A 94,520-nucleotide genomic window follows, 5' to 3' on the forward strand; every position below is an offset into this window, starting at 1 on the left:
GGCGCCCCGCCGGCGGGCCACCCCCTGGCCCGAGGCGCGCGAGATCGCCGAGCGCGCCGCCCGGTCCGCCAGGCGCGGCGCCCACCGCGCCCCCGTCTCCGTCACCCTCGGCGACGCCCTCGGCCTCACCCTGGCCGCCCCCCTCACCGCCCTCACCGACCTGCCCTCCTTCGACACCTCGGCGATGGACGGCTGGGCGGTCGCCGGCCCCGGCCCCTGGGCCGTACGGGACGAGGGCGTACTCGCCGGACACGCGGAGCCCGATCCGCTCACCGACGGCGAGGCCGTCCGGATTGCCACCGGTGCCCGCATCCCCCTCGACACCACCGCCGTCCTGCGCAGCGAGCACGGCCGCGCGGACGACAAGGGCCACCTCCACCCGACCCGCGAGATGGCCCACGGCCAGGACATCCGCCCGCGTGGACAGGAGTGCCGCAGCGGCGACCAGCTCCTGCCGGCCGGCACCCTCGTCACCCCGGCGGTGCTCGGCCTGGCCGCGGCCGCCGGATACGACACCGTCACCGCCGTGCCCCGCCCCCGCGTCGAAGTCCTCGTGCTCGGCGACGAGTTGCTCACCGAGGGCAGACCGCACGACGGGCTGATCAGGGACGCGCTCGGCCCGATGCTCCCTCCCTGGCTCCGCGCGCTCGGCGCCGAGGTCACCGCCGTACGCCGGCTCGGCGACGACGCCAAAGCGCTCCACAAGGCGCTCACGACATCCAAGGCCGACCTGATCGTCACCACCGGCGGCACCGCCTTCGGCCCCGTCGACCACGTCCACCCCACCCTTCAGCGCATCGGCGCCGAACTCCTGGTCGACGGCGTCCAGGTGCGCCCCGGCCACCCCATGCTGCTGGCCCGCACCAAGGGCGACCAGCACCTCGTCGGCCTGCCCGGCAACCCTCTCGCGGCCGTCTCCGGCCTGCTCACGCTCGCCGAGCCGCTGCTGCGCACCCTCGCGGCCCGCCCCGCCCCGGAGCCCTACACGATGCCGCTGCGGGACGAGGCGCACGGGCATCCGCACGACACCCGGCTCATCCCCGTGGTCCTGCGCGGTGACTGTGCCGTGCCGCTGCACTACAACGGACCGGCGATGCTGCGGGGCATCGCGGCGGCCGACGCCCTGGCCGTCGTACCTCCGGGCGGGGCGCGGCCCGGTCAGGAGACGGAGCTGCTCGACCTGCCCTGGGCCACAGCCGGGATCGGGGTGTGTTTCACGTGAAACTTCCGGGTCAGGACGCGATCGCCCGGCAGGCGGACGAACATCTCGTCACCCATCGGGTGCTGCTGCCCCGCAAGGTGGTGGAACACCCGTTCCGGCAGGTCGCCAGGAGGGTGCTCATGGCTCTCTTCCTGCTCGTGGCCACCGCGGTGATCGTCTATGCCGACCACGACGGCTACAACGACAGTTCCGACGGCTCGGTCGACTTCCTCGACGCCTGTTACTACGCGACCGTCACCCTCTCCACCACCGGCTACGGCGACATCACCCCGGTCAGTGACGCCGCCAGGCTCACCAACATCTTCGTCATCACGCCGATGCGTGTGCTGTTCCTGATCATCCTGGTCGGCACCACGCTCGAAGTCCTCACCGAACGCACGCGTGAGGAGTGGCGACTCAACCGCTGGAGGTCCACCTTGCGCGACCACACCGTCGTCATCGGCTTCGGCACCAAGGGACGCTCGGCGATCCAGACCGTCTGTGCGACCGGGCTGAAGAAGGAGCAGGTCGTCGTGGTCGACCCCAGTTCCAAGGTGATCGACGCGGCGACCGCGGACGGGTACGCCGGAGTCGTCGGGGACGCGACGCGCAGCGACGTCCTGATGCGGGCCGAGGTGCACCGGGCGCGGAAGATCATCATCGCGACCCAGCGCGACGACACCGCCGTCCTCGTGACGCTCACGGCCCGGCAGCTCAACAAGGGCGCGAAGATCGTGGCCGCGGTGCGGGAGGAGGAGAACGCCCCGCTGCTGAAGCAGTCCGGCGCCGACGCGGTGATCACCAGCGCCAGTGCCGCCGGGCGGCTCCTTGGTCTGTCCGTGCTGAGCCCCGCGGCCGGCATGGTGATGGAGGACCTCATCCAGCAGGGCAGCGGCCTCGACATCATCGAACGGCCGGTCATAAAGGCCGAGGTCGGCAAGGGCCCGAGGGAGACGACCGACCTGGTGGTGAGCGTCGTACGCGGGCACCGGGTGCTCGGATACGACGATGCGGCCGTCGGCACACTGGAGCTGACGGACCGGCTGATCACGATCGTGCGGGCGACGCCGGGCACGCAGGTCGCGCCCGACGTCCGCCCGCTGACCCAGGACTGATCGCGGTGACGCAGCCGGCTACTTGCGGTTGTACAGCCGCATCGTGATCGGCCCGAAGACCAGCACGAACAGGCCCGCCCAGCCCAGCGACCAGGCGACCTCGTCGGTCGGCCAGTCGCCCGCCATCAGCCCGCGCACCGCCGACGCCAGATGGGTCACCGGGCTGTTGTTGACGAACGCCTGCAGCCAGCCCGGCATCGTCTTCGGGTCGACGAAGACGTTGGACAGGAAGGTCAGCGGGAAGATCACCATCATGCTGACGCCCATCACCGACTTCTCGGTGCGCAGCAGCAGCCCGAACATCGTCCAGATCCACGAGAACGCGAACGAGAACACCACCAGCAGCGCGATCCCGGCGAGCACTCCGGCGGCCCCGCCGTCCGGGCGGTAGCCGAGGAGCATGCCGACCGTGAGCATCACGACGGACGCGATCGTGTAGCGCAGCGCGTCGCCGAGGAGATAGCCGACCATCACCGACGGCCGCCAGATCGGCAGCGTGCGGAACCGGTCGAAGACGCCCTTCTCGATGTCGGTGTTCACCGAGACACCGGTGTACATCGTGATCATCACGACCGACATCACCAGGATGCCCGGCAGCAGGAACTGGATGTACTCCTTCGGGGACCCGGCCAGGGCGCCCCCGAACAGGTACGTGTACATCAGCACCATCATGATCGGGAACGCGGTGACGTCGAAGAGCTGCTCCGGCACGTGCTTGATCTTGAGGACGGCCCGCCAGCCGAAGGTCAGCGAGGCCGACAGGGCGCTCGGGCGCGGCGGCCGCTCCCCGGCGACGAGCAGCGCGGCGAGGGATTCGGCACTGACCGGGGCGAGATCCTTGGTCTCCGTGGTCGTCGCGGTGCTCATGCCGCCACCTCGTCCTTCGAGTCGTTGGAGCCGTTCGAGCCGTTCGCGTCGTGGGAGTGCTTCGCCTCGCGGGTGTCATGTCCGGTGAGGGCGAGGAAGACCTCGTCCAGGCTGGGCTGACCCAGGGAGAAGTTGTCGACGACGACCCCGGTGCGGGCCAGCTCGGCGAGTGCGCGGGCCGCCTGCTCGGCCGCACCCTGCCCGTTCGCCGCCCCGCCCCCGACACGGGCCGTCAGCGCCACCGGATCCGGCTCCAGCTGCACGTCCGCGTCCAGCGTCAGCCGCAGCACCTCCTCGGCCTGCGGCCGCTGCGCGGGATCACGCAGTCGCAGATGGACGGCCCCGGCGCCCACCGACGCCTTCAGCTCGCCCTTGGTGCCCTCCGCGATCACCTTCCCTTGGTCGATGACCGCGATCCGGGACGCCAGTTGGTCGGCCTCGTCCAGATACTGCGTGGTCAGCAGCACCGTGGTGCCCTGGGCGACGACCGCGCGCACGATGTCCCACACCTGGTTGCGGCTGCGTGGGTCGAGGCCGGTCGTCGGCTCGTCCAGGAAGAGCAGCTCGGGAGTGTTGAGGATGGAGGCGGCGATGTCGATACGGCGCCGCATGCCAGTAGTGCTTGACCTGCTTCCCGGCCGCGTCCGTGAGGCCGAAGGCCTCCAGCAGCTGGGCGGCACGCTCCCGTGCGGCCTTCTTGTGGTGACCGAGCAGCCGGCCCAGCAGGACCAGGTTCTCGGTGCCGGTGAGGTCCTCGTCAACCGACGCGTACTGGCCGGTCAGGCTGACCCGGCTGCGGACCTCGTCGGCGTCCCGTACGACATCGTGTCCGAAGACATGGGCCTCACCGCCGTCCGGCCGCAGCAGGGTGGCGAGCATCTTCACCGTGGTCGTCTTCCCTGCGCCGTTCGGACCGAGAACGCCGTAGACGGTGCCGGCCGGCACCGCGAGGTCGACTCCGTCGACGGCCCGTGTCTCGCCGAACGTCTTCACCAGGCCTGCGGTCTCGATGGCCAGGCCGGACGTGTGCTGGCTCATGGTGGGGTGTCCTTCCGCGTACTTGGGTTACGCATGGGGAGACCTTTACGGTCGCGCAAACTCATCGCTCGCGCACAGCGATTTTCCGGGGGACCGGTCGAAGGACCGACGAGGGGTCCGACCAAGGACCGAGGAGGACCGGCCGAGGAACGAGGAGGTCCGGCCGAGGCCGAGAGGGTCCGGCCGAGGACCGAGGAGGTCCGACCGAGGCCGCGAGGGTCCGGCCGAGGAACGACGGGTAGCGTCCCTTGCATGCATGCGATCACGATTCCCGAACCTGGTGGGCCCGAGGCGCTGGTGTGGGACGAGGTCCCCGATCCCGTGCCCGGCGAGGGCGAGGTGCTGGTCGAGGTGGCGGCCAGTGCCGTCAACCGCGCCGACATCCTGCAGCGGCAGGGCTTCTACGACCCGCCGCCCGGCTCCTCCCCCTACCCCGGCCTGGAGTGTTCCGGACGGATCGCCGAGGTCGGCCCCGGTGTCACCGGATGGAGCGTCGGCGACGAGGTGTGCGCGCTGCTCGCGGGCGGGGGCTACGCGGAGAAAGTCGCCGTGCCGGCCGGCCAGCTGCTGCCGCTGCCCAAGGGCATCGGTCTCACGCAGGCCGCCGCGCTGCCCGAGGTGGTCGCCACGGTCTGGTCGAACGTCTTCATGATCTCCCACCTCCGCCCCGGTGAGACCCTGCTCGTGCACGGCGGCTCCAGCGGCATCGGCACCATGGCCATCCAGCTCGCCAAGGCGGTGGGCGCCAAGGTCGCGGTCACGGCCGGCAGCAAGGAGAAGCTCGACCGCTGCGCCGAACTGGGCGCCGACATCCTGGTCAACTACCGCGAGCAGGACTTCGTCGCCGAGATCGAGGAGGCCACCGGCGGGGCCGGCGCCGACGTCATCCTCGACAACATGGGTGCCAAGTACCTCGACCGCAACGTCAAGGCCCTCGCCGTCAACGGCCGGCTCGCGATCATCGGCATGCAGGGCGGTATCAAGGCCGAGCTGAACATCGCCGCCCTTCTGCGCAAGCGGGCCGCGATCAGCGCGACCTCCCTGCGCGCCCGGCCGCTCGGCGAGAAGGCGGCGATCGTCGCGGCCGTGCGCGAGCACGTCTGGCCGCTGCTCGACGCCGGTCACGTCCGCCCGATCGTCGACTGCGAGCTCCCGATGAGCGACGCGGCCGCCGCGCACCGGGTCGTGGAGGAGAGCGGGCACATCGGAAAGGTCCTGCTCGTCACGGCGTAGAGCACGCCATAGACCACGCTGTGGACCTCAGGAGGCGGCCCGCCGCACGCGGAGCGCCACGAAGGCGAGTCCCAGCCCGAGTCCGACGAGGATCAGCCCGCCACCCAGCGGCATGATCCGCAGTGCGGGCTCGGCGGGGCGGGCGGCCCTCTCCTTCGCGGGGCGCGCCGGGTGTGGGGGGAGCAGGGCGGCAGCGGTCTCGCGCGGCGGTTCCGGTACGGCGGTGAGATCGCCGTCCTCGTCACCGTCCACGACACCGTCCGCGCCCTCGTCCTCCTCCGCCGCCTCCTCGTCCTCCGGTACCGCGGCTTCGGTGTCCACCCGCTCCGCTTCCTCCGCCTCGTTCCGCCGCCCCGGACGCTCCCGCCCCTCACCCGGGCGGCTCCCGGCCCGGGAGGGCTCGGCGGCGGACGCGGAGGCGGAGGCGGAGCCGGACGGGGACGCGGGGGGCGACGACTCGGCCGCGTACGCCCGGTCACCGCCGCACGCCGGCACGACCATCCCCGCCGACAGCACGACCAGCACCCCCGTCACGCGTAGCGATCGCAGCCATGAAGTCACGGCACAAGCCTGGCATTCACCCGCACTCCCGTCATTCCGGGCTGGTCCGGAGGGGCGATATCCGGGCCGATGTCCTCGGGAACGGTGGATCAGCTCTTACCGGGGGCACGACGGTGATGAGGTGGAGGGGTGCGAGAGAATGGCGGCATGGAGATGCCGAGGAACGAACGGTCGCCGGAGAACCCACAGATCCTGGTCGTTGGGCAGGACGGGATGGCTCTCGGTGGCGGAGGAGACGAGGACTCCCGAGAGGTTCCCGTGACGGAGATGGTGGAACAACCGGCGAAGGTCATGCGGATCGGAAGCATGATCAAGCAGCTGCTCGAAGAGGTCCGCGCGGCTCCCCTGGACGAGGCGAGCCGGGTCCGTCTCAAGGAGATCCACTCCAGCTCGGTGAAGGAGCTGGAGGACGGTCTGGCCCCGGAGCTCGTCGAGGAGCTGGAGCGGCTGTCGCTGCCGTTCGCGGACGAGGCGACCCCGAGCGACGCGGAACTGCGGATCGCGCAGGCGCAGCTGGTCGGCTGGCTGGAGGGTCTCTTCCACGGGATCCAGACCACCCTGTTCGCCCAGCAGATGGCCGCGCGGGCCCAGCTGGAACAGATGCGCCGCGCCCTGCCGCCGGGGGCCGGCGGCCACGAGGACGGCGACGACCTGCGCACGATGGGGCGCTCGGGCGGCCCGTACCTGTAAGGCCCGGCAACCCGACCACCTACGCGAAGGGCCCGGCGGCCGATGGCTGCCGGGCCCTTCCACGTCGCCTCACCTCACCGGCGTCACGCCGGATTGCCGGTCGAGATCTCGAACTGCATCTCCGGCGCCTTCTTCGGGTCGAAGTCCGTACCCGCCGCCGGGTACTGCTTCATGACGGTGCCGTCGCCGTAGGTGTTCTCGTCGACGGCGGTCTTGTCGTACTGCCACCCGGCCGCCTTGAGGCAGTCCAGGACCGAGTCCCAGTTCTTGAACGTGAAGTCCGGCATCCGCACCTGGGAGGGGTCGTTGTACGACTCGTCCGGCTCGGTGCACTCGGTCTTCTCGATCGTCTTCGTCGCGTCCGGCCCGCGGTAGCCCGCCACCTTGGTCGATGCCGACGCGCTGGGGCTGTTGCCGGCGTTCGGGTCCTCGGTTCCGCCGCTGTTCATCATCAGCGCCGCGATCAGCCCGCCGACCGCGAGCAGCGACACCACGACCGACCCGATGATCACCGGCTTGTTGCCCTTGTCGCCGCCGCCGGAGGAGGCCGTGGCGGTCGGGGGCGTCATGTTGTACGGCGGCGGGGTCGAGGAATGCTGCGGCGCGTAGCCCCCCGGGCCGGGTGTCTGGTAGCCGGCCTGCTGCGGATAGCCGTACGCCGGGGAAGGCGCCGACGGCTGCGGGGCGCCGTAGGGATTCGGCGTCGGGACCGGCTGGTACGGCGTCTGTACGTTGCCCGTCGGCCCCGGCGTCGCCTGGTCGACCGGCGGGAACACGGCGGAGCCGACGCCCGCGCCGCTCTGCGTCGGCGCACCCGGCACGATGCTCGGCGCGGCGGGCTGGAAGGAGGCGGCCACGCGCAGGCACTCGTCGCGCATCGCCTCGGCGCTCGGGAAACGCTCGTTCGGGTTCTTCTTCAGTGCGCGGGCGACCAGCGCGTCCACCGCGGGCGGCAGGGCGCGGTTGATCGACGAAGGGGCGACCGGCTCCTCCTGCACGTGCGCGTACGCGATCGCCAGCGGCGAGTCCGCGTCGAACGGCAGCCGGCCGGTCACGAGCTGGAACAGCATGATGCCGACCGAGTAGAGGTCGGATCGGGCGTCGACGCCCCGGCCCAGCGCCTGCTCCGGCGACAGGTACTGCGGCGTGCCGACGACCATGCCGGTCTGCGTCATCGAGGTCACACCGGACTGCATGGCGCGGGCGATGCCGAAGTCCATCACCTTGACCACGCCGCGCTTGGTCATCATCACGTTGCCCGGCTTGATGTCCCGGTGGACCAGGCCCATCTCGTGGCTGATCTCCAGCGCGGCGAGCACGTCCGCGGTGATCTTCAGGGCCTTGTCGGCGGGCATCGCGCCGTACTGCCGTACGTCGGCGTTCAGCACCGAGCCGAGTGGCTGTCCCTCGACGTACTCCATGACGATGTACGGCATCGTCGCGCCGTCCAGCGCGTCCTCGCCGGTGTCGAAGACGGAGACGATGTTGGTGTGCGTGAGCTTGGCCACGGCCTGGGCCTCGCGGCGGAAGCGCTCGCGGAAGGCCTGCTCCCGGCCCAGCTCGGTGTGCAGGGTCTTGACCGCGACCTGCCGGTCGAGCACGGCGTCGTACGCGAGGTGCACCGAGGCCATGCCGCCTTCGCCGAGCAAGTCGCGCAGCTGATAGCGGCCGCCGGCGAGCGCCCGCCCCGCGTACCGGCCCTGTGCGCCGTCCTGGCTCATGTCTCTGCGTCCCCCGTAGGCCTCAGGCGCCGTGCGTGCCATTGATCCAAAGTGCTATTCCCGGCCAAGTCTGCCGGAGGGCACTGACACGTCAAGCGCGGTGCCCGATCCGTGACCGTACGCGAAAGAAAGGTCGCGCAAGCGTTACAGCAGGCGTACGGCCGGTACACACAATTTGCACGCCGGTACGTACTACAGGTTTGATGGCCGGTCCGTCTCTGGGCCGGTTCCCGGGGTCTTCCCGGATCGGCGGCTTGCGCGGAGGCTGTAGCGTGGCCGACGGAGACCGTAACAACACCGCGCGCACCGCGGGCAGAAAACGACGGCGAGGACTGATGGCACAGCAGCAGCGCGCTCAGGGCCCGTCCGACCCCGAGGCGACTGGCGGCGGAATGTCAGATGCGCCGGAACTGTGGGGGAACGGCGGACTGGTCGGGGACGGCCGATATCGGATGACCCGCAGACTCGGCCGGGGCGGCATGGCCGAGGTCTTCGCGGCCGAGGACGTACGCCTCGGACGCACCGTGGCGGTCAAGCTGCTGCGCGCGGACCTCGCCGAGGACCCCGTCTCCAAGGCCCGCTTCACGCGCGAGGCCCAGTCGGTCGCCGGGCTCAACCACCACGCGATCGTCGCCGTGTACGACTCCGGCGAGGACTTCGTGGGCGGCCAGTCCGTGCCGTACATCGTGATGGAGATCGTCGAGGGGCGCACCATCCGCGACCTGCTCCTCAACGCCGAGGCCCCGGGCCCCGAACAGGCCCTGATCATCGTCTCGGGTGTGCTGGAGGCGCTCGCCTACTCGCACCAGCACGGCATCGTGCACCGCGACATCAAGCCCGCCAACGTCATCATCACGCACAACGGCGCCGTGAAGGTGATGGACTTCGGCATCGCCCGCGCCCTGCACGGCGCGTCCACGACGATGACGCAGACCGGCATGGTCATGGGCACCCCGCAGTACCTCTCCCCGGAGCAGGCCCTCGGCAAGGCCGTCGACCACCGCTCCGACCTGTACGCCACGGGCTGTCTCCTCTACGAACTTCTCGCGCTGCGCCCGCCCTTCACCGGCGAGACCCCGCTGTCGGTCGTCTACCAGCACGTCCAGGACATCCCGACGCCTCCGTCCGAGGTCTCCGACGCCGTACCGCCGGAGCTCGACGGTCTTGTCATGCGCTCGCTGGCCAAGGAGCCGGACGACCGTTTCCAGACGGCCGAGGAGATGCGCGGGCTGGTCCAGTACGGCCTGCAGATGCTGTACGAGCAGGGCGGCCACACCGGCACCTGGAACACCGGGCCCGTCGACATGCACGAGGGCCGGCACACCCCGGCGGCGGGCTTCGCGAGCACCACCGTGCTGCCGCATCCCGGCGACTCCTCCGGCACCACGCAGATCCCGCAGCCGATCCTGCCCAACCGCTACGGCGGCGGGGACGACGGCGGCTTCGAGGGTCAGGGCAACCGGGGCGGCGGCCGCGGCAAGCTGTGGATCCTCGCCGTACTCGCGGTGATCGCCATCGCGGCGGGTGTCGCGCTCGCCCTCAAGGGCGGCAACGGCGACGGTGGTGGCGCGGACCCCTCGAAGTCGCCGACCACCGTGCAGACCACCGACGACGAGACGGCCAGCGAGACGCCGAGCGACGACACCAGCGACCAGCCGACGGACACGTCCACGGACGACGGCACCGGCACGGGCTCCGACCCGTCCTACACGCCGTCGTACACCCCGTCCTACACGCCGTCGCAGACGCCCACCAACGAGCCGACCGACGAACCGACGGACGAGCCGACGACCGAGGAGCCGACGGACGACCCGACGACCCCGGCCCCGTCGGACGACCCGGTGACCCCGGACCCGACGGGCGAATCGCTCGTGGGCGGCACGGGCGACGGCGGCACCACCGGCGGCTGATCATCGGCCGACCGCAGCGCATCCACGCGCGCGTGCACCCCGGAAACGGGCGGCACGCGCGCGTGCTGTTTGTCAGTCCTCTCCCTCTCCCCCTCCCTCTCCAGGACGCTCAGTCGGCGAACGCGTCGCACACCGCGTCGTACTCCCGCGTCCACCACACCGCGAGCGCCGAGGCGGCCGGGAACTGGGGGTCCGCGCGGGTGTCGCCGCGCTCGTAGTGCCAGCGCAGCATCCAGAAGTCGTTGAGGCGCTCCCACCACACGCGGTGCACGGCCGCCGCGAGTTCGGAGGGCGTGGCGCCGGCCGTACGCCGGTACGCGCGCGCGTAGGCCCGTACCTTCGGCAGGTCGAGCGCCCCCGCTGGCCGTACGAAGAAGATCGCGGCGGCGCGTACGGCCTCCTCCGCGCGGGGCTTCATGCCGAGCCGGTCCCAGTCGACGATCGCGGCGGGGGCGTCCCCCTGGTAGAGCAGGTTGAACGGGTGGAAGTCGCCGTGCACCCACCCCACCGAACCGGCGCGCGGCGGACGCCGGTCGGCGTGCTGCTCCAGGAGCGTGCGCCGCTCCAGGAGCCGGTGCCGGGCCAGTTCGTCGAAGGAGTCGGCGGGGCGGTGGCGGTGCACGTGGCCGAGCAGGTCGTCGATGAGGGCGAAGGTGTCGGCCGCCTCGGCCGTGCCGGGCGATTTCGCGCGGGCCCGCGCCTGTGTCCGCATCACGCGCTCCAGGCTCGCGTGCACCATCCCCAGGAGCGCTCCGAGCCGTCCGCACTGGGCGGTGGTGAGCTGGCCGCCGTGGCGGTGCCGGCCGTCGATCCAGGGGTGCAGGGCGTAGGTGTGGCCGCCGACGACCGCGACCGTGCGCCCGTCGCGGCCGGTCAGCGGGGGTGCGACCGGGACGCCGAGGTCGGCCAGGCGCTGGGTGGCCCGGTGCTGGCGGGCGATCGCGGCGGGATCGGCGGTCTCGGGGTCGAAGTGGTGCTTGAGGAAGTAGCGGCCGCGGGTCGTGCAGAGCCGGTAGCCGCGGTTGAGCAGCCCCTGGTCGACGGGCACGCAGGCGAGGGCGGACCCGGCGGTGTACTGGCGGAGGAGGGCTCCCAGCGGGGGCGCGTGGGGCATGAGGGGTGGTACACAAGAGCGCGGCACGCTGCCCGATGCTAGGGCACGATCCAGGCCCCTGAGCTGCGGGTCGTCACAGACAGTCGCTTTCGATCACGGGTGGTGCCCGAAGTTGCGCGCCCGCGTCGTCGAACCCTGCGAAGTGGGCCGGATGGCCGGAATCCGTGCCGACGCGTCGGCGGCCGTTCCGGCCCGGCCGACGCCTCCACGTCCGTCCCGGCCGTCGGCGGCGCACCGGGAAATCTCCCGTCTTCGCCCACGAGGCGGTGTCGTGCACGCCCACGAGACCCGCGCCGGGGAGACTCTTCCCGTGACCTGGGTCACCGGGATAACGTGCCGTTGTTCCGGCCCCCTGCAAGGCTGTGACCAGGGACGGTGTCCGATTTCGCGGTTTTACTTGGAAATCCAAGCAAAATCGCAGGTCAGAAGGGGTTTCACAGAAATGTGGAGCACTGGGTAACGTGCCTGTTGCAGGGCGCTCGCCGGGGCACCTGTCACGCCTGTCGCCGACGAGCCGCACCCACCCCGTGCGTCCGGAGGACCACAGGTGAGCCGCACTGGCACCCGGCGAACCCGGGTAGCCGGACCGACGGAGGAGCACACGTGACCGTGGAGAGCACTGCCGCGCGCAAGCCGCGACGCAGCGCAGGTACGACCGGTGCGAAGAGCACGGCCGGCAAGCGCCCGACCGCAAAGAAATCGCCAAGCACCGAGCCCGAACTCGTTCAGCTGCTGACGCCCGAGGGCGAGCGGATCAAGAGCGCCGAGAACGCCGCGTACGACAAGTACGTCGCCGACATCACCCCCGACGAGCTCCGCGGCCTGTACCGCGACATGGTGCTCACCCGCCGCTTCGACGCCGAGGCCACCTCCCTGCAGCGCCAGGGCGAGCTGGGCCTGTGGGCGTCGCTCCTCGGCCAGGAGGCCGCCCAGATCGGCTCCGGCCGGGCCCTGCGCGACGACGACTACGTCTTCCCCACCTACCGCGAGCACGGCGTCGCCTGGTGCCGGGGGGTGGACCCGACCAATCTGCTCGGCATGTTCCGCGGCGTGAACAACGGCGGCTGGGACCCGAACGGCAACAACTTCCACCTCTACACGATCGTCATCGGCTCGCAGACCCTGCACGCCACCGGCTACGCGATGGGCGTGGCCAAGGACGGCGCGGACTCGGCGGTCATCGCCTACTTCGGCGACGGCGCCTCCAGCCAGGGCGACGTCGCGGAGTCCTTCACCTTCTCCGCGGTCTACAACGCCCCCGTGGTGTTCTTCTGCCAGAACAACCAGTGGGCGATCTCCGAGCCGACCGAGAGGCAGACCCGGGTCCCGCTCTACCAGCGGGCCCAGGGCTACGGCTTCCCGGGCGTACGGGTCGACGGCAACGACGTACTGGCCTGCCTGGCCGTCACCAAGTGGGCGCTGGAGCGCGCCCGCAGCGGGGAGGGCCCCACCCTGGTCGAGGCGTACACGTACCGCATGGGCGCCCACACCACCTCCGACGACCCCTCCCGCTACCGCCACGACGACGAGCGGGCCGCCTGGGAGGCGAAGGACCCGATCCTGCGCCTTCGCCGGTTCCTGGAGGCCTCAAACCACGCGGACGAGGGATTCTTCGCGGAACTCGAGGCCGAGAGCGAGGCGTTGGGCAGGCGAGTGCGCGAAGCGGTCCGTGCCATGCCGGACCCGGACCACTTCGCCATGTTCGAGCACGCGTACGCGGACGGACATGCGCTGGTCGACGAGGAGCGGGCGCAGTTCGCCGCCTACCAGGCGTCGTTCGCCGACGCCGAGGCAGAGGGGGGTAACTGAGATGGCCGAGACGATGGCTTCCGAGCCGGTCAAGAACATGGCGCTGGCGAAGGCGATCAACGAATCGCTGCGCACGGCCCTGGACACGGACCCCAAGGTCCTCGTCATGGGTGAGGACGTCGGCAAGCTCGGCGGTGTCTTCCGTGTGACGGACGGCCTGCAGAAGGACTTCGGCGAGAGCCGGGTCATCGACACCCCCCTCGCCGAGTCCGGCATCGTGGGCACGGCGATCGGCCTCGCCCTGCGCGGCTACCGCCCGGTGGTGGAGATCCAGTTCGACGGGTTCGTCTTCCCCGCGTACGACCAGATCGTCACGCAGCTCGCGAAGATGCACGCGCGTTCGCTGGGCAAGGTCAAGATGCCGGTCGTCGTGCGGATCCCCTACGGCGGCGGCATCGGTGCGGTGGAGCACCACTCGGAGTCCCCGGAGGCGCTGTTCGCGCACGTGGCGGGCCTGAAGGTGGTCTCCCCCTCGAACCCGTCGGACGCCTACTGGATGATGCAGCAGGCCATCCAGAGCGACGACCCGGTGATCTTCTTCGAGCCGAAGCGCCGCTACTGGGACAAGGGCGAGGTGAACACGGAGGCGATCCCCGGCCCGCTGCACAAGGCGCAGGTCGTCCGCGAGGGCACGGACCTCACCCTCGCCGCCTACGGCCCGATGGTGAAGCTCTGCAAGGAGGTCGCCGACGCGGCCGCCGAGGAGGGCAGGTCCCTGGAGATCCTGGATCTGCGCTCGGTGTCCCCCCTGGACTTCGACTCGATCCAGACCTCGGTGGAGAAGACCCGCCGCCTGGTCGTGGTCCACGAGGCACCGGTGTTCTTCGGCTCCGGCGCGGAGATCGCCGCCCGGATCACCGAGCGCTGCTTCTACCACCTGGAAGCCCCGGTGCTGCGGGTGGGCGGCTACCACGCCCCGTATCCGCCGGCCCGCCTGGAGGAGGAGTACCTGCCGGGCCTGGACCGGGTACTCGACGCCGTCGACCGTGCCCTGGCGTACTGAGGAGAGGGTCGTGACGACGATGACAGAAGCGTCCGTACGCGAGTTCAAGATGCCGGACGTGGGCGAGGGGCTCACCGAGGCCGAGATCCTCAAGTGGTACGTCCAGCCCGGCGACACGGTCACCGACGGCCAGGTGGTGTGCGAGGTCGAGACGGCCAAGGCGGCGGTGGAGCTGCCCATCCCGTACGACGGCGTCGTGCAGGAGCTGCACTTCGCCGAGGGCACCACGGTGGACGTGGGCACGTCGATCATCGCGGTGAACGTGTCCGGCGGGGGCCCGGCGGCCGCCGCTCCCGCGGAGGCGGCCGCTCCCGCGACCGCGCCTGCCGCACCTGAGCCGGAGGAGCCGAAGTCGGTGGGCTCCGGCCGCCAGCCGGTCCTGGTGGGCTACGGCGTGGCGGCCTCCTCCACCAAGCGACGCCCCCGCAAGGGCCCGGAGGTCCCGGCCCAGGAGGCGTCGCCGGCCATCCAGGCGGAGCTGAACGGACACGGCACAGGGGCCACGGCAGCCGCGGCCCCGAAGCCGCGCCCGTTGGCGAAGCCGCCGGTGCGCAAGCTGGCGAAGGACCTGGGCGTCGACCTGGCGACGGTGGTTCCGTCCGGCCCGGACGGCATCATCACCCGGGAGGACGTGCACGCGGCGGCGGCACCGGTGTCCGAGCCGGTGACGCAGACCCCGGTCGCGGCGCCCGCGCCCGCGTCCGCACCCGCACCCGCGTCCGCCGCTCCCGCCGCCGTGGCTGTGGCGACGTACGACACCTCCCGCGAGACCCGCGTCCCGGTGAAGGGCGTCCGCAGGGCGACGGCCGCGGCGATGGTCGGCTCGGCCTTCACCGCCCCGCATGTCACCGAGTTCGTGACGATCGACGTGACGCGGACGATGAAGCTGGTCGAGGAGATCAAGCGGGCCCCCGAGAAGCACGAGATGCAGGGTCTGCGGGTCAACCCGCTGCTGCTGATCGCCAAGGCCCTGCTGGTCGCGATCAGGCGCAACCCGGACATCAACGCGTCCTGGGACGAGGCCAACCAGGAGATCGTGCTCAAGCACTACGTCAACCTGGGCATCGCGGCCGCGACCCCGCGCGGCCTGATCGTCCCGAACATCAAGGACGCGCACGCCAAGACCCTCCCGCAACTGGCGGAGGCCCTGGGCGAACTGGTGTCCACGGCGAGGGAGGGCAAGACGTCCCCCGCCGCCATGCAGGGCGGCACCGTGACCATCACCAACGTCGGCGTCTTCGGAGTCGACACCGGAACGCCGATCCTCAACCCGGGCGAGTCCGCGATCCTCGCGGTCGGTTCGATCAAGCTCCAGCCGTGGGTCCACAAGGGCAAGGTGAAGCCCCGTCAGGTCACCACACTGGCGCTGTCCTTCGACCACCGTCTGGTGGACGGGGAGTTGGGCTCGAAGGTGCTGGCGGACGTGGCCGCGATCCTGGAACAGCCGAAGCGGCTGATCACCTGGGCGTAGCGGGCGAAGGCCGGTCCCGGGACCGGTCACGGCCGACATGGTGAAGGGCCCTCCGCCGTCGGCGGAGGGCCCTTCACTCACAGGTGCGGGCTGGTCGACGAAGGTCGGATCAGCCGAGCCTGGCGAAGCCGTAGTTGAGCAGCTTCGTCGCGTCCGTCGCGCGCTGGCTTGCGCTCGTGGAGGACAGGACCGTACCGATGACCGTCTTGCCGTTACGGGTGGCGGCGAAGACGAGGCAGTAGCCCGCCTCGGAGCCCGAGCCGGTCTTGACACCGATGGTGCCGCTGTAGCTGCTGAGCAGGGTGTTGGTGTTCGTCCACGTCGGCATGGTGCGCGTGCTGCCGGTCTTGGTGATCGTCTTCGCGGTGTACGACTTCGTCTTGACGACCGTGCGGAACGTGGAGTTCTTCATCGCGCTGCTGGCGAGCTTCGTCAGGTCCTTCGGCGTCGAGTAGTTGGCGCCGTTGCCGATGCCGTCGAACGAGTCGAAGTGCGTGTTCGTCAGACCGAGGCTCTTCGCCTGGGTGTTCATCTTGCCGATGAACGACTTCACGCGCGCGGCCCGCGTCGTGCCCGAACCGAACTTGTCGGCGAGCGCGTACGCGGCGTCGCAGCCGGAGGGCAGCATCAGGCCGTACAGCAGCTGGCGGACGGTGACCTTGTCGCCGACGATCAGGCGGGCCGAGGAGGCGCCCTTCGACACGATGTAGTCGCTGTACGCCTTCTGGATCGTGACCTTCGCGTCGAGGTTGAGGTTCGACTGCGCGAGCACGACCTTGGCGGTCATGATCTTCGTGGTGGAGCCGGTGGAGCGCTTGGTGTTCGCGGCCTTGCCGTACAGCCCCGCGGCGTTCGCGTTGTTCATCACGTAGCCGCCCTTGGCGACGATCGTGGGCGCGGTGACGGCCTGCGCGGGTGCCGCGGTGAGGGCTCCGGACGCGAGCATGGCGCCTGCGGTCATGGTGACGGCGGCGGCTCGGCGGAAGCGGACAACCTGGAAGCCGTCCTTGATGACGGTTATCAACTGAGATACCCCGATTGTGTCGAATGCCCCTGGAATGCGGCCGAGTTGCGGTGCGAAGAATGTGGGGCCGCAGGTGTGTGACTCGTAACTAGCACAGAAGGTTGTGCGGCTGCTGGGGCGGGTTCCCGTTCTTTGCCGGAGGCTTTACCGGCGAGGCCCTCCAAGTCCGCATGCTGGACAGTCGCCATCATGCGTACGTGTTGTATCTAAGCTGTGGGCATGAGCCTGGCCGTCAAGCATCCGCCCGCCGCAGAGCGCGTGTACGCGCACGTCAAGCAGGGCGTCCTGGACCGCCGTTACGAGGGCGGCGTTCTTCTGACCGAGGGTGAGCTCGCCGACGCCGTGGGCGTTTCCCGTACACCTGTGCGGGAGGCGCTGCTGCGGCTGGAGGTGGAAGGGCTGATCAAGCTCTACCCGAAAAAGGGAGCGCTCGTCCTGCCCGTCTCCGCCCAGGAGATCAAGGACGTGGTCGAGACCCGGCTCCTCGTCGAGGAACACGCGGCGCGCAAGGCCGTACCCGCCCCCGCCGGACTCATCGAACGGCTCGAAGGACTGCTGGCCAAGCAGAAGGCGCAGGCCGCCGCCGGAGAGCTCGCCGAAGCCGCCGTCACCGACCGCTGCTTCCACGCCGAGATCGTCCGCAGCGGCGGCAACGAGATCCTCTCCCGGCTCTACGACCAGCTCCGCGACCGCCAACTGCGCATGGGCGTCGCCATCCTGCACTCCCACCCCGACCGCATCGCCAAGACCCTCGTCGAGCACGAGGAGATCCTCGAGGCCCTGCGCTCAGGGGACGCGGAGGCCGCTGTCGACGTCGTCCACCGGCACGTCGGCTGGTTCTCTCATCTGGCCCGGGGAGACGTCCGATGAGCTCGTCGTCGGTCACCCTGCCGGGTGACCCTCCCCCACAGGGGGCACCCCCAGGCGGGCGGCGCGCCATGGCCATCTGGGGCATCGGCGTCTCGGTCTACTTCGTCGCCGTCATCTTCCGTACCTCCCTCGGTGTGGCCGGCCTCGACGCCGCCGACCGCTTCCACGTCAACGCGTCCGCCCTGTCGACCTTCTCGATCCTCCAGCTCCTGGTCTACGCGGGCATGCAGATACCGGTCGGCCTGCTGGTGGACCGGTTCGGCACCAAGAAGGTGCTGGGCCTGGGCGTCGTCCTCTTCACGGCCGGACAACTCGGCTTCGCCTTCTCCCCGTCGTACGGCATGGCCCTCGCCTCGCGGGCGCTGCTCGGCTGCGGCGACGCGATGACGTTCATCAGCGTGCTGCGCCTCGGCTCCCGCTGGTTCCCGGCCCGGCGCGGTCCGATGGTCGCGCAGCTCGCGGGACTGGTCGGCATGGCGGGCAACCTGGTCTCCACCCTCGTCCTGGCGCGGCTGCTGCACGGCGTCGGCTGGACGGCGGCCTTCGCGGGCAGCGCGCTCGCGGGAGTCGTGGTGCTGGTCCTGCTGCTGCTCTTCCTGAAGGACCACCCCGAGGGACACGAGCCGGAGCCCTTCCCGCACCAGGGGGCGGCGTACGTACGACGGCAGATCGCCGCGTCCTGGCGGGAGCCGGGGACGCGGCTCGGACTGTGGGTGCACTTCACGACCCAGTTCCCGGCGATGGTCTTCCTGCTGCTGTGGGGCATGCCGTTCCTGGTGGAGGCGCAGGGGCTGTCGCGGGCCGTGGCGGGGGAACTGCTGACGCTGGTCGTGCTGTCCAACATGGTCGTCGGCCTGGTGTACGGGCAGGTCGTCGCCCGGCACCACGCGGCGCGGCTGCCGCTGGCGCTGGGGACCGTGGGGGCGACGGCGGCGATGTGGGCCGTGACGCTGGCCTATCCGGGCGAGCACGCGCCGATGTGGCTGCTGATCGTGCTGTGCACGGTGCTGGGTTCGTGCGGGCCCGCGTCGATGCTCGGCTTCGACTTCGCCCGGCCGGCGAATCCGCCGGAGCGGCAGGGGACCGCGTCCGGGATCACGAACATGGGGGGTTTCGTCGCCTCGATGACGACGCTGTTCGCGATCGGGGTGCTGTTGGACGCGACCGGCGACGACTACCGCGTCGCCTTCTCCGCGGTGTTCGTGCTCCAGGCGCTCGGGGTGAGTCAGATTCTGCGGTTGCGGAAGCGGGCGGCCCGGCGGGAGCGGGAGCGGTTGGTTGCCAGCCGGGTGGCGACGGTGCACGTGCCCGCGTAGGGCACCCGGCTGGTCAGCGGCCCACCCGCTACGGCGTCACCGCGAAGTTGCGCAGGATCGCCCCCGTGAGCTGCGGATCGCCCTCCGCCTTGACCCGGTCCGCGACCGCCTCCGGTGTGACGCGGCCGCAGGCGAGACGGACGTAGGTCTCCCAGTCGAGGGTGAGTGTGGCGGCGGGGCCGAGAGCGGGAGCCGTTTCGAGAGTGCCGCGGCCCTGGATGTCGACGCGGATCGTGCGCAGGAACTCGATGGGGCCGTGGACGTCGAAGACGATCGCCGAACTGCGGGGCGCGCCCGCGTCCTCCGCCACGATGCGCGGGAGGACGGAGAGGAGCACGTCACGGGCGATGTGCGCGCCGGGGGAGTCGAGGTTGCCGGGGCGGCCGAGCGCGGCGCGCAGGTCCTGCTCGTGCACCCACACGTTGAACGCGTGGCTGCGCATGGCCTCTTCGAGGGTGAGTTCGGTGCCGAGCGGGGCGCGCACCTTGTGGCCGGGGTCGCGCGACTCGTTGCGCAGCTGGCGGTTGCGGCGGATGATCACGTACTCCAGCTCGGAGGTCATCTCCGGCGCCGTGTGGTGACGGCGGACGTCGACCTGCATCTCCATGTATCGCTGGTGGTCGTTGGTGACGTGGAACAGGTCGCGCGGCAGCGTGTGGATGGGGCGCGGGTCACCGAGCATCTCGCAGTCGAGGCCGATGACATGGGAGACGATGTCACGGACCGACCAGCCGGGGCACGGGGTGCGGCGGTTCCACTCACCCTCCACCAGCGGCAGCACCAGCTCGGATATCGCTTCGATGGAGTGGGTCCAGGCGTCGGCGTAGGGCTGGAGGGTGGGATGCAGACTCACGGAACGGGACCCCTCGGCGGTCGGTACTCGGGCGGTGGTGGCGGCGGCGTTGCCAGCGGGAGGTGGCTGTCGGCGGGTGTCTTGGAACGCTAAGTTACGCTGCTGCGAGGCACCCCGGCAGTGCTTTCGTGTGACGATCGTAGGCCCGTGTGGACGACTCGAATGCCAGGACGGTGGTAGTGTGCGCGCCTCTTTGATCCAGATCGCCGTGGACGAGGGCGAATCGGTCGCTTCACGCCGCCGCCGCGTGGCCTCGCTGGTACGCGATCAGGGCGGCGCCGACCTCGTCGTCCTGCCCGAGTTGTGGACCACCGGGGCGTTCGCGTTCGAGGAGTTCGGGAGCGAGTCCGAGCCGCTTCAGGGGCCGACGTACGAGGCCATGGCGAAGGCGGCGAGTGACACGGGCGTGTGGCTGCACGCGGGTTCGATTCCGGAGCGCGCCCCGGACGGGACGCTCTACAACACCTCCCTCGTCTTCTCTCCCTCCGGCGACCTGGCCGCGTCCTACCGCAAGATCCACCGCTTCGGCTTCGACAAGGGCGAGGCCGTGCTGATGGGAGCGGGCGAGGACCTGGTGACGGTGCGGCTGCCGGACACGACCGTCGGCGTGGCGACCTGCTACGACCTCCGTTTCCCCGAACTCTTCCGCGCTCTCGTCGACGCCGGTGCCGAGACCCTCGTCGTCCCGGCGGGCTGGCCGGAGCGCCGCCGGGCGCACTGGACGCTGCTGGCTCAGGCGCGGGCGGTGGAGAACCAGGCGTTCGTGCTCGCGTGTGGAACGGCCGGGACGCACGCCGGAGTTCCGCAGGCCGGTCACTCGATCGTGGTCGATCCGTGGGGCGAGGTGCTGGGGGAGGCGGGTGCCGACGAGGAGGTGCTGACCGTGGAGTTCGACGCGGGGAAGGTCGCGGTGACCCGGCAGCAGTTTCCGGCGCTGAAGGACCGGGTGCTGGGGTTGGCGGCGCCGCGTCGGTGAAGGTGGGGTGTGGTCCGCGCCCAGGGTTTTCGCCCCCTCCGCCCCTTCCCGTCCCGTCTCCGGGGGCTGCGCCCCCAGACCCCCGCTTCGGCCCGAAGGGCCTCGTCCTCAAGCGCCGGACGGGCTGAGGCGTCAGTCCTCCCGCTCCTTCTCCGCCAGTTGGATCACGCAGACCGTCACCGCGATCAGCAGCGCCGGGTCCACGTCCTCCCGTACGACGTCCACGCCGTAGGTCTCCCGGACGTGCAGCCAGCGGCGGGAGACGACGGCGAGGAGTTCGCCGTCGTACTCGATGGCGAACTCGCGGTCGAGGATCTTGCCGCTGACGTCCAGTTCGGTGTCGCCGTCCGCGAGCTGGACGCGGTAGTGGTTGCGCAGCAACGACAGGCGCTTGCGCTTGATGCGGGCGAGGGGGGCGCCGTCCCGTTCGACGACCATCGTGTCGCGCAGGGCGAACATCTTCTGGTGGATGTCGATGAGGACGCGCCCCTGCGTGTCCTTCAGCTCGAAGGTGTCCCGCAGCCGCATCGCCTTGCCGTCGACGAGGAACGCCTTGTTGCCGCGGTCGTCCTCGATCCAGTAGTCGTCACCGAAGCCGAGCAGCCGGTCGCGCACGAGGAATCTCATACCGTCCTCATACCCTCACCGCCTCCCCGGCGGCCGGTCCGAAACGCCGTCGGTAGGCCGACGGGCTGAGTCCGGTCTCGCGCCGCACCCGCGCGCGCAGGTTCGCGGCCGTCCCCAGACCACTCAGGCCGGCCACCACGTCCAGCCGTTCCTCCCCGCGCTCGATCAGCCGGCAGGCGAGCGCCACCCGCTCCCCCGTCAGCCAGGCCAGCGGAGTCGTCCCCAGCTGTGCGCGGAAGCGCCTGTGCAGGGTCGCCGGCGACACTGCCGCCCGCACCGCGAGGTCCTGAACCGTCAGCGGCTCCCCCAGCCGTTCCCGCGCCCACGCCAGCACTGGCCCCAGCGACTCGTCGGGCACGTCCGGCAGCGGCCGCTCCACGAACTGCCGCTGCCCGCCGTCCCGGTGCGAGGCGAAGACGAGCCGTCGGGACACGGCGTTGGCGATCTCGGCGCCGTGGTCCCGGCGCCAGATGTGCAGCCCGAGATCGAGCGCGGCGGCGCTGCCCGCGGCCGTGAGGATGTCGCCCTCGTCCACGTACAGCACGTCCGGCTCCAGCAGGACCTTCGGGTGCAGTTCCCGGAAGGACTCCGCCCACAGCCAGTGGGTGGTGGCCCGTCGTCCGTCCAGCAGCCCGGCCTCGGCGAGGGCGAAGCTGCCGGTGCACAGGCTGATGACGCGGGCTCCACGCGCGTGTGTGCGCGCGATCGCGTCGAGTACGGCGGGGCCGCGGGGTACGACGTTGTCCGGGCGCCCGGGCACGACGAGCGTGTCGGCGTCGTCCACGGCGGCCAGGCCGGGCAACCGGGCCATTGTGAAGAACCCGTGGTTCATCCGTACCTCGGGCACGGGCGCGCACAGCGTCACCTCGTACGGTGCCCGGGACAGCCCCAGTTCGGGCCGCGGCAGCCCGAAGAGCTCGGTGGCCACACCCACCTCGAAGGGGTTCGTGCCCTCGTCGACGATCACGGCCACCCGGTGCGGGCGTTGAGAGGATCCTTGCGGCATCTGCGATTTCCAGCACTCGTGCGGTGCCGCCGCCACGCCCGACGATGAGCCCATGGATCCCATCTCGCTGTCCGCCGCCCTCGCCTCCTTCACTGAGCAGTGGAGCCCCCGCATCGTCACCGCCGTCAACGACTACGACGTACGCGTCGCGAAGGTCGAGGGCGAGCACGTCTGGCACGTCCACGACCACACCGACGAGTTCTTCCTGGTCCTGGACGGCGAACTGCACATCGCCCTGCGGGAGACCGGGGGCGAGCGCACGGTCGTCCTCCCCAAGGGGTCGGTCTTCACCGTCCCGCGCGGCACCGAACACAAGCCGTACGCCCCGCGGCCGACGGCGATCCTCGTCCTCGAACCCACCGGCACCCTCACCGTCGGCGACCGCCACGACGAGGTGCCGGACCATGTGGACGCCACCACGGGCCACGCGCTGACGTGACGGTCATGGGTGGGTGGCAGGCCAAAGGGCGAGGGTGCGGGGACCGATCCTCCCGCACCCCCGAACCCGACCCCGCGCCTGCCACGTCCACCAGCAGGACCGGGGCGTCCCGGTCCGCGTCACCGAGGGTGCGACGGACCGGCTGCCCCTGGTGCTCGCCGGGCTGGATGCCTTCGCTGGACGCCTCTCAGGCCACTGGTCAGCGGCGGCGCGGGCGGGGGGCCAGCTTGTACAGGGCCACGCCCGCGGCCACCAGCGTGGTGGCCGTGACCATCAGCGCCATGCTGTTCACCCACAGGCCGGTGGCCGCCAGGGTGGCGCCGCCGGCACCGGTGGTGCCGACGCCTATGACTCTTCCGTACATGGTCGTTCTCCTAGTGGTGTGGTGCGTTGGTCCGTGGGGGCGGTTCACGTGGCCACCCACTTCTCCTCGCTGCGGCGCAACAGGCCCCACAGCGACGTGAAGTAGACGGCGTGCTGGAACAGGTCGTAGAGCATCTCCGGGAGCATCAGCGCCGCGACCAGGATGGCGCGAGGACCGGCCCGGCGTACCGAGACGATCTTCTCGACCATGAAGAGCAGGCCGATCGCGGTCCAGAACGGGGAGAAGCCGGGCCAGCCGTACAGCGTCGTGTACGTGATCATGAAGGTGAGGTAGACGAGGAAGGACAGCGCGCCGAAGCCCATCAGGAACTGCTGGGCGAAGTAGCGGGCGGTGACCCGGGTCCAGCCGTAGTCGCGCAGGTTCTCCAGGGCCCCGCGCTGCCAGCGCAGGCGCTGGTGCCACAACTTGCCCAGGGTGGGCATGACCTCGGTGGTGACCGCGCAGCCCGCCGGGGACATCGCGCGGTAGCCGAGGGTCTTGACCGCCTTGGTCATCTCGTCGTCCTCGGTGAGCGAGGCGAGGCTGTAGTAGCCGGCGCCGCCGCCGATCACGCCGTCGCGGCGGGCGGCGCGCACCTCGCGCAGCACCCGGGCGCGGAACATGGTGCCGGTGCCGGTGAGGACCTGCGCCTTGCCGCCGGTGCGCTCCAGTTCCCACGCGTAACGGTGGAACTCCATGCGCTGGAGCAGGCCGAGGAAGCCGCCGCCCTCCTCGCCGTAGAAGACGCCGCCGATGGCGCCGACCCTGCGGTTGAAGGTGGCGAGGGCGGTCTCGGCGAACCAGGGGTTGAGCACGGTGTCGGCGTCCTGCACGAGCAGCAGGTCGCGGTCGTCCAGATGCGGCAGCATCCAGGAGATGGCCTGGTTGAGGGCGCCGGCCTTCTTGTGGGTGTTGCCCTGCGTGTAGAAGACCTGGGCGCCGAGGGACTCGGCGACGACTGCTGTGCCGTCCGTGCAGTTGTCGGCGATGACCACGACGAGGTCCGGGGGCCGGGTCTGGTTCCACAGGCCCTGAATGGCGGCCGCGATGCGGTCCTGCTCGTTGTGGGCCGGTATCAGTGCCGCGACGCGCGGTACGGGCCCGGGGTTCTCGGGGGCGGCGTGCGCGCGGCGGGCGGCGTGGCGGCCGGCGATCCGCTGACGCGGATCGTGTGCCGGAGCGTACGCCGGGGCAGCGAGGTCGAGCACGTGGAGCCCCCCGAGGTGCTGGTGCAACGGCCCGGCACTGCATCCCCCCGGGCCTCAGACCCCACAGTCTTCACGCTATTCACACAAGCGCACAAGATGCCCCCGGTTACGAAATGCTCAAGGTTGTCTCCACATGCCCTGTGCATACCGCTCCGGGGGTCCTGTGCCGCTCCAGTGCGTGTGCCCCTATTGGGGTCGCGTCGGCCACCTGTCGGCTGCCTGTCGATACGTCATGTACGTCATGCCCGCCTACGGTCAGACGCCGTAGCCGTCGCTGTATCCGTCGCGTCCGCTGTGGTGCCGTTCCCCTTCGACGACCGGCGTGTTGGGCGGCATCACGACGCGCCTGCGCCGCGCGATGCTGCTGAAGGTGCTGACGCCGATCAGTCCGACGACCATCAGGATGATGCCGACGAGGTCGAGGTTGACCCCTTGCATGTCCCAGTCGGTCGCGAACGTGAGGATGGCGCCCACGGCGATGAGGATGATGCACCCGCCGAGGCCCATGAGTGTCGCCTCCCTGTCCGGTCCGGTCGATCCGGTCCGAAACTGCGGGTACCCCGGCTGTCAACCCCCATGCCGCGGGGAACCGTTCGAACCGGAACCTATCCCGCCAGGAACGCCACCAGCGCGTTCGCCAGCAGATGCGGGTCGTCGGCGCCGCACAACTCCCGCGCGCTGTGCATGGACAGGATCGCCACGCCGATGTCGACGGTCATGATGCCGTGGCGGGCCGCGGTGATCGGGCCGATCGTCGTGCCGCACGGCATGGAGTTGTTGGAGACGAAGGTCTGGAAGGGCACGTCCGCCTTCTCGCAGGCGGCGGCGAACACCGCACGCCCCGAACCGTCCGTGGCGTAGCGGTTGTTGACGTTGACCTTCAGGATCGGGCCGGCGTTGACGCGCGGGTGGTGCGTCGGGTCGTGCCGCTCCGCGTAGTTGGGGTGGACCGCGTGGCCCGTGTCGGAGGACAGACAGACGGTCCCCGCGAAGGCTCTCGCCCGGTCCTCGTACGACCCTCCGCGCGCGAACACCGAACGCTCCAGCACGCTGCCGAGCAGCGGCCCGTCCGCGCCCGTGTCCGACTGCGAGCCGTTCTCCTCGTGGTCGAAGGCGGCGAGCACCGGGATGTACGGCAGGTCGCCCCCGGCCAGCGCGGCCAGCGCGGCCACCCCGGAGTGCACGGACAGCAGGTTGTCCATGCGGGGCCCGGCGACCAGCTCGCCGTCCCGGCCCAGGTGGGCCGGCGGCTCCACGGAGTGCGTCATCAGGTCCCAGCCGGTGACCTCGCCCGCGCCGATCCCGGCCTCCTCCTCCAGGAAGGCGATCAGATCGCCGTCCCGGACGTCGTCGCCCAGCCCCCAGATGGGCTGCAGGTGGCGCTGCTTGTCCAGCTTGAGGCCCTCCGCCGACACCGAACGGTCCAGGTGGATGGCGAGTTGGGGCACCCGCAGCAGCGGCCGGTCGACGTTCACCAGCCGCGTCGAACCGTCCCGCAGCGTCAGCCGGCCCGCCAGGCCCAGATCGCGGTCCAGCCAGGAGTTCAGCAGCGGCCCGCCGTAGATCTCCACGGCCACCTGCCGCCACCCGTGCCCCCCGGTGTCGGGGCGGGGCTTGACCCGCAGGTTCGGCGAGTCGGTGTGCGCGCCGACGATCCGGAAGGGGGTGTGCGGGGCGGCGCCCTCGGGCACGTACCAGGCCACGATCGCCCCGCCGCGCAGCACGTACCTGCCGCCGGTCGTCCCGTCCCACGCGTCCGTCTCCGCGACCTGCCGGAATCCGGCCTTCTCCAGGCGCTCGGCCGCGTTGGCCACCGCGTGGTACGGCGAGGGGCTCGCCGTCAGGAAGGACATGAGGTCGTCGGTGTGGCCGCGGTCGAAGCGGGAGGGTGCGCTCATGGGGTTCACCTTAACGACGTACGAGGGCCCGCTCCCGGCGATGCGGAGCGGGCCCTCGTAAGGACGGTGTGGAGGTCCGGGCGGCTGGTCTGATGTGTCCTAGAACGCGGCCTCGTCCAGGTCCATCAGGTCCAGCTCGACTCCCTCGGCGACCTTGCGGGCCAGGGTGACGCCCGGCAGGACGTTGGCCGCGAAGAACTTCGCCGCCGCGATCTTGCCGGTGTAGAAGGGCACGTCCTTGGAAGAGGCCGTCTCCAGCTTCTCGGCGGCGACCGCGGCGCCCTTGAGGAGCAGGTATCCGACGACCACGTCACCGGAGGCCATGAGCAGGCGGGTGGTGTTCAGGCCCACCTTGTAGATGTTCTTGACGTCCTGCTCGGTGGCCGCGAGGTCCGTCAGCATCAGACCGACGATCGCCTCCAGCTCGACGGCCGCCTTGGCCAGGTGCTCACGGGCGCCCGCCAGGCTCTCGCCGCCGGTGCCGAGCGCCAGGAACTTCTTGATGTCCTCGGCGAGGGAGTTCAGGGCCGAGCCCTGGTTGCGGACGATCTTCCGGAAGAAGAAGTCCTGGCCCTGGATCGCCGTCGTGCCCTCGTACAGGGTGTCGATCTTGGCGTCCCGGATGTACTGCTCGATCGGGTACTCCTGCAGGAAGCCGGAGCCGCCGAAGGTCTGCAGGGACTGGGCGAGCTGCTCGTAGCCCTTCTCGGAGCCGTAGCCCTTGACGATGGGCAGGAGCAGGTCGTTGAGGGCCTCCTCGGCCGCGGCGTCCTCGCCGTTCGCCTTCTTGACCGCGATGGTGTCCTGCACCGACGCCGTGTAGAGGACCAGGGCGCGCATGCCCTCCGCGTACGCCTTCTGCGTGATCAGCGAGCGGCGGACGTCCGGGTGGTGCGTGATGGTGACCTTGGGCGCGGTCTTGTCCATGAAGTTCGCCAGGTCGGGACCCTGGACGCGCTCCTTGGCGTACTCCAGCGCGTTCAGGTAGCCCGTCGACAGCGTGGAGATCGCCTTCGTGCCGACCATCATCCGCGCGGCCTCGATGATCATGAACATCTGGCGGATGCCGTCGTGCTTGTCGCCGATCAGCCAGCCCTTGGCGGGGTGCCGGTCGCCGAAGGTCATCTCGCAGGTGTTGGAGGCCTTCAGGCCCATCTTGTGCTCGACGTTCGTCGCGTACACGCCGTTGCGCTCGCCCAGCTCGCCGGTCTCGACGTCGAACAGGTACTTCGGGACGAGGAAGAGGGACAGGCCCTTGGTGCCGGGGCCGTGGCCCTCGGGGCGGGCGAGGACGTAGTGGAGGATGTTCTCCTCCATGTCGTGCTCACCGGACGTGATGAAGCGCTTGACGCCCTCGATGTGCCAGGAGCCGTCGTCCTGCTGGATCGCCTTGGTGCGGCCGGCGCCCACGTCGGAGCCCGCGTCGGGCTCGGTGAGCACCATGGTCGAGCCCCAGGTCCGCTCCACGGCGAGCCGCGCGATCTTCTTCTGTACGTCGTTGCCCTCGTCGAAGAGGATGCCGGCGAACGCCGGGCCGGAGGAGTACATCCACACGGCCGGGTTCGCGCCGAGGATCAGCTCCGCGTACGCCCAGATCAGAGTCGGGGGAGCGGTCGTACCGCCGACCTCCTCGGGCAGGCCCAGGCGCCAGTACTCCGACTCCATGAACGCCTTGTAGCTCTTCTTGAACGACGGCGGGACCGGCGCGGTGTTCGTCTCCGGGTCGAAGACCGGCGGGTTGCGGTCGGCGTCCGCGAAGGACTCCGCCAGCTCGTTCTCCGAGAGGCGGGTCATCTCCTCGAGGATGCTCTTGGCGGTCTCGGTGTCCATCTCTTCGAAGGGACCGGTCCCGTACAGCTTGTCGCGCCCGAGGACCTCGAAGAGGTTGAACTCGATGTCGCGGAGATTCGACTTGTAGTGCCCCATGGCGACGGCTCCGTAGCGGATCGGCGGATAGGCGAGGCACTGTCTCCTCGCACCTAGTTCACGTACCAACAAGTAGCTACCGATGATGCTACCCGTCGGTAATAAGAAGCAACCCCGATCCGACATCTGTGACAGGTCACACCGGAACCGTCAACGTCGCCGTGTATCCCTTCTCGACGTTGCCGGTCGTCGTCGCCAGCTGCTGCTCGTAGCCGTCGCTGAAGATGCTGTCCGACTCCAGGGAGAGTCGGCCGAGGTTCGTCACGCTCCCGCTGTAGCCGTCCGTGGCGTACACCGCGTCGCAGACGTCCTTGGCGAAGGCGAGCTGCGAGGTGTTCGTGATGGACGTCGCCGTGGTGGCGTCGTCGAGGCTGCCGTAGACCTCGAAGTGGACGTGCGGCCAGCGGCCCGGGTAGCAGCCCGGGAAGACGCTCGTGAACGTGACCTGCCCCTTGTCGTCGGTCTCCTGGACGCCGCGCAGGTAGTTCTCCTCGGTGACGCCCTCCGAGTACAGCGAGTAGTCGCCGTCCCGGTCGCAGTGCCAGACGTAGACGGCGGCGCCCGCCTTCGGGGTCCCGCAGCCGGAGGCCGCGTCCACGACCGTGAGCGTGATGGTCAGCGGCACGCCCTCGGCGGTGCCGCCCGCCGAGTCGCCGAAGCTGCCGGTGATGTCGCTGCGGACGACCCCGCTCTCCTTCAGGACGTTCACGCCGTTGGAACCGTCGCCCGGGAAGGGGCCGGCGGTCTCGTCGGGGATGGTCGCGCACTCGGCGGACGAGCCCGACGAGGCGGACGAGCCGGAGGAGGTGGATGAGGAAGAGGAGGGCGATGCCCCGTCGTCGTCCTCGGCGCTGCAGCCGACCAGCGGCACCAGGCTCGCCCCGGCGAGCAGCCGGATCATCCGGCGGCGGGCGAGGACGGGAAGGTCGTAGGAGAGTCCCCGGTCGTGCTCGTGGACCTCGTGGTCGTGGTGCTGGTGTCCGTGCATGCCGTGTCCCTTGCCGTGATTGTTCCCATGGGGCCGTGAGCCCCCGTATCGCTACGCCGTCCCCGCTGCTCTCGGTACTCTTGCGCGCATGTACGGCTACGACCAGAACGTCGGTGCACAGCAGGGGTACGCCCCGCCGCAGCAGCCCATGTCCGGCGGCGGCTACGGCCAGCAGCCGCCGCTCTACCCCGAGCCGTCCCCGCCCTCCCTCGCGGACGCGGTGCGCGCCTTCACCACCGGGCAGATGTCCGCCGAGGACTTCCAGCAGGTCTTCGCGACCTCGAAGGTCTACTGCCCGCGCGGTGACAACCCCGGCTTCCTCGCCCTGCACAACACCCAGCAGCCGGTGATCCCCATGTTCACCTCGCTCAAGGAACTGCGACGGTACGCGGGCAAGGAGTCCAAGTACTTCGTCATCACCGGCGCCGAGGTCATCGACCTGCTCCCGACCGGCTACGGCTTCGTCCTCGACATGGAGGGCGAGCATCGCATGGTCTTCGACGCGAAGGCCGTGGAGCAGATGGTCGAGTTCGCGATGCGCCGGATGTACGGCTGATCGTTCACTCCGGCCGGCGCAGCGCCAGGCCGTCGAGGACGACCTCCAGGCCGTAGGCGAACTTCCTGTCCCGCACGGCCACGGGATCCTGGGTCGCGGCAGTGGCATCGGCGTAGCCGCCTTCGAGGTGGGCGTGGCCGGCCGCGGCCTGCTGGGCGGCGGGCAGGAGGCGGGCGATGAAGTCCGCCTCACTCTCGCCGGAGCGGGCGATGGTGGTGAGCCAGGCCGCCTCGGTGGTGCTCATGCCGACGACGTAGGCCATGACCGTCTCGATCGCGCGTTCCGGCTCCAGGAACCCGGCACCCTTGAACAGCGCGGCCAGGCGCTCGGAGAAGGACATCAGGTTCGGGCCGAGGTAGGCGAGCCCGGCCTGGCCGAGCACCGAGGACAGCCAGGGGTGCCGTAGCGCCGTCGTACGGAACGATCCCGCGGCCTCGCCGACGGCGGCACGCCAGTCGGGGCCGCCCGCGGGCGGTACCCGGATCTCGGCGGCGACCTCGTCCACGGCGAGCTCCATCAGCTCGTCCTTGGTGGCCACGTGCCGGTACAGGGAGGTCGCGCCGGCGTTCAGACGGGCGCCGAGCTTGCGCATGCTCAGGGCCTCGATGCCGTCGGCGTCCAGCATGGCGACGGCCTCGCGGACGATGGCGCTCCGGCTGAGCGCGGGCTGGTCCGCCTTGGGCTGGGGGCGGGCCCACACGGACGGGATCGGGTTCTGCTTCGTCGTCCTGGCTGCCATGTCACTCCTCGCGCGGCCTGCGTACGTCGTTCGCATCGAGCGTACAGCGCTAGGCAGTTGCGCACACTGTTCCGCCGTGCGTACAGTGTGCGCATCGAAGGAACAGTGTTCGCGAAGGGGAGTCCGATGGAAGCCGAAGCCCGCAACCCACGTCGTTGGTGGATCCTCGTCGTGCTCTGCCTGAGCACGCTGGTCCTGGTGGTCGACAACATGGCTCTGACCGTCGCGGTGCCGGCGATGACCGAGGACCTCGGTGCCACTGCCCAGGACACGCAGTGGATCCTCGACTCCTACATCCTGGTCTTCGCGGGTCTGCTCCTGACCTCCGGCAGCCTGGGCGACCGCTTCGGCCGCCGCAAGGTGATGCTGATCGGCCTGCTGCTGTTCGGGGCGGCCTCGCTGGCGGCGTCCTTCTGCACCAGCCCCGGCGAGGTCATCGCCGTACGCGTCGCGATGGGCGTCGGCGGAGCACTGATCATGCCGTCGACCCTGTCGATCCTCATCACGGTCTTCGACGAGCGGGAGCGCGGCAAGGCGATGGCGGCCTGGGGCTCGGTGTCGATGCTGGGACTGGTCGGCAGCCCGGTCCTGGGCGGCGTCCTGATCGACCACTTCTCCTGGCAGGCGATCTTCTTCATCAACGTGCCCGTCGTCGCCCTCGCCCTCGTCGCCGGTGTCACGCTCATGCCGGAGTCCAAGGCGCCCTGGCAGAAGGCCGACCCGCTGGGCGCGGTGCTGTCCGCGACCGGTATGACGGCCCTGGTCTGGTGGATCATCGAGTTGCCCCAGCACGGCGCGCTCGGCGGCCGCTCCACCCTCACGCTGGTGGTGGCCGTGCTGTCCCTGACGGGCTTCGTGATCTGGGAGAACACCACCAAATCCCCCATGGTCCCGCTCGTCCTCTTCAGGCACCGCAACTTCAGCGGCGGCTCGCTCTCCCTCGCCCTCGTCCAGATCGGCAACGGCGGTCTGCTGCTGGTCCTCACCCAGTACCTGCAGTTCGTGCTCGGCTACTCGGCGATCGAGGCGGGCCTGGCCTTCCTGCCGCTGGCGGTCGCCGCACTGATCGGCAACGGGGTCGGCGTCAAGCTCTCCGCGGCGATCGGCAACCGCTTCGTCATCCTCGGCGGCATGCTGGTCATGGTCGTCTGCTTCGCCCTGATGGCCACGGTGGACGCCGACTCCGGCTTCACGGTCCCGGCGGTGGCTCTCGGGCTGCTCGGCCTCGGGGCGGGCCTCGCGATGCCGGCCGCGGTGGCCGCGCTGATGGGCACCATCCCCGCCGACAAGGCGGGCGTCGGCTCGGCCCTGAACGACACCATCCAGCAGGCCGGTACGGCTCTGGGCATCGCGATCCTCGGCTCGCTGCTGTCGAGCGGCTTCAGGGCGCAGATGCCGGCGGACGCTCCGGAAGGGGCCAGGAACTCGATCGCAGAGGCGCTCACGGTGGCCCAGGGGGACAGCGGGCTGGCGCGGGCGGCACGGGAGGCCTTCACCGCGTCGATGTCGACGACCTTCACGGTGAGCGCGATCGGTGTGCTGGCGGCGGCGGTGCTGGCGACGGTGGTGATGCGGGACGGGAAGAAGGGGCCGCAGGAGCCGCAGGGGGGTCCGGGGGCGCGCTCTGGTGGGGATGCGGGCTCGGGTTCGGAGGCGGGCTCGGCCCTGGACTCCGGTTCGGGTCCGGATTCCGCGAAGGAGTCCGAGCTGATCGCCTGACCTGATTGAGTTGGGCCGGGAGGCCGGTGCCCTGGGAAGGGTGCCGGCCTCGGGCATTGTCCGCCACGTCCCACGTCCCCCGTCCGGCAGACGGGAATGCCCTCCCGTCGTTCGCGGTTGGAGGTGGCAGAAAGTTCAATGCTCAACTAAACTCGGAGCACAAGGAGGTACCGACATGCCTGCAGTGACCGTCGAGAACCCGCTGACGCTGCCCCGCGTCGCCGCACCCACCGACGCCGTGGCCCGTCCCGTGCTCACCGTCACGACCGCGCCGAGCGGTTTCGAGGGCGAGGGCTTCCCGGTGCGCCGAGCGTTCGCCGGGATCAACTACCGCCACCTGGACCCGTTCATCATGATGGACCAGATGGGTGAGGTGGAGTACGCGCCGGGTGAGCCCAAGGGCACCCCCTGGCATCCGCACCGCGGCTTCGAGACCGTCACCTACATCATCGACGGGATCTTCGACCACCAGGACTCCAACGGTGGCGGCGGCACGATCACCAACGGTGACACCCAGTGGATGACCGCGGGCTCGGGTCTGCTGCACATCGAGGCCCCGCCGGAGTCGCTGGTCATGTCCGGCGGTCTCTTCCACGGGCTCCAGCTGTGGGTGAACCTGCCTGCCAAGGACAAGATGATGCCCCCGCGCTACCAGGACATCCGTGGTGGCCAGGTGCAGCTCCTCGCCTCGCCGGACGGCGGCGCGCTGATGCGCGTGATCGCCGGTGAGCTGGACGGTCACGAGGGTCCCGGCATCACCCACACCCCCATCACCATGGTCCACGCGACGCTGGCCCCGGGTGCGGAGCTCACGCTGCCGTGGCGGGAGGACTTCAACGGTCTCGCCTACGTCCTGGCGGGCAAGGGTGCGGTGGGCGCCGAGCGGCGTCCCGTCCGCATGGGGCAGACGGCCGTCTTCGGCGCCGGTTCCTCGCTGACCGTCCGCGCGGACGAGCAGCAGGACTCCCACACGCCGGACCTCGAGGTCGTGGTCCTGGGCGGACAGCCGATCCGTGAGCCGATGGCCCACTACGGGCCCTTCGTGATGAACACGCGGGACGAACTGCAGCAGGCCTTCGACGACTTCCAGAAGGGCCGACTGGGGACGATCCCGGCGGTGCACGGGATGTCCGAGGGCGGCCTGTAGAAGTCACCGAAGGCGGGGCCCGGGCAGACCGGGCCCCGGCTTCGGTGTCCAGGGCGCTGCGGCCCCGATCCGCTGTCCCTTGGCTGCCCCTGCTCTCGTTATCCGAACATGCCGGGCTGGTAGTCCCCGGCGGGCTGCTGGACGATGACGTTCAGGCGGTTGTATGCGTTGATGACGGCGATGAGGGCCGCCAGGGCGACGAGCTGTTCCTCGTCGTAGTGCTTGGCGGCGTTCGCCCAGGCCTCGTCCGTGACGCCGCCGGCCGCGTCGGCGATGCGGGTGCCCTGCTCCGTCAGCTCCAGGGCGGCGCGCTCGGCGTCGGTGAACACCTTGGCCTCCCGCCAGGCCGCGATCAGGTGGAGGCGGGTCGAGGTCTCCCCGGCGTGCGCGGCGTCCTTGGTGTGCATGTCGGTGCAGAAGCCGCAGCCGTTGATCTGACTGGCGCGGATCTTCACCAGTTCCTGCGTCGCGGCCGGCAGGGTCGTGTCGGAGACCACCTTCCCCGCCGAGTTGATGTGCTTCAGGAACTTGCCTGCGACGGGGTTGCCGAAGAGGTTGAGTCGAGCGTCCATGGTGAACTCCTGGGTGGTGGCTGGCGGTTACACCTCCTTGACGGCACCGCTCACCAAGATGTGACAGGCGCGAATGTGACGTGCGTCTCCTCGCCGCGCGGCAGGCGACGCCTGCGTGGACCACCCGTTCCACGACTCGTGCTACGCCTCGTGGGTTTCGAACAGCTCGAACCAGATGCTCTTGCCCTCGCCCCGCGGATCCACCCCCCACACATCCGCGAGCAGCTCGATCAGCACCAGTCCGCGGCCGGACGACGCCAGCTCACCCGGTCTGCGCTTGTGGGGGAGGTCGTCGCTGGTGTCCGTGACCTCGACGCGCATCCGGCGTCCGCCCGGCTCGCCCCGTACCTCGGCCAGCAGGAGGGCGTCCGCGTCGGTGTGGACCAGGACGTTGGTCAGCATCTCGGAGAGCAGCAGCACCGCCGAGTCGATCTGGTCCTGCGACGCCCAGTCGTGCAGCAGCTCCCGCAGCTGTTGCCGGGCCACCGCCACCCGTTCCGGTTCGGCCTGGGCGACCGAGAGCATCGTGCGGCGGACCCGTGGGCGTACGGCGACGGTGTCGCCGCAGCCGCAGCCCTCGCCCTGTCGGCACAGCAGCAGGACGGCTATGTCGTCCTCGCGGCGGTCGGCCAGGGGGCCGATGGTGTGGTGGGAGGAGGGGCCGTGCACGGCCTGGACCAGGGCGTCGGCCAGGGTTTCCAGGTCGCCCTCGTGGTCCTCCAGGATCGTGCGGATGCGCTTCCAGCCGGTCTCCATGTCGTGGCCGCCGGTCTCGATGAGGCCGTCGGTGCACAGCAGCAGGGTCTCCGAGGGTTCGAGGGTGATCCGGGTGGTGGGGTAGTCGGCGTCGGGATCGATGCCCAGGGGGAGGCCGCCTGCCGTGGGGCGGGTCAGAACCGTGCCGTCCGCCATGCGGATCGCGGGGTCGGGGTGGCCGGCGCGGGCGACGTCCAGGATGCCGGTGGTGGGGTCGGCCTCCACGTACAGGCAGGTCGCGAAGCGGAGGTCGGTGGCGTCGGTGTCGCCGTACGTCATGCCGTGCAGGAAGCGGGAGGCGCGGGAGAGGACCGCGTCGGGGCGGTGTCCCTCCGAGGCGTACGCCCTGAGCGCGATGCGGAGCTGGCCCATCAGGCCGGCCGCGCGGACGTCGTGGCCCTGGACGTCGCCGATGACCAGGGCGAAGCGGCCGCCCGGCAGGGGGATCATGTCGTACCAGTCGCCGCCGACCTGGAGGCCGCCGCCGGTGGGGACGTACCGGGCGGCGATGCTCATGCCCGGTATTCGGGGGCCGAGGGTGGGGAGCATGGAGCGCTGGAGGCCGTCCGTGAGCTCCCGCTCCGACTCCGCCACGCCCGCCCGGGAGAGGGCCTGGGCGAGCATGCGGGCCACCGTCGTCAGGACCGAGCGCTCGTCCGGTGTGAAAGCCACCGGATACGTGAAGGCCGCCATCCAGGCGCCCATCGTGCGGCCGGCGACGGTCAGCGGCAGGAAGGCCCAGGACCGGCGGCCGAAGTGCCGGGCGAGCGGCCAGGTGACGGGGTAGCGGGACTTGTAGTCCTCGGGGGAGGAGAGGTAGACGGCGCGGCCGGTGCGGGCCACCTCGGCGGCGGGATAGTCGGTTTCGAGGGACATCTGGGAGAAGGGGTTCTCGTCGCCGGGCTGGTGGCCGTGGTGGCCGATGATCGTCAGGCGGTCGCCGTCGACGCCGAAGACGGCCAGGCCGTCCGGGGAGAAGCCCGGCATGGCCAGGCCCGCGGCGACCCGCAGGACCTCGGCCGTGGAGCGGGCCTCGGCCAGGGCGCGGCCCGCGTCCAGCAGGAACGCCTCGCGGGAGCGGCGCCAGTCGCCGGTGACGGCGGTGCGTCCGGCGGGTGTGCCGGGCCTGGGCTCGGTGACCTCCTGGAGGGTGCCGATCAGCTCGTAGACCTTCCGCGCCGGGTCGAAGGACGGCTTGGAGCGGCTGCGGACGACGCGGACGACCTGCCCCTCGGGGTCCATGATCCGCACGCGCACTTCGGCGAGGGTGTCCTCGGCGACGGCGAGCTGGATCACTCCGGTGATCTCGTTCCAGTCGACGGGGTGGAGCCGGGCCCGGGTCTGGGCTTCCGTGAGGACGGTCTCCTCGGCGGGCAGCCCGAGCAGCCGGGCTGCCTCGGCGTCGACCGTGACCAGTCCGGTGGCGGTGTCCCAGTGCCACAGGCCGGTCGCGAGGACGGCGAGAACCTCCCCCACGGCGGGCAGAGGCTCGCCATTGCGCATTGCCCCACCTTAAGAAGACGAGGGCGAGGAGTGCCACTGATCACCGGGCTCTTAATGGTGGGGAGGTGATCGCGAGGTGGCCGGTACCCTTGGGAGGTCCGGGCACCGGGCCCCGGAGATTCCCGATCAGCGAAGGCTGGATGAACGACGATGCATCGGTACAGGTCCCACACCTGCGGCGAGCTCCGCGCCTCTGACGTCGGCACCGACGTCCGGCTGAGCGGCTGGCTGCACAATCGGCGCGACCTGGGCGGCATCCTCTTCATCGATCTGCGCGACCACTACGGCATCACGCAGCTGGTGGCCCGCCCCGGCACCCCGGCGTACGAGGCCCTCGACAAGGTCTCCAAGGAGTCCACGGTCCGCGTCGACGGCCGCGTTGTTTCACGTGGAACCGAGAACGTGAACCCGGACCTCCCGTCCGGCGAGATCGAGGTCGAGGTCGGCGAGGTCGAGCTGCTCGGCGCGGCCGCCCCGCTGCCCTTCACGATCAACGCCGAGGACGGGGTCAACGAGGAGCGGCGTCTGGAGTACCGCTTCCTGGACCTGCGCCGCGAGCGCATGCACCGCAACATCCTGCTGCGTACGTCGGTCATCTCCGCGATCCGCCACAAGATGACGGCGCTGGGCTTCAACGAGATGGCGACGCCGATCCTGTCCGCCACCTCCCCCGAGGGCGCCCGCGACTTCGTGGTCCCCTCCCGCCTGAACCCGGGCAAGTTCTACGCCCTCCCCCAGGCCCCGCAGCAGTTCAAGCAGCTGCTGATGATCTCCGGCTTCGACCGCTACTTCCAGATCGCGCCCTGCTTCCGCGACGAGGACGCCCGCGCGGACCGCTCGCCGGGCGAGTTCTACCAGCTCGACGTGGAGATGAGCTTCGTCGAGCAGGAGGACGTGTTCCAGCCGATCGAGAAGCTCATGACCGAGCTGTTCGAGGAGTTCGGGAACGGCCGTCATGTGACGTCCCCCTTCCCGCGCATCCCGTTCCGCGAGGCGATGCTGAAGTACGGCTCCGACAAGCCGGACCTGAGGGCCCAGCTGGAGCTGGTCGACATCACCGACATCTTCGAGGGCTCGGAGTTCAAGGCCTTCGCCGGCAAGCACGTGCGTGCCCTTCCGGTGCCGGACGTCTCCGCGCAGCCCCGCAAGTTCTTCGACCAGCTCGGCGACTTCGCCGTCTCGCAGGGTGCCAAGGGCCTGGCCTGGGTGCGCGTGACCGAGGACGGCTCGCTGACCGGCCCGATCGCGAAGTTCCTCACCGAGGAGAACGTCGCCGAGCTGACCAAGCGGCTGTCGCTCGCCGCCGGTCACGCCGTGTTCTTCGGCGCGGGTGAGTTCGACGAGGTCTCGAAGATCATGGGCGCGGTGCGGGTCGAGGCCGCCAAGCGTGCCGGGCACTTCGAGGAGAACGTCTTCCGGTTCTGCTGGATCGTCGACTTCCCGATGTACGAGAAGGACGAGGAGAGCGGCGCGATCGACTTCTCGCACAACCCGTTCTCGATGCCGCAGGGCGGTCTGGAGGCCCTGGAGACCCAGGACCCGCTGGACATCCTGGGCTGGCAGTACGACATCGTCTGCAACGGCGTCGAGCTGTCCTCGGGCGCGATCCGGAACCACGAGCCGGAGATCATGCTCAAGGCCTTCGAGATCGCCGGCTACGACCGGGAGACCGTCGAGGAGAAGTTCGCCGGCATGCTGCGCGCGTTCCGCTTCGGCGCCCCGCCGCACGGCGGCATCGCGCCCGGCGTCGACCGCATCGTGATGCTGCTGGCCGACGAGCCGAACATCCGCGAGACGATCGCCTTCCCGCTCAACGGCAACGCCCAGGACCTGATGATGGGCGCGCCGACGGAGCTGGAGGAGGCGCGGCTGCGGGAGCTGCACCTGTCGGTGCGCAAGCCGCAGCCGAAGTAGTCCGCTTCGTGGTCACTCGGTAGTGCGCTGAGTGGTTCGCTTCGCGAAGGGGCCCGAAACCGACGTCGGTTTCGGGCCCCTTCGCATGGGCTGGGGAAACCACAGTCCGCTCCCACGTCTTTGACAGCCTTCTTACCTAGTTTCCCTGCTCATGACGGGAAACCAGACAACCCAAGGGCCGAAACACAAGCAGGATCTGACGCGTCGTAAGGTCGTCGTGGCGGGTGGCGCGGCGGTGGCCGCCGTGGGCGTGGGCGGTGCCCTCGCCATGACGGCCTCCGCGGACGAGTCGACGGCGGGCGCGACCGCGACCTCGACCGTGTCCAGCACGTCGAGCAGCGCGGAGGTCTGCTACAAGCTCACCTCGGAGACCACCGAGGGCCCCTACTACATCGACGCCGACAAGATCCGCCGGGACACCACCGAGGACAAGGAGGGCATCCCGCTCACCCTCACCCTCAAGGTGATCGACTCCGAGACCTGCAAGCCGATCGGCAACGCCGCCGTCGACATCTGGCACTGTGACGCGCTGGGCATCTACTCCGGCTACGAGAGCCTGTCGACCGGCGGTGGCGGAACCGCTCCGACCGGCGCCCCCTCGGGCGAACCCACCGGCACCCCGACGGGCGAGCCGCCGTCGGGCGCACCGTCTGGCGGCCCCGGCGGCGGTGGCGGGGTTCACGAGGAGCCCACCGACGACGAGCGCTACCTGCGTGGCACCTGGAGGACGGACAAGCAGGGCCGGGTCACGTTCAAGACGATCTTCCCGGGTTGGTACCGCGGCCGCTGTGTCCACATCCACACCAAGGTGCATGTGGACGGCGAGTGGACGGACGCCGGTTACGAGGGCGGACACGCCTGCCACACCGGCCAGTTCTTCTTCGACGAGGCGTCGGTGCTCGCCTCCGCCGAGGTCGAGCCGTACTCCACCAGCACCACCGAGCGCACCACGCTCACCGAGGACACCATCTACGACCAGAGCGGCACCCAGGGTGGTCTCCTCAAGCTGAAGTACGACAAGAAGAACATCGCCAAGGGCGTCGTCGGCTCCATCACGGTGGGCGTAGCGCCGGACGAGACGAACGACGGCACCTGATCGCTGCCGCCCCGGGTCAATGGGTCGCGGTGTTCGCGTACATGAACATTTGCTCAACCCATTGACCCGGAAGATCGGCCTCCGTAACGTCCCCCAGTGCCCGCGTACGTGATTGCAGTTCACGTATGTGCACCACGAGGGAGACAACGATGTCAGAAGTCGTGTCAGAGGTCGTGACACCCGACGCCGAAAGCCGAGCAGTCGGCAAGTTCCTGCGTCGCATGCTGCCGATCCTGGTCCTGATGCTGCTGGTCAATCAGATGGACCGGACGAACGTCGGCTTCGTGCAGGACGAGTTGCGGGCCGATGTGGGGGTGAGTGCCACCGCGTACGGTCTCGGCGCCGGACTCTTCTTCATCGGGTACGCGCTGTTCGAGGTGCCGAGCAACATGCTCCTGGAGCGGTTCGGGGCCAGGGTCTGGCTCACCCGCATCATGATCACCTGGGGTCTGGTGATCGTGGCGATGTGCTTCATCCACAACGTCGCGGTGTTCTACGCCCTCCGTTTCCTCCTCGGCGTCGCGGAGGCCGGCTTCTTTCCCGGCGTGCTCCTCTACTTCACCCAGTGGCTGCCCGACTCCAGCCGGGGCCGGGCGAGCGCGATCTTCCTCGGCGGTTCGGCCACCGCGTACATCGTCACGGGACCGATCACCGGAGCCCTGCTGGAGCTGCACGGCGCGGGCGGATTCGCCGGCTGGCGCTGGATGTTCGCCCTGGAGGGCGCCTTCTCGATCCTCGTCGGGATCGTCGCCGGATTCTTCCTCGTCTCCCGCATCGAGGACGCCCGCTGGCTCACGCGCGAGGAGAAGGCGGCGCTGAGCGCGGCGGTCGACCGTGACAAGGAAGCCCGCAGCCGAGCCCCCCGGGTCTCGCGGCTCAAGCTCCTGTTCCACCCCCAGGTCGCCCTGCTGACCGGCGTCTTCTTCGCGATGGCGCTCACCGGCTACGCGATCACCTTCTGGCTGCCCAGCCTGGTCGACGACATCGGCGGGCTGTCGTCCTTCCAGGTCGGGCTGCTCACGGCCGTACCGTGGATCTGCGCCGTGATCGCGATGTACACGGTGAGCCACTTCACCGACGGCGCCCCGGACCGCCGCCCCTATCTGGCGATCGCCCTGGTCCTGTCGGCCGTGGGCACCTTCCTCGCCACTCTCGGCTCCCCGTGGTTCGGGCTCGCCGCCCTCACGCTCGCCGCGGTCGGCGGGAAGTGCGCGGCCACCCTGTACTGGCCGATGGCCCAGTCCGGACTCGACCTCAAGGTCGCGGCGCCCGGCCTGGCCGTGGTCAACTCCATCGGAAACCTGGGCGGTTTCGTCTCCCCCACGCTCTTCGGCTACCTCAAGGACACGACCGGCAGCACGAACGGCGGCCTGTACACGCTCTCCGCCGCGTCGCTCCTCGCGGTGATCGGGGTGGTCTTCATCAGGAACACCCGCGGGAGGTCCGACGCCCTGCCGCGGACCGCGCCGGAGACGAGCGCACAGCGGCCCGTCGTGTCCTGAGCAACGCGAAGGCGCCCGGGGTGAACCGCACCCCGGGCGCCCGCATTCACGAACTCACAGTTCACGAAAGCGACTTGTAGCCGCTCCAGCCGGTGGCGATGGTCGCCCGCGCCCCGAACGACCCCTTGCCGTCCCCGCTGTTGCGGAACAGGTTGCCGCCGCTGTCGCGGGAGACGATGTCGGCCTTGCCGTCGTCGGTGATGTCGCCGACGCCGACGATTACGTTGTACGAGCCGCCCCAGTTCGCGAACAGCTGGGTGCGGGCGCCGAAGGTGCCGTTGCCCTTGCCGTAGTAGCGGTACAGGGTGTTCGCCTTGTCCTGGGCGAGCAGGTCGCCGATGCCGTCGCCGTTGAGGTCGCCGACGCCCACGATCTTCTTGTACGTCTTCCAGTTGTCGTAGAGCTTCACGCGGGCGGACAGCTTGCCGGTGCTGGTGCCCTCGTAGAGGTAGACCGTGCCGGTGGACGTGTTGCGGGCGATCAGGTCCGGGCGGCCGTCGCCGCTGACGTCGCCGGGCGAGGTGAGGACGTCGTACTGGGTCCAGCCGCCGGTGGGGAGGGTCGTGTACGACGTCGACGGTGTGACCGCCTTGCCGCAGCCCGGCTTGTACAGGCGCAGGGCGCCGCTGCCGTACCGCACCAGGACGTCGTTGCAGCGGTCGCCGCTCAGGTCCCCGAAGGGGATCGCCTTGACCGAGGTCGCCCACCCCGTGCCGGTGTACTTGGAGTTGACCTTGCCCGTTCCGGTGCCGCTGTGGAAGGTCAGGCCGCCGGAGGAGTTCAGGGTGAGCAGGTCGCCGCGGCCGTCCGGGCCGTCGGGGCTGGTGAAGTCGCGCGGTACCGGCGCGCCCCGGGTCAGGAAGCCCTCGCCGGACTTCACCGTGACCGGGACCGAGGTGCCCAGACCGGTTGCCTTCAGCGTCCAGGTGAACCAGCCGTTGGCGAAGTAGGCGCCGTTCGCCGTCTTGCCGTTCCAGTTCGCCGACACCCAGGCCGAGGCCGCCGCGCCGGTGATCGTGCGGGTCGTCCTGCCGGTCGCACCGCTCTGGACCGAGGTGAAGGTGAGGGACCAGGACGTGACGGGGCGGGACAGGAGCCACCGGCCGGCCCAGGCGGTGGACGAGGAGGTCGGTGAGACGTAGCCGGCGGCGTCCGTCTCGAAGGCCGTCGGCGCGGACGGCGTGACGCCGGTCGTGGCGATGTGCGTCTGCTCGAACGAGTCGAACCAGGCGACCAGGCCCGTGTACTCGTCGACCGTCCACCGGTAGCGGCGGTCCACGGCGAGGCCGCTGTCGGGCAGGCCGGAGGCGATCACGCGGGTGGTGCCGGTGGCCGCGTCGGTGAGGATGAGCCGGTCGCCCTCGTGGTCGTGGCGGACGGTGAAGCCGTCGCCGAGCAGCACGTCACCGGGCTGCACGGCGACCGACGTACCGGCCCTGGTGTCGTACACGCCCGCCGAGGCCGTCCCGCAGGACCAGTAGACCCAGCGGCCCGCGGCCTGGAGCTCGCTCGGCACGCAGCCGAGCGAGGGGACCGTCACCGTGGCGAGGGTCTTGTCCTCGCTGAGGCTGTAGGAGGTGAGCTTGCCGGTGTCGGCGGCACTCCACAGCGTGGAGCCGTTCAGGGCGGCGGCGCGTATCGAGCGCTTCAGCTTCTGCCCCTGGTTGAACTCTCCGACGTACTGCGCCGGGGTGGCGCCGCCGGAGTTGTAGACGGCGTAGTCGTCGGAGACGTCGACGATGGAGCCGCCCTCGGTGTGGAACTCCAGGGGGTTGTTGCCGATGGACATCAGCCGGTCGGCGTTCTCCAGCCCGCTGCCGCCCTCGTCGCCGTCGGAGTACGTGTTGAGGTAGACGTCCCTGGGGCCGTCGCCGTAGTTGGCCCACATCGCCGAGCAGGTCGTGTTCGCGTACGGGCACGTCGGGTAGACCGAAGAGCTTTCCGTGGCGGCGGACGCGGTCAGCTCGGTGCCGCCGTTCGTGGTGAGCGTACGGACGGAGGTGGTGTCCGAGCCGCCGTTCGGGTTGTCCTCGGCGACGCGCAGGCTGCCGCGGCTGAGCGCGAGCCCGGTCTTGTCGTTCTCGTACGGCGGCACCTTGGACAGCTTCCTCAGCTGCGGGGCGCCGTCGGGGCCCACGGACACGCGCTGCACCCACCAGTCGGCCGCGGTGGTGCCGCCGGTGACGAGGGCGCCGCCGTCGGGGGTCGCCAGCGGGGTGCCGTACGAGGCGGTCAGCAGGGTCTTGGTGGTGCCGTCGGTCAGGGAGACGGCCTTGACGCCGGGGGCGCCGGTCAGAACCAGCCAGTTGCCGACCAGGACGGGAACGGGGGAGACGGTGGTCTCCTCGCCGGCCACCGGGACCGTCTCCTCGGCGGTGAGGTCGGCGCGCGGCTTGAGGTGCAGTCCGGCGGCCTGCGTGTACCAGCCGACGCGGTCGTCGGTGAGGACGAGTTCCGGCAGCGCCTCAAGGCCGGTGAAGACCGGGGTGAGCTGCGTGGTGGCGAAGTCGAGGTAACTGACGGTGTACGACGACAGGTCGCCGTTCTCGTCGCGGACACGGTAGGCCAGCAGGGAGCCGTTCGCGTCGCCGGTGCGCGCGGACACGCCGGCCCCGTCGGCCGGGAAGCCGGTGACGACACGGTCGCGCTGCTTACCGTCGACGAGGTCGACGAGGTGCAGCCAGTAGCCCTCCAGCGTTGTGCCGTCGACGACGCCGTTCGACTCGACCGTGACGGTCGTCTCGCCGTACGTACCCACGCGGCCGGCCGACTGCCTCAGATCGACGGTCCGCAGGGCGCTGCCGTCCGGGCTCCACAGCGACACCGGGTCGCCGTAGGTGCGGTCCGGCAGCGCCACCGTGTCGGCGCCCTGCCCGAACACGCCCGAGGCGCAGCGCAGGGAGATGTCCCAGCAACTGGTGGTGGTCGGCTTGTAGACCCCGGACGGTCCCTCGACGGTGACGGTGCTGCCGTCCTCGTAGTCCGTCCAGAGCAGGCCCCCGACCGCCGCCTGCCGGTGCAGGAAGCCGGTCTCGCCCGCCGCCAGCAGCCGGTCGCTGCGCCGCGTCTCGATGCGCGGGTCGTCCAGGACGATCTCGGCGGTGCCGGCCGCGGCGGTGGCGGCCGTTGTGGCGGCTTGAGCGGCGCCGCCGCCGTCCTCCGTACCGGAGAACAAAGTGATGGATCCGGCCGCCACGGCGACCGCGAGCGCGGAGACGAGAGCGGCACGACCGCCCCGTCTCGGGGCGTGTCTGCCCACGTGAAGTTCCCTCCCCCGCGAGGGCCCCCGCCCTCGCACAAGTGGCCGGATGCTATCAGGGGGCGGGGGCGTGTCCGCGCAGGTGAAGGGGCAGGGCGGGTGCTGAACGCCTGGTCTAGGCGGCGACGCGGGTGACGCCGAAGATCAGGGTGCGGCGACCGACGTCGTAGTGGACGGTCCCGGTGGTCTTCAGCAGGTCGTCCAGGACATCGGCGTCGTCGACGTCGACGGTCAGCACTTCCTCCCAGGCGCCCTCGTCGAGCACGAGCTGCAGGGTGAACGTGCCGCGTGCGCCCGCGTCGCCGGCGACCCAGCTGAACTGGTAGTGGCTGAGCTGACGGACCTTGATGCTTTCGTCCGTGAGGGGCTGGCTGATGGTGCCCATGACGTCCTCCTCATGCGCTGATCAACGAGATCCTGCGGTGCGTGTCGGGGCGGGTCCGGCGGGACCAGCGGGTCCAGGAGGATCCCGTCATCGGTCACCCTGGCCGGTCTCGGTCTCGGTCTCGTCAGTGCGATCGATCTCGATCCGCTCCTTGCGGACCTCGCCATGAACGGTTTCCTCCTCGGTACGCTCCTCGGTACTCAGCCGGACGCGTTCGACGGGAACGGCCTCCGTCTGAACGACGGGGCGCTCTTCGTGGAGGGTCACCTCGTGCTCGGCCTCGGAGATGTCGGAGCCGGACATGGCCGCGTCCCGGTTGGCGTCGGTGATCGGCTCGCGCTCGACGCGGACTTCTTCGTGGCGCACGGGAACGGTCTGCTGGACCTCCTCGGTGACCACGTACTTGCGCAGGCGTGCCCGGCCAGTCTCTCGGCGTTCGACACCGACGTGCATCTGCTCCTCGGAGCGCGTCATCGCGTCGTCGCCGCCAGGCCGTGTCCCGGTAGCGGTCCTGGCCTGCCCGGTGGTGTCGGTTCCGGTGCGTGCCCGGCCGCCTTCGTGGGGCTGCTCGGCCTGCTGCCAAGCGGTGTCCCAGTCGATGCCGTAGTGCTCGTAGAGGCGGTGTTCTTCCTGTTCGGACAGATGTCCGCCGGCGTCGACGTCGACGTTCGGCGCGTCCTTGACCGTGTCCCTGGCGTAGGGCACCTCCAGGTGGTCCTCCACCACGGTCCCGTCGTGGATCGGCACGAACGACTCGCTGGTGCCGAACAGGCCGGTCTTCACGCTCACCCATTCGGGCTCACCGGTCACGTCGTCCAAGAAGACGTGCTTGGCTTCACCGATCTTGTTGCCTGCCACGTCGTGGACGGGGTGATCCAGAACGGTGGATATCTGGTCGCGAGTGATCATTGGCGCTCTCCTTGCTCCTGTCGTTCCCTACGCGTAACCACTCGCTGCCACGGCAAAAGCGGAAAATCACGAAAAAGTGGAAATGTTCCAACAAGCCGGGAGGCCGCACGCTCACCGCCGGTCGCCGGTCGCCGGTCGCCGGTCGCCGGTCGCCGGTCGCGATCAGCGTGTGCCGCCGGACATTAGGAACGCCCTTTTAAGGCAGCTCACAGACGCTTCACAGAAGCCTCCCCGACTGTCGTCCCATGACCTCAACGGCCGTGAACCAACTGGTGTTGGTCGCCTGCGACCTCGTCGCAGTCTCCGTACTCACCTTCGGCGTCTTCTTCCCGCGTCACCACCGCCGGGACCTCGTCGCCGCGTTCCTCGGTGTCAAGATCGGCGTGCTCTCCGTGGCGATGACGCTCAATTCCACGTCGGTCGGGATCGGCTTAGGGATGGGCCTGTTCGGGGTGCTGTCGATCATCCGGCTGCGGTCGTACGAGATCGCCCAGCACGAGATCGCGTACTACTTCTCCGCCCTGGCGATCGGACTGCTCGGCGGACTGCCGCAACACGCGACCGTGCTGACCACCGCGCTGACTCTGCTGATCGTCGGCACGATGTACGTCGGCGACCACCCCGCCTGTTCGCCCGGCACCGCACGCGCGTCCGCCGCGTTCTCTTCGGTACGGCGGGAGGCGGGAGCTGAGCCATAAGGCGTGGGCGGCAGCAGGACGCTGAAGTGACAGGGGAGGGTGTCGGGTTGGGTGGACTTTTCCTTGTTCACATCACTGAGCGTGGCCGTGCGTGCTTACCGTGAACAGTGACGACGCCGATGCGTACGGTGACCGTCCGGAGCTTGTCCGCTGATGTCCGGGCTGTCGGTACCGGCCGCAGGGGTACGTGCGTTGCGGCACGGAGGTACGACGGAGGGGTGCGGCATGTCGGTGGACGGCGAGGTGCGACGGCTCAAGAGCGAGGCGGACGAGCCGGGTTGGGAGGTCGACCCGGACGACGACTGGGGCGTGGCCGTCGTCGCGACCGTGGGGCGGCAGCTCAGGCTGCGGCGGGAGGCGGTGGGGATGCGGGCCGCCGAGTTCGGGGCGGCGGTGGGGTACGGGGAGGACCTGGTCTACAAGATCGAGGGCGGCAAGCGGATCCCTCGGGGCGAGTATCTGGACAGGGCGGACGAGGTGTTGGGGGCGGGTGGGTTGCTCTCGGCGATGAAGGAGGATGTGGCGAAGGTCCGGTATCCGAAGCAGGTACGGGACTTGGCGCAGATGGAGGCCAGATCGGTTGAGCTGGGCGTATACGTCGGGCTCAGCATCCACGGCTTGTTGCAGACGCCTGAACATGCGCGAGCCCTGTTCGAGGCCTGGCAGCCCGCGTACTCGCCCGAGGAGGTGGAGCGCATGGTGACCGCTCGTATGGCGCGGCAGGCCATCTTCGAGCGCTCGCCTGCACCCGCGCTGAGCTTCGTCCAGGAAGAGGCGACACTCCGCCGTCCCGTCGGAGGCACAATGGTGTGGCGTCAGCAGCTCGAACATCTGCTGGAGGTGGGGCGGTTGCGCAACGTCACGCTTCAGGTGATGCCAACGAACGCGGAGGCTCACCCAGGGCTCGACGGGAAGATCGAAGTGCTGAAGTTCGCGGACGGCACAGCGGTGGGCCGCTCCGACGGTGCATACAGCGGCCGGCCGACCTCCGATCCGAAGCAGTTGCGGATCCTGGAGCTGCGGTATGGCACCATCCGGGCCCAGGCTCTTACCCCACGGGAGTCGCTGGGCTTCATTGAGCAACTGCTGGGAGAGACATGATCCGCAAGGCTTCTGCCGTAGACAGCTCCGAGCTGGAGTGGTTCAAGAGCAGCTACAGCGACGGCCCTGACGGCAACTCCTGCGTCGAGATTGCCCTAGCCCCCGGCGCGGTGCACGTCCGCGACTCCAAGACCACGGGCGGGCCTCAGCTCGCGCTCGCGCCGGAAGCATGGGCGGGCTTTGTGGCGTACGCCTTGGAGAGCTGATCTCTCAACCGACAGCGCCAACCTTCTGGTTGAGCCTCGGCTCCCTCCGCATTCCTACTTCGTCACGAACTGCGTGAGGATCGCCTGCACCTCGTAGATGTCGACGCCCTTGGTGAAGGTCTTCTGGATCGGGACGGAGTTGCCCGAGACCCAGATCTTCAGCTCGGCGTCGAGGTCGAAGGCGCCGGCGGTTTCCACCGCGAAGTGGGTGATGCTGCGGAAGGGGATGGAGTGGTACTCCACCTTTTTTCCGGTGATGCCCTGCTTGTCGACCAGGAGCAGGCGGCGGTCGGTGAACAGGATGACGTCGCGCACCAGCTGGTACGCGGCCTGCACCTGCTCACCGGCGCCCAGCAGACGCGCGTAGTCCTGCTGCGCCTGGCCCGGGTCGACGGTGTGCGCGTTTCCGAACATGCCCATGGTGGATCCCCCCACTCGATCGGCTCATGTGCCCGGGTGCGTTCCGTTACGCCCCGGCTTCACGTGATCTTCGTATTGTGTACCGTCTGGTGGGTAAGTGTGTACAGGGGTGTGGGAGAAGTGATCGTGAGCGGCAACCCTTCCGGGGTCTGCGGCCACTGACGGGGTGACAGTACGTTCCACCACCCGTAAGGAACCTCCCTCGTGGCATCCCCCTCCCACCGTCGGTCCCTCCGCAAGCGGCGCACCCTCGTCGTCTCCGCCGCCGCCGTCGCGGCCGCCGCCCTCGGCACCTCCTTATTCGTGATGAACGCGAATGCCGAAGCCGTCGACCTGTTCCACCAGACGCTCGCGGCGAAGGACGGCTGGGCGTCCTCCGGCACCGGCACGACGGGTGGCGCCAAGGCGGACGCCGCGCACACCTTCACCGTCAGCACGCGTGCGGAGCTGGTGAAGGCGCTCGGTTCCGCCTCCGACACCACGCCGCGGATCATCAAGGTCAAGGGCACGATCGACGCCAACACCGACGACGCGGGCAAGAAGCTGACCTGTGCGAACTACGCGTCGGGCACCGGCTACTCGCTCTCCGCGTACCTGAAGGCGTTCGACCCGGCGACGTACGGCACCTCGAAGCTGCCCTCCGGCACCCAGGAGAGCGCCCGCGCCGCCGCCCAGTCCAAGCAGGCGAAGAACATCGTCTTCAAGGTGCCCGCCAACACCAGCATCGTGGGTGTGCCCGGCACGAAGGCCGGGATCAGCGGCGGCATGCTCCAGATCCAGAACGTGGACAACGTCATCGTCCGCAACCTCACCTTCGCCGCCACCGAGGACTGCTTCCCGCAGTGGGACCCGACCGACGGCGACGACGGCAACTGGAACTCGAACTACGACTCGGTCACCCTGCGCGGGGCGACCCACGTCTGGGCCGACCACAACACGTTCACGGACGCGCCGCACTTCGACAGCGCCAACCCGAAGTACTACGGCCGCGAGTACCAGATCCACGACGGCGCCCTCGACATCACCAAGGGCTCCGACCTCGTGACCGTCTCGCGCAACCAGTTCACCAACCACGACAAGACGATGCTGATCGGCAGCAGCGACACCGACAGCGTCGGCAAGCTGCGCGTCTCCATCCACCACAACGTGTGGAAGGGCATCATCCAGCGCGCCCCGCTGGCCCGCATCGGCCAGATCCACATCTACAACAACGTCTACGACACGACGACGCTGAACGGCTACGCGCCGCAGTACAGCATCAACTCCCGCGCCAAGGCCCAGGTTGTCGCGGAGAACAACCACTGGAAGGTCCCGGCCGGCGGCAAGGTCGCCAAGCTGCTCAGCGGCGACGGCACGGGATCGGTCGCGGGCGGCGGCAACCTCGTCAACGGCACGGCGACGGATGTCGTCGCCGCGTACAACGCCGCGAGCTCGAAGAAGCTGAAGACGACGGTGAACTGGACGCCGTCGCTCACGGCGGGGCTGGAGACCTCGGCGAAGAACCTGCTGACGTCGCTGGCGACGACGACGGGGGCCGGGGTGCTGTAGGGCACCGCCGAGTGCAGGGGGCTGGGAAGCGGTTGGCTTCCCGGTCCCTTTCTCTCTGCTGTGGCCCGACTTCCTCGTCCGGGGCCGAGAGGTCAGCCAGGCCAGGCAGAGACCACGTCCCCCGCCCCCCACATGAGCCCGACAGCGTCCTCGGTCACCGCCCCGGTCGTGCCCGAGAGCGAGACGACGGCGAGACCGGTGGTTCCCGGTGTGAAGCCGGGGACCTGGGCGGCACCTTGCACGAGGGCGGTCAGGTCGTGCTGGTCGAAGGGGGAGGCGAGCCACTTCACGGAGCCCGCGAAGAAGACCGTGCCCGCCACGGGCGAGCGGTCGGCGCCGACGAGGTCGATCTCCGGTGAGAACTGCCGGTTCCACCAGCCGCCGACGACTTCCGTGTCCGGCCAGGGGAACTCCCCCGCCGCCGCGGCCAGTTCCAGCGCCTGACGGACCAGGGGTTCGACGGCCCGTCCCCGCCAAGCCGCCCACCGTCGCTCGACCACCCGGTACGCGGCCTCGGGTCGACCACGCCGGGACAGCTCCTGCGCGGAGCGCATCGCGGCGAGGTACAGACGCAGATTGCTGTCGGCCACGCGGTAGAGAGCCGGTTTGCCGGGTCGGGTGGAGAGCGGTGGGTCCGATGCGAGGGCCCGCTTCTCGTCGGTGAGGCGCCGCAACAGCGGGGACAGTACGCCGGAGGGCAGGGCGCCGCTCTGGCTGCCGGCTGTCGCGGCGATGTTCGCGTGCGTGCGGTCTCCGCTGCCCACCGCCTCAAGGACACGGCGTGCCTGGTCCGGCGCCGGGAACTCGGCCATGAGAGCCGCTTCCGGGACGCCGAAGAGGGGCGAGGCCGGATCGGCGCACTCGGTCTTGACGAAGTCGAGCGCCGGAGTGCCGTGCGGCCAGGCCCGGAGGATGCCGGGCAGTCCGCCGGACACCAGGTGGGCATCGATCGCGTCGGCCGCGTCCAGTCCGAGTGCGCTTCCCACCTCGGCCGGATTGAGCGGACCGAGCACGAAGGAGTCGGCCCGGCCGTAGAAGGGCCGGTCGTAGGCGGTGAACCGCTCCATCATGTGCAGATCACTGCCGAGCAGCAGCAGAAGTACGGGTCGATCGGACAGCAACCGGTCCCAGGCGGTCTGCAGCGCGCCGTCGAACACGGGGTCCTGTTCGGAGAGCCAGGGCAGTTCGTCCACTACGACGATGCTGGGCGAGGCGGGCAGCACGGCGGCGAGGGTACGGAAGGCGTCGGACCAGTTGGTGGGGGCGGTCGCGGGCACGAGTTCCGGGTCGGCGGGAAGAGAGGACTCACGAAGTTCCGCCATGAAGTCGGCGATGCCCTCCACGGGCGAAGCACCTTTGGTCGCGGTGAAGAAGACGTACGGTCGTCCGGCCCGGTCGCAGAACTCCTGCACGAGCCGTGACTTCCCGACCTGACGCCGTCCCCGCATGGCGACCGCGACCCCGGCGCCGTCGCCGGTGACACGAGCGAGACGCTTGTGAAGGAGGTCCAGCTCGGCTTGACGGCCTACGAAAGGGGTGGGCATGGCACCTCCGACCTTAGGTAGATTCATTCTACGTAGATTGATTCTATCTACCCTCAGCGCCCTGAGCTGCTTGGAGGTGACGCCTCGCCGCCCTCCTCCACCAGTTGCGGGTCAGGTGACGTACCGGCCGTCCCACGGTTCTGCGAATTCCAGGCGGTCCGGGTAGAGCTCGGCCCAGGACTCGTCGTCCTCCTCGCGGATCACCAGGCCGAAACGGACGCCGTCGACGGTGAGCTGGAAGGGGCGGACGGCTATGTCCGTGTAGGAGCGGCGCGGCAGACTGCGCAGGAGTTTCGCCAGGTGGATGCGGGCGCGGCCGAGGACCGAGTCGTTGCCGTGCGGGGCGCGCTGCTGGTCGGCCCAGGTGCCCGCGCACCAGATCTCCGAGTCGCGGTAGTGGCCGTCGGCGTCGAAGGTGTGCAGTGCCACGTAGAGGCGTTTGTGCTCTTCCCAGCCCTCGTCGGGACGGAAGCCCTCGGGGAAGGCGTACGTGATCGACGCCAGGAACTGGCCGTCCGCGTACCGGCCGATGGACTCGGTGTGACGCCTGGGCGCGTAGGCGATCGGAATGACCTCGGGTACTGCCATTGCCATGGCGGAAACCATACGGGTGGTCGGGGACATTCCGGCAGGGGGTAGGGGTACGGGCGAGGCCCGGGAAGCGGTGTGCTTCCCGGGCCCTGCGCCGATGGGCGCGCTACGCCGTCGGCTTCTCCTCCAGGCGCGGGAAGAGGACCGCGCCCTTGGTGACCGTCGTACCGGCCGGAAGCCTGCCCCACTCGCCGGCCTCCTGGACCTTCTGGTCCGCGAGGGCGCCGAGGGAGGTCCCGGCGCCGAGCGAGTCCCAGAGCTTCTGGGAGGTGTCCGGCATGACCGGGTTCAGGAGGACCGCGGCCGCGCGGAGCGACTCCGCGGCCGTGTAGAGGATCGTGGCCAGGCGGGCCTTGCCCTCGTCACTCGTGTCCTTCGCGACCTTCCACGGCTCCTGCTCCGTGATGTAGCCGTTGACCTGCTTGACGAAGTCGAAGACGGCCAGGATGCCGCCCTGGAAGTCCAGCTCCTCGCCGATCTTCCGGTCGGCTTCGACGACCGCCTTCGCCAGGCCGTCCTGGACCGCCTTCTCGGCCTCGCCGGACGCGGTCGCCTCGGGCAGGGCGCCGTCGAAGTACTTGCCGACCATGGCCGCGACGCGCGAGGCGAGGTTGCCGTAGTCGTTCGCCAGCTCGCTCGTGTAGCGGGCGGAGAAGTCCTCCCACGAGAAGGAGCCGTCCTGGCCGAAGGCGATCGCGCGCAGGAAGTACCAGCGGTACGCGTCCACGCCGAAGTGCGAGGTCAGGTCCTGCGGCTTGATGCCGGTCAGGTTGGACTTCGACATCTTCTCGCCGCCGACCATCAGCCAGCCGTTCGCGGCGATCTTGCCGGGCAGGGGCAGACCCTGTGCCATGAGCATCGCGGGCCAGATCACCGCGTGGAAACGGAGGATGTCCTTGCCGACCAGGTGGACGTCGGCCGGGAAGGTCTCCTCGAACTTCTGCTGGTTCTCGTTGTAACCGACCGCCGTGGCGTAGTTCAGCAGCGCGTCGATCCACACGTAGATCACGTGCTTCTGGTCCCACGGGATCGGGATGCCCCAGTCGAACGTCGAGCGGGAGATCGACAGGTCCTGCAGGCCCTGGCGGACGAAGTTCACGACCTCGTTGCGCGCGGACTCCGGCTGGATGAAGCCCGGGTTCGCCTCGTAGTGGGCGAGGAGCTTGTCGCCGTACTCGCTCAGCTTGAAGAAGTAGTTCTCCTCGCTGAGGATCTCCACCGGCTTCTTGTGGATCGGGCACAGCTTCTGACCCGCGAAGTCACCCTCGCCGTCGAGCAGCTCGCCCGGGAGCTTGTACTCCTCGCAGCCGACGCAGTACGGGCCCTCATAGCCGCCCTTGTAGATCTCGCCCTTGTCGTACAGGTCCTGGACGAACTCCTGGACGCGGTCCGTGTGCCGCTTCTGCGTGGTGCGGATGAAGTCGTCGTTCTCGATCTCCAGGTGCTCCCAGAGGGGCTTCCAGGCCTCCTCCACGAGCTTGTCGCACCACTCCTGCGGGGTCACCCCGTTCGCGTCCGCGGTACGCATGATCTTCTGACCGTGCTCGTCCGTGCCGGTGAGGTACCACACCTTCTCGCCGCGCTGACGGTGCCAGCGCGTGAGCACGTCCCCTGCGACGGTCGTGTAGGCGTGGCCCAGGTGAGGAGCGTCGTTGACGTAGTAAATGGGGGTCGAGACGTAGTACGCCTTCGCCCCCTGCTTCTCGGTTCCAGTGGCCGCCATGCCCGAAATCCTACTGGGCTCGCGAAGGTCGACTCACATGCGTTTCGGGGGGTGGACCGGAGATCCGGACCGGAGATCCGGGCCGGAGATCCGTCCACCCCCCCGAGGCGGCTGCGGGGCTACGGGCGCCAGGTGGCCAGTACGCCTTCGTAGAGCTCGGCGTCCGTGAGCTCGCGCGGGGTCGGGCCCGCGTGGAAGAAGGACGTGTTGCCCGTCTTCAGCTTGCGGAGGTAGTCGAAGGCCTTGTTGTCCTGCTCGCCGAAGGCGACGAAGGAGAAGAAGACCGTGGGGTGGTTCTTCGCGGCGTCCGTGAGGGACTGGGTGGCGGGGGTCTTGGCGTCGGGGGCGCCGTCCGTCTGGAAGACGACCAGAGCGGGGGTGCCGGGGGCTGCTTCCCGCGCGTGGTGGGTGACGACTGCCTCGACGGCGGCGTGGTAGCTGGTACGGCCCATGCGGCCGAGGCCGGCGTGCAGCTCGTCGATCTTGTTGTCGTGGTCGGTGAGGGTCAGCTCGCCGGTGCCGTCGAGTTCCGTCGAGAAGAAGACGACGTGGACCTTGGCCTCGGGGTCGAGGTGGGCGGCGAGGGCGAGGGTCTGCTCGCCGAGGGCCTGGGCGGAGCCGTCCTTGTAGTACGGGCGCATGGACGCGGAGCGGTCGAGGACGAGGTAGACCTTGGCACGGGTGCCGGTGAGGTTGCTGTCCTTGAGGGTGGTGTCGGCGGCCTCGTAGGCGGTGCGGAGGGTGGCGGGCACGGTGGCCTCGGCCTCGGCTTCGCCTTCGGCCTCGGTGTTCCCACCCGCACCACCCGTGCTGCTTTCGTCGTCGGCTGCGAGTGGCCCCTGTGGGGCTTCCTCGCCGTCGGCGGCCGGCGGTTCGGGGGTGGAGACCGGCTCGGGGGCCGAGGGCTCCTCCGCGACCGGCTCCGGCTGGGGCTCCGGCTCCGGCTCCGGGGACGCCTCCGGCTCGGGTTCGGGGCTGACCTCGGCGGTCGGCTCCGGCTCCGGCTCGACGATCGGCTCGGGCTCCGGCTCGGGGGTGACCTCCGCGGCCGGCTCGGGCTCGGGCTCCGGAGTGACCTCCGCGGCCGGCTCGGGCTCGGGCTCGGGAGTAACCTCCGCGACCGGCTCCGGCTCCTCGACGGCCACCGGTTCGGCGGCGGGCTCCGGCTCCGGGGCTGCCTCCACAACCGGCTCCGGCTCGGGAGTCGCCTCGGCGGTCGGCTCAGCGGCCGGCTCCGGCTCCGGCTCGATCACCGGCTCGGGCTCGGGCTCGGGAGTGGCCTTCGCGACCGGCTCCGGCTCCTCGGCGGCCTCGACGGCCGGCTCTTCGACGGCCACCGGTTCCGCGGCGGCTTCCGGCTCCGGCGTGACCTCCGCGACCGGCTCCGGCGTCTGCACCACCGGCTCCGGCGTCGGCTCCTCGGCGACCGGCGTCTGCACCACCGGCTCCGGCGTCGGCTCCTCGGCGACCGGCGTCTGCACCGGCTCCGGCGTCGGCTCCTCGGCGACCGGCGTCTCCGTCGATTCCGCCGGCTTCGGTACGGCCACCTTGTCGAAGGCCGCCGCGACGAGGTCGTGCTCGTCCTTCGTGGACAAAGTGGACTCGGTGGACGGTGTGGATGGTGTGGACGGCGTCGACGTGCGCGGTTCCGGGACCGTCGCCGTCGGCTGCGGGTCCGGGGTCGGCTCCGTTGCGGGGGCCGGTACCGTCGGCGCGGCCTCCTGCGAGGCAACCTCGGTTTCCTGCGAAGGGGCGGTGGTGTGCCCCTTGCGTGACCGGCCGAACGCGTTCCGCAGGAGAGTGAGAATGCCCATGTGCGCAACCCTTCGCATGAGTTGTAGCCCGTCAATCCCTGGCCAGGACGGACACGTAAGGTTAGCGGCCCCGGAAGGCGATCTTGGGCAGGGGCGGGTCACGCGAAGCAGGAGACGTCAAGAGGGCATATCAAGCCTTGACCCGCGCGTCCGCCCCCCGGCACCAACTGGCTTACCGCCACCTCGGGTTCACCCTCGGTTCACCGGCACGCCCCGCTCCCGCACAAGCGTGCCCCTAGCGTCCGTCACACCGGACCCAAGGGGAAGCAAGGGGAGAGCAAAGTGCGTATGCAGTTGCCGTTGATCAGGACCTCGAACGAGCACCCCGGGGGGCGCTCCGCCCTCACCTGCCGGTTCCGGTGTGGTGACGCCTGTTTCCACGAGGCGCCGAACACCTCCGCCAACCCGTACGTCGGTGACGTCATCGCCGGTGCGCTCAGCCGGCGGTCGATCATGCGGGCCGCGGCCGTCGTCACCGTGGCCGGTGCCGCGGGGACGGGGCTCGCCTCACCGGCCGCCGCGGCCGAAAACAGCGCAACCAGCGCAACCAGCGCAAAGGGCTCCACTTCGCGCAAACCCGGTGGTGCGAAGGGTGCCCGCGGCCTCCGCTTCACCGCCGTCGCGCCGAACACCGCCGATGTCGTGACCGTCCCGGACGGGTACCGGCAGAATCTCGTCATCCGCTGGGGCGAGCCCATCCTGCGCGGTGCGCCGGCCTTCGACCCGGAGAAGCAGACCGCCGCCGCCCAGGCCGGTCAGTTCGGGTACAACAACGACTTCCTCTCACTCCTCCCGCTGCCGGGTGAGCGGAACAGGCAGATCCTCGTCGCCAATCACGAGTACACCGACGAGGTGCTCATGTTCCGCGGCTACGACGCCGCCAACCCGACCCGCGAGCAGGTCGAGATCGCGTGGGCGGCCCACGGGCTGTCCGCCGTCGTCGTCGAGGGGGACCGCAGGAGCGGGAAGCTGTCCGCCGTCTCCCGGCATCCCCTGAACCGGCGGGTCACCGCCACCACCGAGTTCCGGCTCACCGGTCCCGTCGCCGGGTCCGACCTGGTGAAGACCTCCGTCGACCCGACCGGCACCAAGGTCCTGGGCACCCTCAACAACTGCTCGGGCGGCACGACCCCCTGGGGCACCACGCTCCACGGCGAGGAGAACTTCAACCAGTACTTCGCCAACGCGAGCCGGGCGACGGACAAGCGGTACGGCATCGGCACCGCGGCCTCCGAGCGCAAGTGGGAGCGGTTCGACAAGCGGTTCGACGTGGCCCAGGAGCCGAACGAGGTGCACCGCTTCGGGTACGTCGTCGAGCTCGACCCGTACGACCCCTCCTCCACGCCCCGCAAGCACACCGCCCTCGGCCGCTTCAAGCACGAGGGCGCGACCGTGCGGCTCACGGACGACGGCCGGCCGGTCGTCTACACCGGGGACGACGAGCGGTTCGACTACTTCTACAAGTTCGTCGGCAGCAAGCGGATGAGGAAGGGGGCCTCCCGTGCCGTGCGGGAGCACAACCTCTCGCTGCTCGACGAGGGGACGCTGTACGTCGCCAGGCTCACCGGCGACTCCCCCGCCATCGAGATCGACGGGACGGGCAAGCTGCCCGCCGACGGCGAGTTCGACGGCAGCGGCGAGTGGATCCCGCTGGCCACCGCCACCGCCGACGGGGCCGTCTCGCACGTGGACGGGATGAGCGCCGACGAGGTGTTCGTCTTCACCCGCCTCGCCGGGGACAAGGTCGGCGCCACCAAGATGGACCGGCCCGAGGACATCGAGCCGAACCCGCACTCCGGCAAGGTGTACGTCGCCCTCACCAACAACACCAACCGCGGTGTCGGCACGAACGCCCCGGCCGACGAGGCCAACCCGCGGACCGCCAACAAGCACGGACACGTCCTGGAGCTCACCGAGCGCCGGAACAGGGCCGACAGCACGAGGTTCGCCTGGACGCTCTTCCTCGTCGCCGGTGACCCGGAGGACCCCGCCACCTACTTCGCGGGATTCCCCAAGGACGACGTCAGCCCGATCTCCTGCCCGGACAACGTGGCCTTCGACCCGTACGGCAACCTGTGGATCTCCACCGACGGCGCCCAGCTCGGCTTCCACGACGGCCTCTTCGGCGTCGCCACGAAGGGAGAGCGGCGCGGTGAGCTCAAGCAGTTCCTGACCATGCCGGTCGGCGCCGAGACCTGCGGCCCGGTCATCCAGGACCGGCGGGTGCTCGTCTCCGTGCAGCACCCGGGCGAGATCAACGGCGCGTCCGTGGAGAAGCCGGCCAGCACCTGGCCGGACGGGCCGGGCAGGATCGTCCGCCCGGCGGTGGTGGCGGTGTGGCGCGCCGACGGCGACGACATCGGCGTCTGAGCACAGTCGTCTGCGGCGTCTGAGCAACGTTGTCTCCGCGCGAAGTCTTCGCCGTCTTCATCTCCGCTCGTGGAGCGTGACGTCGACGAGCAGTGCGCGGTGGTCGGTGTCGGCGAGGTCGAGGAAGCGGGTGTCGCGGGCGGCGAAGTCGCCGGAGACCAGCACGTGGTCGATCTGGGCGCCCAGCGCCGGGGTGGTCCCGGCCGTGCGGGCGGGCCAGGTGGGCGTGCGGTCGGAGCCGGCGAGGCGGGCCGCGTCGCGCAGGCCGGTGTCGAGGATGCGGCGGAAGGCGGCGTGGTCCTGGGAGGCGTTGAAGTCGCCGGCCAGGATGGTCGGGGTCCGTGGCCGGGCGGCGGCGAAGTCGCGCAGGGCGCCCAGCTCGCGCCGCCAGACCTCGACCTGGCCGGGCAGCGGGGGCATCGGGTGCGCGAGCTGGAGCCGTACGGCCCGCCCGCGCACGTCGGCGACGGCACCCGGCATGCCCATGGTGCCGGGGATGCTCTCGGTGCCCTTGAGGGGGAAGCGGCTGAGGAGGACCGACCCCGCCGATCCGCCGCCCTCGACGGCCTGTCGGTGCGGGTAGTCGGCGCCGAGGACCTGCTTCAGCTCCGCATCGCACGTGTACTCGCACTCCTGTACGAAAACGAGGTCCGGCCGCTCCTTGCGGACCGTGGCGACGAGGGAGTCGGTGGCCTGCCCGAACTCGATGTTCGAGGTCAGCACCCGCAAGGAGGCGACGGCCGCACCGCCGGGCTCGCTGCTCTTCCCGTACGGCTCCATGAACCACGCCAGCAGTCCGATGACGACGACCGCCCACACCACCCCGGTCCACCACCGGGCGAGCAGGGCGATCCCCAGCCCCAGCGCGGCGGGTGCGAGCAGCCACGGCAGGAAGGCGAGGAGCTGGGGGACGGGGGTGATCCCGTCGGTGTCGGCGACCCGGCACCCCACGACGACGCTCACCCCGGCGAACAGCGGCGCGGCGATCCAGATGCCGGGGCGGCGAGAGCGCTGTCGGGTCACCGTCCCGAGCCTACGAGCGCCGGTCCACCCGCGCCAGGAAGTCCCCGAGGGCCCCGTTGAACTCCTCGGGCCGCTCCAGGTTCGGCATGTGGGCGGCCCTCGCGATCACCCGCAGCGTCGAGTCGGGGAGGGCGGCGTGCATGGCCTCGGCGTCGGAGACCGGCGTGTAGGCGTCGTCGGAGCCCACCACCACCAGCGCGGGGACGGTGACGCGGGTCAGCAGCTCGCGGTAGTCGGGGCGTCCGGCGCGGGCGCGGAGGGCGGCGGCGGCACCCTGCGGGGGCGCGGACGTCATCATGCGGTGGACGTGGGCCTTCACCTCGGGTGACGAGTACGGCGCCACCATCTTCTCCAGCACCTCGTCGGCGTACCCCCGCATCCCCTCCCGCAGCAGCCGGTCCGCCATGGCGTTGCGGGTGCGCACGCCCTTTGGGGTCTCGGCCGCCGGGAAGGTGTCCGCGAGGACCAGGCCCCGGACGCGCTCGCCGAACCGCCGGTAGCCGTCCATGGCGATCTGGCCGCCCATCGACAGGCCGGCCAGCACGAAGGTCTCCACCTTCAGGTCGTCGAGGAGCGCCTCGACGTCCTCGGCGAACTGCTCGAACCGGGTGACGCCGGGGGTCTGCGGGGACTCGCCGTAGCCGCGCAGGTCGGGGGCGATCACCCGGCGGGTGGCGGAGAACGCCGCGATCTGCGGGGCCCACATGGTGCGGTCGAAGGGGTGGCCGTGGACCAGGACAAGGGGGACCGCGGGAGTATCGGCACCCTTGTCCTCGTATGCGAGGAACTCCGGGAAAGTGGTCATGTGAGCGACCCTAGATCGCCCCAACTCGTCGGTGCAATAAGATCTTTGCACTCGGTGCAATCTGATGGGGGACCCCGTGGACGACTACCGGCGCCTCGCCGACCGCCTGGCCGACGACATCGCCGCCGGACGCCTCAAGCCCGGTGAACGGCTGCCCCCGCAACGGGCGTTCGCGCGGCGGCGCGGGATCGCCGGGTCGACGGCCGGGCGGGTGTACGGCGAACTCGTGCGGCGCGGGCTGGTGGTGGGGGAGGTGGGGCGCGGGACGTTCGTGCGGGCGGCTCGGGCCGAGGAGACGGGCCGGGCGCTCACCGAGCCGGCCGAAGCCGCCGCGCCCGTCGACATGGAGCTCAACTACCCCTCCGCGCCCGGCCAGACCGAGCTCCTCGCCCCCGCCCTCGCGCCCCTCCTGCGCCCCGACGTCCTGGCCGAGGCCCTCCGCCCGGCCGCCGCCACCGGCACCCGCGCGGCCCGGGAAGCGGCCGCCGGTCTGCTCGCCGCCCCCGGCTGGCGCCCGTCCCCGGGACAGCTCCTCTTCGCCGGCAACGCCCGGCAGGCGATCGCCGCCGTCCTCGCCTCCCTGGTACGGCCCGGTGGCCGGGTCGGCGTCGAGGCGCTGACGTATCCCGTGGTCAAGGAGATCGCGGCCCGGCTGGGCATCACGCTGGTGCCGCTCGCCACGGACGAGGGCGGCCCGCGCCCGGAGTCCCTCGCCGCCGCGCACCGCACGGCACCCCTGTCCGCCCTGTACGTCCAGCCGGCCCTGCACAACCCGACGTCCGTGACGACGAGCGAGGAACGCAAGCGCCAACTGGCGGCTGTCGCGTCGGACTTGGGCATCCCGATCGTCGAGGACCGCATCTGGTCCTTCCTGGCCGACGACCTGATCACACCGCTGGCCGTCTATGCCCCCGACCTCACCCACGTCGTCGACGGCCTGTCCAAGCGCGTGGCGCCCGGGCTGACCGTCGGCTTTCTCGTCGTACCGCCGCATCGCGTCGACGCCGTGGCCGCCGCCGTGCGGTCCGGCGGGTGGAGTGCGGGGCGGTTCGCGCTGGAGGCGGGGGTGCGGTGGATCGAGGACGGGACGGTGGCGCGGCTGGTCGCGGCGAAGCGGGCGGACGCGGGGCACAGGCAGCGGATCCTGGAGGAGGAACTGCGGGGGTTCGCCGTACGGTCCGATCCGCGCGCCTACTACGCCTGGTGGGAGCTGCCCGCCCCGTGGCGCGCGGACACCTTCACGGCCGCGGCCGCCGCACGCGGTGTCGCCATAACGCCCGGCCCCGCCTTCACCGTCGACCCGAGCCGCACGCCGGACGCGGTCAGGCTCGGGCTCGCGTCGGCCGCTGTGCCGGATCTGCGGCGGGCGCTGCGGACGCTGGCCGAGGTGGCCGACGGCGTACGAGATGCCCGTAGCGGCCGGTGAGCAGGCAGACCAGCGCGACCGTCAGGCCGACGGCGACCAGCAGCAAGGAGACCGTGCGCAAGGTCGCCGTGAGGGCGTCGTAGATCGCGCCGGCGGCGGGCCGGTGGGCCGGGTCGGGCAGGTCGGCGAGGGTGAGACGGCGGCCGACGGCGACCGCGAGGCCGAGCAGGGCGCCGCCCAGGGCGGTGCCCAGGGCCGTCGCCGTGACCGCGCGGCGACGGCAGGCCGCCACGGCGATCCCGGCGGCCGCGAGCACGGCCGCCGCCACGGGCAGCCAGAAACCGGCGACGTCGAGCATGTGGAACCCCTTCCGGAGCCGGGGCAGGTCCGCGGCCGGGAGGACGGAGACCTCGGTGTGCCGGACCGGGATGCGGTGCGCGAACGGCACGTGGTCCTCGGTCAGTTGCGTTCTGACCTCGGTGGCGACCGGAGCGAGGTCCACCGTCACCTCGCGCTGGCCGCCGCCCCGCAGCGCGCCCAACACCGCTTCGTGCACGGCCCGGTTGCCCGCGTCCCACACCGTGCGGAACGCCTCGGTCCGGGTGAACGAGCGCACCGCGTCCCGCACGAAGGGGCGCATCGTCCCGCCGACGTCCGCCGAGTTCACGATCTCGGCTCCGACGGTGTCCGCGATCGCGTCCCGCACGTCCGGATCGGCGGCGAGCGGCGCCATCGTGGTGACGTACCGGCCGGTGTCGGCGAGCCCGTACGCCACCCAGGCCGCCGACGCGCCGAACGGCACGAGCAGACAGGCCAGGGCGATCAATACGGCCGACAGGGCGTTCCGGAGTCGAGAGGGCACCCTTCCAGGCAAGACGGGCCGGGCCGGGGCCGCGAGCGGCGTGACTGCATATGGGCGCACCGTGCACGCCGAACGTGCGTCGAGCCGCCCGAACCCCCCGCGAGTCACCCCGAAAACCTTGGCGGAACTGGGTCCTCCGCTCTCCGGTGGAGGGTTCCTCCGAACGGGTGTTACCTGGTTTCGGGGAGAAGGAGGCCGATTCATGCGCACCACTCCGGCCCTGCGGACCCTCGCCGCGATCCTGCTCACCGGCGGCACCTTCGCCGTCGCGGCAGCGGGAACCACGGCAGCTGCCGCCACCCCGCCGACCCACGCCGACGGGCAGGGCAGCGGCGGATCCGGCGGTCCGATCCGGGGCACCATCGTCTCCGGCACCGCCCTCGGCGTGCGAGCGGCGCCCACCACCCACTCACCCGTCGTCGACCGGCTCTCGCCGGGCAGTCAGGACCGTGTCGAGTGCGAGGTCCGCGGCCAGAGCGTCAACGGCAACCCGTACTGGTACTGGTTCGTCGGCGTCCAGGGCTGGGTGAGCGCCGACTTCGTGGACACCGGCGGGCGTTGGGTGCCGACCTGCTCGGACCCGTGCCCGGAATGGAAGAACGACGCCCGGTCCAACCCGAATTGGAACGACCCGGACTGGAACGGGTCCTGGGCCGTGTCGGGTTCGGGTTCGGGTTCGGGTTCCTGGTCCGTCTCCTCCGGATCCGGCTCCTGGAGCGCCTCCGGTTCGTGGAGCTGGAGCGTGACCGGATCCTCCGGGTGAGCGGGGGAGGGACGAGGCGAGTGCAGGGGCCCCGGCTGATCACCGGGGCCCCTGTCAGGTGACGGACGTGTGGTTGGTTGGTCAGCGGATGCGGTTTCCCTCCGCGTCCTCCCGCGTGTAGTAGCGGTAGAAGAACACGCCGAAGATGCCCGCCCCGACCACCAGCCCCAGGGCCGTGGACCTGAGCACGCTCTCGCCGGTCTGGCTGTACAGGAAGCCGATGGCCGCGCCCGCGAAGGCGGACTTCGTGAGCGAGTGCAGCTCCCGCTTCAGCCGCGGGGCGAACGTCGCCACGGCGAGGCACAACACGATGAAAGCGATCGCGGTGACGAAGCCGAACAGGAGGTTCCAGCCGGTGATGGGCCCACCCTGGCGGCGGTTGGCCGCGGCCCAGTAGCCGTAGACGAGTCCGAGCACGACGGGCACCGCGAACCTCGCCATCGTGTGGACGCGCTCGCTGAACAGGTCGGGCGTGCGGGTCGGCCGGGTCATGCCCCGCCGGGCCGGACGGGTCGGACGTCGCGTGCCGCGCATTCTCCCGGGCGTGGGTGCCGCGTGAGCCATGAGAGCACTCCTCTCTCCTCGCCCCCGCCTTCCAGACCACACCTGAGGGCAATCCCTGGCAAGTCGACGGAGGCGCCCACCCGGTCCGGACGGCCACCGTGGCGCCGCCCGGCTTCCCTGGGCTGGGCGCGCCCCCGTCACCTTCGGCCACGAACCGGCGCCGGGGGCCGGACCGGCAGGGGGTACGGGCTCGTACCGCGCGGCAGCCGCTCCCGCAGGCGTGCGGCTTCGGGTGCCGGGTGCCGGGTGGCGGTGGTTTTGGTCTGGTCTCGGCGGGTTCGCCGGGGGCCTGTTGGTCGTCCTTTGGGTGCCTCATCGTGGCGTCGGGGCTGGTCGGGGCTGGTCGGGGGTGGGTTCGGCAGGTCTGCGGCTTCGGCCGCCGGGCGACGGCGGCCGTCGTCGGGCCTCGGCGGTCACTATCGGCTGCCCCTCGGCCCGGCGGCACTTTGCTTCTCGTCAGCGGCGGCGTGACCGAGACCCGTCGTGACGGGGGTCCGCTCCACCCGCTCGCGCCGAAACGGCCGACGGCACGCCGTGTTCGCGTGCGGTGGATCACTGTGCCGGGGTCGGGCAGGGTCGTTCGCAGGTCTGAGACCCCTCTTTGCAGCCGCAGCGGTTACGGTGCTGCGTACGTGATCGAGGGGGACGGGGAGGGACCGATGCCGGGAACCGTGCTGCTGCTGGCCGCATCGCCGGTGGGCAAGGGCTGTCTGGTGGACGCGGCCTCCGTGCTCCCCGTGCTCGCGGCCGTGCCGCCCGCCGTGCTGTCCGGCACCGACACCGCCAACGTCGTCGAGCTCGCCGACCCGCTGGAACCCCAGGCCGTCCTCACCCGGCTGCGTGCCGCCGCGACCGCCCCCGGCCCGCTCACCGTCTTCGTCACCGGCCAGCTCCTGCTCGACCGCCGCCAGCACCTGCCGCACCTCGCGCTGGCCCGCACCACCACCGCCACCGTCCGCTACACCGGCCTGCCCTGGCACTGGATCCGCGAGGAACTGCGCCTGCGCACACCCGGGACGACGACCCTGCTGCTCGACCTGCACGCCGACGTCGAGACCTGGCAGTGGCTGCGCGCCCACCCGCTCGACTGCGGGCGCAGCGCCGCGGTGTACGGACGTATCGCGCCGCCGCCGTCGTCTCGGCGGGCGGTGGCCGCGCCGGCGTACATGAAGGCGGTCGCGACGATCCTGCGGAGCGGGTGGCGTCCGCCGATGGAGCAGTTGCACGAGCAGGCACTGGCCCGGCTGGGGAGCGAGGCATACGGCGACCTGGTCCTCGGCGTGGGCGGCTCAGGCGTGCCCGGCATGGGCGTGCCCGGTGTGGGCGTGCCTGGCTCGGGCGTGCCCGGCTTGGGCGTCCTCGGCGTGGGCGTGCCTGGCTCAGGCGTTCCTGGCATGGACGTTCCTGGCTCGGGCGTCCCCGGCTTGCGCGTCTTCGGTGCGGGCGTGCCTGGCTCAGGCGTCCCCGGCGTGGGTGTGCCGGCTTCGGGTGTCCCTGACGAGGGCGTGCCCGGCTCAGGCGTCCCTGGCGTGGGCGTGCCTGGCTCGGGCGTGCCCGGCTTGGGCGTGTCCGGCGTGGGCGTCCCCGGCGTGGGCGTGCCTGGCTCGGGCGTCCCCGGCTTGGGCGTGCCCGGTGTGGGCGTGCCTGGCTCGGGCGTGCCCGGTGTGGGCGTCCCCGTTCCGGACGGATCCGGTAGCAGGCCCCCGTACCAGTCTGAGCCGGTGCGTTCTCAAGCGCCGGGCGGGCCCGCCGGTGGGGACCGGCGTCCGGAGATCGCCCGGCCGCGTGCGGAGAGCGACGCCGACCGGAAGGCCGTCGACAACGATCCGCACGCCGCCATCACCACGGCCGTCCAGGACGGCCGCCATGACGCCGCCGACGCCCTTGCCGCCGAGCACGAGCAGGCCGCCGTACGGGCTCACGGCCGTGCCTCGGAGCAGGCACTGCACTGGGCCGAGGTCCGGGCGGATCTGGCGATGTTCGCGGGCGATCCGGCGCGCAGCTGCCAGACCTGGCTGGCGGTGGCGTCCGCCCGGCTGGATGCCGGGCAGGCGGTGGACGCGCCTGCCGTGGAGTCGGCCGTGGACCGGGCGCACCACCAGTGGGGGCAAGTCGGCGATCCGGCGGCGGCCCGTGAACTCGGCGCCGAGCTGGCCGACTTGCGGGCGCGGGTGCCGGGGCGCCGGGAGGGTGCACTGGACCACATCCGGCGGCAGCTGCGGCAGTTGCAGACGCTCGGCTCGTGAAGACGGAAGGTTGCGTACCCCTCCCCTGACTCCGGCCTCGGTGCCATGATGGTGAGTTATGGCTGAGGGGGATGGAGTGGCCAACCAAGGCATTCGGGTTCGGCTGGACGGGACCGCGAGCGAGAGCGACGTCGGCGCTCTGCGCAAGTGGCTGGAGAGGGAGAAACCACTCGACGAACTGGTGCGGGCCGGCCGGCTGCAGATTCACGAGCAGCGCCGCACGGACGAGCCGGGTGCCCCGATGGGCGTCGGCATGGACATCGTCGTCGCCATCGTCGGGGCGGGCGCGGCCACCGTCTTCAAGGAGCTGCTGACGCAGGTCAAGCAGGCCGTGGAGGCATGGCGGGCCAACCGCAGAGAGGTCGAGGACGGCGATCCGCCCGAAGGCCGTGTCGACACCGTGGGCCTCGACGACAGGTAGGCCGGTGACCCGCTTCGACCCGCGTGGACGGGTGAACCGGGCGTTGCTGGTGGGGGTCTCCGAATACGACCTCACGGAGCCGCCGCACGGCGTGCCCGGCGACCTCCCCGCCGTCAAGCACAACCTGAACCGGCTCCGGGAGACGCTGTTACGGGGCCGGGTCTTCGGCGAGCACGAGATCACCGTGGCCCGCTCGCCGTCCCGGGACGACTTCGACCACGCCCTGCGCAGGACCGCCGCGGAGGCGGAGGGGCTGCTGTTCCTGTACTTCTCGGGGCACGGGGCCATTCCCAGCGCGGGCGACGAGCTGTTCCTGCAGATGCGCAACGCGAGCGTGGTGGCGGGCGGGCACGCGGTCTTCCCCGGCTCGGAGACGTTCAGCACCGCCCTGACCGTGCTGGCCGCCGGTCCGGCCGAGCGGATCGTGGTGGTCCTCGACTGCTGCTTCGCGGGCAACGCCGCGTGGATCTGGGAGACCTTCCGCGACAAGCGGCGCGTGCTGCTGCTGATGAGCGTGCAGGCCAATCACCGTATCGACGCCGGGGAGACCTCGACACCGACGCCGTTCACCGATGAGCTCGTGCAACTCCTCGAAGAAAACGGGGAGTTGAGTTTCCAGGAGGTCGCGGACCGGCTGCGGGACCGGATGACGGCGGCCGGGTACAAGACGGTGCGCGGGGAGCCGTGGGAGCCGCAGAGCAGGACGGAACCGGGTGAGGACGTCCTGCTGTCCGCACGGCCGGCTCCCCCCGTCCGGCAGCCGTGGGGCGGATCGGGGCCGTGGCCGCCGGGAGAGCGGCGGAGCGTGCCCGAGCGGCCCGGCGAAGAACGCGAACCGGGCCCCTCCCGTCTCCGTACCGCCGCGGCCGCCCTCCTCGCCCGCCTCCGCGCCGGTGCCACGGCCCTCGCCCGCGCCTGGCGACGGCTGCCCGCCCCCGGCCACCCCGCCGGCCGCGTCACCCTCGTCCTCGCTCTGGTCCTCGCCGCCCTGGGGCTCGGCTCGTACGGCATCGTCACCCTCACCGCCGGCCACCCCTCCTGCGCGCCGCCCCTCGAACTGCGCGTCCTGACCGACCCCGACCTCGAACCGACGGTGAGCGCGGCGGCGGAGGCCTATCTGACCTCGGGCGCGAACACCACCGGCGACGGCTGCCGGCGCAGCGGCATCACGGTGTACAGCGCGGGCTCCGCCGACGCGGTCAGCGCGCTCGCCGGGCAGTCGGACGCCTGGCAGGAGCCCCGGGACGAGGACGCCAACCCGCAGCGGGACGTGGGGCCGCAGCCGGACGTCTGGATCCCCGCCACCGCCGCCGACGCCGCCCGGGCGGCGCACGCCCAGGACACCGACGCCGTGGCCCGCCTGGAGCCCGACGACGAGCCGCTGGCGTACTCCCCGGTCGTGCTCGCCGTCCCGCGGGACCTCGCCGCCGACCTGAACGACCGCGTCACATCCTCGCTGTCGCTGCTGATCACCGGCCTGCGGGAACGCGACGCGGATGCCGAGGTGCGCCGCTCGGACCCGGAGTTCGCGACCTCCGCGCTGCTCGCCACGATCGGCCTGTACGCGGGCGGAGCCGACCCGGCCGGGGCGGAGCTGAAGGTCGCCCAGCAGGGGCCGCCCTCTCCCACGGCCGCCGACCTGCTGTGCACGCTGCCCGACCACGACGCGGTGGACAACAGCACCGCCGCCCTCGTCCCCGAGTTCCTGCTGCGCAGCGGCGTCGGCTGCGACCGGGCGACCCGGACGCGCCGGGTCGCCCATTACCCCGGTGACGTACCGGGGCTGGAGCCCACGTTCGTGCGGGTCCGCTGGCAGGACGCCGACCGGGACGAGGCGGCGCGTGACGAGGCGGCCGAGAGCTTCCGTACCTGGCTCGCCGGGGCGGACGGGCAGGCCGCCTTCGGCCGGGACGGCTTCCGTTCCGCGCGCGACGAGCGCCACCTGCTGGACACCGACGGTCCGGTCCCCGACGGGGTGTTGTGGGAGCCGAGGCCGCTCACCGAGACCGCCGGACGCGTCGAGACGGAGACGACGCTCAGCCAGTACCGTGCCGCGCACGGCCCCGGCCGGGTCCTGTTCCTGCTGGACAGCTCCGGTTCGATGGCTTCCCTGTGGGAGGGGCCCAGCGGCGGGCCCGGCCTGCTCAAGCAGTCCCTGGGCGGGCTCGGCGGCGGGGACGAGTACGGCGTGTGGGCGGTGTCCGGGACGTCCGGTGCCGAGCGCTCGTACGAGACCGTGCTTCCCTTCGGCCCCCACACCCGCAAGGACGCCGAAAGCGCCGTCGACGCGGCCCGCGTGCGGGACGCCGAGGCCGACCCGCATCGCGCCCTGCTCGCCGCGCTCGACGACCTCGGCGGCCTCGGCCCGGACGAACGCCCCCGCCTCCTCGTCCACATCACCGACGGCGAGGACGACAACCGCCTCACCGGCGCCAACCTCGACGAGGTACTGAACCGGGCACGGACGGCGAAGGTGCCGGTCGCCATGGTCTCCCTGGAGACCGGCGGCTGCGACCCGAACCGGCCGGCCGCCCGCATCTCCGCCGCGAGCGGGGGCCGCTGCCTGGACACCGACGAGAACCTCGGCGCGGGCCTGACCGACGAGGTCGCACGCACCGGAATGGGGGCGGACTGATGGCGGGACGCGGCACGGGGCGGGGGACGGACCGCGGCGACTCAGGCGGGCCGGTGGTGGGGTGGAGTGCGGGGTGCGGGACGGCTGTCCGTCGCGTCCGGCGGCGTGTGGTCGTACTGCTTGTGCTGCTCCTGGTCGCGGCGTGCACCGGTGGTGGTGCGGGGGATTCCGCGACGCCCGGCGCCGGCCGGCCGGGGGACATCGTCGTCGCCAGTGGCCGGGACGTCACCGGCAAGAACGGCATCCGCCAGCAGCTCATCGACGCCTGGAACCGGCGGCAGGAGAAGGCCGGCACCGGCTACCGCGCCCGCCTGGTGGAACTGCCCGGCAGCGCGGACGAACAGCGCAGTCAGCTCCTCGGCGCCCTCCAGTCGGGCAGCGCCGCCTACGACGTCGTCAACCTCGACGTCACCTGGGTACCGGAGTTCGCCGCCGCCGGCCTCGTGCGCCGGCTGCCCGACGGGGTGCTGGACGGTGACGTCATCAAGTCCGTCGCCGACACGGCCCGCTGGGGCGGCGAGGTGTACTCGGTGCCGTTCAACAGTGACGTCGGCCTGCTCTACTACCGGCGCGACCACCTGATCGCGGTGGGCGTCCCGCAGACCGACCTGAGCGCGGGCGTCGACCGGGCCTGGCTCCAGGAGACCATCCAGTCGCTGGAGAACCAGCCGCCCAAGGGTTACGAGCAGGGCTGGACCACCCAACTCGCGCCTTACGAGGGCCGCACGGTCAACGCCCTGGAGGCGTTCGCGTCCGCGACGCCGGACCTCGCCCTCATCGACGCCGACGGCCGGTACGTCGCCTCCGCCGAGCAGTTGACCGAGGGCATCGCGGAACTGCGGCAGCGCACCAGTCCGCCGTACACCCTCCCGGACGCCGTCCACTCCGACGAGGCCGCCTCCCTCGCGGACTTCGCCGCGGGCCGCACCGCCTTCCTGCGCCACTGGCCCTACGCCTACCGCACGCTGCACCAGTCCTTCGACGCCGAGCAGCTCGGCGTGGCCCCGCTGCCCGGCCGGGCGGTGCTCGGCGGCCAGAACCTCGCGGTGACCGCGGCCTCCCAGCGGGCGGCCAAGGCGGCCGACCTGATCGGCTTCCTCACCGGCAAGGAGAGCGAACGCTGTCTGCTGGACGCGGGGTTCGCGGCGACCCGGACATCGGCGTACGACAGCTCCACGGTGAAGTGCACCCTGACCTCCCCGGCCCCCTCCGCCTCCCCAACCGGCGAGCGCGCCGACCGTATGCCCCGCGACAAGGACGGCCGCCCCGCCTACGCCCGCCGCATCCTCCTCCCGGCGCTCCAAGCCGCCGTACAGCGTCCCCGCACCCCGTTGTACGGCGCCTTCACCCAGACCTTCACCGCCCAGTTGGGCGCCCTGTACAAGGACCGCCCTCCGACCGACGCACAGCTCGCGACGCGACTGGACGAGGCCCTGCGGAAGGCGCTGCCGGACTAGGTGTGCTGTCCCGGCACGAAGCCCTCGACGGACGGTGGGCCGGGGTGTGTCCAGCGGCCGGCGGGGGCCGCGGAGCCCGTGAGCTGCGTGGCGTGCTGTGCGGGCCGGGGCTCGGTCGCTCTCGCGGGGCCCGCGTTCGCCGCCAGTACCAGGGCGGTGACCGCGACGACGGCGGCGACGATGCTCCGGGCGTAACGCTCGGTGGCGCTGGTGCGTTCAGGCACGACAACCTCGCAGCGGCGACAAACAACAGCGACAAACAACGGCGACAACAACGGCAAGCAACGGCGACAACTGCAAGAACACGAACATCGGCGACGACAGGACGAACATGTGCAGCGTCGTGTTAAGCATGCTTAATACGCCGTTTAACCTAGGGGCTGTCGGAGTCGAACGGCAAGAGGCACCAGGGGAGTTGGGCATGTCGGAGCGCGACGACCCGCTGATCATCGGGCGCAGGGTGCAGCGACTGCGGATCGATCGCGGGCTGACCCAGAAACAGGTGGCCGAACCGGCCTACACGCCCGCCTACATCTCCACCCTGGAGGCCGGCCGCGTCCGCCCCTCCGACGAGGCCCTCAGGCACCTCGCCGAGCGGCTCGGCGTCGGCTTCGAGGAGCTGGCGACCGGCCGGCCGGCCCGTCTGGTCACCGAGCTGCGGCTGCGACTGACGGGCGCGCAGCGCACCCTGGCGACGGGAGCCACCGAGGCGGCGGGCGAGGCCTTCGCGGCCGTGCTCGCGGAGGCGGAGACGCACCGTCTGGCGAGCGAGCAGGCCGACGCGCTGCTCGGGCTCGGCGAGGCCGGCATCGACACCGGTGACCTGGCCGCCGCCCGGCTGTACTTCGAGCGGGCCGAGGAGGCGCTCGCCGGCGCGGGTGCCCCGCTGCCGGCCCGCGTCCCGGCGATCCGGGGCCGGGCCGTCTCCCACTACCTGGGCGGCGAACTCCGTTACGCGGTCTACCTGTTGGAGTCGACGCTCGACGAGCTCAACCGCGGCGGCCTGCACGACCCCGACGCCCTGCTGCTCCTCTACGCCAGCGTCATCGGCCCCTACATGGACCTGGGCGCCCACGCCCGCGCCGCCCAGGCCGCCGAGCTCGCCCTCGCCCTGGCCCCCCAGGCCGGCGACCCGGCCCTGGTGGCCCGTATGCACCGCTCGGTCGCCCGCACCCTGCTCGCCGAGGGCCGGATCGCCGAGGCCGACGCCTCGCTCGCCAAGGCGGCCGAGCTGTACCGGCGGCTGCAGATCCGTACCGAACTCGCCAACTGCCACTGGATGCGCGGCTACGTGTACGCGCAGAACGGCGAACTGAGCCGCGCCGAGGCCGAGTTGCGGGAGGCGCTCACGATGCTCTCCGCCAAGCGGGCCGCCCTCTACTCCAGCCAGGTCGCCGTCGAGCTGGCCGACGTACTGCACCGGCTCGGCAGGTCCGACGAGGCCGCCGCCCTGCTGCACGACGTGCTCAGCGACTTCACCGCCGAACGCGGCGCCCTGCACGCCGCCGCCGCCCACCGCCTCCTCGGCATCATCGCCGAGGACGCCCGGGACACCGAGGCCGCCGAGGAGCACTACGTCCGCGCCCTGAGCCTGCTGGAGCGGGCGGGCGCGGCCGGTGACCTGGCCGACCTGTGCCGGCTGCTGGGGGACCTGCTGCGGCGTTCGGGACGCGTGGAGGCGGCCCTGGACGCGTACCGGACAGGGCTCGGACACCGTACGGCGCCGGGCACGACCACCCTCGGACCGGCCCCCGCACAGCCTCCTCTGTGACGAAACCGGGCGGGCGCACAGCGGTCCCGGCTACCGTGCGCGGAGACACACGGACTACCGGGACAGGCACGTGGAGAATCAGCGGACGACGGGCGACAGCCTGCGCCTCGCCGTGCGCGCGCTCGTGTACGCCGTTCTCGGCGGGGCGGCGCTGTTCGTCGTCGTCACGGTCGTCTCCGTCCTCGGGCCGATGCTCGCCCTCGACCTGTACACCCCGCCGGTCGCCGCCTGGTGGACCGTCTTCACGGCGGTCGCCGTCCAGGGCGTGCCGTTCCTCCTGCTCGGCACGGTCGTCTCGGCGGCCATAGGCGCCTTCGTACCGGAGCAGGTCTTCCGTCGGCTCCTCCCCCGCAACCAGGCCCTCGCCGTGCCCGTCGCGGGGGCCGCGGGCATCGTGCTGCCCGGCTGCGAGTGCGCGTCCGTGCCGGTGGCCGGGAGCCTGATGAGCCGGGGGGTGGCCCCCGCGGCCGCCCTCGCCTTCCTGCTCTCCGCGCCCGCGATCAACCCGGTGGTGCTGGTGGCGACCTCCATCGCCTTCCCCCGGCAGCCCGAGATGGTCCTCGGCCGGCTGGTCGCCTCGCTGGGGACGGCGGTGGTGATGGGCTGGCTGTGGGCCCGCTTCGGGCGGGAGGAGTGGATACGGCTGCCCAAGCGGCGCGCCCCGGCCGGCGGGGGCGGACTGCGGGCCTTCGGCGCCGGCCTGCAGCACGACTTCCTGCACGCCGGCGGCTTCCTCGTCCTCGGCGCGGCCGCCGCGGCGACCTTCAACATCGCCGTCCCGCGGTCCGTCCTCGACCTCTTCACCGGCTCGGCCTGGCTGGCGGTGCTGCTGCTGGCCGTCCTGGCCGTCGTCCTGTGCGTGTGCAGCGAGGCCGACGCCTTCGTCGCCGCCTCGCTCAGCGGCTTCTCGCCCACCGCCCGGCTGGCGTTCATGGTCGTCGGGCCGATGGTCGACCTGAAGCTGATCGCCCTGCAGACGGGGACCTTCGGGCGCGCCTTCGCCGTACGGTTCTCGGCCGTGACCTGGGTGGTGGCCGTGGCGAGCAGTGTGCTGGTCGGGTGGTGGCTGCTGTGACCCCGGGGCGGTACGGCTCCCCTCTCCTCCTCGTCCTCACCGGCGCGGCGATCCTGCGGATCTCGCTCTTCAGCGAGCTGTACCTGCGCTATGTGCAGGCGGGGCTACGGCCCTACCTGGTCGTGTCCGGGGTGCTGCTGGTGCTGCTGGGCGCGGTGACGGCGGTCGTACGCCGGTCCGCGCCCGAGGGTCATGAACCCGCGCCGGACGGCCACGAAGAGGACGATCACGACGGGCACGGTCACCACCACGGCCACGGCCCCCGCATCGCCTGGCTCCTCACCCTCCCCGCCCTCGCCCTGCTGCTCTTCCCGCCGCCCGCCCTCGGTTCGTACAGCGCGGGGCGCGAGTCCGCCCAGCGGGCCGCACAGGGGGTCGGGGCCTTCCCGGCGCTCGCCGCCGGGGACCCGGTGGCGCTGACCCTCGGCGAGTTCAACTCCCGGGCGATCTACGACAGCGGGCGGTCGCTGAAGGGCCGTACGGTCCGGATGACCGGCTTCGTCACCCACGGCGACGACGGCGTCTGGTACGTCACCCGGCTCCTCGTCAGCTGCTGCGCCGCCGACGCGACGACCGGCACGGTCGAGGTGCGAGGGGACGACGCGCCGCCCGTCGACACCTGGGTCACCGTCACCGGCACCTGGCACCCCGAGGGCGCCCTCGGCACCGACGCGGCCTGGCCGGCGGTGCTCGACGTCACGTCGGTGCAGCGGGTGAAGCAGCCGGCGGATCCGTACGAGCAGCGCTGACCGAGCACGGGCGGCGTTCCCCGTCTCGTTCCGGCGCGATCGGGTACTCGATGCCCGGACCGTTCCCGGACGGAGGAGGCTCGTCATGACCGATCCGTCTTCAGTGCCCCTGTCCGGCGAACCGGGGTACGGCGAGCAGCTCCTGGTCCGGCTGCAGAACCTGCTCCTCGAGTCCGACCGGCTGGACGACTTCCTCCAGCAGCTCGTCACCGTCGCCGCGGCCGCCCTGCCCGTCCCGGTGCACTGCTCGGTCACGCTCGGCACAGAGAACCGCCACCACCCCTACACCGCGGCGGCCAGCGACGAGATGGTGGACCTGTTCGACCAGCGGCAGTACGAGGTGGGCGAGGGCCCCTGTCTGGAGACGCTGCGGACCGGCTCACCGCACTGCATCGAGGATGCCGACGCGGAGGAACGCTTCGGATCCTTCCCCGAGCTCGCCCGGAAGCACGGCGTACGGAGCGTGCTCGCGCTGCCGCTCGCCCCACCCCGGCAGCAGGTCCCCGGCGTCCTGAACATGTACTCCATGGAGTCGCGCACCTTCACCCCCCAGGTGCGCGAACAGGCCGCCGTCTTCGCGTCGCACGCGTCGGGCGCGCTGGGTGTGGCGCTGAAGTTCGCGGGGCAGCTCCAGTTCAGCCTGGACCTGCAGAGCGCGATCTCCTCGCGGACCGTCATCGACCAGGCGCTCGGCATCGTCATGACCCAGGAGTCGTGCTCCTCCGAGCGGGCTTTCGAGATCCTCACCCGGGCCTCCCAGCACCGGAACGTGAAGCTGCGCGACCTCGCCACCGAGATCGTCACCAAGGTCGGCGGTGAGCCGCCCTCCGTCCGCCCGCTGTGGCCCCGTGCCACGCCGTTCGGCGGTGACGGGCAGAGCGCGTTTCGCGGGTCGGGCGACGGGTAGTCGGCCGGGGCGCCCCGGCCGCGCCACGAACCCTGGCCCTTTCCTGATGCGCCCGTTCTGAGGGCCATGGACGGTCTGGGTGCGCTGATCGAAGGAGGCGGTGGCCGTGCGGGGCAGGGACGACCGCGACGGCGCCCCCGGCGACGACCACGGTTCGTACGCCACGCCGGGGGGCGGCGACCCCCGGCTGTCCAACCGCGACGCCGCACAGGAGCAACAGGGCGAGCGGGTGGAGTCGGCCCATGTGATCGCCGAGGGGGTGCGGGGCGCCCAGCCCGTGGAGATCCCCGGACGGCTGTGCATGGTGGCGGTCAAGCTGTTGCCGGTGATCGGGGCGAGCGTGTCGCTGCGCAGTGACGGCATGCCCGTCCAGCTGGCCGCGAGCAGCGACCAGGCCGCGCACCTGTCGGAGGTCCAGGCCACGCTGGGGGACGGGCCCTGCACGCACGCCGCCGAGACCGGCGCCCCGGTGCTCGCCTCCGACCTCACGAGCGGGCGGGACGTTCGCCGCTGGCCGGTCTTCGCCCAGCAGGCGACGGAGGCCGGCGTGCAGGCCGTCTACTCGGTTCCGCTCGGGAACGACGCCGTGTGCCTCGGTACGCTCGACCTCTACCGCGCCACCCCCGGCGAACTCGACGCCCGTGGCCTGCGCACCGCGCAACTCGTGGCGAGTGTCATGACGGTCGGCCTCATGGCGCTGCCCCGGGGGGAGGAGAATGGTCAGGGAGGAACGGAACCCTGGTTGAGCGGCCTGGCCGCGGACCACGACGAGGTCTACCAGGCCATCGGCATGATCATGGTGCAGCTCGGAGTCGGCTCGGACGAGGCGCTGGCCCGGTTGCGTGCCAACGCCTTCGCGCACAACCGCACCGCCGCCGAGGTGGCGCGCGAGGTCGTCTCGCACAGGAAGAGGTTCGACCGCGACTAGGAACAGCCCGGCCCGCCGACCGGCGAACCGGCGTAGTGGTGACGGTGTGAGGAGGCTGGGATGACCCGGGATGACATGCGGCTCATCCGCGCCTTCATGGACCTCGCGGACACGCTGGGCGCGCACTTCGATCCGCTCGATCTCTTCGCCCGGCTCGGCGACCACTGCACGAGCCTGCCGGCCGTGGACGCGGTCGGGGTGGTGATGGCCGACGCGCGGGGCGCCCTGCGCGCCATGACGGCCTCCGACGACGACCTCGGCCGGCTGGACCTGCTCCAGACGCGGCAGGGGGAGGGACCGTCCGTCGACTGCTTCCGCACCGGCGAGCCGTCACCGCCGACGATCTGCGCGAGGGCGCCCGCTGGCCCGACTACACGGCGCACGCCCTGACGGCCGGTTACGTCTCCCTGCACGTGCTGCCGCTGCGGCTCGACGGCCGCACGATCGGTGCGGAGAGTCTCGCGGGCCGGCACAGCGACGTCCTGCCGGCCGACGACATCGTCGTGGCGCAGGGGCTGTGCGACATCGCCGCGCTCACCCTGGCCCACTGGCTCGCCGAAGCCCGGCGTCCGCACGATCTGCTCACCTCCCTGCAGGCCGCGGTCTCCGCGAAGGCGACGGTCGAGCTCGCCAAGGGACTCCTGGCGGAGTACGCGGGTGTCTCCCTCGCAGAGGCGCTGGTACTGCTGCGCCGGTACGAGGAGAAGTCGCGACTGCCCATGACGGCCGTCGCCCGCGCGCCGGCGGAGCGCACGCTCGGTCCGGAGGAACTGCTGGAGGGAGTCCCGGATCGGGCCTAGGATCGTCGATCATGGACACATGGGGACTGTTCCTGATCGCCGCGGTCGTATTGGTGGGCATCGGCAGTGTGGAGAGCCGAATCTCCCGTGCCGACCGCCGCATGGCGCGGGTGGAGCGCAAGCTCGACCTGATCCTGGACCAGCTGGGGCTGACCGAGCACGACCCGCGGATGGACGAGGTCGCCGCGCTCGCCCGTGAGGGCAGGACCGTGACGGCGGTCAAGCGGTACCGGGAGATCACCGGGGAAGGCCTGAAGGAGGCCAAGGAAGCGGTCGACCGGCTGGCCTAGATCTCCACCCGGCCCTGCTTGTGGACCTCCGCCAGACGCCGCGCGCCCAGGTCCACGGCCGCCCGGGTGACGTCGGCCGACACGTCACCGAGACCGCCGTGGGTGAGCCCGATCGCGTCGGCGCCGACCCGGACGACGGCGACGTCCAGGGTGAGCATGACCGGTTCGCCGTTCAGCGTCGCGCCGGACACGGTGACCCGCAGGCCCTGGCGTGCGTCTCCCACCTCCGGCAGCCCGGCGTCGGTGACCTGGACGTCCGTCACGTGTCCCTGGGCGGTCGTCGACGGGAACCGCGCGCACTTCTGCGGCAGGGTCTTCAGCCAGGCCAGACTCCGGTCCACGTCCGTCGGCCGCTGGGTGACGACCTGGTAGCGCAGCTGGGACCCGTTCCAGACGTCGTCGAGGCCGATCACCGCCCGGGGGCGGGCGTCCGCGCCGAACAGCTCCTCGGCGTAGAGGACCTCGAGCAGGCGCCGGCACTCGGGCCACTGAGCCGTCGCCTTCAGCAGCCCGTCGTGCCAGGTCGCGGCCCCCTGCGTAGGGGCCCAGGGCTCGCCGAGATCGACCTCCGTGACGAGGGCGGCCTGAGCCTGCGCCTGGGTGAGGCCCACGGACGACGGGGTGGCGGACGTCACGGGTGCGCTGGTGGTGGTCCCGTAGTCGGGCTTCTGGGCGGTGGGCGGCGTACTGAGGGCGGAGCAGCCGGCCGCACCGACCAGGGCACTCAGACTGACGGCACAGGCGGCGAGCGCGCGGGCCGGGGGCGGGGTCATCGGGGGTGCCTCCTTGAGGCCGTCCAAGATCGAGTACGCCCTCCTACGGCACCACCAGCTCCGCCGGCCCACCAGCGAGCCGGGCCGTACGGGTGAGCGGGGCCGGCGCCGGGGGCCGGGGTGGGCGCGGGTCCCGAAAACCGATCGCCCCCTGCTCGCCCCCTTGTTACCGTCGCCCCATGCAGCGTGCCCATGTCGTACCCGTGTCCCTCACGACGACGCCGGAGAGTGTCCCGGCGCGCTGACAGCTGACCCAGTCCAAGCCCCGGGGCGAGTGCCCCTGGGCTTCGGCGTGCGGGGGCTCGTCTCCGGTCACCGTGAGGAGAGCACCGCCATGACCGCCATGACCGGCCCGCACGACCACCGCCGACTCGGCCGGGAACTCGGCCTGTTCGACACCGACCCGCTGATGGGCGCGGGCCTGCCGTACTGGCTCCCCGACGGGGCCGTCGTACGGCACACCCTGGAGGAGTACGTCCGGGAGGCCGAACGCGCCGCCGGCTACCGGCACGTGTACTCGCCGGTCCTCGGTAAACGCGAGCTGTACGAGATCTCGGGGCACTGGTCGCACTACAGCGAGGACATGTTCCCGCCGATGGCGCTGGGCGCGGAGGAGGTCGTACTGCGGCCCAGCCTGTGCCCCCACCACGCGCTGATCTACCGCTCCCGCTCCCACAGCTACCGCGAACTGCCCTTGCGGATGGCCGAGTTGGGCGGCATGTACCGCTCCGAGCCGTCCGGGGTGCTCGGCGGGCTGACCCGGGTCCGGGCCATCCAGCTCAACGACGCCCACATCTTCTGCACCCTGGACCAGGCCGTGGACGAGGCCCGGGACGCCCTGGAGCTGATCGGCCGCGCCTACGCCGATCTCGGCATCCGCCCCGCCCGATACCGGCTCTCGCTGCCCGGCGAGGGCGGCAAGTACGTCGCCGACCCGGCCCTGTGGCGGCGGGCCACCGCGCTGCTGCGGGAGGTGCTCGACGCCGCCGGCGTGGCGTACGAGGCCGCCGAGGGCGAAGCCGCCTTCTACGGCCCCAAGATCGACGTCCAGATCACCGACCCCGCCGGCCGCGAGAGCACCCTCTCCACCGTCCAGATCGACTTCCACCAGCCCGAACGCTTCGACCTGCACTACATCGGCGCCGACGGCGCGAAGCACCGGCCGGTCATGGTGCACCGCAGCATCATCGGCAGCGTGGAACGGGCTGTCGCGCATCTCGTCGAGCAGCACGGCGGCGCGTTCCCGGCGTGGCTCGCGCCCGTGCAGCTGGCGGTGCTGCCGGTCGCGGACGCGCAGGAGGAGCGGGCCCACGAGGTCGTACGGCGGGCCCTGGCGCGAGGGCTCCGGGCGGAACTCCACGGCCCCGGCGACGGCACCCTCGGCGCCCGGATCCGGGCGGCGCGACTCGTGCCGTACCAGGCGGTGATCGGGGAGCGGGAGGCCGACGGCGACCTGGCGGCGCTGCGGCTGCGGGACGGGAGCCGTCCGGGGGCGGTGCCGGTCGGTGAGCTGCTGGACCGGATCGCCGCCCGGGTCGGTGATCGCGGGACCGAACTGTGGGCGGCTGCGTAAGGTCGCTTCGTAACCCGTCGTAGCCCGGAAAGAGGAACCCGCCGTGACCGGTCAGCCCATCCCGGTGATCATCGACTGCGACACGGGCGTCGACGACGCCCTGGCCCTGCTGTTCGCCGTACGGCATCCCGCGCTCGACGTGCGCGCGGTGACCTGCGTGGCCGGGAACACCGACGTGGACGGCGTCGTCCGCAACACCCTGACCGTGCTGGAGCAGGCCGGGGCCGGTGACATCCCGGTCGCGCGGGGTGCCGAGCGCCCGCTGATCGAGCCGGTACGCACGGCACGGCACGTGCACGGCGAGGACGGGATGGGCGACCTGGGGCTGCCCGCGCCGACCCGCCGGCCGGTCGACGTGGACGCGGTGACGCTGCTGCGGCGGGAGATCCTCGCCTCACCGACGCCGGTCACCCTCATCCCCACCGCGCCCCTGACCAACATCGCGCTGCTGCTGCGCACCCACCCCGAGGTGGTCCGCAACATCGAGCGGATCGTGTTCATGGGCGGCGCGGTGGCGACCGGGAACGCCACGCCGGTCGCGGAGTTCAACGTGTGGCACGACCCGGAGGCGGCCGCGATCCTGCTCACCGCCGGGGTACCGATCACCATGTACGGCCTGGACGTCTTCAAGCAGGTCCTCGTCCCGGCCGGGGACGTGCAGCGGCTGCGCGCGAGCTCCGAACCCCGCCTGCGCATGGCCGGCGAACTCCTCGCCCACCGCGACCCCGCCACCTCCGGCGACCCCACGCCCACGGGCGGCCTCGGCGACGCGGGCGCCGTCTGCGCGGTCGTCGACCCGGGGGGCATCACCACCGAATTGCTCCCGGTCGAGGTGAGCCTGGCCCCGGGGGCCACCCGGGGCCAGACGATCGTCGACCGGCGCCCGCGCCCCGGCGAGTCCGAGATCCACGAGGGTACCCGTGAACAGCGCCTGGTGGACGTGGCGTTGGGCGTGGACGTGGAGCGGTACGTGAAGCTGTGGCTGACGACGGTGGAGGGTGTCTAGCGCGTCTCCGCCGCGGGCCGGACCGCCCACCGCTGCTCCACCCTGGCGAGCCGCCAGTAGGCGATGGCGGCCGCCCACACCACCACGAACAGGCCGACGATGACGTAGCCGACGCTGTCGAGGTTGATGTCGGCGATCCAGGTGGTGACCGTGTCGCTCAGGTCGAGCTTCTCGTGCAGGACGCCGACGAGTTCGATGGTGCCGATGAAGAAGGCGACGGCGACCGACAGGCCGGTGATGGTGAGGTTGTAGAAGACCTTGCGGACCGGGTTGGAGAACGCCCACTGGTAGGCGAAGTTCATGAACGTGCCGTCGAGGGTGTCGAACAGGCTCATGCCGGCGGCGAACAGGAGCGGCAGGGACAGGATCGCGTACCAGGGCAGGCCGGCCGCCGCGCCCGAGCCGGCCATCACCATCAGGGTGACCTCGGTCGCGGTGTCGAAGCCGAGGCCGAAGAGGAAGCCGAGCGGGAACATCTGGCCGGGGCGGCTGATGGACTTGGTGAGGCGGCCGAGGATCCGGTTCATGAAGCCGCGCGAGTCCAGGTGCTGTTCGAGTTCCTTCTCGTCGTAGGCGCCCGCCCGCATCGCCTTGAACACCTTCAGGATGCCGAGCAGGGCGGCCAGGTTGAGGGCGGCGATGAGGTAGAGGAACGTGCCGGAGATCGTCGTACCGAGGAAGCCGAGCACCTGGTGGGTGCCGGAGCCCTCGTTCATGACCTTTCCGGCCAGCTGGGTGCCGCCCGCGATCAGCAGGGCGAGGACGACCACCACGCTGGAGTGGCCGAGCGCGAACCAGAAGCCCACCGACACCGGGCGCTTGCCGTCGGCCATCAGCTTGCGGGTGGTGTTGTCGATCGCGGCGATGTGGTCGGCGTCGAAGGCGTGCCGCATGCCGAGGGTGTAGGCGGTGATGCCGAGGCCGATGCCGAAGGCCTTGTTGCCGACCTCGTAGTGCCCGGGGGCGACGAGGAGGAACAGGATTCCGAAGGCGACGACGTGCAGTGCGGCGACGACCGCCATGAGGCCGGCGGTCTTGAGGGTGTCTTCCCGGCGCCATTTGAAGGAGGACGTCGGGGCGGGGACATGCGCAGACTTCTGGGCAGGGTTGGGCAGGGTCATCCGGTCACGCTCCAGCACCTCGTGGATCAACTCGTGAGATGCCGTGGCCGGTCTCCTGGCTTACGGGTCGTACGTGTCCGTTCCTGCCTTCCCGGTCTTGCGACCAGTGGCCCGGCTGGCGCCGGACGGGACGGAAACTCCCCGATCACAGTGGCGAGGGCCGCTCCGGCATGGACCCCCTGAGGGGTCGTCACCGGCTTCCCGAGCACCACGGCCAGCCCACCGTAGGGTGGCAAGCGGTCTCCTGCATAGCTGCGTACCTGGGCAGGTATGAAAGATCACATGGGGGTGCCTGCGAGGATGACGGCATGCATCTCGTTCCGGCCGACCGAGCGGATCGCCGAACCATCGACGGGCACCGGGTGTGCGACGCCATCGCCGCGATCGGCGAACCGGGCCATGTCCGCACCTGGGCCGACCGCTTCTCGCTGCTCGCCGACCCCAAGCGGCTCGCCCTGCTGCTCGCCCTGCACCGGGCCGGCCCCCTGGCCGTCTCCGACCTGGCGATCGCCACCGGCATGAACGACCCCGCCGTGTCCCAGGCGCTCAGGCTGCTGCGGGCGGCGGGTGTCGTAGAGGGCGAGAAGGAGGGACGGATCGTGCGCTACCGCGTGGTGGACGCCGACATCGCCGCGCTGCTCAAGCAGTGCGCGACCCCATCCGGCCCGTCTGGGGGTCCCCCCTCTGGGGGAGTCTGAGGACGAGGCCCTTCGGGCCGAACGCGGGGGTCTGGGGGCGTAGCCCCCAGGGACGGGACGGGAAGGGGCGGCGCGGGTGACATCCCGTGTCCTCAACCCGAAAAGCGCCGGCCGGGCCGAAACCGCCCGACCGGCGCTGATCACACCGACTGCGCCTGATTACGAGCGGGCAGCCTTGCGACGCCGCGTCGCCAGCACGATGCCCGCACCGCCCGAGAGCAGCACCGCCGCACCGATCGCGATCGGACCGGTCGCGCTGCTGCCACCGGTCTCCGCGAGGTCACCGCCGCCGTTCGGGGTGGCGGCAGGGGACGTGGTGGACTCGGAGGCCGACGGGCTCGGGGCCTCGGTGGAGGGCGAGGGGGACTCGGCGGGGGTCTCCGTCGCCGGGGGCGTCGTCTCCTCCGCCGGCGTCGAGGGCTCGGTGGACTCCGGCGTCGACGGGGTCGGCGTCGGGGTGGCCGGCGGCTCGGACGGGGCCGTCGTGCAGTCCTTCGTGCCGCCGTTCCAGGCCGCGATCAGCTTGTCCTTGATGACCGGGCGGTCCGGGCCCTTGGGCAGGTCGCCGTGGACGAAGCCGTCGTTCGCGTCGAGCTTGCCGTCGAACTTGACCGCGCCGCGGTAGAGGTCTATCTGCGCGAAGCAGCCCGCGTCGGGCACCGCGATGTCGAGGGAGTCGGTCTGGCCCGGCTTGACGGTGACGGTGTCGAAGTCGACGAAGACCTGCTCGCCGGAGGTGCCGAAGGTGGCGCCGTGGGCGAGGTAGGAGGCCAGGGAGGCCGTGCAGGTGGCGGCGTCGCCCGCGGTGCGGACCTTGATGTGGACCTTGCCGTCGTCGGTCGGCTTGAGGTTCTGGTCGTCGACCTTGACCGAGTCGAAGAAGCTCGTGCCGTCCAGCGAGAACTGGCAGCGGTCGGTCCCGGTCTCGGTGCCCGCGCCGGTGCCGGGCTTGTAGGTGCCGCCGGAATTCCAGCCGTCGCCACCGGGAGTGCCGGTGGCCCAGGCGCCGGAAGCGGCGGCGACGGAGGCGGAACAAAGGACGAGCGCCGCGGCGCCCGTCCCCAGCAGGCGGCGCGCGGTGACACGTCTGGCTGTCGACATGCGGATCCCATCGGATGTGTGTGAGGGGTGCTGAGGTGCTGTGGAAACACCTCTGAGAACACTGGGCCCATTGGTCACATGCGCCACAGTGTCCGCACATCGTGGATCTCCCAGCGGAACCCTGTCAACCTGCGGATATGCAGAGGGAGTTCAGAACTCCCTCACAATTCCGACACACAGGGAATGAACCGCTCCGGACGGCGTTCGAGTTCCCTTTCCCGACAATGTGGACAGGTACCTGAGTGCCGTGCCCACCGTCACGACCGCCATGAGGGAGAACGCCGCGTGACCGACCCGAACCGAGACCACCGACTGCACCTTCCCGACCTCTCCTCCAAGGACCCCGACTGGTGGCGGCAGGCCGTCGTCTACCAGGTCTACCCCCGCAGCTTCGCCGACGCCGACGGCGACGGGCTCGGTGACCTGCGCGGGATCACCCGGCGCCTGAACCATCTCGCCGCGCTGGGCGTCGACGCCCTGTGGCTCAGCCCCTTCTACCCCTCCGAACTCGCCGACGGTGGCTACGACGTCGCGGACCACCGCGACGTCGACCCTCGCCTGGGCACCCTCGACGACTTCGACGCGCTGGCCGCCGAGGCCCACCGCCTGGGCCTGAAGGTGATCGTCGACCTCGTCCCCAACCACACCTCCCACCAGCACGTCTGGTTCCGGGAGGCCCTCGCCGCCGCCCCCGGCTCGCCCGCCCGCGACCGCTACGTCTTCCGCGACGGCCGCGGCAGCCACGGCGAACTCCCGCCCACCGACTGGCAGTCCGTCTTCGGCGGCAGCGCCTGGAAACGGGTGCCGGACGGACAGTGGTACCTGCACCTGTTCGCCCCCGAGCAGCCCGACCTGAACTGGGACAACGAGGAGGTCCGCGCCGACTTCCGCACCACCCTGCGCTTCTGGTCCGACCGCGGGGTCGACGGCTTCCGCGTCGACGTCGCCCACGCCCTCGCCAAGGACCTGGAGGAACCACTGCGCGACCTCGGTGCCCCCGAGCTCAGCAGTGAGGAGTCGCTGCCCCGGTTCCCGCCCGGCGCGCACCCCTTCTTCGACCGCGACGAGGTCCACGAGATCTACCGCGACTGGCGCAAGATCCTGGACGCCTACCGCCCGCCCCGCATGGCCGTCGCCGAGGCCTGGGTCCAGGGGGCGCGGCGCGTGCGGTACGCCCGCCCCGACGAACTCGGCCAGGCCTTCAACTTCGAGTACCTGCAGGCCGGCTGGGACGCCGGCGAGCTGCGCCAGGTCATCACCGACTCGCTGGCCACCGCGTCGGAGGCCGGCGCCTCCGCCACCTGGGTGCTGTCCAACCACGACGTCCTGCGGCACGCCTCCCGCCTGATGCTCCCGCCCGGCACCGACGACAACGCCTGGCTGCTGTCCGGCGGCCACGCCCCCGCCGTCGACCCGGCCGAGGGCCTGCGGCGAGCCCGCGCCGCCACGCTCCTGATGCTGGCGCTGCCGGGATCCTCGTACGTCTACCAGGGCGAGGAACTCGGCCTGCCCGAAGTCGCCGACCTGCCCTTCGAGGTCCTTCAGGACCCGATCTGGGAACAGACGGGACGCGTCCGCAAGGGCAGGGACGGGTGCCGGGTGCCGCTGCCGTGGACGAGCACGGGGCCGTCCTACGGCTTCGGCGCGGGCGGTGCCTGGCTGCCGCAGCCGGAGAGCTTCGCGTCCTACGCCGTCGAGGCGCAGGACGGGGTCGAGGGCTCGACCCTGGAGCTCTACCGCAAAGCCCTCCGGCTGCGCCGCAAGCTGCTGGAGGGCGAGACCCTGACCTGGGGGGCCGACAGCCCGGACGGCGTGCTGGACTTCACCCGCAACGACGGCTGGCGGTGTGTCACCAACCTGTCGGGGGCGGCCGTACCCCTGCCGCCGGGCGAAGTGCTGCTCGCGAGCCGCCCGTTCGAGGACGGGCGGCTCGGGCCGGACACGACCGTCTGGCTCGCTCCCTAGCGACCGGCCGCCCCGCCGACGGGCTCAGGGGGTGATGGTCGGCGTCGCGGTCGCGGTCGGCGGAGGGGTCAGGACGACCATCGGCTCACCGGGCTGCGGCGGCGGCGGAGTCATGTCGCTCTGGGGCAGCTTCGGCGGGGTGGTCTGCTGGAAGAGGGCCTGGTCGAAGTTGACCAGGCCGGTCTTCTCCATGACCGTGATGTGGTCCAGGACGGTGTTGTTGGCCTGGTCGGCCAGCTGCCGTATCAGCGAGTTCTTGGTGGTGGAGCGGATCTTCGCGATGGTGTTGAAGATCGAACCGTGCGTGATCCGCAGGATGTTGGCGAAGTTCGAGTCGAACGCGTTGCCGGCCTGCGAGGAGTTGATCTGGTTCACGAACGCGACCTGCTGTGGGCTCGCCACGTTCGGCAGGGTGATGTTCAGCAACGGGGCGATCTTGCGGCAACTGGCGTCCAGTGCCCCGTGTCCGTCGATGAGGTGCTCGGACGCGGTCTTGACCTCCGGGGCCGTCCCCTTCTTCAGGCCGATCTGCCCGAGCGGGTACTCCCACAGCCCGGCCGCGCGCACAGAGACCACGAAGGCACGGTCCTGCTCGGTCAACGGCCCCCACTGCGTCTGGGCGATCACTCTGTCCTGCGCGCTGGAGACAGTGTCGAGACCAAGCATCGAGGGGTACGCGAGCGCGCCCAGGGTCAGCGTGAGGGCACCACCCACGAAAAGGGTTCCCATCGAGTTCCGCGAAAGTCGCACCGTGTCTCCTGCCCGGTAGGGGTCCCGCCTGCAGGCGGTCGGACGCTCAGAGGTACGGACACGGGAGCGTCAAGAACCTTTTGAATTGGTAAAATCTTCGGTGGAAAGCCGAGCGGCCCTCGCACCCGGAGGGGCCGTCAGGCCGCACCGCCTCGCCCATACGGCTCACAGCGCACGCCACCGGCGCGGCCGGGCCGCGAGAATCGCACGCGTCGGGGTCCACGACGTCCGGTGAGGAGCGGTGCCGACGATGAGCATGGCGAGCATGGCGACGAGGGTCGCGCTGGCGGTGATCGCGGTGGTGGGCACGACGGCCGTGTCCGGCCCGGCGCCGGAGGCCGCCGCGCACGGGCGGGAGTTGTGGGGGGCCGCCGTGACGATCGTCCCCGGACGGGAGGGGGTCGTCGAGGTCGCGGAGTACGCGGGGGCGGCGACGCTGGGCGCCGGGTCCGCGCTGACCCTGACGGCGCCCGACGGCAGCGAGGTCACGGGCGTGCCGCTCGCCGCCGGCGGCTATCGGGGGGCGGTGACGTCCGGCGGGAGCGGTGGGACGTACACCTTCCCGGGGGGCGCGGAGGTCACGGCCGCCACCGCGTCCCAGGCGGCGGCGCAGGCGTGGCGGGGGCGGGTCTTCCCCTTCGTCCTGGCGGTGGACCCGGACGCGGTGCCGGGGACGCGGCTGCGCGGGTGCGCGCTGCGGCTCACGGACGCGCGGGGTGCGGTGACGGAGCGGGGCGCGTGCGAGGTGACCGTCGGCCTGCCCGGGCCCACGCTGACCCGGCCCGAGTCGGGAGTGCCGCTGCCGCAGCGTCCGGAGGTGGCCGGTACGGCGTACCCCGGGTCCCAGGTCACCGTCCGGGACGCCCTCGAGGGCGAGGTCTGCGCGGCGACCGCGGCCACCGACGGCACGTGGTCCTGCGTGCCGGGCGCGGCACTTCCCGCGGGCGCGGGCCGACTTCAGGCGACGGCCGCGCTGAACGGGGTGAGCGCGGCGAGCGAGCAGACCGCCGTCACGGTGGGCGCGGGCCGGCGGTCGGGATTGACGCAAGCTTGACCAGTTCGCGGGCGAGTGCGGAAGGACCCCGGAGATAGCTTCACCTGCATGTCCATGTCAGCTCGGCGCCGCCCGACAGGTCCGGCAGAGGCCCCTGGTCCCCCGCGGACGGCCCTCCCCGTCCTGCCGTACCGCAAACCCACCAAGGGCCGCGACTACTGGGTCCTGGACGACGTACTCCCGACCGCCGGCGCGGACGCCGTACGGGAACGCTGCCTCGCCAAGGACGACTGGACCGAGGGCTACCCGCACAAGCCCGAGGCCTGGCCGGGGCTGCGCGCGATGCCCGGCCTCGAACCGGCCGAACTGGCCCGCGTGGAGCGGCTGGTGCGGCAGGCGACCGGGGCGCGCGAACTGTGGGTGCAGCGCACACCCGGCGGCGGCACCCTCAACCACAACTGCGTCCAGGTCGTCGGGGAGGGCGAGAGCACGCCCCGCCCGCACACCGACTCGCGCTCCCTGTGCCGGTACGCCGCCGTGCTCTACCTCAACCCCGGCGTCCCCAAGGACTGCGGCACCAGCTTCTACCGGCAGTCCCTGCCCGGCGGCCGGCTCGGCGGCAACGTCGTCCAGGCCCCGCACAACAGCCTCGTCGACGCCCTCGGCACCCGGTTCGTCGCCCCGGACGCCTTCGAGGAGGACGTCCGCGTGCCGCACCGGTACAACCGGCTGCTCCTCTACAACGCCAACCTCGTGCACAGCGCGACCGGATACGTCGGCCGCACGCTGGAGGAGAAGCGGATGACGGCGGTCTTCTTCTGGATGGCGTGAGCCCCTCTGGGGAGCCCACGGTGACCCGTCGGAAGATCAGCTGACGAGGGCCATCCCGTGCGAGGTGCCGTTCAGCCGCCGCCCGCCCGTCTCCGTGCACGTCACGACGTCCTCGATACGGACGCCGAAGCGGCCGGGCAGATGGATGCCGGGCTCGATGGAGAAGCACATCCCCGGTACCAGCGGCCGCTGTTCGCCCGGCACGAGGTACGGCGGCTCGTGCGTGGTGACGCCGACGCCGTGGCCGGTGCGGCGGACGACGTACGCGCCGTACCCGGCGTCCTCGATCACCGTGCGGGCCACCCTGTCGATCTCCGCGCACGGCACGCCGGGCCGTACGGCCTCGAAGGCGGCCTGCTGGGCCCGGCGCACGACGTCGTGCACTTTGCGTTCCTCGTCCGTGGGCTCACCCACGTGCACGGTCCGGGTGGTGTCCGAGCCGTACCCGTCCTTCAGACCCCCGAAGTCCAGGACCACCATGTCGCCGTCCTCGATGATGCGTTCGCCGGCCTCGTGGTGCGGGTTCGCGCCGTTGGGCCCGGAGCCGACCACGGTGAAGTCGACCTGGCCGTGACCGTGCGCGAGCAGGAGGCGGGCGAGGTCGCCGGCCACGTCGGTCTCCCGGCGCCCGGCGAACCGTACGGCGAGGATCTCCTCGTACGCCGCGTCCGCCGCCGCACCGGCCGCCGCGAGCCGCGCCAGCTCGTGCTCGTCCTTGACCGCCCGCAGCATCGGCAACGTGGTGCTCAGCGCCCGGTACGTGGTGAGCGGCAGCGCCTCCTGGAGGCCGAGGAGGTGCAAGGCCCAGGTGGCGTCGGAGACGCCGTAGTGGCCGTTCGGGCGCAGCAGTCCGGCCGCCGCCGCGTACGGGTCCTGGCCGTCGTGCCACTCCGACACCCGCAGGACGGCCGCGCCGGGGGCCGCCTCCGCGTCCGGGCGTTCCGGCGCCGGGACCAGCAGCCGGGGTTCCGACTCGGGGACCAGTACCAGCAGGGTGAGGCGTTCGGTGAGGGCGGTGGGCCGGTAGCCGCACAGCCGGACCAGGTCGGGGCCGGGCGTGACGAGCAGCCCCGAAAGCCCGGCGTCGACGGCGTCCCGGGCGGCCCGGACCATACGGTCCTCGTAGTCGTGCTCGGTGAAGGCAACCGGTGTCTCGCTCATCGCCCTGCCTCGTCGTCACGGTGTGCGTCACTGTCGCGCGGGTCGGAGCCTGGTGGGCGGGCTGGGCCGTTCGGGTGACCGCGGACGGTCGACCCGTCCAAAAGCCGTGCCAACCACAGCGGGCCGCACCTCACCCGAATGGCCCGCTCCCATGGCGACGCGCCCCGTGCCGCCCGATCGTCGAAGGGTCGTAGGACTCGAAGGATTCGCAGACTCGGAAGAAACGGGGCCCGCTCATGAGCCAGCAACCGCACGCCACGCAGCCGCCGACCGGCGGAGGGCAGCAGCCGACGGGCGGGCAGCGACAGCAGCCCGCCTGGGACGACACCCAGCGGTCGGACATGCCCGGCGGCCGGGCCGACTACGGCTACACGCCGAGGTCGGCCGAGAGCGGCTGGGCCGCGGGCGGCGTGGTGTTCGCCGGCGTCCTGATGCTGGTGAACGGCATCCTGGCGATCTTCCAGGGCATCTCCGCGCTCGCCAAGGACGATGTGTGGGCCAACCTCGGCGACTACGTCTACAAGATCAACCTCACCGGCTGGGGCGTGATCCTGCTCGTCCTCGGCGCGGTGTCGGTGCTCACCGGCGCGGGAATCCTCAGGGGCGCCGCCTGGGCCCGCATCACCGGCATCTTCCTGGCGTCCCTGAACATGATCGCCCAGTTCCTGTTCCTGCCGTACTCCCCGGTCTGGTCGATCGTCATGCTCGCCGTCAACGTCTTCGTGATCTGGTCGCTGGCGGTGTACCGGCCCGCCGATGCGACGCGCGGCAACGCCTAGCCCGTCCGGCTCCACCCGACGGCCGGTCTCGCCCGGAGGCCGGTGTCCCATGTCCCAGCCGACGGCCGGTCCCACCCGGCCGTCGGTCACACGTGCCCGATGCCGCCGCCACCGAAGGAACCGCTGGAACCGGGCAGCCACCGCTTTCGGCGCTGGTCCTTGCCCCGTCGGGTTCCGGACGCGTGCAGCTGATACGGCATGAGCCGTTCCCGGCTGTCCCCGGGCGTCGGCATCTCGTCCGGCTCCCGCACCTCCCGCATCTCGCGGACCGGTCCGGTCTCGGGAAGATGCGCCTGTTCCTCGGGGCGGGGCCGGGGCGATTCCCGGTCCTGGACCCGCATGCCGAACTGCACGGCCCACACCAGCGCACCGGCGATGAACAGGCCACCGGCAAAAGCGGCGATCACGTTGAGTACTTCGCTCGACGTGGCCGCAAGTACAAACGTCGCGGTACTCATGCTTGCGATTATCACCCATTTGGGCGGTCGATGTGTGGTCCGGGTCACACGAATCCGACGACGGCGTCGGCTACCGGCATGCCGGGCCCTGGGTCGGCGCCAGCGCCGCGAACGCCTCGTCGAGGACGATGACCAGGTCGAGCCGGTCCAGTGGTCGAAGGCGACGTTCGGACAGTCCAGTGCGCCGGAGGCCCGGACGGTGTGTGACCGAGGGCCACGGACCCCGGGCGCCCGAGCACTCCGCGAGCGCCCCGGCCGGCGCGGTCCGCAGGCTGTGCTGCTTCTCCAGGTGCCGGGTGCACGTGTCCCGGAGATCCCCAGGCCGTCCGTCCCGTCGCCCAGACCCTCACCCACGAGGCGGCGGTGCGGAACGCCGCCGCCAACCTCGACCGGCCGGCCGCGTCCCCGCTGACCACCGACGGCCCGGTGGGCGTCACCGGCTACTGCACGGGCGCGGGCCTGGCCCAGCGCACGGCCGGCACCTACCCCCGACCGGGTCGCCGCGGCGGCCGGCTTCCACGGCGCGTACCTCGTGACCGACGCGCCGGACAGCCCCCACCTGCTCGCCGAACACATCACGTCGAGCCGTACTTCGGCCACGTCGACCAGGACTCCACCAACCCGCCCGCCCCGATCGACCGCCTGGCCAAGGCCCTCACGGCAGCAGGCGTCCGCCACCACACGGACCTGCTGAGCAGGGCCCTGCAGCGGGCGGGCTCTAAGCGATGTCCTGGGCTACACGCGCCGCCACCAGGTAGAACCAACAGCGGGTTGAGCCGCCGCCCGCAGCGAACCGGCCCGGCCGTGGCGGTCGGTGGACAAGGGAGCGGCAGACTGCCGCTGTGCGGATACCAGTGGCAGTGACCGCGTTGCTCATCGTGCTCGCGGCGGCTTCCGCCGTCGTTCAGGCCCGCAGGGGTCGGTGGTGGACCGCTGTGGCGGTCCTGCTGCCTTCCTTCGGCGTGGCGGCGCTGCTCGGTGGCCTGCAGGGGCAGAGGGCGTCTCTGCTGTGGCTGGCGGGCCTGTTCGTAGCGGCCGGCTTCGGGGCGGAAGGCATCGCTCATCGGAGGGCCCGGACGCCTGGCAGGGAACAGGCGGGCGAGTAGGCGGGAGTGCCGTGACGACCGGGGCGGACGAGGCGTACGCCGTCCTCGACGGATGCCGAGCCGACGGCCCCGACATCGAACTCGGCCACTTCGGCGCCTAGTTCACGTCACTTCGCGGCACTCCACTTCATTTCGTCCTCAACAGGCAACCCCGACACGGCCCTCACAACTCTCACAGGGCGATCACAGGAATGATCGAGAACACCTGGGAGACAAGTACCGATGACTCACTTAAAGCGCTCCGCGCTCGCCGCCGGAGCCGTGCTCGCCGTTGTCGTCACCGGGACCGGAGCCATCCCCGGCACCGGAGCGGAGGCGGCGGAGGCGGTCCCCGGCAAGCCGAAGCTGAAGCTGATAGCCGCGTCGAACGCCGTGACGCTCGACCGCTACGACTGGAACTCCGGCGTCTACCTCGAGCTCGGCACGTATGTCACGGTCGACAACGCGCCGCTGGAGTTCAAGGTGACCCGGAAGTCGTACAAGGACCCGGTCGTCGCCCGGCAGATCCTCCGGGACGGGACGAGCACACGGACCAAGACCCTGCCCGCCGGGCTGGTGAAGGACTTCTCGGGGCTGGCGGGCTTCCTCGACGTGTCGATCACCGACGCGGCCGGCAAGGAGGTGACGACGAGCAAGGGGACCTTCTGTCCGAACAACGCCTCCGGGCGGCTCCGCCCGGACGCCCCCGCGACCTCGCACTATCCGGAGAGCTGCCCGACCAACCCGTGGACGCTGGGCTCGGTGTGGGGTGTGGAGAAGGGCTGGGCGTCCAACACCAGCGTGGTCGACTACGACAAGCCGGTGGACCTGCCGGCGGGTGAGTACACGGCCAAGGTGTCGGTGGCGAAGAAGTACCGCGACCTGTTCGACATCCCCGACGACCAGCCGACCGTCAAGGTGACGGTGCGGGACATGGGCAACGGCGAAGGGGAAGGGCTGGCCTCCGCCCGCCACGGCGGGCACGAAGCCCACACCGGTGCCGCGGCCTCGCCCTCCCACCACTACGGCCCTCGCGGCGCCGACGAACCCACGGGCCCCGCCCTCTCCCACGCCCTCGAAGACCGCGGTGCGGCCCACCACCTGGGCGACGGAAGCGGCCACACCGACGGCTCCCGCATCGCACCCGCGCTCACACCGAACGCCAAGCGGCCCACCGGCCGGGCTGGCGTCGCGTCGAGCGTGCCCAAGCCGGACCTGCGGTCGCTGCCGGCGTGGGACATCGCCATCACCGACGGCGAGGACGGGGACGTGGCGGGCAAGGACTACCTCGCGTTCAGCGCCAACGTCTGGAACGCCGGTCCGGCCCCGCTCGTCGTGGACGGGTTCCGCAGCCCCGGCAAGGACCTGATGGACGCGTACCAGTACTTCTACGACGCCGACGGCAAGCAGGTCGGGTACACGCCCACCGGCACCATGGAGTGGGACCCGCGAAGCGGCCACGAGCACTGGCACTTCACGGACTTCGCCAGCTACCGGCTGCTGAGCGAGGACCAGACCAAGGAGGTCCGCAGCGGCAAGGAGGCGTTCTGCCTGGCCAACACCGACGCCGTCGACTACACGGTGAAGAACGCCAACTGGCACCCGTACAACACCGACCTGTCGACCGCCTGCGGCGAGCAGAACTCGATCTCCGTCCGCGAGGTCCTCGACGTGGGTTCCGGCGACACGTACACCCAGTACCGGCCCGGGCAGTCCTTCGACATCACCGACCTGCCGAACGGCACGTACTACATCCAGGTGATCGCCAACCCCGAGAAGCGGCTCCAGGAGACCAACACCGACAACAACGTCGCGCTCCGCAAGGTCGTCCTGTCGGGTGAGCCGGGCGCCCGCAAGGTGACCGTGCCGCCGCACGACCTGATCGACGCGCCGTAGCGGCACGTCGTCCTCCGCCCGCCGGCAGGTGCGGTGGCGGAGGACGACGTCCCCCGTGCGTGGCACCGGTGGGACCGGGGCGCGTTCGGCGAACCGCGGCTGTGACGCCCGCCGCGGGGCCCCGTCACACATACGGCCGCCGTCGGCCCCGTACAGAGGGGACGACGGCGGCCGTCGCACGTGCGGGTACGCGCGGACCGGTGTCCGTGGGTCAGCCGGGCTCGTCGGTGTGCGCGCGACGGCCCTTGGAACGGCTGCTGACCAGCCAGGTCGACGGCTCGGGCGGCGCCTCGGCGGTGTGACCGGTGTCAACCGTCAGATGGAGCAGGGTGCCGAACCCGTCCGGGCCGGTCGGATAGCTGCGCGGCTCGTCGCACTGGAACGCCTCACGCAGGACCAGCGCGACCTGCTGGGCGACGTCCGGGTCCGCGGCGATGATGCGGACCTCGGCGAGGCCGTCTCCCTCGGGCGGGTGGTCGGACGTCGAGCCCATGAACGGTCACCAGTCTCTTCTTCTGCCGCAGGTCTGCCGCGTGCCCACGGTCGAGTCCACCGTACTCCCGGGGGCGAACGTCCCCTTTCGGACACCGCAGATCTGTGTCCGCCGCAGCAGGGATTCCACCCGGGCGACTAGAGTTCTCGCGCGGGGAAACTGCCCCATGCGGCGGGCCGCGCCCTGGCGACCCGCGGGAAGGCGTACATGCCCTCGGAAGACCAGTCGCAGGCCGCCGACCGCCTCGACGACGACCACTACCCGGCGTACACCATGGGCCGGGCCGCCGAGCTGATCGGTGCCACGCCCGGCTTCCTCCGGGCCCTCGGCGAGGCGAACCTGCTCTCCCCGAAGAGATCGGACGGCGGCCACCGCCGCTACTCGCGCCACCAGCTGCGCCTGGCGGCCCGGGCCCGCGAGCTGGTCGACCAGGGGACCCCCATCGAGGCCGCCATGCGCATCATCGGCCTCGAAGACCAGCTCGAGGAGGCCCTGCGCGACAACGGTGACCTGCGGCCGGACCAGAAACCTGAGGTGGCCGGAGAAGAAACCTGATGTGACCACGGAAGAAATTCGAGCGGATCCGGGAAAAAGATTCTCGGACGACGCGGAGCGTCTGCGACGTGCGCTTTTCCGGTCGGTCGACACGCCGAAGTCTTCCCCTGGCGCCGAATTCTTTCCGTGCTAGGCTCAACGTCAGTTGCAGTTGTGGTTACCTTTTTGCTGTCGGTTTTCCGGGCAGGTGATCATCACGGCGATGAGCGAGACTCGCGAAGTGCGAGTCCCTAGCACTGCCTCAGGAGATATGACATGGCCACCGGTACCGTGAAGTGGTTCAACGCGGAAAAGGGCTTCGGCTTCATCGAGCAGGACGGCGGCGGCGCCGACGTTTTCGCTCACTACTCGAACATTGCCACCCAGGGCTTCCGCGAGCTGCAGGAAGGCCAGAAGGTGACGTTCGACGTCACCCAGGGCCAGAAGGGCCCGCAGGCGGAGAACATCGTTCCCGCCTAATTGCTCGCACGATCGGGGCCCGCACCTTGGGTGCGGGCCCTCTTCGTTTTCCTGGACCGGCCGTGTGACGTGCCGGCCTCGCGCTTCCCCGCGCTTCCGCCATGCTCCGCCCGACCCAGGTGAGGCACCCATGCGCTGTGTGATCGCCCGTTTCCCCTTCGACCTCGTGAAGTCCGAGGTGGAGACGAAGATGCAGGGGATCCGACCCGAGGAAGTCACCGGGGCCTGCGTGGTCATCGGTCGCACGGTGTACCCGGTCAAGCAGGTCGGCGAGATCATCACCCGCCAGGACCGCCGCGACTTCACCGCGGGTGAGGTGACCCGGGCCCTGGTCCGTCTCGGCTTCACCTGCCACGCGACACCCCCTCAGGCACCGCTCGCGTCCGACCCGACGCCGGAGCCCTCCGGCGGAACCGGCGCCTGACGCCGACGCGTTCCCGTTCGGTCAAGCCCCTTCGGCCAGCCCACTCACCCCGGACGACCACGTGGTCGGCCCGGGGTTCTGTCGTTGTCGCGTTTCTTCAATCGTCGGCCGCGACGTCCTGCCTACCGTGGGGTCATGGAACTGGCACCTGTGATGGCCCGGGCCTCGGCCGCCGCCGTGGACGTCGTGCGGGGGGTCCGGCCGGGCGACCTCGACGGGCGCACGCCGTGCGAGGAGATGACGGTCGGCGCCCTCGTGAACCACCTGATCCTCTGGACCGCCGTACGGGGGCACGCCGCCGGACTCAAGCAGCCGCCGCCGGAGCGGGTGGCGGAGGGGTACGACTTCACCGCGGAGCCGGACTGGGCCGAGACGTACGCCACGCGGTCGGCGGCGGCCGCCGCCGGCTGGAGCGAGCCGCGGGCGGGGGCCGGGG

At 71.1% G+C, this 94,520-nt stretch carries 87 protein-coding genes, 1 pseudogene and 1 riboswitch; of the genes and pseudogenes, 50 read left to right on the top strand and 38 right to left on the bottom strand.

What is annotated here, in order from left to right:
• On the top strand, window positions 1-1,222 hold a 1,222-nt coding region (locus tag ACWBNA_RS00005), incomplete at its 5' end, for a molybdopterin molybdotransferase MoeA (protein ID WP_482700943.1).
• The gene (locus ACWBNA_RS00010; RefSeq protein WP_482700944.1) at window positions 1,219-2,316 is read left to right on the top strand and encodes a potassium channel family protein; all 1,098 of its coding nucleotides are present in this window, start codon (window positions 1,219-1,221) and stop codon (window positions 2,314-2,316) included. The genes ACWBNA_RS00005 and ACWBNA_RS00010, both read left to right, overlap by 4 nt.
• 18 nt (window positions 2,317-2,334) lie before the next feature.
• Here ACWBNA_RS00010 and ACWBNA_RS00015 read toward each other — a convergent pair whose 3' ends face one another.
• Both ACWBNA_RS00015 and ACWBNA_RS00020 read right to left on the bottom strand, forming a co-directional pair.
• Complete coding sequence (locus ACWBNA_RS00015) at window positions 2,335-3,183, bottom strand: ABC transporter permease (RefSeq protein ID WP_482700946.1); 849 nt, start codon at window positions 3,181-3,183, stop codon at window positions 2,335-2,337.
• A pseudogene (locus ACWBNA_RS00020) lies at window positions 3,180-4,221 on the bottom strand (ATP-binding cassette domain-containing protein). Before ACWBNA_RS00020 ends, ACWBNA_RS00015 begins: the two are co-directional and overlap by 4 nt.
• A gap of 252 nt (window positions 4,222-4,473) precedes the next feature.
• Here ACWBNA_RS00020 and ACWBNA_RS00025 point away from each other — a divergent pair.
• Window positions 4,474-5,454 carry an NAD(P)H-quinone oxidoreductase gene (locus ACWBNA_RS00025; protein ID WP_482700948.1) on the top strand — a complete coding sequence of 327 codons (981 nt, stop codon included), beginning with the start codon at window positions 4,474-4,476 and terminating at the stop codon, window positions 5,452-5,454.
• Window positions 5,455-5,481: 27 nt separating this feature from the next.
• Here the strand turns inward: ACWBNA_RS00025 and ACWBNA_RS00030 are convergent, their stop codons facing one another.
• On the bottom strand, window positions 5,482-6,015 hold the full coding sequence (locus ACWBNA_RS00030; RefSeq protein WP_482700950.1) for a hypothetical protein: 534 nt from the start codon (window positions 6,013-6,015) through the stop codon (window positions 5,482-5,484).
• Between the two features lie 147 nt (window positions 6,016-6,162).
• Between ACWBNA_RS00030 and ACWBNA_RS00035 the strand changes: the two genes are divergently transcribed.
• A complete protein-coding gene (locus ACWBNA_RS00035; RefSeq protein ID WP_482700952.1) occupies window positions 6,163-6,705 on the top strand; it encodes a bacterial proteasome activator family protein in 543 nt (180 codons plus the stop codon).
• An 83-nt stretch (window positions 6,706-6,788) separates the two neighbouring features.
• Here ACWBNA_RS00035 and ACWBNA_RS00040 read toward each other — a convergent pair whose 3' ends face one another.
• Entirely contained in the window at window positions 6,789-8,426 is a 1,638-nt protein-coding gene (locus tag ACWBNA_RS00040) for a protein kinase domain-containing protein (RefSeq protein ID WP_482700954.1), read from the bottom strand.
• A gap of 335 nt (window positions 8,427-8,761) precedes the next feature.
• Here ACWBNA_RS00040 and ACWBNA_RS00045 point away from each other — a divergent pair, with 335 nt between their 5' ends.
• Window positions 8,762-10,336 carry a protein kinase domain-containing protein gene (locus ACWBNA_RS00045; protein WP_482701663.1) on the top strand — a complete coding sequence of 525 codons (1,575 nt, stop codon included), beginning with the start codon at window positions 8,762-8,764 and terminating at the stop codon, window positions 10,334-10,336.
• A 109-nt stretch (window positions 10,337-10,445) separates the two neighbouring features.
• Here ACWBNA_RS00045 and ACWBNA_RS00050 read toward each other — a convergent pair whose 3' ends face one another.
• Window positions 10,446-11,450 (bottom strand): phosphotransferase, encoded by a 1,005-nt coding sequence (locus ACWBNA_RS00050; RefSeq protein WP_482700956.1) that lies wholly within the window; start codon window positions 11,448-11,450, stop codon window positions 10,446-10,448.
• Between the two features lie 603 nt (window positions 11,451-12,053).
• Between ACWBNA_RS00050 and pdhA the strand changes: the two genes are divergently transcribed.
• Genes pdhA through ACWBNA_RS00065 form a run of 3 tightly spaced genes read left to right on the top strand, consistent with a single transcriptional unit; the run spans window position 12,054 to window position 15,733 of the window.
• Entirely contained in the window at window positions 12,054-13,259 is a 1,206-nt protein-coding gene (pdhA, locus tag ACWBNA_RS00055) for a pyruvate dehydrogenase (acetyl-transferring) E1 component subunit alpha (RefSeq protein ID WP_482700958.1), read from the top strand.
• A gap of 13 nt (window positions 13,260-13,272) precedes the next feature.
• Window positions 13,273-14,262: an alpha-ketoacid dehydrogenase subunit beta gene (locus ACWBNA_RS00060; RefSeq protein WP_482701665.1), complete on the top strand. Its 990-nt coding sequence runs from the start codon at window positions 13,273-13,275 to the stop codon at window positions 14,260-14,262.
• Window positions 14,263-14,272: 10 nt separating this feature from the next.
• Entirely contained in the window at window positions 14,273-15,733 is a 1,461-nt protein-coding gene (locus tag ACWBNA_RS00065) for a dihydrolipoamide acetyltransferase family protein (RefSeq protein WP_482700960.1), read from the top strand.
• 109 nt (window positions 15,734-15,842) lie between these two features.
• Here the strand turns inward: ACWBNA_RS00065 and ACWBNA_RS00070 are convergent, their stop codons facing one another.
• Window positions 15,843-16,694, bottom strand: a complete 852-nt coding sequence (locus ACWBNA_RS00070) for a D-alanyl-D-alanine carboxypeptidase family protein (protein ID WP_482701667.1) — start codon at window positions 16,692-16,694, stop codon at window positions 15,843-15,845.
• 282 nt (window positions 16,695-16,976) lie between these two features.
• Between ACWBNA_RS00070 and ACWBNA_RS00075 the strand changes: the two genes are divergently transcribed.
• Together ACWBNA_RS00075 and ACWBNA_RS00080 are read left to right on the top strand one after the other, a co-directional pair.
• Window positions 16,977-17,627, top strand: coding sequence for a GntR family transcriptional regulator (locus ACWBNA_RS00075; protein ID WP_482700961.1), 651 nt, complete (start codon window positions 16,977-16,979; stop codon window positions 17,625-17,627).
• Complete coding sequence (locus tag ACWBNA_RS00080; RefSeq protein WP_482700962.1) at window positions 17,624-18,943, top strand: MFS transporter; 1,320 nt, start codon at window positions 17,624-17,626, stop codon at window positions 18,941-18,943. The genes ACWBNA_RS00075 and ACWBNA_RS00080 overlap by 4 nt, the downstream gene beginning before the upstream one ends.
• A gap of 28 nt (window positions 18,944-18,971) precedes the next feature.
• Here ACWBNA_RS00080 and ACWBNA_RS00085 read toward each other — a convergent pair whose 3' ends face one another.
• Window positions 18,972-19,796 carry a maleylpyruvate isomerase family mycothiol-dependent enzyme gene (locus ACWBNA_RS00085; RefSeq protein WP_482700964.1) on the bottom strand — a complete coding sequence of 275 codons (825 nt, stop codon included), beginning with the start codon at window positions 19,794-19,796 and terminating at the stop codon, window positions 18,972-18,974.
• Window positions 19,797-19,977: 181 nt separating this feature from the next.
• Between ACWBNA_RS00085 and ACWBNA_RS00090 the strand changes: the two genes are divergently transcribed.
• The gene (locus tag ACWBNA_RS00090; RefSeq protein WP_482700966.1) at window positions 19,978-20,772 is read left to right on the top strand and encodes a carbon-nitrogen family hydrolase; all 795 of its coding nucleotides are present in this window, start codon (window positions 19,978-19,980) and stop codon (window positions 20,770-20,772) included.
• A 132-nt stretch (window positions 20,773-20,904) separates the two neighbouring features.
• Here the strand turns inward: ACWBNA_RS00090 and ACWBNA_RS00095 are convergent, their stop codons facing one another.
• Both ACWBNA_RS00095 and ACWBNA_RS00100 read right to left on the bottom strand, forming a co-directional pair.
• Complete coding sequence (locus ACWBNA_RS00095; protein WP_482700968.1) at window positions 20,905-21,399, bottom strand: LURP-one-related/scramblase family protein; 495 nt, start codon at window positions 21,397-21,399, stop codon at window positions 20,905-20,907.
• A 7-nt stretch (window positions 21,400-21,406) separates the two neighbouring features.
• Complete coding sequence (locus ACWBNA_RS00100) at window positions 21,407-22,405, bottom strand: helix-turn-helix domain-containing protein (protein ID WP_482700970.1); 999 nt, start codon at window positions 22,403-22,405, stop codon at window positions 21,407-21,409.
• A 52-nt stretch (window positions 22,406-22,457) separates the two neighbouring features.
• On the opposite strand from ACWBNA_RS00100, the gene ACWBNA_RS00105 reads away from it, so the two are divergent.
• Complete coding sequence (locus ACWBNA_RS00105; RefSeq protein WP_482700972.1) at window positions 22,458-22,844, top strand: cupin domain-containing protein; 387 nt, start codon at window positions 22,458-22,460, stop codon at window positions 22,842-22,844.
• A 199-nt stretch (window positions 22,845-23,043) separates the two neighbouring features.
• On the opposite strand, the gene ACWBNA_RS00110 is transcribed toward ACWBNA_RS00105, so the two are convergent.
• The 6 genes from ACWBNA_RS00110 to ACWBNA_RS00135 all read right to left on the bottom strand — a co-directional run bounded on the left by ACWBNA_RS00110 (window position 23,044) and on the right by ACWBNA_RS00135 (window position 29,228).
• Complete coding sequence (locus tag ACWBNA_RS00110; RefSeq protein WP_383865565.1) at window positions 23,044-23,208, bottom strand: hypothetical protein; 165 nt, start codon at window positions 23,206-23,208, stop codon at window positions 23,044-23,046.
• Between the two features lie 44 nt (window positions 23,209-23,252).
• On the bottom strand, window positions 23,253-24,362 hold the full coding sequence (locus ACWBNA_RS00115) for a glycosyltransferase family 2 protein (protein ID WP_482701669.1): 1,110 nt from the start codon (window positions 24,360-24,362) through the stop codon (window positions 23,253-23,255).
• Between the two features lie 309 nt (window positions 24,363-24,671).
• Window positions 24,672-24,923 carry a DUF6458 family protein gene (locus ACWBNA_RS00120; protein ID WP_482700974.1) on the bottom strand — a complete coding sequence of 84 codons (252 nt, stop codon included), beginning with the start codon at window positions 24,921-24,923 and terminating at the stop codon, window positions 24,672-24,674.
• A gap of 98 nt (window positions 24,924-25,021) precedes the next feature.
• Window positions 25,022-26,314 carry a M18 family aminopeptidase gene (locus ACWBNA_RS00125; protein ID WP_482700976.1) on the bottom strand — a complete coding sequence of 431 codons (1,293 nt, stop codon included), beginning with the start codon at window positions 26,312-26,314 and terminating at the stop codon, window positions 25,022-25,024.
• A gap of 99 nt (window positions 26,315-26,413) precedes the next feature.
• The gene (locus ACWBNA_RS00130; RefSeq protein WP_482700978.1) at window positions 26,414-28,240 is read right to left on the bottom strand and encodes an acyl-CoA dehydrogenase; all 1,827 of its coding nucleotides are present in this window, start codon (window positions 28,238-28,240) and stop codon (window positions 26,414-26,416) included.
• Window positions 28,241-28,376: 136 nt separating this feature from the next.
• Complete coding sequence (locus tag ACWBNA_RS00135) at window positions 28,377-29,228, bottom strand: intradiol ring-cleavage dioxygenase (protein ID WP_482700980.1); 852 nt, start codon at window positions 29,226-29,228, stop codon at window positions 28,377-28,379.
• A gap of 88 nt (window positions 29,229-29,316) precedes the next feature.
• On the opposite strand from ACWBNA_RS00135, the gene ACWBNA_RS00140 reads away from it, so the two are divergent.
• On the top strand, window positions 29,317-29,784 hold the full coding sequence (locus ACWBNA_RS00140; RefSeq protein WP_482700982.1) for an SseB family protein: 468 nt from the start codon (window positions 29,317-29,319) through the stop codon (window positions 29,782-29,784).
• A 4-nt stretch (window positions 29,785-29,788) separates the two neighbouring features.
• On the opposite strand, the gene ACWBNA_RS00145 is transcribed toward ACWBNA_RS00140, so the two are convergent.
• On the bottom strand, window positions 29,789-30,523 hold the full coding sequence (locus ACWBNA_RS00145) for a TetR/AcrR family transcriptional regulator C-terminal domain-containing protein (RefSeq protein WP_482700984.1): 735 nt from the start codon (window positions 30,521-30,523) through the stop codon (window positions 29,789-29,791).
• Between the two features lie 126 nt (window positions 30,524-30,649).
• On the opposite strand from ACWBNA_RS00145, the gene ACWBNA_RS00150 reads away from it, so the two are divergent.
• Both ACWBNA_RS00150 and ACWBNA_RS00155 read left to right on the top strand, forming a co-directional pair.
• A complete protein-coding gene (locus ACWBNA_RS00150; RefSeq protein ID WP_482700986.1) occupies window positions 30,650-32,242 on the top strand; it encodes an MFS transporter in 1,593 nt (530 codons plus the stop codon).
• A 175-nt stretch (window positions 32,243-32,417) separates the two neighbouring features.
• Window positions 32,418-33,389, top strand: coding sequence for a pirin family protein (locus ACWBNA_RS00155; RefSeq protein WP_482700988.1), 972 nt, complete (start codon window positions 32,418-32,420; stop codon window positions 33,387-33,389).
• A gap of 98 nt (window positions 33,390-33,487) precedes the next feature.
• Here the strand turns inward: ACWBNA_RS00155 and ACWBNA_RS00160 are convergent, their stop codons facing one another.
• Entirely contained in the window at window positions 33,488-33,961 is a 474-nt protein-coding gene (locus ACWBNA_RS00160; protein WP_482700989.1) for a carboxymuconolactone decarboxylase family protein, read from the bottom strand.
• Window positions 33,962-34,102: 141 nt separating this feature from the next.
• Complete coding sequence (locus tag ACWBNA_RS00165) at window positions 34,103-36,220, bottom strand: SpoIIE family protein phosphatase (RefSeq protein WP_482700991.1); 2,118 nt, start codon at window positions 36,218-36,220, stop codon at window positions 34,103-34,105.
• A 150-nt stretch (window positions 36,221-36,370) separates the two neighbouring features.
• Here ACWBNA_RS00165 and aspS point away from each other — a divergent pair, with 150 nt between their 5' ends.
• From aspS to ACWBNA_RS00180, 3 genes are all read left to right on the top strand, one after another.
• The gene (gene aspS / locus ACWBNA_RS00170) at window positions 36,371-38,134 is read left to right on the top strand and encodes an aspartate--tRNA ligase (protein ID WP_482700993.1); all 1,764 of its coding nucleotides are present in this window, start codon (window positions 36,371-36,373) and stop codon (window positions 38,132-38,134) included.
• Window positions 38,135-38,285: 151 nt separating this feature from the next.
• Complete coding sequence (locus ACWBNA_RS00175; RefSeq protein ID WP_482700995.1) at window positions 38,286-39,230, top strand: intradiol ring-cleavage dioxygenase; 945 nt, start codon at window positions 38,286-38,288, stop codon at window positions 39,228-39,230.
• A 149-nt stretch (window positions 39,231-39,379) separates the two neighbouring features.
• Entirely contained in the window at window positions 39,380-40,732 is a 1,353-nt protein-coding gene (locus ACWBNA_RS00180) for an MFS transporter (RefSeq protein ID WP_482700997.1), read from the top strand.
• A gap of 61 nt (window positions 40,733-40,793) precedes the next feature.
• Here the strand turns inward: ACWBNA_RS00180 and ACWBNA_RS00185 are convergent, their stop codons facing one another.
• The 3 genes from ACWBNA_RS00185 to ACWBNA_RS00195 all read right to left on the bottom strand — a co-directional run bounded on the left by ACWBNA_RS00185 (window position 40,794) and on the right by ACWBNA_RS00195 (window position 45,285).
• Window positions 40,794-43,991, bottom strand: coding sequence for an FG-GAP-like repeat-containing protein (locus ACWBNA_RS00185; protein WP_482700999.1), 3,198 nt, complete (start codon window positions 43,989-43,991; stop codon window positions 40,794-40,796).
• Between the two features lie 115 nt (window positions 43,992-44,106).
• Window positions 44,107-44,376 (bottom strand): hypothetical protein, encoded by a 270-nt coding sequence (locus tag ACWBNA_RS00190; RefSeq protein WP_383865590.1) that lies wholly within the window; start codon window positions 44,374-44,376, stop codon window positions 44,107-44,109.
• 87 nt (window positions 44,377-44,463) lie between these two features.
• The gene (locus ACWBNA_RS00195; protein ID WP_482701001.1) at window positions 44,464-45,285 is read right to left on the bottom strand and encodes a YsnF/AvaK domain-containing protein; all 822 of its coding nucleotides are present in this window, start codon (window positions 45,283-45,285) and stop codon (window positions 44,464-44,466) included.
• Window positions 45,286-45,530: 245 nt separating this feature from the next.
• On the opposite strand from ACWBNA_RS00195, the gene ACWBNA_RS00200 reads away from it, so the two are divergent.
• The 3 genes from ACWBNA_RS00200 to ACWBNA_RS00210 all read left to right on the top strand — a co-directional run bounded on the left by ACWBNA_RS00200 (window position 45,531) and on the right by ACWBNA_RS00210 (window position 47,290).
• Window positions 45,531-45,983, top strand: coding sequence for a DUF4956 domain-containing protein (locus tag ACWBNA_RS00200; protein ID WP_482701003.1), 453 nt, complete (start codon window positions 45,531-45,533; stop codon window positions 45,981-45,983).
• 225 nt (window positions 45,984-46,208) lie between these two features.
• Window positions 46,209-47,084, top strand: coding sequence for a helix-turn-helix domain-containing protein (locus tag ACWBNA_RS00205; RefSeq protein ID WP_482701005.1), 876 nt, complete (start codon window positions 46,209-46,211; stop codon window positions 47,082-47,084).
• A complete protein-coding gene (locus tag ACWBNA_RS00210) occupies window positions 47,081-47,290 on the top strand; it encodes a DUF397 domain-containing protein (RefSeq protein ID WP_482701007.1) in 210 nt (69 codons plus the stop codon). Before ACWBNA_RS00205 ends, ACWBNA_RS00210 begins: the two co-directional genes overlap by 4 nt.
• 54 nt (window positions 47,291-47,344) lie before the next feature.
• Here the strand turns inward: ACWBNA_RS00210 and ACWBNA_RS00215 are convergent, their stop codons facing one another.
• Entirely contained in the window at window positions 47,345-47,710 is a 366-nt protein-coding gene (locus tag ACWBNA_RS00215; RefSeq protein ID WP_482701009.1) for a PH domain-containing protein, read from the bottom strand.
• A 204-nt stretch (window positions 47,711-47,914) separates the two neighbouring features.
• On the opposite strand from ACWBNA_RS00215, the gene ACWBNA_RS00220 reads away from it, so the two are divergent.
• The gene (locus ACWBNA_RS00220; protein ID WP_482701011.1) at window positions 47,915-49,258 is read left to right on the top strand and encodes a pectate lyase family protein; all 1,344 of its coding nucleotides are present in this window, start codon (window positions 47,915-47,917) and stop codon (window positions 49,256-49,258) included.
• A gap of 92 nt (window positions 49,259-49,350) precedes the next feature.
• Here ACWBNA_RS00220 and ACWBNA_RS00225 read toward each other — a convergent pair whose 3' ends face one another.
• The 4 genes from ACWBNA_RS00225 to ACWBNA_RS00240 all read right to left on the bottom strand — a co-directional run bounded on the left by ACWBNA_RS00225 (window position 49,351) and on the right by ACWBNA_RS00240 (window position 54,930).
• Window positions 49,351-50,802: an ATP-binding protein gene (locus ACWBNA_RS00225; RefSeq protein WP_482701013.1), complete on the bottom strand. Its 1,452-nt coding sequence runs from the start codon at window positions 50,800-50,802 to the stop codon at window positions 49,351-49,353.
• Between the two features lie 111 nt (window positions 50,803-50,913).
• The gene (locus ACWBNA_RS00230) at window positions 50,914-51,390 is read right to left on the bottom strand and encodes a hypothetical protein (protein WP_482701671.1); all 477 of its coding nucleotides are present in this window, start codon (window positions 51,388-51,390) and stop codon (window positions 50,914-50,916) included.
• Between the two features lie 109 nt (window positions 51,391-51,499).
• Entirely contained in the window at window positions 51,500-53,116 is a 1,617-nt protein-coding gene (metG, locus tag ACWBNA_RS00235) for a methionine--tRNA ligase (RefSeq protein ID WP_482701015.1), read from the bottom strand.
• Between the two features lie 119 nt (window positions 53,117-53,235).
• Window positions 53,236-54,930 carry a VWA domain-containing protein gene (locus ACWBNA_RS00240; RefSeq protein WP_482701017.1) on the bottom strand — a complete coding sequence of 565 codons (1,695 nt, stop codon included), beginning with the start codon at window positions 54,928-54,930 and terminating at the stop codon, window positions 53,236-53,238.
• Between the two features lie 282 nt (window positions 54,931-55,212).
• Between ACWBNA_RS00240 and ACWBNA_RS00245 the strand changes: the two genes are divergently transcribed.
• A complete protein-coding gene (locus ACWBNA_RS00245; RefSeq protein ID WP_482701019.1) occupies window positions 55,213-57,300 on the top strand; it encodes a PhoX family protein in 2,088 nt (695 codons plus the stop codon).
• A gap of 57 nt (window positions 57,301-57,357) precedes the next feature.
• On the opposite strand, the gene ACWBNA_RS00250 is transcribed toward ACWBNA_RS00245, so the two are convergent.
• Together ACWBNA_RS00250 and ACWBNA_RS00255 are read right to left on the bottom strand one after the other, a co-directional pair.
• Window positions 57,358-58,323, bottom strand: a complete 966-nt coding sequence (locus tag ACWBNA_RS00250) for an endonuclease/exonuclease/phosphatase family protein (protein ID WP_482701021.1) — start codon at window positions 58,321-58,323, stop codon at window positions 57,358-57,360.
• A 10-nt stretch (window positions 58,324-58,333) separates the two neighbouring features.
• A complete protein-coding gene (locus tag ACWBNA_RS00255; protein ID WP_482701023.1) occupies window positions 58,334-59,128 on the bottom strand; it encodes an alpha/beta fold hydrolase in 795 nt (264 codons plus the stop codon).
• A gap of 76 nt (window positions 59,129-59,204) precedes the next feature.
• Between ACWBNA_RS00255 and ACWBNA_RS00260 the strand changes: the two genes are divergently transcribed.
• Window positions 59,205-60,554 carry an aminotransferase-like domain-containing protein gene (locus tag ACWBNA_RS00260; RefSeq protein WP_482701673.1) on the top strand — a complete coding sequence of 450 codons (1,350 nt, stop codon included), beginning with the start codon at window positions 59,205-59,207 and terminating at the stop codon, window positions 60,552-60,554.
• Here the strand turns inward: ACWBNA_RS00260 and ACWBNA_RS00265 are convergent.
• Entirely contained in the window at window positions 60,451-61,356 is a 906-nt protein-coding gene (locus ACWBNA_RS00265; RefSeq protein WP_482701025.1) for a hypothetical protein, read from the bottom strand. The two genes, ACWBNA_RS00260 and ACWBNA_RS00265, sit on opposite strands and share 104 nt — an antisense overlap.
• Window positions 61,357-61,558: 202 nt before the next feature.
• Here ACWBNA_RS00265 and ACWBNA_RS00270 point away from each other — a divergent pair, with 202 nt between their 5' ends.
• Window positions 61,559-62,119 carry an SH3 domain-containing protein gene (locus ACWBNA_RS00270; RefSeq protein ID WP_482701027.1) on the top strand — a complete coding sequence of 187 codons (561 nt, stop codon included), beginning with the start codon at window positions 61,559-61,561 and terminating at the stop codon, window positions 62,117-62,119.
• A gap of 81 nt (window positions 62,120-62,200) precedes the next feature.
• Here ACWBNA_RS00270 and ACWBNA_RS00275 read toward each other — a convergent pair whose 3' ends face one another.
• Complete coding sequence (locus ACWBNA_RS00275) at window positions 62,201-62,683, bottom strand: hypothetical protein (RefSeq protein ID WP_482701028.1); 483 nt, start codon at window positions 62,681-62,683, stop codon at window positions 62,201-62,203.
• Between the two features lie 659 nt (window positions 62,684-63,342).
• On the opposite strand from ACWBNA_RS00275, the gene ACWBNA_RS00280 reads away from it, so the two are divergent.
• The 4 genes from ACWBNA_RS00280 (at window position 63,343) to ACWBNA_RS00295 (ending at window position 69,442) form a co-directional block, all read left to right on the top strand.
• Window positions 63,343-64,929: a hypothetical protein gene (locus tag ACWBNA_RS00280; RefSeq protein WP_482701029.1), complete on the top strand. Its 1,587-nt coding sequence runs from the start codon at window positions 63,343-63,345 to the stop codon at window positions 64,927-64,929.
• A gap of 58 nt (window positions 64,930-64,987) precedes the next feature.
• On the top strand, window positions 64,988-65,350 hold the full coding sequence (locus ACWBNA_RS00285) for an effector-associated constant component EACC1 (RefSeq protein ID WP_482701031.1): 363 nt from the start codon (window positions 64,988-64,990) through the stop codon (window positions 65,348-65,350).
• A gap of 4 nt (window positions 65,351-65,354) precedes the next feature.
• Window positions 65,355-67,985, top strand: a complete 2,631-nt coding sequence (locus ACWBNA_RS00290) for a caspase family protein (RefSeq protein ID WP_482701033.1) — start codon at window positions 65,355-65,357, stop codon at window positions 67,983-67,985.
• A 107-nt stretch (window positions 67,986-68,092) separates the two neighbouring features.
• Window positions 68,093-69,442, top strand: a complete 1,350-nt coding sequence (locus ACWBNA_RS00295; protein ID WP_482701035.1) for an extracellular solute-binding protein — start codon at window positions 68,093-68,095, stop codon at window positions 69,440-69,442.
• Here ACWBNA_RS00295 and ACWBNA_RS00300 read toward each other — a convergent pair.
• A complete protein-coding gene (locus ACWBNA_RS00300) occupies window positions 69,439-69,666 on the bottom strand; it encodes a hypothetical protein (RefSeq protein WP_482701036.1) in 228 nt (75 codons plus the stop codon). The two genes, ACWBNA_RS00295 and ACWBNA_RS00300, sit on opposite strands and share 4 nt — an antisense overlap.
• A gap of 197 nt (window positions 69,667-69,863) precedes the next feature.
• Between ACWBNA_RS00300 and ACWBNA_RS00305 the strand changes: the two genes are divergently transcribed.
• The 8 genes from ACWBNA_RS00305 to ACWBNA_RS00340 all read left to right on the top strand — a co-directional run bounded on the left by ACWBNA_RS00305 (window position 69,864) and on the right by ACWBNA_RS00340 (window position 75,962).
• Window positions 69,864-71,213 carry a helix-turn-helix domain-containing protein gene (locus ACWBNA_RS00305; RefSeq protein ID WP_482701038.1) on the top strand — a complete coding sequence of 450 codons (1,350 nt, stop codon included), beginning with the start codon at window positions 69,864-69,866 and terminating at the stop codon, window positions 71,211-71,213.
• A gap of 70 nt (window positions 71,214-71,283) precedes the next feature.
• Window positions 71,284-72,288 (top strand): permease, encoded by a 1,005-nt coding sequence (locus ACWBNA_RS00310; RefSeq protein WP_482701040.1) that lies wholly within the window; start codon window positions 71,284-71,286, stop codon window positions 72,286-72,288.
• On the top strand, window positions 72,276-73,037 hold the full coding sequence (locus tag ACWBNA_RS00315; RefSeq protein WP_482701041.1) for a TIGR03943 family putative permease subunit: 762 nt from the start codon (window positions 72,276-72,278) through the stop codon (window positions 73,035-73,037). The genes ACWBNA_RS00310 and ACWBNA_RS00315 overlap by 13 nt, the downstream gene beginning before the upstream one ends.
• An 85-nt stretch (window positions 73,038-73,122) precedes the next feature.
• The gene (locus tag ACWBNA_RS00320; RefSeq protein WP_482701043.1) at window positions 73,123-73,944 is read left to right on the top strand and encodes a GAF and ANTAR domain-containing protein; all 822 of its coding nucleotides are present in this window, start codon (window positions 73,123-73,125) and stop codon (window positions 73,942-73,944) included.
• Between the two features lie 100 nt (window positions 73,945-74,044).
• Window positions 74,045-74,872, top strand: a complete 828-nt coding sequence (locus ACWBNA_RS00325) for a GAF and ANTAR domain-containing protein (protein ID WP_482701045.1) — start codon at window positions 74,045-74,047, stop codon at window positions 74,870-74,872.
• A 60-nt stretch (window positions 74,873-74,932) separates the two neighbouring features.
• The gene (locus ACWBNA_RS00330) at window positions 74,933-75,262 is read left to right on the top strand and encodes a hypothetical protein (RefSeq protein WP_482701046.1); all 330 of its coding nucleotides are present in this window, start codon (window positions 74,933-74,935) and stop codon (window positions 75,260-75,262) included.
• A gap of 23 nt (window positions 75,263-75,285) precedes the next feature.
• The gene (locus ACWBNA_RS00335; protein ID WP_482701048.1) at window positions 75,286-75,672 is read left to right on the top strand and encodes an ANTAR domain-containing protein; all 387 of its coding nucleotides are present in this window, start codon (window positions 75,286-75,288) and stop codon (window positions 75,670-75,672) included.
• An 11-nt stretch (window positions 75,673-75,683) separates the two neighbouring features.
• Entirely contained in the window at window positions 75,684-75,962 is a 279-nt protein-coding gene (locus tag ACWBNA_RS00340) for a hypothetical protein (protein ID WP_482701050.1), read from the top strand.
• On the opposite strand, the gene ACWBNA_RS00345 is transcribed toward ACWBNA_RS00340, so the two are convergent.
• Window positions 75,959-76,735, bottom strand: coding sequence for a hypothetical protein (locus ACWBNA_RS00345; protein WP_482701051.1), 777 nt, complete (start codon window positions 76,733-76,735; stop codon window positions 75,959-75,961). The genes ACWBNA_RS00340 and ACWBNA_RS00345 overlap by 4 nt on opposite strands.
• A gap of 343 nt (window positions 76,736-77,078) precedes the next feature.
• Between ACWBNA_RS00345 and thrS the strand changes: the two genes are divergently transcribed.
• Together thrS and ACWBNA_RS00355 are read left to right on the top strand one after the other, a co-directional pair.
• A complete protein-coding gene (thrS, locus tag ACWBNA_RS00350; RefSeq protein WP_482701675.1) occupies window positions 77,079-78,308 on the top strand; it encodes a threonine--tRNA ligase in 1,230 nt (409 codons plus the stop codon).
• A gap of 43 nt (window positions 78,309-78,351) precedes the next feature.
• Entirely contained in the window at window positions 78,352-79,314 is a 963-nt protein-coding gene (locus ACWBNA_RS00355; protein WP_482701053.1) for a nucleoside hydrolase, read from the top strand.
• Here ACWBNA_RS00355 and nicT read toward each other — a convergent pair.
• On the bottom strand, window positions 79,311-80,435 hold the full coding sequence (gene nicT / locus ACWBNA_RS00360; protein WP_482701054.1) for a Nickel transporter NicT: 1,125 nt from the start codon (window positions 80,433-80,435) through the stop codon (window positions 79,311-79,313). The two genes, ACWBNA_RS00355 and nicT, sit on opposite strands and share 4 nt — an antisense overlap.
• 28 nt (window positions 80,436-80,463) lie before the next feature.
• Window positions 80,464-80,663, bottom strand: a riboswitch (cobalamin riboswitch).
• Between the two features lie 80 nt (window positions 80,664-80,743).
• On the opposite strand from nicT, the gene ACWBNA_RS00365 reads away from it, so the two are divergent.
• Complete coding sequence (locus ACWBNA_RS00365) at window positions 80,744-81,133, top strand: ArsR/SmtB family transcription factor (protein ID WP_482701056.1); 390 nt, start codon at window positions 80,744-80,746, stop codon at window positions 81,131-81,133.
• 159 nt (window positions 81,134-81,292) lie between these two features.
• On the opposite strand, the gene ACWBNA_RS00370 is transcribed toward ACWBNA_RS00365, so the two are convergent.
• The gene (locus ACWBNA_RS00370; RefSeq protein ID WP_482701058.1) at window positions 81,293-82,234 is read right to left on the bottom strand and encodes an LAETG motif-containing sortase-dependent surface protein; all 942 of its coding nucleotides are present in this window, start codon (window positions 82,232-82,234) and stop codon (window positions 81,293-81,295) included.
• A gap of 285 nt (window positions 82,235-82,519) precedes the next feature.
• Here ACWBNA_RS00370 and ACWBNA_RS00375 point away from each other — a divergent pair, with 285 nt between their 5' ends.
• Complete coding sequence (locus tag ACWBNA_RS00375; RefSeq protein ID WP_482701059.1) at window positions 82,520-84,199, top strand: glycoside hydrolase family 13 protein; 1,680 nt, start codon at window positions 82,520-82,522, stop codon at window positions 84,197-84,199.
• A 24-nt stretch (window positions 84,200-84,223) separates the two neighbouring features.
• Here ACWBNA_RS00375 and ACWBNA_RS00380 read toward each other — a convergent pair whose 3' ends face one another.
• Complete coding sequence (locus ACWBNA_RS00380; protein ID WP_482701677.1) at window positions 84,224-84,928, bottom strand: DUF4142 domain-containing protein; 705 nt, start codon at window positions 84,926-84,928, stop codon at window positions 84,224-84,226.
• 271 nt (window positions 84,929-85,199) lie between these two features.
• Between ACWBNA_RS00380 and ACWBNA_RS00385 the strand changes: the two genes are divergently transcribed.
• On the top strand, window positions 85,200-86,003 hold the full coding sequence (locus ACWBNA_RS00385; RefSeq protein WP_482701061.1) for an Ig-like domain-containing protein: 804 nt from the start codon (window positions 85,200-85,202) through the stop codon (window positions 86,001-86,003).
• Between the two features lie 54 nt (window positions 86,004-86,057).
• A complete protein-coding gene (locus tag ACWBNA_RS00390) occupies window positions 86,058-86,774 on the top strand; it encodes a DUF6445 family protein (protein ID WP_482701679.1) in 717 nt (238 codons plus the stop codon).
• A 36-nt stretch (window positions 86,775-86,810) separates the two neighbouring features.
• Here the strand turns inward: ACWBNA_RS00390 and ACWBNA_RS00395 are convergent, their stop codons facing one another.
• Window positions 86,811-87,935 carry a M24 family metallopeptidase gene (locus tag ACWBNA_RS00395; RefSeq protein WP_482701062.1) on the bottom strand — a complete coding sequence of 375 codons (1,125 nt, stop codon included), beginning with the start codon at window positions 87,933-87,935 and terminating at the stop codon, window positions 86,811-86,813.
• Between the two features lie 236 nt (window positions 87,936-88,171).
• On the opposite strand from ACWBNA_RS00395, the gene ACWBNA_RS00400 reads away from it, so the two are divergent.
• On the top strand, window positions 88,172-88,714 hold the full coding sequence (locus ACWBNA_RS00400) for a DUF7144 family membrane protein (protein WP_482701063.1): 543 nt from the start codon (window positions 88,172-88,174) through the stop codon (window positions 88,712-88,714).
• An 86-nt stretch (window positions 88,715-88,800) separates the two neighbouring features.
• Here the strand turns inward: ACWBNA_RS00400 and ACWBNA_RS00405 are convergent, their stop codons facing one another.
• Window positions 88,801-89,172: a DUF6479 family protein gene (locus tag ACWBNA_RS00405; protein ID WP_482701065.1), complete on the bottom strand. Its 372-nt coding sequence runs from the start codon at window positions 89,170-89,172 to the stop codon at window positions 88,801-88,803.
• A gap of 842 nt (window positions 89,173-90,014) precedes the next feature.
• Between ACWBNA_RS00405 and ACWBNA_RS00410 the strand changes: the two genes are divergently transcribed.
• Window positions 90,015-90,278 (top strand): hypothetical protein, encoded by a 264-nt coding sequence (locus ACWBNA_RS00410; RefSeq protein WP_482701067.1) that lies wholly within the window; start codon window positions 90,015-90,017, stop codon window positions 90,276-90,278.
• Window positions 90,279-90,500: 222 nt separating this feature from the next.
• Complete coding sequence (locus tag ACWBNA_RS00415; protein WP_482701069.1) at window positions 90,501-92,153, top strand: lysyl oxidase family protein; 1,653 nt, start codon at window positions 90,501-90,503, stop codon at window positions 92,151-92,153.
• A gap of 211 nt (window positions 92,154-92,364) precedes the next feature.
• Here the strand turns inward: ACWBNA_RS00415 and ACWBNA_RS00420 are convergent, their stop codons facing one another.
• Window positions 92,365-92,646: a hypothetical protein gene (locus tag ACWBNA_RS00420; RefSeq protein ID WP_482701072.1), complete on the bottom strand. Its 282-nt coding sequence runs from the start codon at window positions 92,644-92,646 to the stop codon at window positions 92,365-92,367.
• 207 nt (window positions 92,647-92,853) lie between these two features.
• Between ACWBNA_RS00420 and ACWBNA_RS00425 the strand changes: the two genes are divergently transcribed.
• From ACWBNA_RS00425 to ACWBNA_RS00440, 4 genes are all read left to right on the top strand, one after another.
• On the top strand, window positions 92,854-93,201 hold the full coding sequence (locus tag ACWBNA_RS00425; RefSeq protein ID WP_482701074.1) for a MerR family transcriptional regulator: 348 nt from the start codon (window positions 92,854-92,856) through the stop codon (window positions 93,199-93,201).
• A 255-nt stretch (window positions 93,202-93,456) separates the two neighbouring features.
• Window positions 93,457-93,660, top strand: coding sequence for a cold-shock protein (locus ACWBNA_RS00430; protein WP_010986199.1), 204 nt, complete (start codon window positions 93,457-93,459; stop codon window positions 93,658-93,660).
• Window positions 93,661-93,790: 130 nt separating this feature from the next.
• The gene (locus ACWBNA_RS00435) at window positions 93,791-94,084 is read left to right on the top strand and encodes an SCO5918 family protein (protein ID WP_482701076.1); all 294 of its coding nucleotides are present in this window, start codon (window positions 93,791-93,793) and stop codon (window positions 94,082-94,084) included.
• A gap of 135 nt (window positions 94,085-94,219) precedes the next feature.
• Window positions 94,220-94,520 (top strand): maleylpyruvate isomerase N-terminal domain-containing protein (locus tag ACWBNA_RS00440; protein ID WP_482701078.1); only part of this gene is annotated, 301 nt, incomplete at its 3' end.

This window comes from Streptomyces sp. Q2 (assembly GCF_056820935.1).

Bases quoted from the DNA above. Each gene is read 5' to 3' on its own strand.
- ACWBNA_RS00420 (WP_482701072.1), bottom strand. From the start codon at position 92,646: ATGGGCTCGACGTCCGACCACCCGCCCGAGGGAGACGGCCTCGCCGAG.
- ACWBNA_RS00340 (WP_482701050.1), top strand. From the start codon at position 75,684: ATGGACACATGGGGACTGTTCCTGATCGCCGCGGTCGTATTGGTGGGC.
- ACWBNA_RS00380 (WP_482701677.1), bottom strand. From the start codon at position 84,928: ATGGGAACCCTTTTCGTGGGTGGTGCCCTCACGCTGACCCTGGGCGCG.
- ACWBNA_RS00430 (WP_010986199.1), top strand. From the start codon at position 93,457: ATGGCCACCGGTACCGTGAAGTGGTTCAACGCGGAAAAGGGCTTCGGC.
- ACWBNA_RS00390 (WP_482701679.1), top strand. From the start codon at position 86,058: ATGTCAGCTCGGCGCCGCCCGACAGGTCCGGCAGAGGCCCCTGGTCCC.
- ACWBNA_RS00040 (WP_482700954.1), bottom strand. From the start codon at position 8,426: ATGAGCCAGGACGGCGCACAGGGCCGGTACGCGGGGCGGGCGCTCGCC.
- ACWBNA_RS00070 (WP_482701667.1), bottom strand. From the start codon at position 16,694: ATGACCGCAGGCGCCATGCTCGCGTCCGGAGCCCTCACCGCGGCACCC.
- ACWBNA_RS00205 (WP_482701005.1), top strand. From the start codon at position 46,209: ATGTCGGTGGACGGCGAGGTGCGACGGCTCAAGAGCGAGGCGGACGAG.
- aspS (WP_482700993.1), top strand. From the start codon at position 36,371: ATGCATCGGTACAGGTCCCACACCTGCGGCGAGCTCCGCGCCTCTGAC.
- ACWBNA_RS00330 (WP_482701046.1), top strand. From the start codon at position 74,933: ATGACCCGGGATGACATGCGGCTCATCCGCGCCTTCATGGACCTCGCG.
- ACWBNA_RS00035 (WP_482700952.1), top strand. From the start codon at position 6,163: ATGGAGATGCCGAGGAACGAACGGTCGCCGGAGAACCCACAGATCCTG.
- ACWBNA_RS00270 (WP_482701027.1), top strand. From the start codon at position 61,559: ATGCGCACCACTCCGGCCCTGCGGACCCTCGCCGCGATCCTGCTCACC.
- ACWBNA_RS00145 (WP_482700984.1), bottom strand. From the start codon at position 30,523: ATGGCAGCCAGGACGACGAAGCAGAACCCGATCCCGTCCGTGTGGGCC.
- ACWBNA_RS00200 (WP_482701003.1), top strand. From the start codon at position 45,531: ATGACCTCAACGGCCGTGAACCAACTGGTGTTGGTCGCCTGCGACCTC.
- ACWBNA_RS00045 (WP_482701663.1), top strand. From the start codon at position 8,762: ATGGCACAGCAGCAGCGCGCTCAGGGCCCGTCCGACCCCGAGGCGACT.
- ACWBNA_RS00215 (WP_482701009.1), bottom strand. From the start codon at position 47,710: ATGGGCATGTTCGGAAACGCGCACACCGTCGACCCGGGCCAGGCGCAG.
- ACWBNA_RS00280 (WP_482701029.1), top strand. From the start codon at position 63,343: ATGCCGGGAACCGTGCTGCTGCTGGCCGCATCGCCGGTGGGCAAGGGC.
- ACWBNA_RS00180 (WP_482700997.1), top strand. From the start codon at position 39,380: ATGTCAGAAGTCGTGTCAGAGGTCGTGACACCCGACGCCGAAAGCCGA.
- ACWBNA_RS00255 (WP_482701023.1), bottom strand. From the start codon at position 59,128: ATGACCACTTTCCCGGAGTTCCTCGCATACGAGGACAAGGGTGCCGAT.
- ACWBNA_RS00140 (WP_482700982.1), top strand. From the start codon at position 29,317: ATGTACGGCTACGACCAGAACGTCGGTGCACAGCAGGGGTACGCCCCG.
- ACWBNA_RS00175 (WP_482700995.1), top strand. From the start codon at position 38,286: ATGACGGGAAACCAGACAACCCAAGGGCCGAAACACAAGCAGGATCTG.
- ACWBNA_RS00155 (WP_482700988.1), top strand. From the start codon at position 32,418: ATGCCTGCAGTGACCGTCGAGAACCCGCTGACGCTGCCCCGCGTCGCC.
- ACWBNA_RS00135 (WP_482700980.1), bottom strand. From the start codon at position 29,228: ATGCACGGACACCAGCACCACGACCACGAGGTCCACGAGCACGACCGG.
- ACWBNA_RS00060 (WP_482701665.1), top strand. From the start codon at position 13,273: ATGGCTTCCGAGCCGGTCAAGAACATGGCGCTGGCGAAGGCGATCAAC.
- ACWBNA_RS00425 (WP_482701074.1), top strand. From the start codon at position 92,854: ATGCCCTCGGAAGACCAGTCGCAGGCCGCCGACCGCCTCGACGACGAC.
- ACWBNA_RS00320 (WP_482701043.1), top strand. From the start codon at position 73,123: ATGACCGATCCGTCTTCAGTGCCCCTGTCCGGCGAACCGGGGTACGGC.
- ACWBNA_RS00275 (WP_482701028.1), bottom strand. From the start codon at position 62,683: ATGGCTCACGCGGCACCCACGCCCGGGAGAATGCGCGGCACGCGACGT.
- ACWBNA_RS00370 (WP_482701058.1), bottom strand. From the start codon at position 82,234: ATGTCGACAGCCAGACGTGTCACCGCGCGCCGCCTGCTGGGGACGGGC.
- ACWBNA_RS00345 (WP_482701051.1), bottom strand. From the start codon at position 76,735: ATGACCCCGCCCCCGGCCCGCGCGCTCGCCGCCTGTGCCGTCAGTCTG.
- ACWBNA_RS00195 (WP_482701001.1), bottom strand. From the start codon at position 45,285: ATGATCACTCGCGACCAGATATCCACCGTTCTGGATCACCCCGTCCAC.
- ACWBNA_RS00415 (WP_482701069.1), top strand. From the start codon at position 90,501: ATGACTCACTTAAAGCGCTCCGCGCTCGCCGCCGGAGCCGTGCTCGCC.
- ACWBNA_RS00365 (WP_482701056.1), top strand. From the start codon at position 80,744: ATGCATCTCGTTCCGGCCGACCGAGCGGATCGCCGAACCATCGACGGG.
- ACWBNA_RS00025 (WP_482700948.1), top strand. From the start codon at position 4,474: ATGCATGCGATCACGATTCCCGAACCTGGTGGGCCCGAGGCGCTGGTG.
- ACWBNA_RS00150 (WP_482700986.1), top strand. From the start codon at position 30,650: ATGGAAGCCGAAGCCCGCAACCCACGTCGTTGGTGGATCCTCGTCGTG.
- ACWBNA_RS00075 (WP_482700961.1), top strand. From the start codon at position 16,977: ATGAGCCTGGCCGTCAAGCATCCGCCCGCCGCAGAGCGCGTGTACGCG.
- ACWBNA_RS00395 (WP_482701062.1), bottom strand. From the start codon at position 87,935: ATGAGCGAGACACCGGTTGCCTTCACCGAGCACGACTACGAGGACCGT.
- ACWBNA_RS00165 (WP_482700991.1), bottom strand. From the start codon at position 36,220: ATGCGCAATGGCGAGCCTCTGCCCGCCGTGGGGGAGGTTCTCGCCGTC.
- ACWBNA_RS00400 (WP_482701063.1), top strand. From the start codon at position 88,172: ATGAGCCAGCAACCGCACGCCACGCAGCCGCCGACCGGCGGAGGGCAG.
- ACWBNA_RS00095 (WP_482700968.1), bottom strand. From the start codon at position 21,399: ATGAGATTCCTCGTGCGCGACCGGCTGCTCGGCTTCGGTGACGACTAC.
- ACWBNA_RS00435 (WP_482701076.1), top strand. From the start codon at position 93,791: ATGCGCTGTGTGATCGCCCGTTTCCCCTTCGACCTCGTGAAGTCCGAG.
- ACWBNA_RS00285 (WP_482701031.1), top strand. From the start codon at position 64,988: ATGGCTGAGGGGGATGGAGTGGCCAACCAAGGCATTCGGGTTCGGCTG.
- ACWBNA_RS00125 (WP_482700976.1), bottom strand. From the start codon at position 26,314: ATGAGCGCACCCTCCCGCTTCGACCGCGGCCACACCGACGACCTCATG.
- ACWBNA_RS00240 (WP_482701017.1), bottom strand. From the start codon at position 54,930: ATGGGCATTCTCACTCTCCTGCGGAACGCGTTCGGCCGGTCACGCAAG.
- ACWBNA_RS00050 (WP_482700956.1), bottom strand. From the start codon at position 11,450: ATGCCCCACGCGCCCCCGCTGGGAGCCCTCCTCCGCCAGTACACCGCC.
- ACWBNA_RS00305 (WP_482701038.1), top strand. From the start codon at position 69,864: ATGTCGGAGCGCGACGACCCGCTGATCATCGGGCGCAGGGTGCAGCGA.
- ACWBNA_RS00105 (WP_482700972.1), top strand. From the start codon at position 22,458: ATGGATCCCATCTCGCTGTCCGCCGCCCTCGCCTCCTTCACTGAGCAG.
- metG (WP_482701015.1), bottom strand. From the start codon at position 53,116: ATGGCGGCCACTGGAACCGAGAAGCAGGGGGCGAAGGCGTACTACGTC.
- thrS (WP_482701675.1), top strand. From the start codon at position 77,079: ATGACCGGCCCGCACGACCACCGCCGACTCGGCCGGGAACTCGGCCTG.
- ACWBNA_RS00225 (WP_482701013.1), bottom strand. From the start codon at position 50,802: ATGCCCACCCCTTTCGTAGGCCGTCAAGCCGAGCTGGACCTCCTTCAC.
- ACWBNA_RS00230 (WP_482701671.1), bottom strand. From the start codon at position 51,390: ATGGCAGTACCCGAGGTCATTCCGATCGCCTACGCGCCCAGGCGTCAC.
- ACWBNA_RS00120 (WP_482700974.1), bottom strand. From the start codon at position 24,923: ATGGGCCTCGGCGGGTGCATCATCCTCATCGCCGTGGGCGCCATCCTC.
- nicT (WP_482701054.1), bottom strand. From the start codon at position 80,435: ATGACCCTGCCCAACCCTGCCCAGAAGTCTGCGCATGTCCCCGCCCCG.
- ACWBNA_RS00405 (WP_482701065.1), bottom strand. From the start codon at position 89,172: ATGAGTACCGCGACGTTTGTACTTGCGGCCACGTCGAGCGAAGTACTC.
- ACWBNA_RS00110 (WP_383865565.1), bottom strand. From the start codon at position 23,208: ATGTACGGAAGAGTCATAGGCGTCGGCACCACCGGTGCCGGCGGCGCC.
- ACWBNA_RS00100 (WP_482700970.1), bottom strand. From the start codon at position 22,405: ATGCCGCAAGGATCCTCTCAACGCCCGCACCGGGTGGCCGTGATCGTC.
- ACWBNA_RS00160 (WP_482700989.1), bottom strand. From the start codon at position 33,961: ATGGACGCTCGACTCAACCTCTTCGGCAACCCCGTCGCAGGCAAGTTC.
- ACWBNA_RS00190 (WP_383865590.1), bottom strand. From the start codon at position 44,376: ATGGGCACCATCAGCCAGCCCCTCACGGACGAAAGCATCAAGGTCCGT.
- ACWBNA_RS00385 (WP_482701061.1), top strand. From the start codon at position 85,200: ATGAGCATGGCGAGCATGGCGACGAGGGTCGCGCTGGCGGTGATCGCG.
- ACWBNA_RS00080 (WP_482700962.1), top strand. From the start codon at position 17,624: ATGAGCTCGTCGTCGGTCACCCTGCCGGGTGACCCTCCCCCACAGGGG.
- ACWBNA_RS00210 (WP_482701007.1), top strand. From the start codon at position 47,081: ATGATCCGCAAGGCTTCTGCCGTAGACAGCTCCGAGCTGGAGTGGTTC.
- ACWBNA_RS00015 (WP_482700946.1), bottom strand. From the start codon at position 3,183: ATGAGCACCGCGACGACCACGGAGACCAAGGATCTCGCCCCGGTCAGT.
- ACWBNA_RS00130 (WP_482700978.1), bottom strand. From the start codon at position 28,240: ATGGGGCACTACAAGTCGAATCTCCGCGACATCGAGTTCAACCTCTTC.